This window comes from Mesorhizobium sp. WSM4976 (assembly GCF_029625685.1).
In the GTDB taxonomy this organism is placed as follows: domain Bacteria; phylum Pseudomonadota; class Alphaproteobacteria; order Rhizobiales; family Rhizobiaceae; genus Mesorhizobium.
Genome location: NZ_JARTVT010000003.1, coordinates 176918 through 289120, shown reverse-complemented (window position 1 = coordinate 289120; position 112203 = coordinate 176918). Strand labels below are relative to the sequence as shown.

Below are 112203 nucleotides of genomic sequence, written 5' to 3'. Positions count from 1 at the left end.
CATTGCTGCGCGAAATCTCTATCGGCCAATATGTCGGATATGACGGAGAGGGAGCTTTCCAGAAACTCATACGTGCGCCCGAAGAAGGCATCCGGGACGTGGCGACCGACCCGGCCTCCCGCCTCATCATCCGTCAAGACTATGTGCGAATGCCGCAGCCCTACACGATACTGCGCTACGGCGTCGGCAGGCCGCGAACCGTCGCACTAACTTTCGATGACGGTCCCGATCCCATTTACACCCCCGAGATTCTGGCCTCCCTCAAGGCCCGTCAGGTGCCGGCGGCGTTCTTCGTGATCGGCAAGAATGTGCTTTATAATCCGGATCTGGTCCAACGCGCTGCCGAGGAAGGTCACGAAATCGGTGTGCACACTTTCTTTCACCCGGCGCTCGAGCGCACCAGCGCTTGGCGCGAGAAGCTCGAGCTCAATGCCACCGAGCGGCTGATTGCCAGCCTTACGGGAAAGCAGACCGTGCTCTTCCGTTCGCCGTATGGACGCAGTGAGGGACCCCTGCTTGGCGACGAAGCCGCGCCGATGCACCTTCCGGAGCAGTCCGGCTATATCGTGGTCGGGGCAAACATCGTGGCGCCGGACTGGAAAGGCATTTCGGCAAAAGAAATTGCCGCCATCGTTACCGCCGGTGTCAAATCCGATAGCGGCAACGTCATCGTTCTCCACGACGCTGGCGGCAATCGCAGCGAAACCGCGAAGGCAGTCCCCATCATCATCGACGCACTGCGTCGGGAAGGTTTCAGCTTCGTCTCGCTTGGAGCACTGATCGGCATGCCCCCCGACCAGGTCATGCCGACCGAACGGGGCCTTGGCGTCACCTTCGATGCACTTTCCTTCAAACTGATAAGGCTGGTTTCTGTCCCGCTTCATTGGATCTTTTGGGCGATGGTCGTCGCAGGGGTTGGCAGGTTCTTCCTTGTCGTTGGTCTTGCTCATCTGCGCAGACGCCATGTTCCTTCCGATCCCGCATACGCGCCGGCCGTCACCGTACTCATTCCCGCATATTGCGAGGAAGAGACCATCTTAGGCGCGCTCTCGGCGGTGCTGAAATCCGATTACCCCGATCTCAGAGTCATTGTTGCAGACGATGGTTCTACCGACGGCACATATCCGATGATGCGCCGCGTCCAGGAGTCCGACCCACGGGTCAGGATCATCAGGCAATGCAACCGCGGCAAGTTCGCGGCGCTCAATCACGCCTACACTCTCGCCGACACGGAATTTGTGGTGGCGATCGATGCGGACACCGTGGTCGCGCCGGATGCAATCCGCCTGCTGGTCCGTCACTTCCAGGACCCGCGAATCGGAGCTGTTGCCGGCAACGTCAAGGTCGGCAACAGAGATCGTCTGCTGTCTCGGCTGCAGGCACTCGAATACGTCACCAGCCAGAACATTGATCGTCGAGCAGCCGAAGTCGTGAATGGTATGCTAGTTGTTCCAGGCGCCATCGGCGCATGGCGCCGCAAAGCTGTAGAGGATGCCGGCTTCTATTCGTCCCAGACCCTGGCCGAGGATGCGGACCTCACCGTCTCAGTCATCCGGAAAGGTTACCGGGTGATCTTCGAAGAGGAGGCAATGGCCGAGACTGACGCACCCGCCGGTCTGCGTCCGTTCATGCGCCAGCGCTTGCGGTGGCTGCTAGGCATGATGCAGACCGGTTGGAAACACCGGAGTGCGATCGTCGAGGGACGAGGCGTAGGGCTGATGTCGATTTCTGAGCTGTTCTTGCTCGGTGTGGTCATGACGCTGTTCGCCCCCTTCGTTGATCTGATCTTCGCTGCCACCCTCGCCGACCGCATTCTCACTTTTTTGTCTGACCCCGAAGCCCAATGGACATCATCATCCCTCCACATGGTGGTAGCCTATACCGCGTTTCTGCTGTCGGACCTCGTGATGGCGGCACTTGCGTTCAGGTTCGAGCCGACCGAAGACAAGCGTCTGCTCCTGCTTTTCCCGTTGCAGCGGTTTTTTTATCGGCAGCTACTATGCCTTTCCACCTACCGGGCCTTGGTCGCCGCGGTGTCGGGGAGGCTTATGCGCTGGCGCAAGGCGAGCGAACCGACGGCGGGGAACAAGGAATTGGACCTCAGCCCCTCCGTCGGTTGATTGCTTGCGGCAGCACGAAGGGTCAGAATACCCGGCAGCCGCTTGCGGTAAGCTCGCCTGTCACCGTCGGAAGATCACGTCGCGGGTTGATGATAACCGGTTGCAGGGCTGTAATTCTGCTGGAGCAGGCGTTTGAAGTGCCACGTGTGCTCCGCTGGCCGCCGACATAAAGATCGAACCAAGGATGTCCGCTTCGCCCCGTGTGGCAGGGTCCGTTCTGGGGAGTCGGTCCATCTCCGCAGACATCTTCGACTATTGCATATTTCTTCAAGCGCTTAAGATAGAGGTGCGTGCCGGCGGGCAGGTCCAAGGTATGCCGACCGCCCTGCAGCGAATGGCCAACTGCGAGGGTTATTGGATTCGAGTAGCTGCCATTGCCACCGGCGGTGCTATGAATGACCGGAAACGCTATCGCGGCAGAGCCAGGCGGAGTGTTGTCCCAATAGCTGTAGCCAGTGACATAGGCGGTAAGTTCGGTCCCTTCGCGCGAGGAGGCCGCGGCTTTCAATTTCTGAAGATAGGCCCCGTCCTGTGCCTGCGCGGTACTCACGGAAAATCCCGCCGCTAGAGCTAGCGCTGCAGTTAGGAGGATCGGCGCTGATCTGGTTGAACATGCAGATTTGGCATTTTTCGCCATTTTTATTGCCCTCAAAGGAATTATGAATGGTGCACATCCGAGCCGCCGATTGCGACTTTACTGTGTCGCTGGTGGACATATCCTGGGCTGTTGCGCTTCTGCGCTTCCGACGTCGAGGAAGATCATCAGGCGCGCAATATGATCGCGACGCGTCTCTTCTCGGCGGGCATAGGTCGTAAAGGCACTGGGATCGGCGCCGATCTGGTCGGCGACATATATCGACATCGCACACGGCGGAATTTCGCCCGTCGCCAGCACCGGCTCGAATGTCGCATTATGCAAAGCTGAACCGCGAAGCCGAGCTCATTGTGCTCGCGCCTGCGCAGATCAATCTCGAGGCGATCCTCCGCAGACAATGAATAGAGTCGGATCAGGCTGTCCTCATCAGCCGGAACATCGAAAAGCTCCTGTCGATCCTGAGCTTTGAGAATCTTGCGTCTGCCAATTGTCCAACTCCGCACACAGCACTAACTGCCGCTTAATGTTGCCGAGCCGAGTGGAAGTGGGAACAGCAGCTGTCGTGCTGCCATGGCTATCCACAGGGATCAGGCACCTTGGCATTCTAGGTGGATTACTCCAACGAAGACATCTTACCGGTTCGTGGCGCTGCGATAGATGTCGAGCACGCGTGTCACGCTGCCGATCAGAAGCCCATGCGCCGTCGGTCTGATGCGGCCCGCGCCGACGTCGACATCGAGATGGCCAACAAATTGGCTGATTAGCGGGCGGGGAATCTCCGTGTCGCCAAGCGCGGCCAGCACCGCTGCGGTTGCGCGCTGCGCTTCCGGCGTCAGCCAGTAGTAACGGATGCGGTCACTGTAGGAGAAATGTCGCTGCAGGCGTTGCTCGTCCGATGTACCGGAATAGTAGTTCCGCCAGTTGTCGGGCGAGGCGAGCATCACCCGCTCCATCGCCGCCTGCAGGTTTTCCCGGGACAGGTCGGGAACCATCTGATCGGCGAGCAGACTGAGGCCATAGAGCGCCTCGCGCAGCGCGAAGGTCAGCCATGGGCCGACTTTGAGGATGGCGAAACCGTCACGCACCAGCATGGCCAGCGCTTCTGCAGGCTGGTAGTCGGTCGAGTGCGCTTCGAAAACGAATTGCGGCATGCGTTCCAGCACAGCGGCCAACTCGATCGCCTTCTCCGGCGCATAGGCAATGACGTCGGCATTGCCGAATTCGACCCCGGGCTGGACGACGACGCCGACGACCCGGTCAAAGACCTCATCGAGCCCGAGGCTTGCAAAGGCTCGGCGGTGGAGCTCGATGGAACGGAGCGCATCGGCCGGTTCGGTCACTTGCATGTGCTCGAGCGCCTCCAGGGCACCTCCAGGGACCGGCACTTCGGTACCGATGATGTAGACGGGTTTCTCACCGCCGGTGCGCGCCACTGCCGCCTCGGCGACCTTGGCGAGGTCGGCCGCGCGGGCGGCAATCGTCTCATCAGGGAGCGGCACCGGATCATCGGCGCAGGCCATGCTGGTGTCGAGATGCAGCTTGGTGAACCCGGCGGCTGCGTAGGCGTCGATCATCGCGGCCGCTTTCCGCATCGCCTCGGCAGCGGAGCTGTGCTTCCAGGGGTTGGGTCCAAGATGGTCGCCGCCGAGGATCAGACGATCGAGGGGAAGACCAGCCCTGCCGGCAAGCGTTTCGACGAGGCCGCGAAAGGCGGCCGGCGCCATGCCGGTGTAGCCGCCCTCGTGATTGACCTGGTTGCAGGTCGCCTCGATAAGGACATCCGTGCCGTGCAGCGCGCCATGGCGGATCGCCGCCTCGATCACCAGCGGATGGGCCGAGCAGATCGAGGCGATGCCTCCCTTGCCGCCCGCCGCCCGCCGCGTGCCGATGGCCGCAAGTCTCTTGGTCGCGCAGCTCATGCGGGTCTACCGGCCCGAGCCATGAAAGCTTCGACATCGGCGAGCCGATGAATGCCTTCCATGGGTCCTTTCCGCGTTACGGCCAGCGCCCCGCAGGCGTTGGCGATGCGCAGCGCCTCGGCAGGCGCGGCGCCGCGCAACCAGAAGGATACGAAGGCGGCTCCGAAGCAGTCGCCGGCGCCAGTCGGGTCCACTTCCTCGACGGCGAATCCGGGCATTGCGACCGAGTTCTGGCGATCGTGATAGACGGCGCCGTCAGCGCCTCTCTTCAGCACGATGCAGGCTATGCCCCGACCAAGCAGCTCGGCAATCGCCCCTTGCTCGTCGCCCGCTGAAGAAAACAGAAGCAACTCGTTGCCGCTGGGCAGAAAGACGTCGGTCTGCGCCAACACGCAGTCGAGCGCCTCGCGCATACCGGAGTCCTGCATGATCTCGCGCCGGACGTTGGGGTCGAAGGATACGGTGCCGCCCCTGGCCTTCACGGCCGCGGTCGCGGCAAGCACAACGTCGGTCGTCTTGTCCGAGAACAGCGACGAGCCCATGACATGAAAGTGATCGGCGTCGGCAAGCAAGTGTCTTGCGGCATCATCGATGGCCATCAAGCCCGCCGCGCTATCGCGGATGTTGAAGACGAAATGCCTGGAAGCGTCGGCCAGATAAGTGACGAAGGCGGTGCCGGTGGCATGGCCCTTGAGGGACGTGATCGCCGAAACGTCGGCGCCTAGCGCGCGCAGCCGGTCAATGTTCAGCTGACCAAAATCGTCCTCGCCGACGGCGCCGATCAGGCCTGCGGGCTGACCAAGCGCGGCGGCTTGGCCAATGAAGATCGCGGGCGCGCCGGATGGGAATGGCCCCACCAGCGGCCCGGGTTCGAGAAAGCTCTGGCCGATCCGATCCGCCATGATCTCGACGAGAATCTCGCCGGCGGAAACCAGCTTCTTCATCACGTCCTCCCGGCATATGCCGCGTGTGGCGTAATCTTGAAGCGGAATAAGGTGCGTCCTTCTTCACGTCAACTAATAAATTTACGCACGCAATAATTTTCATGGGCAAATTGAAACTTGAAGCGCTTCCTGTAAATTTTTGAACTTGCAGTCGCGTATCGGCGCACCGTATGGAAGGCGCCGGGCGGCGCGTGGACCAGGCGGGAAATCCGCGGCGCGAGGGTTTGAAATGTCGATAACGCACAAGACGATGGAGGATTTCGCCCGATCCTGCGGCGTCTCCAGACCGACACTGTCGAAATTCTTCGACGATCCGACCAGCGTCAAGCCGGCAACGCGTAAGCGTATCGAGGATGCGTTGCGCTCGTCCGACTACCAGCCAAACCTCTTCGCGCGCAATCTCAACCGCAAGCGCACCCGCAGCATCGGCATTGTCGTGCCGACGGTGACCGACCCGTTCTATTCAGAGATGGTCAGCCGCATCGAGCTCAGGCTGCGCGACGAAGGCTACTGGCCGGTTGTCATTTCCTCGCATGGCTCGACCGAACTCGAGATCGAAGCCACGCGAACCATCTTGTCGCTGAAGGTATCCGGGGCGCTTATCGCGCCGCTGGGCAAACGATCCGATCAGAGAACCCTGGAAAAGCTCACACAGACCATCCCGATTGTGTATTTCGACACTTTCCTGGAAGGTGACACGCCATTTGTGGGCAATAACAACGCAAAGAGCGTCGCGACGATCGTCGATTACCTTTGCCGTTCCGGCGATGCCCCGGTCTATTTCGACATCCCGCACGTCAACCACAATTCGGCAGAACGATTGAGCAGCTATGTCGCATCGATGAAGCGGCTCGGGTTCGAGCCGATCGTCTTCGGCAACACCGACGACTACACTTGGGACTTCGAGCGTATCGGCTACGAGCAGACGGAGAAGCTGCTCGGCAATGGCGGCCTGCCGGGCAAGACCATCCTGTGCGCCAACGACCGCCTGGCCTTCGGCGTTATGGCGGCGGCTTTCTCGCAGGGGCTAAAGGTGGGCCGAAAGGCGGGTTGCGACCTGCGTGTCGCAGCCCATGATGATCATCCACTCAGCCGCTACACCTGCCCGGCGCTCACCACCATGGCCCAGGATTTCGCCGCCATGGCCGGGCGCAGTGTCGAGACGCTGCTTGCAATGCTCGACGAGGATGCGGCGGCCGTGACGCCGAAGGTCAGCCTGGACGCAACGCTGGTAATGCGTCAATCGGCCTAGACCCTGCCAAACGCCGGATCGAAATTGCGCCAGGCCGCAACGGCAGCCTCGACCGCCTGACGCGACGCCTGACCATGGCGCCCCATTGAAACGAACCCATGGATCTGCCCTGGCCAATGTTTGACCACGACCGGGACGCCATCCATCTTGAGCCGCCTTGCATAGGCCTCGCACTCGTCCGCGAGGATATCATGGCCGGCAATGGCGACGAAGGCCGGCGCCGCGCCGGCAAGGCTCTTGGCTTTAAGCGGCGAGACGCGCCAGTCCGACCTGTCGGCGGCGCTGCGGACATAGTGTTCGCGGAACCAGGCCATGGTCCTGGCGGTCAGGCCAAAACCTTCGCCGAAGCGGCGATAGCTGTCCGCCGTTTGGGCGGCGTCGGTGTTGGGGTAGAACAGGAGCTGAGCGGTCGGAGGGCATTTGTCATCGCGGGCAAGCAGCGCCAGGACTGCGCCCAGGTTCCCGCCAGCGCTGTCGCCGGCGACGGCGATGCGGCTGGCATCGATGCCAAGCCCGCCGGCCATATCCTGCATGAAGGAGAGAACGGCACGGCAATCCCCGACCGCAGCCGGAAACTTGTGCTCCGGTGCCAGCCGGTAGTCCGGCGAGACGACAACACAGGCGGCGATATTGGCGTACCAGCGGCAGATCTCGTCATGCGAATCGAGATTGCCGATCACCCAGCCGCCACCGTGCAGATAGAGCAGCGCCGGCGCGTTGGCCGTCGGCGCGCCCTGCCCGCGATAAACACGCAGGCTGAGAGGTCCACCGGGCCCGACGATGGTTTGTTCGCGCTCCGAAGCGACGGGCTCGCGCTCGCCTTGCAGGCCGGGGAAACCGTTCTTGTAGGCGCGTCGCGCCTGCTCGGGAGTGCCGGCCTCGAACGGCGGTTCACTGCCCAGGCGGCCGAGTTCGAGAACCTTCCGCGCCTGCGGATCGAGAGGGGACAACACGGGCACTCAGGCCAGCAGGCTCGCCGCCTCGTCCTCGCCAAGCAGTGGCGGCTGGTCGACAGCGCCTACGACGGCGACCGAGTTGCGGCTCTCGCCCGAGGCGAGGATGGCCTCCATGATCTCAAGCACATGCAGAGCCAGCTCGCCGGACGCGCGCGGCTTTCTCTTCTCAGACAACGAACGCGCCAGATCGGCGACGCCGAGCATGCGGTAATTGGCGCGATCTGGCGCCGCATAAGGCCAGTTGCGCGCGCCGTAGAGCTCGCTTTCGCTGGCGAAATCCGTCCAGTTGGCACCACGCGCTGAAAGCGAGACCGTGCCGCCGAAGGTGTCGGGATCGGGGAGCCTGAGCGACCCTTCGGTACCGTGCAGCTCGATGGGGTGGTTGGAGTGCTTGAAGACATCCCACGAGGCGCCGAAAGTGACAGTGGCCCCGGAGCGGAACTCAAGGAGCGACAGGATGTTGGTCGGCGTGCCGACCTTGAAAGTGGTGTTCTTGTAGGGGCCGTCGGCGGTGATCAGCCGCTCCTCCTGGCCGCGCGTGGCCATCGCCATGACACTGGCGACGGGCCCAAGCAGGTTGACGAGCATCGTCAGATAATACGGCCCCATGTCGAAGACCGGGCCGCCGCCTGGCTGGTAGTAGAATTGCGGGTTCGGGTGCCAGTGCTCCATGCCGCGCCCCATCATGAAGGCGGTGCCGGTCACGGCGCGGCCGATCGCGCCCTCATCCATCAGGCGGCGCGCGCGGCGTCCGGCGGCGCCGAGGAAAGTGTCGGGAGCCGAGCCCAGCAGCAACTCACGCCTCGCCGCTTCCGCCACCAGCTTGCGGCCATCCCTGGCCGAGGTGGCGAGCGGCTTTTCGGTGAAGACATGCTTTCCCGCCGAGAGCGCTGAAAACGAGATGTCGAAATGCGCAGCGGGAATGGTGAGGTTGAGGACGAGATCGACCTCCGGGTCGGCGAGCAACGCGTCGACGCTGAGCGCGCGGATGCCATATTCCTTGCCGCGCAAGACAGCCATCTCGGCGGAAATGTCGGCGCAAGCGCGCAACTCCACACCGGCAAAAAGTGCCGCGTTGCGCAGATAGGTCATCGAGATGTTACCGCATCCGATGACGCCGATACCGAGCTTTGCTACTGAATTTGCTTGCATTTCCCTTTCGACCTCCCATTCGGCGACACCCGGGACAAGCCATCGCGACGGCGACGGACAATTCTCGTGACTCGCTATAGCCCATTTTAAATCTTGACGCGCGTAAAATTTTTATAGAGCATATGAGAACGCTGGCCTAGCGTCACAGGCCGCCGGCCTTGTAAATCAAGAGATTAGGGAATTATGAGCCTAGGGACCAAAGTGCGCCTTGCGCGCCTCTTCTCGCACCCATCCGGGAATCTATTTGGCGGCGCAGTCGACCACTTCGTCGGCTACGGCGACGTGCGCAAAGGCGGCCTCGCCGATCTGCCCGGCGCGCTGGCCCGCGTCATGGCGGGCAAGCCCGACTATGTCAGCATCCAGCCCGGCACCGCCCGCCATCTGTGGCCGCAATATGCAGGCAAGGCTGCCCTGGTGATCCAGGCCGGCTGCTTCACGCCGGACGACCGCATCAGCGAACTGATCGCAACGCCCGAGGACGCGGTGCGCGCTGGCGCCGATGCGTTGGCGGTGGCCATTCCGGTGCGCGGCGCGACCGAGGGCAAGTACATACGCTGGCTGACCGATTCGGTGAATGCGGCGGCCCGCTACGGAATGCCGGTGGTTGCGCATATCTATCCGCGCGACTTCACCGACGGGGCAAAAATCGTCTTCACCCCCGACGAGATCGCCTATGCGGCGCGTATCGGCTACGAGTCCGGCGTCGACGTCATCAAGATCGGCTACACGGGCGATTTCGAGTCCTTCCGGGAGACCGTCCGAACCTGCCCCGTGCCGGTTGTGATCGCGGGTGGCCCGAAGACCGATACGCTCCTCGGCGCGCTTCAGCAGACGGCGGACGCCATTCGTGCCGGCGCGCGCGGCGCCGTGGTGGGCCGCAATCTCTGGGGGCACGGCGATCCTCAGAAGGCAGCGCTTGCCTTTCGGGGCGTCATCCATGACGGGCTTTCGGCGCAAGAAGCGCTTGTGAAGGCGGGCGCCTGAACCATGCCCAGCGTCCCCTCGATCCTCGGCTTTGGCGCCATTGCGATCGACGACATCGTCTATGTCGATCAGCCGTTGTCGGCGGGCAAGGGGAAGGTCCTGCAAAGCACGCGCGCTTTCGGCGGCAATGTCGCGACGGCCCTTGCCGCCGCCGCGCGGCTCGGCGGAAGTGCCGGATTCATCGGGTGGCTGGGCAGCGCCGATGACGATGCGGTGTTGTTCGACCTCGTCGCCAGCGGCGTTGAAACCGCGTTCGCGCCACGCCATCCCGACGCGCGCCCGGTACGCTCCCGCATCACCGTCGGCTCGGACGGGGACCGGTTCATCGCCTATGACGACGACGCGTTGCTGGGCACCGCGCCGGACTTTCCGGAAGATATCCTCAGCCGCGCGACTGTCCTGATCGTCGACAGCTACGCGATCCGCTCGCTGGATGTCGTGGACAGGGCTCGCGATCTCGGGCTCGCAATCCTCGGCGATGTCGAATGGAGGGCCGGCCCAGCCACGGACAGGCTGATGGCGCTCTGCGACCATCTCATTCTTCCGCTCGGCTTTGCGCAGACCGCCACGGGCTACCGAGCGCCGGCCGAGATGCTTGATGCCTTGTGGTCGCCGTCGCGCTCCGCCGTCGTTCTGACCGACGGCGGCCGGGGCATCTATTATCGCGGGCGCGAGGAGACGGCGCTCTGGCACCTGCCTCCGCACCGGGTTGCGGTCGTCGACTCGACCGGTGCCGGCGACTGCTTTCACGGCGCCTATGCCCATGCATTGACGCGCGGAGCCGACACCGCGGGCCGGGTGGCATTCGCTGCCGCGGCGGCGGCGCTTTCGATAACCGGGCGTGGCGGACGCGAGGCGCTTCCGACCGACAGCCAGGTCACGGAATTGCTGGCATCGGCGAGCGCGCCTTCGGCGGTCGAACTGAAATATGCGCGCCTCGGTACCGGAACATAGGATGAAAACTACCCGAGGAAATTCTCACAAGCAAAAGGCAAGGTGAAAAGCAAAAAGATCATCGGCTTTGACTTGTGGAGGGAGGAATATGGCGGAAGTCATTCTTGAGAATATCTGCAAAACCTACGGGAACAATTTCCGCGCGATCGACCGATTGAACCTGTCGGTCGAGGACGGCGAGTTCCTGATCCTGGTTGGGCCATCCGGCTGCGGCAAATCCACCGCCTTGCGAATGATCGCGGGATTGGAGGACGTCACAAGCGGCAGCCTTCGCATCGGTGGCACAGACGTCGTCGACATGCCGCCCAAGGACCGTGATATCGCGATGGTGTTCCAAAGCTATGCGCTATACCCGCATATGACGGTGTTCGAGAACATCGCCTTCTCGATGCGGCTGGCGGGCAAGCCGAAGGCCGAGCGCAAGAAGCGCGTGGACGAAATCGCCAAGACCCTTCAGCTGACGTCGCTGCTGGACAGCAAGCCCGCCAACCTTTCCGGTGGACAGCGCCAACGGGTTGCGATGGGCCGCGCCATGGTGCGCGAGCCGGCTGCCTTTCTCATGGACGAGCCGCTCTCCAATCTGGACGCAAAACTGCGTGTGCAAATGCGCGCCGAGATCACCAGCCTGCAAAAGCAGCTCGGCGTCACCACCATCTACGTTACCCACGATCAGACCGAAGCGATGACGATGGGGGACAGGGTCGCTGTGTTGAAAGGGGGCGTGCTGCAGCAGGTCGACACACCGAAGCGGCTCTATGAATCGCCGGTGAACGCCTTCGTGGCCGGCTTCATCGGCTCGCCTTCGATGAACCTTTTCGAAGGGACACTGACGGGCGACGAACTGAAAGCCGGCACCTTCGCCATCCGGCTCCAGGATGCAGCCTTCGCGCGCAGGCCGGGCTTGAGGTCGTATGCGGGGCGCAAAATCGTGTTCGGGATCCGGCCGGAGCATCTCTATGACAGCAGCCTCGAATCCGGCCGCAGATATCAGACTCTGCCGGCAAAGGTGACCTCGATCGAAGAGCTCGGGTCGGAACACATCGTCCATCTCAACATCGACGCGGTCCGGGTGGACTCAGGTGACCCGGACGCGGTGGAGGATTTCGGCCTGGCGTCGAATGCGGTGGCGAAATTCGAACCGGAAAGCGCAGTCCGCTCCGGCTCGGAAATCCGGTTGGCCCTGGATGATACCAAGCTCCATTTCTTCGATCCCGAGACGCATCTGGCGATCTGAAGATTTGCGGCAAGGCCAGCAGGCGGGAGCGAGGCGCCTGCGAATGAAGACTGATGAATGAACCAGACGATCTTCCGCATTGTGCGGCCGATCTCAAAGAAGGAGGAGAAAATGACGTTTCGGATAAAGCCCGCGATGCTGAAGATAGCGGCGGCCGCATGGCTGCTTGGCGCAACCAGCGCCATGGCGGACACGACCCTGGAATTCACGCAATGGTGGGAGCCCGAGTTGCCCGCAGGCTCGCTGCGGAAGATCATGGATGATTTCGAGGCCGCCAATCCCGGCATCAAGGTGACGCTGGTCAGCGGTCCCTACGCGGCAACGCGGGATCAGATCTCGGTCGGCGCGGCGACCGGAACGCTCAGCGACGTCGTCGGTCTCGACGGCGCGTGGGTGAACAATCTGAACGCGCAGAACGCGCTCGCCGACATGAATCCGATGATGGATGCGAGCAAGTTCGACAAGGCGCAAGTCGCGGACATCATCAAGGTGGACGGCAAGGCCGTGATGTTCCCGGTCGCTTCGTTCGTCTATCCGGTCTTCGTCAATCTGGACCTCGCCGCCCAGGCGGGCGTCACCAAGCTGCCATCGACCCGCGCGGAGTTCCTCGAAGCCGCCAAGAAGATGACTCATGCCGACAAGAACCAGTATGGCTGGGTGCTGCCGCTGTCGCTGCAAACGCCGTCCGGCGTCCAGAACGACATGATGTCGTGGGTCTGGGCATCGGGCCAATCGATGATGGCTGACGGCAAGCCCGCCCTCGAGGGCAAGCCGGTGGTGGACATGCTCACCTTCGTCAAATCGCTCAACGACGCGGGCACCATCTCGCCCGGCATCGCCACCAAGACCGAACAGGAAAAGGTCGAGGAATTCGTCAACGACCGGGTGGGAATGATGATCGACTCGCTCGCGCATGTGAACCTCATCCGCAAGCGCAATCCCAAGCTGAACTTCGACCTCATCCCGGTCCCGGTTGTGGAGAACTACAACGGTAAGCGCGGTCTTCCCTACGCCTCCTGGGGCATCGGCATCTCCGCCGGCTCGAAACACCAGGGAGAGGCCTGGAAACTCGTCCAATATCTGATGAGCGAGAAGGTCAACGCCAAGCTGGTGTCGCTGGCCAACGCCTTCCCGGGCAACGTCAACGCCAAGCCCGATTTCGTGACCTCGGACAAGGCTTTCGGCAAGGCTTTCGAAATCTTCAAGACCGGTTACCTCGCCAACGAATTCACGGGTCTGCCGGTGGCTGAAGACCTGATGACCCAGTTCGACGTGGAAGCCCAGAAGATGCTGGCGGGCGAGCAGTCTCCGGAACAAGCCGCGGCCAATGCTCAAAAAGGATGGACGGCGAAATTCTGATCGGCCTGTTTTACGATCCTCGACCGGGAGGCCTGGCTTCGGACAGGCCTCCCGGCAGCAACGTACCGGCGACGCGAGTGTTCTCGAAGCTCGCCTTCTCTCGAAGGCGTATCCCAAGGTTGGCACATGACCCGGCAGAAGCGCTCCCGTCACGGACTGAAACGAGCGGTCGCACCCTATCTCTATCTGTCGCCATCGCTGCTGATCATCGGCCTGCTGATGCTGCTGCCGATGGTGACCGTGATCTCCTATTCGTTCCAGAACAGCGCGGTGCTGCGTCGCGACTCATCCTTTGCCGGACTGAAACACTACCAGGCGATCTTTGCCGATCCCGTATTCTGGGCCTCGCTGTGGCACACGCTCTACTTCACGTGCATGAGCGTCGTTTTCCACATGACCATCGGCATGATCTTCGCGCTCATGCTGAACAGCGACCGCATCAATCCGACGCTGCGCAACATCCTGCGTGTGCTCTACATTCTGCCCTGGCTTTTCACCGCGGTGATCATCGCGGTGATCTGGCGCCTGCTGCTCGAGCCCAACGGTGTCGTCAACAGCATTCTCATGCAGCTGGGTCTCATCGGTTCCAAGATCGAGTGGTTTTCCTCGCCCGAGACCGCGCTGCACGCCGTCACCTTCGCCAACATCTGGGCGGGCTACCCGCTCTTCATGGTCAGCCTGCTCGCGGGCCTGCAGGGCATTCCCAAGGATTTCTACGAAGCCGCCGATATCGACGGGGCGAAGGCCTACCAGAAGCTGATCTTCATCACCATCCCGCAGCTGATGCCGATCATCATCAGCATCTCGCTGCTCGACTTCATCTGGACCATGCAGGTCTTCCCGTTGATCTGGATCACGACGGGCGGCGGTCCGATCTACTCGACCGAGGTGCTCAGCACCTACACCTACAAGCTGGCGTTCTCGAGCTACAACCTGTCCCAGGCGTCGGCGAGCGCCGTGGTGATCCTGCTGATCTCGCTTGGCCTGACGCTGTTGTACATCCGCTACCAGAAGGCCCGGTAATCACCATGAGGAAAAGGCACACGACGAAGGACAGGCTGATCACCGTCGCGCTGCATGTCGCGCTTGTCGCGGGGCTGCTTTTCGCGGCCTTCCCGATCTACTGGATGCTGAGCAGCTCGTTCAAATCGAACACTGAGATCTTCGCCCTGCCGCCGACCATCCTGCCGAAAGCCTTCACGCTCGAAGCCTATGCAGCGATCCTTGGCGACCCGGTCAAGCTGCGCTTCTTCTTCAACAGCTACTTCGTGGCCTTCACGGTGACCATGCTGACAGTGCTGATCGCCTTGCTGGCGGCCTACGGGTTCAGCCGTTTCAATTTCCGTGGCAAGGGCAGCCTGAACACACTTATCATCAGCACGCAGACCATCCCGCCGATCACGCTTCTGATCCCCTTCTTCGGGCTCGTCGTCTCGTATCGCATCTTCGACACCTATGTCGCGCTGATCGTGACCTATCTGGTCTTCACCCTGCCCTATGCGATCCTTTTGATGACGGGCTATCTAAACACCTTGCCGCGCGATCTCGACGAAGCTGTCGCCGTCGACGGTGGTACGAGTTGGACAGCGCTCTGGCGGGTGATCGTGCCGATCTCGCTGCCCGGTATCGTGGCGACGTCTGTTTATACTTTCCTGTTGTGCTGGAACGAATTCCTCTTTGCGCTGACGCTGACGAAGTCGACGTCGATGCGCACCGTCCCGATCGGCATCCAGCTGTTGATGGGACAGCACGCCTTCGAATGGAACCAGATGATGGCGATGAGCGTGCTCGGCTCGCTGCCGCTCCTGCTCATCTACCTCGTTGCCCAGAGGTTCTTCCTCGCCGGCATGACCGCGGGCTCGGTCAAATAAACACGTCCCGCGGAGAACCAAGGATTGAAAGCATGAACGTGAAAGACCTCAAAGTCGGTTGCCAGACCTTCACCTGGGAAATGCTCGGCGACCGTTTTGCCGGAGGCCCGGACGATCTCTTGAAGGCGATTTCCAATGGCGGCTATGCCGGCATCGAGATCACCGACACCATGATCGGCCACTATGCCGGCAAGCCGGCCGAATTCGCCGCAGCGCTGAAGGCGTCCGGCCTCACGCTCGTCTCCTTCGCCTTCGGTTCGAAGAGCGGCTTTACGCTCAAAGAGAAGATCGGCGAGGACCTCGACACCGCCAAGCGCTGGATCGACTTCGCGGCCGCCTTTCCGGGCGCGCTGGTGTCGATGGGCTCTGCGACAGTCGTCTCCGATGGACTGCGCGACGACAAGTTCGCCATCGCGGCGGAAGTCTACAACAAGGCGGGCGAGCTCGGCCGCAAGGCCGGCGTCCAGGTCGCGGTGCATCCGAGCTCGCACCACAACACGCTGCTGTTCGACCGTGCCGATTACGACCGCATCTTCGCCCTGATCGACGCCTCGCTGGTCGGCTGGGTGCCGGACACGGGGCACATCTTGCGCGGCCACAAGGATATGGCCGACACGCTCACGACCTATCGCGACCGCATACGCTACGTGCATCTGAAGGATGTCGATGCGAACGGCACTTGGGCGATGCTCGGCAAGGGCGTCTGCGACACGGCGAAGGTGATCGAGATCGCCGGCGCCGCCCCCCATTTCAACGGCTGGCTGGTTCTGGAGGAGGAATCGGAGACCGCCGCCGCAGATCCCGCCGGCGCGGTCAAGATCAATCGCCAGACCATGCGCGATTATGGAGCCTGACGATGATCGTCAAGAAAGACCGTCGCCTTCGTGTCGGTGTGCTCGGCTGCGGGCCGATCGCGCAGTTCGCGCATCTGGAATCCTGCGTGAAGGCAAGCAACGCCGATCTCTACGCGATCTGCGATGCGGCGCCCGATCTGCTGGCGCGGATGGGCGCCACCTACGAGCCGCGGAAGATGTATGGCGACTATGACGAAATGCTCGCCGATCCGGAGCTCGAGGCGGTGATCGTCGCCACGTCGGACGCCTATCACGTGCCGATGTCGATCAAGGCACTGGAATCGGGCAAGCATGTGCTTTGCGAGAAGCCGATCGGCGTGTCAGTCGAAGAAGGTGAGAAGCTTGCCGAAGCGGTCAAGCGCTCGGGCAAGGTGCTGCAGGTCGGGCACATGAAACGCTTCGACCCGGCGCTGGAAGCGGCGCGCGATTTCGTGCGGGACGAGATGGGCGAGATCCTGGCGCTCAAGGCCTGGTATTGCGATTCCACCCATCGCTACACCAACACCGACGCAGTGCAGCCGCTGCCCATCACAAGCAAGCTGGCGAAGAAGCCGGGCGGCAATCCAAAGGCGGACCTGCGGCAGTATTTCATGTTGGCGCATGGTTCGCATCTCGTCGACACGGCGCGCTTCCTATGCGGCGAGATCACTGCAGTGCGCGCGCGCCTCAACGAGCGCTTCGGCGCCTATTGCTGGTTCGTCGAGACCGAATTCGCCAATGGCGCGCTCGGCCATCTCGACCTCACCGTCGCCGTGCGGATGGACTGGCACGAGGGCTTCCAGCTCTATGGCGAAAACGGCTCGGTGATCGCGAAGACTTTCAACCCCTGGTATTTCCGCGCCAGCGAGGTCGATATCTTCCACGAGAAGGACGCGACAACACGCAAGCCGCTCGGCGCCGACGGCCATTTCTTCCGTCGCCAGTTGGAAGGCCTCGCCGACACGGTGCTCAACGGCGCGCCGCAACGTGGCGCCACGGTCGAGGACGGCCTCGCTTCCATCCGCGCCATGGTAGCGATCGCCCGTTCGGTCGAGAGCGGCGAGCGCGTCGAGCTCGCCAACGTGACGGGAGCGGTCTGATGCAGGTCGGGGTGTTCGCCAAGACTTTCCCGGGCAGCGAGCCGACCGGCGTGCTTGCCGCTGTCCGTGATGCGGGCTTTGCGGTCACCCAGTTCAACCTAGCCTGCGCCGGCCTGCCGTCGATGCCGGACGCGGTTCCGGACGCGGCGATCGACGCCATCGGTGCCGCTGCCAAGGCGACCGGGATAGGTCTCGTCGCTCTCTCCGGCACCTACAACATGGCGCATCCGGATAGTCGGATGCGCGAGGATGGACTGCGACGGCTGGCGGTTGTCATCGAGACGGCGGCCAGGCTTTCGATCCCGCTTGTCACGCTCTGTACCGGGACGCGCAACGCCGAGGACCAGTGGGCGTGCCACCCCGACAATGCCCATCCCTCAGCCTGGACCGACATGGCTCGCGAAATGGCAAAAGCGCTTCAGCTTGCCGAGCGTCATGGCGTCGATCTCGGCATCGAGCCGGAGCAGGCCAACATCGTCACCTCGGCGGACGACGCCGTCCGGCTGATCGGCGAGATGGGCTCGAAGCGGCTGCGCATCGTGCTTGACCCTGCCAATCTGTTCGAGCAAGCGAATGCCGAACAGGCACGCTTTACCGTTGCCGAAGCAGTCGAGCGCGCGGCTGGCCATGTCTCATTGGCACATGCCAAGGACCGCTTCGCCGACGGCCGCTTTGCCACGGCCGGACAGGGCGTGGTCGACTTCCCCGATTTCATCGCTCGCCTGGAGGCCACGGGCTTCGACGGGCCGCTGGTGACGCACGGGCTCTCGGCCGAGGAAGCCCCTGGCGTAGCGCGTTTCCTGAAGGAGCTGGTGTGATGGCGGGGCAGAAGGCGCTTCTTCGCGACGGCGCGACGCTGCTCATGACCGACACGGGCGAAGGCCCGGCGGTCGTCTTCCAGCACGGGCTAGGCGGCGGCGAGGCGCAGGCCGCGCAGACTTGTCCCCTGGGCCTCCGCCGGATCACGTTGGAATGCCGCGGGCATGGCGGCTCAGTCCTCGGTGAACGGCGGCCATTCTCGTTTGAAATGTTCACTGACGACGTGCTTGCCGCCGCCAACCAGGCCGGTCTCGACCGCTTCGTCGCCGGCGGCGTCTCGATGGGCGCGGGAATCGCGCTTCGCCTCGCCTGCCGTCATCCGGAGCGCGTCACTGGCCTCATCCTGGCGCGGCCGGCATGGAGCTTTTCGCCAGCGCCGCAGAACATGCAGCCGATCGCCGAGGTCGCCCGGCTCATCCTGGTCCACGGCCCGGAGAAAGCGAGGGCGGTCTTCGCGCAATCCGGCACCGCCGCGCGGCTCTACCGTGAGGCGCCCGACAACCTCGCTTCGCTGCTCAGCTATTTCGACCGGCCCGAGGCAAAATCATTCGCTCAGGTGCTCGCCGACATCGCCGCCGACGAACCCGGTGTATCGGAACGCGACGCTGCCGCGCTCGACATTCCGGCGCTGGTCATCGGCAACGAAATCGATGCCGTCCACCCGCTGTCGACCGCCTACGCACTGGCTGCCGCGATACCCAACGCGATCTTCGCGGAAGTAACGCCCAAGGCGCGCGACAGCGCGAAACATTTCGCCGAACTGCACGAGCAGATCAGCTTCTTTCTTCATTCCCACTCGAAAGCCCGGAGCCTTATTCCGTCATGACCGCCAAACCCCTCTCCGGTCGCGCGGCAATAGCCGCCCTGCCCCGCAACCGGCTGATCGGCGAATTCTCGCTGTGGTCGGCGGACCTCGCCAACATGGAGCGCGACCTGAAACGGATCGAAGCCCATGCCGACCTGCACCACATCGATGTGGCGGACGCCCGCTTCACGCCCGGCTTCTTGTTCTTCCCGGATCTGGTGGCGCGCATCGCCAGGCTGACGGCCAAACCGATCCACGTGCATTTGATGGTCGAGGCGGAAATCGTCGAAGCGCAGACGCGCCAGTTCATCGAGGCCGGCGCCGACCTCGTCACCATCCACGCCGAAAATGGCGCGGCCGGCCTCCGCGCGGTGAAGCTGGCGCATGAGCTCGGCGCCGAGGCGGGCGTGGTGCTCAGGCTCGAAACACCCGTCGATGCGATCGAGCCGTTCCTGCCTGACGTCGCCTTTGTGACGCTGCTCGGCACGTCGATCGGCGTCAAGGGACAGAGCCTGTCCGAGCAGGCTTGTCCAAGACTGATCGAGGCGCGCTCCCTGATGCGACGAGCCGGCCGCGAGGCCGACATCGTTCTCGCCGCCGATGGCGGCATACGCCACGAGACGGTGCCGCTGCTGCGAGCAGCAGGCGCCGACACTGTGGTGCTGGGCTCGCTCGCCTTCGGCGATCCCGATCTCGCGCGGCGCATGGCCTGGCTGCACGGGCTGAAGGCCGCCGCCTGATGAGCACACTTGCGCTCGCCTTCGATCTCGGCGGCACAGAGCTGCGCAGCGCGCTGGTCGAGCGCAGCGGCGACGTTGTCGCGCGCGTCTCGGAGCCAACATTGGCCGGCGCGGGTTCGGAAGCGGTAATCAGCCAGATCATCGCGCTGGCGGGCAAATTGCTCAAGGAACATCCGCGGGCCAAGGTGGTCGGCATCGGCATGTGCGCGCCGGGTCCCCTCGATCCCAAAGCGGGCATCGTTATCGGACCGCCGACGCTCGCCGGCTGGCGCAACGTGCCGCTGATCGACATCCTCAGCCGGCAGTTCGGCCTGCCAGTGCGGCTGGAGAACGACGCCAATGCGGCAGCGCTCGGCGAATGGCGCTTCGGCGCCGGACGCGGAACCGGCTCGCTGGTCTTCGTCACCGTTTCGACTGGCATAGGCGGCGGCGTGGTAGCCGATGGCCACATCTATCACGGCCGGCGCGGCCTGGCGGCCGAGATCGGCCACATGACGATCACCGGAGAAGGCGATCGCTGCTTCTGCGGCAATGTCGGCTGTTTCGAGGCTGTCGCTTCGGGCACCGCTCTCGGGCGCCGGGCGACGCGGCTCACCAGCCCAGGCGACGGCTCGGTGCTGAGGCGTCTTTCCAATGACGGCGATGTCTCCGCCCGGCATGTCGTCGAAGCCGCCCGCGCCGGCGATGCCAGCGCCCGGGAATTGGTCGAGGCCGAGGCGCGATGGCTCGGCGTCGGCTTCACAAATCTTCTGCATCTCTATTCGCCGGATCTGATCGTCATGGGCGGCGGCCTCGCCAACGGCTTCGACCTGCTGGCGCCCGGCATCAGGGCGACGGTTAACGAGCGAGCCATGCAAGTCTATCGCGACGTGCCGATCGTGCCGGCCGAGCTAGGCGACCGCGCCGGGCTGGTCGGCGCTGCAAGCCTGATCTTGTGGGCCGGTGAGCCGGGCACGGCCCTGGCCATGGTGCAGAACGACTAAACCGAGAGCGCGGCGGTAGAGCTCGGCGCGCCCGGGGAGCTAAGCCGTGGCCGAAGCTCAAGTTGAGCAGGGTGCGCAAATCCTATGGGTCAGCGGAGATCACCGCAGGAAGCCTTGCCCGCATCTTAGACCATGAAAATGCACTGCACTCTTCCCGCGCCCAGAGGCCTCGGCTATTCGGCCGCTACCCGCTGACCGCCAGCGCGGCGCAACAGGGCATAGCCCGCCTCATCAACCGCCTGCGCCGCTCGTTTGCGGATCGCATCGGACACGAGAACGCCATCGGCGAAATCCTTGTCCGTCGCATAGACCCCCGTCGGCAAGGCAAGAGCCTCGAAGAATCCGAACAGCGGCCGCAGCTGGTGCTCGACGATCAGCGCGTGCCGTTCACCGCCGCCGGTGGCAAGCAGCAGCACCGGCTTGCCCCTGAGCGCGGAGGGGTCGAGCAGGTCGAAGAAGTGCTTGAACAGGCCCGTGTAGCTGCCCTTGTAGGTCGGTGACCCGACCACCAGCACATCGGCGTTGACGACCTTGTCGAGAACATCGCGGCCCTGCTGATCGAGATCGCGCGCCCATTTGGCGCTGCCGAGCGATGCCCCGACGTCCTCGATATCATAGGTGCTTGCCGACAGATTGTTGCGGACGGCGATATCCCTGACCACATGCTCGACGAAGCCGCGCGTCTTCGACGGCCGGGTGAAATTTCCGGAGAAACCGACAACGGTTGGATTGGGCATGCTGTGGCACTTTCTCGGTATGTCGACGACCAGAGTCCAATGTCTATAATTTTTATAGACTAATGACTCACCTTAGAAGGAACCGTCGACCCTTGGAGGGCTCGCTGCCGAATAATTTTTCCATGGCTCGAACAGATTATGGGTACGCACGGCGAGACGCGTATAAGCAACTTGCCGATCAGCAGGGGAAAAGGGCGCGAAGGCATAGGGCGCGCCATCCTGGATTGTCTCTTCAGCCCTGTAGGTGAACCTGCGGCAGGGCGGCAGCGAGCGACCGCGCGAACGCATCCACCAGCGCGTCGACCTGGGCTTCGGTCATGATCAGCGGCGGACAGAAGGCGATGGCATCGCCCATGTTGCGCGAGATCACGCCATTCTGCTGCAGGAAGCCGTTGACCAGCGCGCCAAGCGCCGCCGGCTTGCCCCAGGGCGCCTTGGTTGCCTTATCGGCCACAAGCTCGACAGCGGCGATGAGGCCGACGCCGCGCACCTCGCCCACCAGCGGATGTGAGGCGAGCTTGCGCAGCCTTGCCTGCAGATGCGCGCCAACCTTGCGCGCGTTGCCGACGAGGTCGCGCTCCTCGATCAGCTTGATGTTCTCCATCGCGACGGCCGCGGCGACCGGATGACCCCCGCCGGTGAAGCCGTGGCCAAAGGTGCCGATGCGGTCGCTCTCGTCGGCGATCGGCTCGAACACCTTGTCGTTGATCAGCAGCGCCGAGATCGGCAGGTAGGAGGATGATATCTGCTTCGACAGCACCATGATGTCGGGCTTGATGCCGAAGGTCTGCGAGCCAAACATCTCGCCAGTCCTGCCAAAACCGCAAATCACCTCGTCGGCCACCAGCAGGATGTCGTATTTCGACAGCACTGCCTGGATCTTTTCCCAGTAGCCGGCTGGCGGAACGACGACGCCGCCGGCGCCCATGATCGGCTCGCCGATGAAGGCGGCGATCGTTTCAGGCCCCTCGGCGAGGATGAGCTTTTCCAGCTCGTCTGCGAGCCGGGCGGAGAACCGTTCCTCGCTCTCGCCGGGCTCCGCGTCGCGCCAGTGATGCGGCGTCGACGTGTGCAGGATGTTGGCGATCGGCAGGTCGAAGGAGAGATGGTTGTTGGGCAGTCCGGTCAGGCTCGCCGACGCGATCGTGACGCCATGATAGCCGCGCGTGCGGCTGATGATCTTCTTGCGCGCCGGCTGCCCAAGCGCATTCGAGCGATACCAGATCATCTTGATCGCGGTGTCGTTGGCCTCGGAGCCGGAATTGGTGAAATAAGCCTTGCTCATCGGGATCGGCGCCATCTGCACCAGCTTCTCGGCCAGGTCGATCAGCGGCGAATGCGCCTTGGAGCCGAAGTCGTGATAGAAAGGCAGCTTCGACATCTGCCGGGTCGCCGCTTCGACCAGCCGCTTTTCCGAGAAGCCGACGGCAACGCTCCACAAACCGGCCATCGCCTCGATGTAGCGATTGCCCGCAATGTCCTCGACATAGACGCCGTCGCCCTTTTCGATGACCAGCGGACCAGTTTCCTGGTGCTTGCGGGCGTTCGTGTAGCCATGCATGTGGTAGCGGATATCGCGAGCTTCAGGGGAATTCGGTCGGGCGTCCATCATAGGGGTCCTGTCTGAGGTCCAAAGCGGAAACAGAACGAGCTTCCTCGTTGAGAAATCCGAAAGTTCCGCATTGCATTGTCGCACTGATGCCTCATCGCGAAGGCTGATCGCAAGAGCCGCGAAGCCGGGATCGATAGCGCCAACAAGCCGCGGCCGTCGCGGAACCGATGCCGCAGCAGGGTTGGATCATGGAACAAGTCGATTGCATCATCGCTGGCGCAGGCGTGATCGGCCTGGCGGTTGCGCGCACCATGGCTGCGCAAGGCCTCGACACGATAGTCCTCGAAGCGGCGGATGGCATCGGCACCGAGACGAGCTCGCGCAATTCGGAAGTCATTCATGCCGGGATCTACTACCCGGAGGGCTCGCTGAAGGCCCGGCTCTGCGTCGCTGGCCGCGACATGCTGTACCGATACTGTGCAGAACGCGCGATCCCGCATCGCCGCGCAGGCAAGCTGATCGTGGCGACCGACGAGGCCCAGGACCCCATGCTTGCCACGATCCAGGCTGGCGCCGCTGCCTGCGGCGTCGACGATTTGCGCTTCGTCTCCGCCGCCGAAGCGCATGCCCTGGAGCCGGCGCTTCACTGCACCAAGGCGCTGCTCTCCCCTTCAACCGGCATCATCGACAGCCACGCGCTCATGCTCGGCCTGCTCGGCGACGCCGAGGTCAACGGCGCCACCCTGTCGCTCAACACCCGCATCGTCTCGGGCCGCGTCGAGCCGAGCAGGATCGTGGTGCGGACGATTGACGCGGCGAGCGGCGAGCAGTTCGAGATCGCCGCGCCGCGCCTTATCAACGCGGCCGGCCTTGGCGCCGTCACCTTGGCAGCCTCGCTCGAAGGGTTTGGCCGGCAATTCCTGCCGACGCTTCGCTACGCCAAGGGCAATTATTTCTCGGTTGCCGGGCGCGCGCCCTTTTCCCATCTTGTCTATCCCGTGCCTGAGCCCGGCGGGCTCGGCGTCCATCTTACTCTCGACCTTGCGGGCGCCGCCCGCTTCGGACCGGACGTCGAGTGGACGGACACGATCGACTATCGGGTCGATCCGACGCGCGGCGAGCGCTTTTATGCCGCGATCCGCAAATATTGGCCTGATCTGCCCGATGGCAGCCTGCAGGCGGCCTATAGCGGCATCCGGCCGAAGCTCTCCGGCCCAGGCGAGGCCAACAGCGATTTCGTCATCCAGCATGCCGCAACGCATGGCATCGACGGCCTGATCAATTTGCTCGGCATCGAAAGCCCCGGCCTGACTGCCAGTCTGGCGATTGCCGAACATGTGATGTGCATCCTCGCGCCCAAGACGGGCTGACGACGCCGCGGCGTCAAGACGCGGCGCTCTGGTGCTCAATGCCGGCGTCCACGTCCGGCGAGGCGGTATCTGAAGCGATCGCGCACGAATTCGTTGAAGAATTTGCCTTTTGAGAAAAGTTCCGCAGGCCGGGAGCAGCCTTGCACACGTGCTCCGATCGCCTATCTGAGCCGCATGTCATCAGCCAAACGCCCGACCAGGGAGAGCGCCCGCCAGGGCGATCTCTTTGGTGCGCCCGCACGCGCGCTGGCCGCAAGCCTGCCCGAAGGCTTTTCCTACCAGCCGGAACTGATCACCCGTGACGAAGAGCACGAACTGGTCCGCCATATCCGGGGCCTGCCTTTCAAGCCGTTCGACTTTCACGGCTATCTAGCCAACAGGCAGGTCATCGGCTTTGGCCTGCGCTATGACTATGAGCGCCGCCAGGTGCTCGAAGCGCCGCCCATTCCGGATTTCCTGCTGCCGCTGCGCGCCAAGGTCGCCGAATTCGCGGGCATCGCGGCGAGCGAATTCGCACAGCTGCTGATCAACGAATATCGCCCGGCCGCCGGCATAGGCTGGCACAAGGACAAGCCGCATTTCGAGCTGGTCGCCGGTGTTTCCCTGCTGGCGCCCTGCAGCTTCCGGCTGCGCCGCAAGAGCGGCACGGCGTGGGACCGCGAAACGATCGAGGTCGAGCCCAGGTCCGTTTATCTCATGGCGGGACCGGCGCGAAACGAGTGGGAGCACTCCATCCCGCCTGTCACGCAACACCGCTACTCCGTCACCTTCCGGACAATGCGCGTTTCTTGAGTCGCCGCTGTCACGGCTTTCCGGGAACCATCACCCGGCCCCAGGGTTGTGTGGTCAGATTTCGAGATCGAAAGGAAAGGACGATGCGCACCTTGACGGTGGTCCTGACGCTGTCGGCAATGGCATTGGCGCAGCCAGCTTCTGCTCAACGCGCCGATCCCCAGCCGCCGCAAGCCCCGCCTCCTGCTCAGGAACCCCTCCCGGACGAGCCGCAGCCCGGCCAGCCCCAGCCCGGCCAGAACGACGCCGCCCAGAACGTCACCAACATTGTCGTGGTGGCGATGGAGGACCTGCCTTCGGAAGTGAAGGCGCAGGCGGAGGCCATAGTCACCAGGACGACGGCAAAGGAGCTGGCCAAGCTGCAGAACTCGGTCGACGCTTCGCCCGAGGCAACGTCGGTCCTGCATGCGAACGGGCTGAATTCCTCGCAGGTCGTCGCCGCCAACATCGATGGTGACGGCACGCTGACGCTGATCATCCAGACGACGGCCTGACCTGGGGGCATGCCCCGGCCAGACGGCGGCCCACGGGCCGCGCTTGGCCTTCGATCCTCACTCTTGCGGAGGTCGCCATGACCGAAGCCGCAGTCCGCAACTTCACCCTGAATTTCGGGCCGCAGCACCCGTCCGCGCATGGCGTGCTGCGGCTGGTGCTGGAATTGGACGGCGAGATCGTCGACCGCGCCGACCCGCATATCGGCCTGCTCCATCGCGGCACCGAGAAGCTGATCGAATACAAGAACTACCTGCAGGCGCTACCCTATTTCGACCGGCTCGACTATGTGGCGCCAATGAACCAGGAGCATGCCTTCTGCCTTGCCGCCGAAAAGCTGCTGGAAATATCGGTTCCTCGGCGCGGGCAACTCATCCGAGTGCTGTTCTGCGAGATCGGGCGGCTGCTGTCGCATCTTCTCAATGTCACCACGCAGGCCATGGATATCGGCGCCCTGACCCCGCCCCTCTGGGGTTTCGCCGAACGCGAGAAGCTGATGGTGTTTTATGAACGCGCATCCGGCGCCCGTATGCACGCCAATTATTTTCGGGTCGGCGGTGTGCATCAGGATCTGCCGGAGCAGCTCCTGGACGACATCTGGAATTTCTGCGATCCGTTCCTGAAGGTCTGCGACAATCTCGAGGGCCTGCTTACCGACAACCGCATCTTCAAGCAGCGCAACGTCGATATCGGCGCGATTTCGCTCGATGACGCCTGGGCCTTGGGTTTCTCCGGTCCCATGGTGCGCGGCTCGGGCGCCGCCTGGGACTTGCGCAAGGCACAGCCTTATGAAAGCTATCCCGAGATGGAGTTCGATATCCCGGTCGGCAAGAACGGCGACTGCTACGACCGCTATCTGGTGCGCATGGAAGAGATGCGCCAGTCGGTGCGCATCATGCGGCAGTGCCTGGAGAAGCTGCGCTCAGCCGGTGGCCAGGGTCCGGTCGCGGTGCCCAATCAGAAGATCACGCCGCCGCCGCGCGCCACCATGAAGCGCTCCATGGAAGCGACCATCCATCATTTCAAGCTCTATACCGAAGGTCACCGCGTGCCGCGTGGCGAGGTTTATGCCGCGGTTGAGGCGCCGAAGGGCGAGTTCGGCGTCTATCTGGTCTCCGACGGCAGCAACATTCCCTATCGCTGCAAGATACGCGCGCCATCCTTCGCCCATCTCCAGGCGATGGATTTCCTGTCGCGCGGGCACATGGTGGCGGATGTCGCGGCGATCATCGGCTCGCTAGACATCGTCTTCGGCGAGATCGATCGCTGACAAGGTCGATCGTCCGAGGAGAAGGGGAGCCCGGCGTCTCCCCCCATCTCTTCCATCAACCGTCGGGCCCGGCACGATCGCGCCGACGGAACCGCCTTAATGCATGAACACAGCTCTCAGCCACGCAAAAATGCCTGCACCGGGAGAGACCGCCGCGCGCACGCGCGACGCCGCCCAGCGCGCCGGCATGTTGGCGCCGACATGGCAATGGCAGACAACCTCATGCAGTTGCCAGTCGCTCATCTCGAAGAAGCGCTTGGCTTCGCCGTAAGTGTCATCCTGCAGGCCCTGCGCACGGAAGATCGGATCTTCGAATGCGACGGTGATCGCCGATCCGTCGGTGCGCATTCTTTCACGCACGTCGGGTGGAGCGTATTCGGTGCCCGCCAACGCCGTGAGGCGGCGGCCGGGGCTTTGTTCGAGAAGTTGCGCCCAGCGCTCAAGGCGCTGGCCCCGATTGGCGATGAGAGCCGGTGCTTCCGGATGAACGTCGGCAATCGCATTGATTTGGTCAAGGGTTTGATGCTTCACGGCCGCCTCCTATGTCGGCTGATGGCCACCCGCCCACTACGGGAACTAAGGCGCCGACCGCCGCCGGCAAGAGCCGAAACGGACGCGCGGAATCATTTGATCGTCACCTGTCGCGATCTCGTGGCGCGATCATGTGGGAACCATCCGCTGACGCGGCCGTTCTGCCAGCTTGCGCCGCCGATCGCTCCCGACGAAGTGCCCGAATGCGGCGATCACCCAATCATTTCAAGTCGGGCAGGACATCCAGCCTGTCGGGATCGCGCAGAGCCTGCCAAGGCGCCGAGCGGAAGGAAAAAACGATGGCCATTCTCCCCAATCCGGACCCGTCTCCAACGCCGGTGCCGACGCCTCCGCCCATCCCGGAGCCCAAGCCGATGCGCGAGCCGGATCCGGATAGGCTTCCCGATGAGGAGCCGATCCCCAACCCCGATGAGAATGACGCGCCGCCCAAGCATTCCACGCCGACCTTGAACGGCTCACGGGAGACGCGCCGAACGCACCTCCCGAGCATCGTCATTCTCCACGCATCGTCGCCTGGAAGGTCGGCAGGTGCCTCTTCTGCGCCTCGATCATGCGCTCGCGATAGACGCCGTAGATGACGTCGGTGTCGTGCAGCGTGACGCCCGCAATGGTCGGCGAGGCGAAGACCGGCAGCTCGATGCCGCGCTTCGACAATTGCTCGGCCGTACGCGCCAAGAGCTCATGCGCCATGATCATCGCCAGCACCGTCGAGGAGCCCGCCACCGGCCGGCTCCAGCCTTCGATCGGCACCACCGCATCCTCGATCGGTGAGCAGGTGTCGATGACGAGGTCGGCTGCATCCGCCAGCCTTTTGCCGGAGGAATGCGTGGCCGGCTTGTCGAGATTTTTCTTGCTGGTGACGGCGACCACGAAGATGCCGCGCTTCCTGGCGTAGAGCGCGGTGTCGATGCCCGAGGAATTGCGGCCGCTATGGCCGAAGATGATGATGGAATCGCCCTCGTTCAGCGGCTGATGGTCGAGGAACTTCTCGGCGTATTTCTCGGTCCGCTCCAGCCACAAGAGCTCGCGCACGCCGCCGGCGCCCAGCACATTGTGCCACATCACGCGCGGGTCGGTCAGCGGGTTGAAGCCGACGAAGCTGCCATAGCGCGGGAACATCTCCTGCGCCGGCAGCACCGAATGGCCCGAGCCGTAGAGATGCACCAGTCCGCCATTTTCCAACGTGTCGGCGAAGCGGCTCGCCGCCTGGCCGAAGGCTTCGGCATTCGCCTTTGAAGCCTGTTCGAGAAGAGCGGAGAGGCGTGGGATATAGAGATCGGACACTTTGGTACTCCTGGTTGATCGTGTCAGCTTCTGGTGTTTGGGAGGCGGCCGGCGCGCAGCGTCGAGCGGATCTCGTAGCGGTCGCCGCGCATGACCGAGACGGTGAATTCGAACGGACCGCGTTCGTCGATGGTGATGCGCTCGACGACGAAGGCGGGACTGCCCGCGGGCAGCTCGAGCAGCTCGGCATCGGCCGCGCTGACCGCGCCGACGCGATAATTCTCGCGCGCCTCGACCGGCACGATGCCGTACTGGCGCTCCAGCGCCTCGTAGAGCGAGCCCTTGAGCAGGCCGGCATCGAGGAAGCCCGGCACGCGCGCAGCGGCCAGCTGCGCTGTCTGGATGCCGATCGGCTCATTGTTGCCGAGCCGCAGCCGCCGGATCCGCACGATAGGATCGCCCTCCTCGATCTCGAGCGCGCCGGCCGCCGCCGCATTCGCCGTCGTCAGGCTGCAGTCGAGCAGGCGCGAGCCGGCGACCACGCCGATATTGCCCATTTCCTGGGTGAAGGAGGTGAGCTCGCGAGTGCCGGCAACCAGCGTGGCCGAGCGCACAAAGGTGCCTCTGCCGTGCTCGCGCCTGAGCAGCCCGCTTTCCTCGAGGTTGCGCAGCGCGTGGCGCAGCGTGATGCGGCTGACGCCGAACAGCGCGCAGAGCCGGTCCTCGGCCGGGATCTGGTCGCCGGTCGCCCACTCGCCGCTCTTGACGATGGCGCGGATCGCCTCCTCGACCTGGTACCAGAGCGGCTCCGGCCGCCTGCGGTCCGGCTGCTGAAAGCTCGCTTCGCTCATCGGATCTGCCTCCACCCGCTTCCCGCCTGCCCGGCAAGCGCGGCTCCCACCAGGCCGGCGCGAGAGCCGAATTTTCCAGGCTTGAGTTCGATGCCGCGCAGATGCGGCGGCACTTGACGCCGAAGCGCCGCAAGCAGCGGCGGAGCGATTACATCCAGCGCATCCGCCAGGCCGCCGGAGACCAGAATGACGCCCGGATCGAGCAACCCCACAGCGCCGGCAAGCGCGGCGCCCAGCCGTCGCGCGGTCTCCTCCACGGCGGTAAGCGCGGCGGGTTGTCCGGCGCGGGCGGAGGCGATCAACTCGCCGCCATTTGCGAGCCCGACCTGGCTGGCAAGCGCATCGAGCGCGCGTCCCGAGGCGACGCGCTCCAGCCAGCCGCTGCGTTCATCGCCCTGATCCTCGGCATCGGCACACGCCCAGCCGAAGGAGCAGGCGCCGCCCTGCGCGCCGGCGACGATGCGGCCATTGGCCAGCACCGCCGAACCGATGCCGGTGCCGATCGCAAGCAGGATCGCATCGGAAACGTCCTTGGCCGAGCCCTCGGCCGCCTCCGCCAGAAGCGCGATCTGCGCGTCATTGCCAACCGCGACCCGCAGGTCGGGGAACAATGCCTGGATGTCGACGCCATCGAGCCAGGGCAGGTTCGGGGTCCAACGGCAGACTGACCCTTCGGTCAGGCCGGGCACCGCAAGCCCGAGCGCTTTGGCTTCACCCGCGACGGCAAGCGCGAGAACGCGCGCGGCGAACGCGGCGAGAGTGCCCGGCGCCGGCTCGCGGGCCTGCGGCGCAAGAGCGCCGATATCGCCGGTGTGGAGCGCGGCACGCAGATTGGTGCCGCCGAGATCGATGGCGAGGACCCGTGTCATGTCTCTCGGCTCCGATCGACTGGCGGCGCGAACAATCCGCTGCCGGCGCGGCGCGCCGGTGTATGGAAAGCATGCTCATTACCAGTTCTCATTCTTTGAGGCTCGCTCGGCAAGCTGCACGAAGGCACTCGTCGCCACTCGACTACCTTTCCGAGAGGTCATTATAATGACATGATGCCGTCTGCAAGGGCCGCAAAGAGGTTCACGGCTGCCAGCCGGTCGGAAATCAGCAGAAGTTGATTATCAACTATCTGATTTATATACGTTATTGGGCAAACCAGATATCGTCCAGACTTTTGACCTACAAACCTGATCCAAACGTTCGCACGCAAGGGGCTTGCGCCCTTACTCTAACTTGTCATAACGTCATAGCTCTTGTCGCGGCCTGTGTGGAGGATGCCGATGTCGCTTGCCTGGATCTCGAAGCTGACGCTTGCCGCGGGGCTGGTCGCGCTGCCCGTGACCGGCTGGGCGCAATCGGTGAACATTTCCTACCTGACGCATTGGTCGCCGGAGACGGTGGCGCTGCTCGAGGCGGCGGCCAAGGATTTTTCCAAGCAGAATCCCGATGTCGCCGTCACCGTGCGCGCGGTTCCGTTCGGCGATCTCTTGACCACGCTGCGCTCGCAGGGCGGCTCCTCCGACGGCCCGACGATCGGCGGCATCTACGATCTATGGCTGCCGGAACTGGCCAAGGACAAGCTCGTCGCCCCTGTCCCCGATGCTGTTGCCAGTGAGGTGAAGAGCGCCTGGCCGGCGGGCGTCGTCAGCGCCGCTTCTGTCGGCGGTACGCTCTACGGCATCCCGAACGAGATCGACGTCTACGCGCTGAATTACAACAAGGAGCTGTTCAAGGCGGCAGGCATTGCCGCCCCGCCCAAGACATGGGCCGAATTCAAGGATGCCGCCGCCAAGCTGACCGACAAGGACAAGGGCCAGCAGGGCTTCGGCATGATCAATTCATGGGCGGCGGGGGTGGTCCATCCTTTCGCTTCGCTGCTCGTCTCCAATGGTGGCAACCTGGTCAAGGATGGCAAGCCGGCGCTGGACAGTTCCCAGGCCGGCGAGACCTTCGCGCTCTATGAAGACTTGATAAAGTCCGGCGCGAGCATTCCAGCGATGGCGACGGCAGACGCCAACACAACCGGTCCGTTCCTCGACAATTTCGTCTCCGGCAAGACCGGCATGATCATCATGGCCAATTGGTGGGAAAGCGCGCTGAAGACCGGCATGGGCGACAAATTCGCCAACATCGCCACCGCGCCGATCCCGGTGGGTCCGAGCGGCGACAAGCCGCATTCGATCTCCTACTCCTGGATGACCGTGGTCAACGCAAAGGCCGGCGAGGCCGAGCAGAAGGCGGCCTGGCAGTTCCTCGACTGGCTGAACAGCCCGAAATCGAGCAAGAACGGCGCTTCGGCCATGTCGGACATTTTGATGTCGATGGGCATCCTGCCGTCGCGCACCTCCGACATCGAGGCGCACAAGGACAAGCTCGGCTCGGAATTCCTGTCCGGTTACGTCTCCGTGCTTGCCGATGCGCGGCCCTTCCCCGTCGTGCTCGGCGGCCAGGAGTTCTCCGAATCCCTGCAGCAGACGCTCGAGGCGTTGCAGTATGGCCAGGTCTCGGCCAAGGATGCGCAGGCGAACGCTCAGGCAGATGCCACGTCGATCCTGGAGCGCGCCGCCAAGTAAGTTCGGGTCCCTGACCGGAAGCAGGTGAATGGCCAAAGCTTTTCGTGCCTCGGCGGGCATCATGCTTGCGCCCGCCGTGACATTGATCGGCGTGTTCGTGCTGTTGCCGATGCTGCTTACCATCTGGCTGTCCTTCCAGGACTGGTCGACGCAGACGCCCTTTTCCGAGGCAAGCTTCGTCGGCCTCGGCAATTTCCAGGAGATCTTCGGCCCCACCTCCGTGGGGCGCGATTTCAAGACCGCGCTCCTCAACACGGCGATCTACACCGCGCTGTCCGTCGTCCTCATCCTGCCGCTGTCCGTAGTCTTCGGCCTTATGGTCTATCAGCGCGAGGTCGCCGGCGGCACGGCGCTGCGCACGGTGCTGTTTTCCACCTACATGGTGCCAATGATCGCGGTGGCGCTGGTCTGGTCAAAACTCTATTCGCCGAGCGAGGGGGCCCTCAACCAGATGCTCGGCCTGGTCGGCATCGGCCCGCAGCCCTGGCTCTCCTCGCCGCGCTCGGCGCTGGTTTCGATCGTGCTTCTCAATGTCTGGCAGCAGGTCGGCTATTTCACCGTGCTCGCCATTGCCGGGCTGACGCAGATCCCGGGCAGCCTCTACGAGGCGGCGACGCTGGACGGCGCCAACGGCAGGGAGCAGTTCCGTTTCATCACCTTGCCGCTGCTTCGCCGCACGCTTCTCTTCAGCGCCGTCATAGCCATCATCAACGCCGTGCAGGTGTTCGAGCCGGTGGCGCTGATCACGCAAGGCGGGCCGGTCGGCTCCACCAATGTGCTCACCTACCACATCCGCCGCGTCGGCATCGAACGCGCGCAGGGCGGTCTCGGCTCCGCCATGGCGGTGATGCTGATGCTGTCGCTGATCGTCTGCGTCTCGGCACTGTTCGCCTTCGTCAACCGCAGGGACAGCGAATGAGCGCGGCAACCCGATCGCTCGCCCGCAAGCGCCCTTCGGGCCGCAAGGCGCTGCTTGCGACCGCAATGCTGCTGGTCGCCGTGGCCTCCGCCTTCCCGCTCGCCTGGATGGTGCTGTCCAGCCTGAAGACGCCGGCCGAGACCATGCAGGTGCCGCCGGTTTGGATCCCGCACACGCCGACCCTCGAGGCCTACGAAAAGGTCGCCGGCGTCATCAATGTCGGGCGCTCGATGTGGAATTCGCTTGTCATCGCCTCGGTCACCACGGCGGGCATCCTGGTCACCAGCATGATGGCTGGCTACGCCTTCGCCAAATACTCCTTCCCCGGCCGCTCGCTGCTCTTCTCTGCGCTGATCGCCACCATGTTCCTGCCGCCGATCGTGACGCTGATCCCGCTCTACCGCATGGTCGGCTCGCTGGGCTTGAGCGCCAGCCTCGCCGGCATCATCGTGCCCAACCTCACCAACGCCTTCGGCATCTTCCTGATGCGCCAGTTCATCGCCGGCGTGCCCGACGATCTGATCGACGCGGCGCGCATGGACGGTGCCTCCGAGCTGCTCATCCTCTACAAGATCGTGGCGCCGAGCGTGGCGCCGGCGATCGCGGCGCTTGCGCTCTTCGCCTTCGTCTATCACTGGAACAGCTATCTCTGGCCGCTCACGGTTTTGCAGGGCAATGCCGACGCCTATCCGATCGTCATCAGCCTCAGCCGGCTGCTCAGCTACAACCGCGGCGCCGTCAACACCGGCCTGGTGATGGCCGGCGCCACGCTCGCCGTGCTGCCGCCACTCGTGCTCTTCGTCTTCCTGCAGCGCTTCTTCGTGGATTCGATCGTCGGCTCGGCGATCAAGGGATAAGTCGAGATCACAGCACACACACCATCGGCGTATCTTCAAGATCTTACGCCGCGCAGATAATGCAGGCCGAGCCAGGTGAGCGGGCCGCCTTCGATGCGCTCGAAACCCGCTGCAGCCAGCGGTTCGCGAAGGCGGTGCAGGTCGAACTGGCCGTGCAGACCGTGCTTTGCCGACATGTGTCCGCGCTCGCTGACGGGGCCGGCATAGTCGATCAGCAGCAGCCGTCCGCCCGGCGGAAGAATCCGCGCGGCCTCGTGCAGACAAAGGCTGCGTCGCGCTTCTGGGACCATGTGCAGCACTGTGGTGAAGGTGACCGCATCGAAACTGCCATCCTCGAACGGCAATTGAGCTGCGTCGGCGTGATGAAACGCGATATCGAAGCCCGCCCGGCCGGCCTTGCGGCGAGCGGCGGCAAGCATCTTTTCGGAGACGTCGACGCCAACCACCGATCCGCCTGGCTGCACGCGGCGCCAAGCGACAATGGCCTGGGTGCCGGTACCGCATCCGACGTCCAGTAGTTGGAAACCGGGTGCCAGGCCGGCCAGATCGAGCAAAGCCTCGCGATAAGACCTGTCGCGCCCACGGGTCAATATGAGGACCAGCAGGTCATAGAGGCGCGGAAAGCCGATGCCGCTGTTGGCATCAGGGCCGATTGCGGCCCCGGAACCACGCACTTCGCCTCGCAGATGATGCATGTCCGTCGGGTCCTTTCTTCATGGCGTGAGACGGCCAATGCCGCGCTAGCGCCGTAGTTTCGAAACAGGTTGTATGATAATGGACAACTTGTTCGAGATTTTCGACGAACGAAGCGGATGGAAAGTTCGTTAGCGGATAATCCGAGCCCGCTGTCTCGGAAAAGTCGCCCATCCATATGCAGAGCAAAGGAGGCGAGCCCATGCCCCGGGAAATCGACCGGCGGTCCGCCCGGACCCGCAAAGCCCTTCACCAGGCGTTGCTGGAACTGATGCTGCGCAAGGGCTACGAGGCCCTTTCCGTGCAGGACATTATCGACGAGGCCGATGTAGGCCGGTCGACCTTCTATGCGCACTATACCGGCAAGGAGGACCTGCTGCGCAGCGGCTTCCAGATGCTTCGGGAGGAACTCACGGAGGCGCGGTCGGCATCGCACGCCGGAGCAGAAGCATCGCACGACGATCCGCTACGCTTCAGCGCGGCCATGTTCGAGCATGCGGCCCGGTACGCCGACCACTTCCGGACGATGATCGGCGGGCGAGGCGGTGCAGTGGCGGAGAACGAGATCCGCCTGATCCTGTCGGAAATGGTGCGGCAGGAACTGTCCTCCACCCTCCAGGACGACGCCATCCCGCGCGACTTCGTCGTGCAATTCGTCGTCGGCACCTTTCTCACGGCGCTGAACTGGTGGTTCGAGCGGAAGCCGAAACTGTCGCCGTCACAGGTCGATGCAATGTTCCGCAGCCTGGTGCTCGGCGGGCTGGCACAGATGATGGGCGAAGAGCGCCGGCAGGCCGCTCAGCCGGCCGCAGGTCACGATAACGACTGATTGTCTCAAGGTCGCAGAGACGCAGCGCTTATCCAAAGCGCGCCGGCGTCCAAGCCCCTCCCGCCGCGTTCGACTCCACCGCCGCCGCCACGAACTTCACGCCGCGCGCGCCGTCGATGACATCAGGCACCTGTGCCGCGCGAGCCGCATCGACCGTTCCGCCCGAGCGATGCGCGTGGATGATGTCGGCGGCGTCGCGATAGAAATTGGCGAAGGCCTCGATATAGCCCTCCGGATGCGCGGCCGGCATGCGCGACACGCGCCGGGCTTCCGCCGTCGAGCCGTGACCGCCGCGCACCAGCGTGCGCGTTTCCTCTCCATAGGGCGAGAAGCGCAGTTCCTCCGGCCGCGATCCAGACCATTCGAGCCCGGCCTTCTCGCCATAGATGCGCACCGAGAGGTCGTTGTAGTGGCCGGGCGAGGTCTGGCTGGCGAGGATGGTGCCGCGCGCGCCGCCCGTCCAGCGCATCAGCACATGCGCGTTGTCGTCGAGGCGACGACCGGGCACCGCGGTAAACAGATCGGCGGAAACCGCCTCCGCCTCGAAGCCGGAGACGAAGCTTGCCAGGTTGAAGGCATGCACGCCGATATCGGCGAGCACCGCCGACTGGCCGGCGCGCGCCGGATCGGTGCGCCATTCCGCCTGCTTCTGGCCCTCGGCGTCGATCGGCTTTGTCAGCCAGTCCTGGATATAGGCGCCATGCACCGACACGATGCGGCCAAGCTCGCCTGCCGCCACCATTTCGCGGGCCTGGCGGACCATGGCGTAGCCGGTGTTGTTGAACGTGACGACGAATCGGCGCTGCTTCGCTTTCGTCAGCGCCACCAGGGCTTCGGCCTCGGCAAGCGTCGTCGACAGCGGCTTGTCGCAGATGACGTCGATGCCGGCCTCGAGGAAGGCCGTCGCGATCGGCGCATGCAGGTGGTTGGGCGTGACGATGACCACCGCCTCGATACCATCCGGCCGTACCGCTTCGGCCTTGGCCATGGCGTGGTAATCGGCGTAGCTGCGCTCCGGCGCGATGCCGATCTCGGCGGCGGAGGCCGCGGCATTCTGGGGATCGGAGGACAATGCGCCGGCGACCAGCGCGATCTGGTCGTCGAGCCGCATGGCCAGCCGATGCACGGCGCCGATAAAGGCGTTGCGGCCGCCTCCGACCATCCCGACCCGAAGGCGTTGGCGCGTGGTTCCGTCCGCGGTTGCATAGACCATGATTGCGATTATCCTCCCCAAGGTTCGATATGCCGGTCGGTGCGGATCTTGTGACCGGCGACGGTTGTTTTCGAATGATATTTCTATTTTTTGTTTTGTAAAACGATTGTGCCGCGTTAGCTTTTTACCTTCGGTCCAGGTGGCGGACCGCATCCGGGTGGGCAGGGATCGGACGACGCATCCGATGGTTAGGGTCACGATGAGGCATATTTTATGAGCGGCCGCGGCAAGGCGGTCGACGAGCCGTCTACGCATAGCCTTGAGACGGCAGCGAGGAAGAGGAGCCGATCACTGGCAGCACTTGGCTACACCAAGCCGCAAACCTATGAAGAGCTGCGTGCAGTGCTTTCGTCAGGCACCGTGCATTTCCCGAAACGGCTTCGACAGGTGGCGATCTTCCTCTGGCAGCATCCGAGCGAGGTTGCGTTGGGTACGATCGCGCAGGTGGCGGAGCAGGCCGGCGTGCAGCCCTCGACCCTGGTGCGCTTCGCGCAGATCTTCGGCTATTCCGGTTTTTCCGATTTCCAACTCCTGTTCAAGGATCGCATGAAAGGCTCCTGGCCGGATGCGCAAGGCAGCCAGGACAAGGCCGGGGAGCCGAATGCCGACCTGCATTTCCTCAATGGCATGGTCGGCGCCTGCCAGGCATCGCTCGGCCGCATCGGCAACAATTTCGATATCACCGGTTTCGAGACGATGGTCGATCATTTGGCGGCGGCGGAGCTGATCTATGTCATCGGCAGCAAACGCGCCTTTCCCGTCACCACCTATCTGTCGCTGACCCTGTCACAGCAAGGTGTGCGCAATGTGCTGGTCGACAATGTCGGCTCGACCGCGCTCGACCAGGTCGGTTGCATCACGCCGCGCGACGCGGTGCTTGCCGTCTCCTTCAGCCCCTACAATTCGATCACGCCCGACCTCGTTGCCGTCGCGCATGAGCGCAAGGCACGCATCCTCACCATCACCGACAGCACTTTTTCGCCGCTGGTAAAGCTGTCCGACAACTGGCTGGAAGTGGTCGAGCAGGATTTCGCCGGCTTCCGTTCGCTAGCCGCCTCGCTCGCGGTTGGTATGGCCTTGGTCCACGGCGTCGTCGCGCGCCGGACAGGTTGACAAGAGCAATTCCAGGAAAAGTGTCAGCGGTTTTCCGTCCGGAATTGCGAAAGACAAGGAGATAGCGCGGTTCACCGGTTCCATGGAACGGTGAACCGCTCTAGCACGATTGACTAACGGGAATTATCATTCCATATTTGGAAAAATGGAAACTTTGTTCCGGGAGGAGGAATGGAGGTTCGTCTCGACGGCAAGGTGGTGTTGGTCACCGGCGCGACGCAAGGCATCGGCCGGGCGACCGCCGAGACGCTTGCGCGTTCTGGCGCTGCTGGGCTGGTGATCACCGGCCGGGACCGCAAGCGCGGCGACGCTGTGGCCGCCGAGCTCGCGGCCATGGGCACCCCTGCCGCCTTCGCTGCTGCCGATCTCGCCGATCCCGAAGCTCCGGCGCGACTGGCTGAGGCCTGCATCGATCGCTTCGGCCGCATCGACGGCCTGGTCAACGCCGCCGGCCTCACCGATCGCGCATCCTTCGTCGACGCCAGCCTCGACGATTGGGCATCGCTGTTTGCCGTCAACGCCCGCGCGCCCTTCTTCCTGATGCAGGCGGCGATCGCCGACATGAAGAAGCGCGGACAGGGCGGCGCCATCGTCAACATCCTGTCGATCAACGCGCACTGCGGATCGCCGGAGCTTGCCGTCTACTCCGCCACCAAGGGCGCGCTGGCTACACTGACCAAGAATGCCGCCAACGCGCACCGCTTCGACCGCATCCGGGTCAACGGCATCAATGTCGGCTGGACCGACACGCCGGCCGAACGCGTCATGCAGGCCGAGACGCTCGGCCAGGGTCCGGGCTGGCTCGACGCAGCCAACGCGACGCAGCCCTTCGGCCGGCTTTTTTCCGTCACCGACATCGCCAATCTCGCCGTCTTCCTGCTCTCCGACGCGGCCGGCCCGATGACCGGAGCGCTTATAGACCAAGAGCAATGGGTGATCGGAGCCAACCGGTGAGCGCCGAGAACCTCAGCCCTGCCCTGCTCGGCCGCTTGCCGTCGGAGGTCCGCAAGCCGGCTTACGATCGCGACGCGCTGAAGCCGGGCATCGCCCATATCGGCGTCGGCGCCTTCCATCGCTGCCACCAGGCGGAATACACCGACGACCTTCTGGCGAAGGATTTCGACCGCTGGGGATTGGTCGGCATCAACATCCGCCCTCCCCTGCTGGCCGACACGCTGGGGCAGCAGAACGGCCTCTACACGCGGCTGATCCGTCAGAACGACGAGATCGAGGCGCGCATCATCGGCAGCATCGTCCGCGTCGTCGATAGCCAGGAGAGCGCAGCGCCGGCGCTGGAGGTGCTCGCCTCGCCCGAGATCGAGATGGTCACCATGACGGTGACGGAGAAAGGCTATTGCCACATCCCGTCGAGCGGCGCGCTCGACTTCGCCCACCCCGACATCGTCCACGATCTCGCCAACCCCGAGACGCCGCGTAGCGTTCCCGGCATACTAGCGCGCGCGCTGGAGCTGCGCATGGCTTCGCATGGCCGCCCGGTGACGCTGCTGTCCTGCGACAACATCCCGACCAACGGCATCATCCTCGGCAATGTCGTGCGCGCATTCGCCGAGTGCCGCGGCGGCAAGCTGGCCGGCTGGATCGAAGCCAATGTCGCCTTCCCCTCGGCCATGGTCGACCGCATCGCGCCGGCGACGACCGAAGCCGATATCGACGCGGTCGAACAGCGCTTCGGCTACCGCGACGGCGCCGTGGTCGTCGGCGAGCGCTTCCGCCAATGGGTGATCGAAAATCGCTTCGCCGGACGCGTGCCGCGCTGGGACCTTGTCGGCGCCAGCTTCGTCGATGACGTCACGCCGTTCGAGCATCTCAAGATGCGCGTGCTGAACGGCGCCCAGACGACGCTCAGCTATCTCGGGGTTTTGGGCGGTTTCGAGCACACGTTCGAGACGATAGCCGACCCGCTTCTGGCCGGATTCGTGCGCCGCATGCTGATCGAGGAAACACTGCCGACGCTGATGCCTGTGCCCGGGATATCGCCCATGGCCTATGTCGAGCAGAGCCTGTCGCGGCTCACCAACACTGCGATCCGCCACCGCAACCACCAGATCGCCACCGACGGCTCACAGAAGATCGTGCAGCGCCTGCTCAACCCGATCCGCGACCGCCTGGCGAAGGGCGGGAGCATCGAGCTTCTTTCGGTTCCCGTGGCGGGCTGGATGGCCTATCTGATCAAGGCGTCGGCGCGCTTCGGCCGCGCCTGGCAGGTGTCCGATCCCTTCGCCGACAGGATTGCGACAATCGCCGACCGCATTGGTTCGAACAGCAAACTGCTCGCCGACGCGATCTTGGCAATCGACGCCATCTTCGATCCGTCCTTGGCCGCCGACGCGACGTTCCGCGCGCATGTCGTCGCGGGGCTCAACGGCCTGCTCTCGAACGATCCAATGGGCTTTGTCAAACAAGTCTGTTCTGGGCCAACAGATGCGCCGTTGAAGCAGCCGGCTCGATCTGCATAGTTTGGTATTGGGAGGCATCATGAAACTCGGACTGCTCACGGCACCATTTCCGGATACTGCTCTCGGCGACGTCGCCGACTGGGCGAGTTCGGCCGGTTTCGAGGCGCTGGAGATCGCCTGCTGGCCGAAGACTTCCGGGGCCAGCCGCCGCTATGCCGGCACCAGCCATATCGACGTGGACATCTCGGCCGCTGAAGCCAAGGACATCGCCGCCGGGCTTGCTGGGAAGGGCCTGGCCATCTCGGGCCTCGGCTTCTACCCCAACCCGCTCCATCCCGACCGGGCGCATCGCGAAGCGGTGATCGATCACCTGAAGAAGGTGATCGTGCTGGCAAGCCGCATGGGGGTCTCGCTGGTCAACACCTTCTGCGGCGGCGACGCGTCGAAGCATGTCGACGCCAATTGGGAAGACGCGCAAAAGGTCTGGCCGGCGATCATCGCCCACGCCCGCGAGCACGGTGTGAAACTCGCCTTCGAGAACTGCCCGATGATCTTCAGCTATGACGAATGGCCGGGCGGGCACAACATCGCCTACTCGCCTTACGTCTGGCGCCGCATCCTTGAGGCTTGGGGCGGCGATGTCGGCATGAATTTCGACCCGTCGCATCTCGTCTGGCAGATGATCGACAAGGAGCGCTTCATCCGCGAGTTCGGCAAGAGCATGCTGCATGTGCATGCCAAGGACCTGATGATTGATCATGATGGTTTGTACGAGCGCGGAATCCTTTCGGCCGGCATAGGCTGGCAGGTGCCGCGCATGCCGGGGCTTGGGGACATTGATTGGAGCAGGATTTTTTCGGGCCTCTACCGGGCCGGATATGACGGGCCGGTCATCATCGAGCATGAGGACCGGCGCTTCGAGGGGACGGACGAGAAGGTCAAGCGCGGCTTCCTGCTTGCCCGCGACGTGCTGCGTCCCTTCATCAAATGACGGAAAGCTTGGCGTCGATCACGTCGGCGCCCGAGGAACTAAACTGAAAAACCGAACTGAGCTGAACATATCAATGTGGAGGAGTACTGACATGAAAAGACATCTGACCGTGGCCTCTTTGCTTGCCGGCGCCGCCCTGCTTGCCTCGGTGGGCGCCTCGGCCGCCGCCGGCAAGTACACGATCGGCATTTCCAACACCGTGCAGGGCAATGGCTGGCGCGAGGAAATGATCTGCGCCATGAAGGCGCAGGCGCTCGCTTCCGGCGAGGTGGCAAAGCTCAACATCGCCCACCGCAACACCGACGCCGCCGGCCAGCTCGAGGACATCCGCAACCTGATCAGCGCCAAGGTCGACGCCATCGTCGTCAACCCGGCCGATCCGGCCGGCATCAAGGCCGGCCTCGAAGAAGCCACCAAGGCCGGCATTGTCGTCGTCGCCGTCGACCAGGCGGTGACCGAACCGTCCGCCTACATCATCTCCAACAACCAGGAACAGTATGCCTACTTGGGCGCCAAGTGGCTGTTCCAGCAGATGGGCGGCAAGGGCGAAGTGTTCTACATGCGCGGCGCCGCCGGCGCTTCTGCCGACAGCGATCGCGACAAAGGCTTCAAGAAGGCGCTCGCCGAATTTCCCGACGTGAAGGTCGCGCAGGAAGTGTTCACCGGCTGGCAGCAAGACCAGGCCAAGCAGCAGATCCTGTCCTTCCTCGCCACCGGAACGCCGATCAACGGCATCTGGACCTCCGGCATCGACAACGTCATCGTCGACGCGCTGGTCGAGCAGCAGGCCCCGATGGTACCGGTCGTCGGTGCCGACAACGCCGGCTTCGTCGGCCAGTTAAGCTCGGTCAAGGGCCTGGTGGGCGCAGCCGTCACCAATCCCGGGTCGATCGGCGGCGCCGGCATCACGCTGGCACTGCAGATCCTCGACGGCAAGAAGCCGGCGCAGCAGACCGTCCTCGTCGAGCCACAGCTTTGGGAGAATGCCACCGAGGAAGGCAAGGCCAAGCTGAAGAGCGTCGTCGACCCCTCGCTCAGCCCCGAATGGCCGGTCTCGATCTCGATCCCGGACTGGACGACCTACACCAAGGACCAGATCGTCGCCTGCAAGGGCCCGGGCGAATAAGGGCCTGATCCGAACGCAAGCGCAGGGCGCCGGACCAAGGTCTGGCGTCCTTGCCATTTGATTTGGCACGCATAGTTTGAGCCTTCGAGCAATTCCAGGAAAAGTGTGAGCGGTTTTCCGTCCGGAATTGCGTAAAAACAAAAGGATAGAGCGCTTCGCCGTTTCCGTGAAACGGTGAAACACTCTAGATCGAGAACGCTTTGACCACCAGCCCTCTCCTCGACGCCACCGGCGTGGCTAAGAATTACGGCGCGGTTGCCGCGCTGCGCAACGCTTCGCTGTCCGTGCTGCCGGGTGAAGTTCACGCGTTGATGGGTGCCAACGGCGCCGGCAAGTCGACGCTGGTGAAGATCCTGACCGGGGCGATCAAAGCGGATGCCGGACGCATCCTGATCCGCGGCAAGCAGCTCGACGTCCGCTCCCCCGCCGCCGCCCGCCGCGCCGGCCTGCTGCCGGTCTATCAGGAACCGTCGCTGATCCCCGATCTCGACGTGCTCTCCAATCTCAAGCTCACCAGCACGCCGGTCGAGCCCTTCCGCGCCTGGGTGCGCGAGCTCGGCATTCCCGACCTCGATATCCGCGAGACCGCCCGCCATATCCCCTTGGCCGTCCTGCGCGTGCTCGACCTCGCGCGCGCTCTGGCCGTCGAGCCCGACGTGCTGCTGCTTGACGAGATGACCGCGGCGCTGCCGGCGAACCTCGCCGAGAAAGTGCTGGAAGTCGTGCGCCGTCAGGGCGACGCCGGCCGCTCGGTCATCTTCATCTCGCACCGTTTCGTGGAGATCTCCGCGCTCTGCGACCGCGCCACCGTGCTGCGCGACGGCTCCACCGTCGGAGTCGTCGACATCGAGCCGGGCGTCGAGGAGAGAATAGTCGAGATGATGCTCGGCACCCGCATCGAGAAGGCGCGCGTCGCCGCGCGCGCGGCGAATGAGGTGGCGGTTGCGGCCGGCGGCCGTTCGCGCCTGTCGGTTCGCAACCTGCAGCTCGGCACCAAGCTCAAAGACGTCTCCTTCGATCTCGCCAATGGCGAGGTCGCCGGCGTCTTCGCGCTCGAGGGCCAGGGTCAGGACGAGCTCTTCGCAGCGCTTGCCGGCTCGATCCGCCCGACCGGCGGCACGATCGACGTCGACGGCGCGCCGGTGAAATTCTCGCATCCGAGCGACGCCATCCAGGCCGGCATCGCCTATGTGCCGGGGGACCGAACCGAGGCCTTGGCCATGCAGCGTTCGGTGCGCGAGAACATCGCGCTGCCCTTCAGCGCCGGGCTGCGCAAATGGGGACCGATCCGCATGCGCCGCGAGCAGGTGGTGGTTTCCGGCGCCATCGGCAGGCTTCAGATCGACACCCGCGCCCAGGGCGAGGTGCAGCGCCTCTCCGGCGGCAACCAGCAGAAGGTAACCATCGCCCGCTGGATAGCGGCCAATGCCCGCACCATCCTCTGCTTCGACCCGACGCGCGGCATCGATGTCGGCACAAAGCAGGAAATCTACAAGCTGCTGCGCGAGCTCGCCGGTCAAGGCAAGTCGGTGCTGTTCTACACGTCCGAGATGGAAGAGGTGCAGCGCGTCTGCGACCGCGTCATCGTCATCTTCGGGGGCCGCGTCGTCGACACTTTTCCGGTTGAGGAAGCCGATGAAGCGGCATTGATGCGCGCCGCCTACGGCCTGCCGCGCGGCGTCAAGGCGGATGTCGGCATCCTTGCCGACGTCAAACCCGTTTCCAATGCCGAGGCCGCGTCATGACCCGCTTCCTCCGCAACCAGGGTTGGGTGGCCGGCCTCTTCGCCCTGCTGATCTTCCTCTTCGTCGTCACAAAGCTGATTCAGCCGGGCTATGGCAGCGGCGACTTCGGGTCGCTCGCGCGGGCAGTCTTACCCTATGCTTTCGCGGTTGCAGCCCAGACCGTCGTCGTCATCGCCGGCGGCATCGACCTGTCGGTCGCCGCCATGATGGCGCTGACCAGCGTTACCGCAGCCTCGATGATGAACGGGGCCAGCGAGGAATATGCGCTCTTCGTCGTGCCCTTCGTCCTCGCCATGGGGCTGGTGCTCGGCGCGCTGAACGGTGTCCTCATCGTCGTCACCCGGGTGCCCGACATCGTCGTCACCCTTGCCATGCTGTTCGTGCTGCAGGGCGCGGCACTCCTCGTGCTCGGCGCTCCCGGCGGCGCCGCCGCCGAATGGCTGAAGGCCAGCGTCATCGGCACCGTACCGGTCCCCGGCCTGCCGGACTGGGCCGATGCATGGGTGCCGAAGGCGCTGGTGCTGCTCGTCGTCTGCCTCTGCATCGTGTGGATTCCGCTCAGGCGCTCGCGCCTCGGCCTCTCCATTTACGCCATCGGCAGCAACGAGCTCGCCGCCTTCCGCAGCGGCGTGCCGGTGGCCCGCACCAGGATCATCGCCTATGCGCTCTCCGGCCTGTTCGCGGCGCTTGGTGGCCTGTCGCTCACCATCAGCACCGGCATCGGCGCGCCCATCCCCGGACCTTACCTGCTCGCCAGCGTCGCCGCCGTGGTGCTGGGCGGCGTCGCGCTCGGCGGCGGCAAGGGCGGCCTGCTCGGGCCTATCATCGCCGTCTTCGTGTTGAGGCTGGTGCGCACCGACCTGACGCTTCTGGCCATCGATCCGAATGTCACGGCGATTATCGAAGGCTTGATCATGGTCGCGGTCGTGATGTTCGGCGCCTTCATCACCATGCGGAGCCGCCCGGCAGGAGCAACGCCATGACGGACATCGCGACCATGCCCCGGTCCGTCTCGTTCGGCCGCCGCCTGAAGCGCTTCATGGCGGACCGGCCGCTGATCCCTCTAGTCATCCTTTTGATCATTCTCGTGGTGATCCTGCAGATCCTGCGTCCGGGCATCGTCAACGAGCGCTGGCTCGCCAACACGGCGAAGTTCGCCATTCCGCTGGCGATCCTCGCCGGCTGCCAGACCATGACCATGCTGACCGGCGGCATCGACCTTTCCGTCGGCACGGTGGCGACGATGAGCGCCTTCATCATGGCCACCCAGATCGTCAACCAGGATCCGGCCGTGGCTTTCCTGCTGGCCATGCTGCCCGCCGTGCTGATTGGCCTCGTCAACGGCATCGGCGTCGGCGTGTTTCGCGTGCATCCGCTGATCATGACGCTCGGCACCAGCCTGATCGGCACCGGCTTCCTGCAGGTCTACCAGCGCACCGTGATCGCGTCCGGCGCGAAAATCCCGGATTTTCTCAACTGGCTGGGCACGGGCGTCACCTACGGTTTTCCCAATGCGCTTCTCCTGTTCGTGCCGGTGGCGGTGCTGATCCTCTTCATGCTGAACCGCACCGGCTTCGGCCGCCTGCTCTATGCCGTGGGCGACAATGAACGCGCGGCGCGCCTGTCCGGCGTCCGCTACTGGCAGGTGATCGTTGCGCTGTACGTGCTCTCCAGCCTGCTCGCCGGCATCACCGGCCTGCTCTATATCGGCCTGATCAAGGCGCCCTCGCTGTCGCTAGCCGAACCGCTGGTGCTGCCTTCCGTGGCCGCCGCCGTCATTGGCGGCACGTCGATCTTCGGCGGCCGCGGTGGCTATACCGGCACCATCATCGGCGCGCTGATCCTGACCGTGCTGACGACGCTGCTCACCATCCTGCAGATGCCGGAAGGCGGCCGCCGCATCCTGTTCGGCTTCATCGTGCTGTTCGTGACGGCGGCCTATCTGCGGATCGTCGAGGACCGGTAGCGCCCGCGCCCAACTCACTCCGCCGCCTGCACGTGGCGGGCATCGATGATCGCCCTGATCTCGGAGCGGCATGAGCCGCAATTGGTACCGGCGCGCAGTGTCGCGCCGATCGCCTCAAGGCTGTCACATCCCGAAGCGACCGCCGACGCAAGCTGATTGATGCCGACATGGAAGCACGCGCATACGACGCGGCCGAGAGCCGGCATGGGCACGGGCGAGCGTCCGGATAGAAGCGCATGGCGGTCGGCTGTCGACAGCTTCTGGCGCGCTGCGAGCAACGACACCAGCCAGTCGCGCGCCGGCAACTGCTCCGGAGCGGCGACCAGCAGGGCTTCGGCCATGGCGCCGGCATTGTCGATGGCCGCCGCGCGATAAGCGAGCCCGCGGCGATCGGTGTATTCGAGCAGCTGATCCCGCCGTTCAACGCCGAGCAGCTTGCGAGCCAGCAGAATGCCCTGGTCCGGCGGTTCGGTTCCAGTCAACTCGTAGACCCAGCCGCCCTCTACTGCATGCCGGCTCCAGTGGACGAAACCTGTCGGCCGCAGATCACGGCGGGTGATGAGCACTCCGGCCCAGCCGGTCTCTTCCCGCACGATCCTGACCGGAACATGCTTGAGCTCCGGCTGGCCGGAATGCGGGTCGGTGATGGGTGAGGACAGCAGGCCGGCGGCCGCCCTGGCCGCAAACTGCCCGCTCCAATGCATGGGCATGAAGGCCTGACCGCGCCGCTGTGCTTCCGACACCCGTACCTTCGCCCGCACGAAGCCGAAGCGGGTTGAAAGATGAGCGAGGTCACCATCCTTGAGGTGTCGCGCGGCCGCATCGGCCGGATGGAGATCAACCGCCGGCTCCGGCGCATTGGCCATCAGGCGCGGCACGTTTCCGGTGCGCGTCATGGTGTGCCACTGATCGCGAAGCCGGCCGGTGTTCAGGGCAAGCGGATTGTCGGCATCGACGGTGAAGGCGGTTGCCTCCTGCCGCACGGGCACGAAGCGCGCTCGGCGGTCCGGCGTCGGGAAACGGCCGTCGCCGAACAATCTCGTCTGGCGCTCGCCTCGCTCCGACGCGGGCCAATGGCGCGGCGCGAAGGCGGAATAGGCTTCATCGCTGAGGTTAGCCATGCCGCCGAGATCGAACAGGCGCTCGCCGCTGTTCTCGAAGGCGGAAAGCGCCGCATGCTCGCGGAAAATCTCGGCCGGCGTCTGGTAGGCAAAAGCATCGCCGAAGCCCATGCGGGCCGCGACATCGCAGACGATGCGCCAGTCGGCTCTCGCCTCACCCGGCGCCGGCAGGAACGGCCGCTGGCGCGAGATACGCCGTTCCGAATTGGTGACCGTGCCGTCCTTCTCGCTCCAGGCGGCGGCCGGCAGCAGCACGTCGGCATAGCGCGTGGTGTCGGTGCGGGTCACATCCGAGACGACGACGAAATCGCATTTGGCGAGCGCGGCGCGCACGCGGGAAGCGTCCGGCATCGAGACTGCGGGATTGGTGCCCATGACCCACAGCGCCTTGATGCGGCCGTCGGCAACCGCTTGGAACATGTCCACGGCCTTCAGGCCGCCGCGCCGCGCGATGTCGGCCGCCTTCCAGAAGCGGGAGACTCGATCGATGGTGGCCTCGTCCGCGAAGTCCATATGCGCGGCGAGCTGGTTGGCAAGACCGCCGACCTCGCGGCCGCCCATGGCGTTCGGCTGGCCGGTGACCGAGAACGGCCCCGTGCCGGGTCTGCCGATGCGGCCAGTGGCGAGATGGCAGTTTATGATGGCGTTGACCTTGTCGGTTCCATGCGCCGACTGGTTCACACCCTGGCTGTAGGCCGTGACCGTACGATCGGTCTCGGCGAAGAGATCATAGAAGGCCTGCACGTCGGCGGCCGCCAATCCGCAGCCTTTCGCGACACGCGCGATCGACGGCGCATCAGCGCTGGCCAGCGCGGCCGCGGCATCGAAGCCCGATGTATGCTCACGAATGAAATCGGTATCGATCTTTCCGGTCTGGACGAGATGCGCGAGCAATCCGTTGAACAACAGCACGTCCGTGCCCGGATCGAGCGCCAGATGCAGGTCGCATTCGTCGGCGGTCGCGGTGCGGCGGGGGTCGATGACGACGATTTTCGTCCCACGCTCCCCGCGCGCCGCGAGCATGCGCTGGTAGAGCACGGGGTGGCACCATGCGGTGTTGGAGCCGGTGAGCACGATGAGATCGGCGCACTCGAAGTCCTCATAGACTCCGGGCACGATGTCCTCGCCGAAGGCGCGGCGGTGGCCGGCGACGGACGACGCCATGCAGAGCCGCGAATTGGTGTCGATGTTGGCCGAGCCGATGAAGCCTTTCATCAGCTTGTTGGCGACGTAGTAATCTTCGGTGAGCAATTGGCCGGAGACGTAGAAGGCGACCGAGTCCGGCCCATGCTTGGCGATCGCCCGCGAGAATTTCTCGGCGACGAGGTCGAGCGCTTCGTCCCAACCGGCCTGCCTGCCGCCGATCTCCGGCTCAAGCAGACGGCCTTCGGGGCCGAGTGTCTCGCCCAGCGCCGTCCCTTTCGAGCAGAGCCTGCCGAAATTGGCCGGGTGCTCGGGATCGCCGCGGACGGTCGTCGTGCCGTCCGCGGCGACCTTGGCCAGCACGCCGCAGCCCACCCCGCAATAGGGGCAGGTGGTCCTCACCTCGCGTGCTTCCTCCATGCCTCAGGCCGCTTTCGAGGCCAGCGCTTCGAGCGCGATGAACAGCCGTTGGCCCTCGACCTTGACCGGGATCGTCCTGACCGAGCCCTCGTCCGCGCCAAGCGCCTTGCCCGTCTCCAGCGAGATCACCCAATTGTGCAGGGGGCAGGTCACCGCCGCGCCATGCACGATGCCTTGGCTCAGCGGCCCGCCTTTGTGCGGGCAATGGTCGTCGATGGCAAAGACCTGGTCGTCGGCCGTGCGGAAGACAGCGATCTTGCCCTGCGGGGTTGCAACACAGCGCGCGCCGCGCGGCGGAATGTCGGCGATGGAGCCGATGGCGATCCAGTTCATGCCGTCTCTTTCCTGTCGACTCACTCCGCCGCCTCCGCAAACCCGACCGAAGCCATCGGCCTGAACTCATGCTTGTCCTTGCCGGAGACGCGCTCCGACCACGGGTCGAGCTGCGCGAATTTCTGGCTGAAGACGAAGCGCTCGTAATAGGCTTTGCGCTTTTCGGCGTCTTCGAGGATCTGTTTTTTGATCTCGACAGTGCCGATCCGCTTGGCCCATTTGTAGATGCGCTCCAGATAGCGGGCTTGCTCGCGATACATCTGGACAAGCGCCACGATCACCTCGAGCGCCTCGTCCTCGGTCTTCACGAGCCCCAGCACTTCCGTGCCCTTGATGTCGAGGCCGGCCGCACCCGCGAAATGTATCTCGTAGCCGGAGTCGACACAGACCACGCCGACATCCTTGCAGGTCGCCTCCGCGCAGTTGCGCGGGCAGCCCGACACCGCCATCTTCACCTTGGCCGGCGTCCAGGACCCCCACATGAATTTCTCGATGCGGATGCCGAGGCCGGTCGAATCCTGCGTGCCGAAGCGGCACCAGTCAGTGCCGACGCAGGTCTTTACAGTGCGTAAGCCCTTGGCATAGGCATGGCCGGAAACGAAACCGGCCTTGCCGAGATCGGCCCACACCGCCGGCAGGTCTTCCTTGCGGATGCCCAGCATGTCGATGCGCTGGCCGCCGGTCACCTTGACGGTCGGGATACGGAACTTGTCGACCACGTCGGCGATGGCGCGCAATTCGTTTGCGCTGGTCACCCCGCCCCACATCCGCGGGACCACCGAATAGGTGCCGTCCTTCTGGATGTTGGCATGCACGCGCTCGTTGATGAAACGCGACTGATAGTCGTCGGCATATTGGTCCGGCCAATCGCAGACCAGATAATAGTTCAGCGCCGGCCGGCATTTGGCGCAGCCGCAGGACGTCTTCCATTCGAGCTCCTGCATGACGGCCGGGATCGTTTTCAGCCCCTTCGCCTTGATCAGGCGCCGCACATCGTCGTGGCCGAGGCTCGTGCAGCCGCACATGGGCTGCACCGCCGCCGCGTTGTACGCTTCGCCGAGCGTCAGCTTCAGCAGCTGCTCGACGAGGCCCGTGCACGAGCCGCAGGAGGCCGAAGCCTTGGTGTGGGCCCTTACATCGTCGAGGCCGGTCAGCCCCTTGGCCGTGATCGCGCCGGTGATCTTGCCCTTGCAGACGCCGTTGCAGCCGCAGATTTCCGCATCATCCGCCAGTGCCGCAACGGCCGCCAAAGGGTCCGAGGAAACGCCTCCCTGGAACGCTTGCCCGAAGATCAGCGTGTCGCGCATCTCGGAGATGTCTGTCGCCTTCTTCTTGAGATCGTTGAACCAGGCGCCGTCGGCGGTCTCGCCGAACAGCACCGTGCCGATGATGCGGTTATCCTGCAGCACGACGCGCTTGTAGATGCCGGCCGAAGCGTCGCGCAGGATGATCTCCTCGCGGTCCTCGCCATCGGCGAAGTCGCCCAGCGAATAGAGATCGATGCCGGTGACCTTGAGCTTGGTCGGCGTATCGGAGTGGACGAAGCGCCTGTCCTCGCTGTCCGCCAGCCCGGAGGCCGCGACGCGCGCCATCTCGTAGAGCGGGGCGACCAGCCCGTAGACATGGCCGCCGACCTCCGCGCATTCGCCGAGCGCCATGATCGCGGGATCGGAGGTCCGCATGCGGTCATCGACGACGATGCCGCGATTGACCTCAAGCCCGGCATCCTTGGCCAAAGCGGTACTCGGGCGGATGCCGACCGCCATAACAACCAGAGTTGCCGGGATGATCGTGCCGTCCATCAGCTCGATGCCTTCGACCTTGCCGTTGCCGACAATCGCCTTGGTGTTGGCCTTGGTCATGACCTTGATGCCGCGCGCCTCGACGGCTTTCTGCAGCAGATAGCCGGCGGCCGGATCGAGCTGGCGCTCCATGAGCGTCGGCATGACGTGCAGCACGGTGACGTCCATGCCGCGCTCCTTCAGCCCCGCCGCGGCTTCGAGGCCGAGGAGGCCGCCGCCGATGACGACTGCCTTGGCACGCGACTGCGCCGCAAGCAGCATGGCGTTGACGTCGTCGAGGTCGCGGTAGCTGAGCACGCCGGGCAAGTCCTTGCCCGGAACCGGAATGATGAAGGGGACCGAGCCGGTGGCGATGACCAGCCGGTCGTAGCTTTCGGTCACACCGTGGTCCGAGGTGACGGTCTTCGCCTCGCGGTCGATGGCGACGATGCGGTGGCCCTTGTAGAGGGTGATGCCATGCTTGATGTACCAGCCGTCGCCATGGATGACGATTTCCTCGAACGCCTTCTCGCCCGACAGCACCGGCGACAGCATGATGCGGTCGTAGTTCACGCGCGGCTCGGCGTTGAAGATGGTGACGCTGTAGCGGTCGGGCGCTTCCTCCAGCAGGTGCTCCAGCATCCTGCCGGGCGCCATGCCGTTGCCGATGATGACGAGTTTCTCGGTCATGTCCGTTCTCACCCGATCTATTCCGCGGCGTAGGAAAGGGACGATGTCTTTACGGCCGCCCGGCGCTCCATCCGGCGGATGCTGAAGTGCATCCAGACCAGGCAGGACAAGACGATCACGAAGAGCAGCATGAAGCAGCTCGACCAGACGCCGGTGAGGTCGTTCAGCGCGCCGAAGGCGATCGGCAGGATGAAGCCGCCGAGGCCGCCGATCATGCCCACCACGCCGCCGACCGCGCCGACGCTCTGCGGATAATAGGCAGGGATGTGCTTGTAGACGGCCGCCTTGCCGAGGCTCATGAAGAAACCGAGCACGGAGGCGACGGCGATGAAGGCGAGCGGGCCGATCTCGAAGTGGAACGGGATCGGCCCGCTGATGCCGCGCACCAGGTAATCTGCCGAGGGGAGAGACAGAACGAGGGTCGCGACGGCAGAGACGCTGAAAGTCCAATAGAGCACGGTGCGGGCACCGATGCGGTCGGACAGCACGCCGCCATAGGCGCGGAAGATGCTGGCGGGGATCGAATAGGCGGCGCCGATCATGCCGGCGGTGGCGATGCCGAAGCCGTAGACGCCGATCAGGTAGCGCGGCAGCCACAGCGACAACGCCACGAACGCGCCGAAGGCGAAGAAATAGTAGAAGGCGAAGCGCCAGACCTGCAGGTTCTTCAGCGGCGCGAATTCCTGCCAGAAGCTCCTCGCCGGCGGCGCACTGCCGGCACGGCGCTTGCGGATGACAGGATCGTCGTTGGTGGTGAACCAGAAGACGATCGCCATGACGACCAAAGCCGCGGCCCAGATCAGCGCCACCGACTGCCAGCCCCAGGCAAGCAGCACGAGCGGCGCCAGGAACTTGGTGACCGCGGCGCCGACGTTGCCGACACCGAAAATGCCGAGCGCCGTGCCCTGTCTGCCGGCGGGGAAGAAGCGCGAGACATAGGCGACGCCGACCGCGAAGGAGCCGCCAGCGAGCCCGACGCCGAGCGCGGCAAGCAGCATCTGCTGATAGGTGTGCGCGAAGGCGAGCAGGAAGGTCGCGACCGCGGCTGCAAGCATGGTCAGGGTGTAGACAAGGCGGCCGCCATAGCGGTCGGTCCAGACGCCGAGCACCATGCGCACGAGCGAGCCTGTGAGAATCGGCGTGCCGACGAGCAAGCCGAACTCGGTCTCGTTGAGCCCAAGCTCCTGCTTGATGCGCACGCCGATGATGGAAAAGATCGTCCACACCGCGAAGCACACGGTGAAGGCGATGGTGGACATGACGAGCGCCTGCCGGGGAGCATTGTCCTGGCTGGGCGCGGCTGGAAGGTTTGCGGTCATGGTCGGCTCCGGTTTGCGGCGCGGCAGGCGTCGCGCGTGTTGATCAGGGGCGCGGCATCGGTCAGGGCGACGTGGCTTGCGCGGTCACTTGCGGGCCCTTGCCCTCGGCTTCGTGGCTGGCGGGAAACAAGAGCAGCGCGGCGATGAACAGCACCGCCGTCAGCGCGCTGCTCGCCAGGACATCGCGGCGGGTGAAATCCTTGAGCGAAGGTCCGATCCGTCTCGTCATCGTAGTCTCCGGTCCAAAACGAAAAAAGCTGCCGTCCAGGCCCTTTCGCGTCCGTACATCCGGGATCGCGTGGTGACCTGAGCGGCAGCCTTGCCTGTGGCGCCCGCCATTGGACGCCGGTTCTGTTGCCCACGAGGGGCTCGACTATTTCAAAGCATGAAGCGTGCCAGTTTCGCGATAAATCTGAATTTCATTCAGAATCAAATAGATAGCAGGAAATACCTGCAGCCGACCCGAGCGGCAACGCGGTCAAACATTGATCAATGGCATAGACATGCCGCATAATTTTTGTGCAACGCACAAGATTGGCGCGCAAATGATCAGGCGCGTTTCTGGCCGGCAATGTAGGCGTCGATCCGGTCCGGGTCGAAGATCTGGCCGTCGAAAAATCCGTCGGGGCCGAGCACAAGGCTCGCCCCCGCCGAGCCGACCGGCGTCGCAACCTTCAGCGCGCCCTCGACCTTGGCATTGGCGCCGGGCAGCGCCACGCCGAGGGGCTTCAGCGCCGAGCGGTAGAGGTCGGGTCGGTAGCAGTCGCGGGCGATGGCGAGGTTCTGCGGCGTGTGCGGTAATTGTCCCCAGCGCACCATCTGCGCGTAGAACCACAGCGCATGGCTCTTCCAGGGGAAGTTCGCCGCCTTGTCGAAGGGCAGGAAGAAATCCTCGACGCTCCGCTCCACGCCGCCCCCCAGTTGAAGGCGTCCGGTGAGCGCCGGCATCTGAATTGCCTCCGGCTGACCGAGGAAAGCGGGCTTCGCCATCAGCGCGCCCAGTTCGCCGCGGTTTGCCGGGTCCTGGCACCAGCGTGCGGCGTGATGCAACGCCCTGAGAAGTGCCGCAAGCGCCTCCGTGTTCTCCTCAGCCCAGTTCTTGCGCGCGCCGATCACCTTTTCCGGGCTGTTGCGCCACAAAAGCGCCCTGACGGTAACGATGCGGCCAGTGCCCGCAGCAACCGAGGCGCTGTTCCACGGCTCGCCGACGCAATAGCCGTCGATGCGGCCGGCGGCCAGCGCGTCTGCCATGAAGGGCGGCGGCACGATGACGATCTCAATGTCGCGATCGGGGTCGACGCCACACGCGGCAAGCCAGTAGCGCAGCTCGTAATTGTGCCCGGAATGCGGGTGCACGACAGCGAAACGCAGCGGTTCGCGGTTGGCGGTCGCCCGCTCGCGGACCAGCGCGCCGAGTGCCGTCCCGGCGCGCGCCGGATCGAGGTCGGGCATCGCCCCATGTGCCGCCATGCCTTCCCACACGGCGTTGGAGACGGTGACGCAATTGCCGCCAAGGCCGAGCGAGAACGGCACAATGGTTTCGGAGGCAAGCGGCGTCAGCCCAAGGCTGCAGGCTAGCGGCATCGGCCCCAGCATATGCGCGACATCGAAATGGCCGATGGCTATGCGGTCGCGGATGTTGGCCCAGGATGTCTCGCGCTGCAGCTTGAGCTCGATGCCCTCGCGGGCGGCAAAGCCCATCTCCCCGGCCACGACGAGAACTGCGCTGTCGAAGAGCGGCATGAAGCCGGCGGTGATCTGATGCGCGGCAGTCATGCTCATTTCCCCTCCAGCGGCCCCAGCAAGCCCGCCGCGGTCACCAGGCTCTGGGCGATCTCGGCGATCTTGCGGTTCTGGTTCATGGCGGTCTTGCGCAGAAGCGTGTAGGCAGCCTCCTCGCTCAAGCCCCGCGACTTCATCAATATGCCTTTGGCCCGGTCGATAACCTTGCGGTTCTCCAGTTCGCTGCGCGCGTCCTCCAATTCGCGCGCCATGCGCGAGAAGGCGTTGAAGCGGCTGATCGCCATGTCGAGGATCGGCTTGATGCGTTCCTTCTTCAGCCCGTCGACCACATAGGCTGACACTCCCGCATCGACCGCGGCCTCGATCGAGGCCTGGTCGGAGCGGTCGACGAACATCGCGATCGGCCGCTTCACCGCGCGCGACAGCTGGAACATGTTCTCCAGCATGTCCCGGTTGGGGTTTTCCAGATCGATGACGATCACATCCGGCTCGATCTCGGCGATGCGCCGGGCAATGCCGCCGACGTCATGGATCACCGTGACATGGCGATGGCCTGCGTCCCGCAATCCGGCCTCGATGATCGAGGCCCGGATGCGGTTCTCGTCGATAACAAGGATGGTCAACGAACCGGCGGACATGCGCCTATTGTGCAGGCGGGCCGCAATTGTGCAATGCGGCAGTCGACGGGAACTGTTTCCATCCGACTCTCGAGGCATGCCTGCGACGCTTTCGCGTCCCGGCCTGCGTTGCCGCTGAGGGGCGGGAACACTATAGATGTTCCATCGTGCGCGAAGATATTCACACGGCAGGCGTCCCGGTACTCTGCGTTTCATGCGAGGCGCGGCATCGTGGCATATGCGGCGCGCTCAACGCCGGGCAGCTTCTCGATCTTGCCAAATCGACGAAACGGCACAAGGCCGAGGCCGGCAGGGAACTGGTCGGCGATTCCAGGAGCGTCGAGCGTTTCTCGAACGTGCTTTCAGGCGTCGTGAAGCTGACCAAGACGCTTTCCGACGGCCGCCAGCAGATCGTCGGCCTGCAATTCGCTCCCGATTTCCTCGGCAGGCCGTTCCAGAGCGAGAGCACCCTCAGTGCCGAGGCGGCGACCGACGTCGAACTGTGCTCGTTCCCGCGCCAGGCGCTGGAGCGCATGATAAAGGAGCAGCCCGATCTAGAGCATCGCCTGCTCGAACAGAAGCTGCGCGAGCTCGACCAGGCGCGAGACTGGATGGTGGCGCTGGGCCGCAAGACGGCCTCCGAGAAGATCGCGAGCTTCCTTCTGATGATCGCGCGCAACATCGACCCCGCCGCCGGGCCGGAGCGGCGCGGCGCAGCCTTCGATCTGCCGCTGTCGCGCGCGGAGATCGCGGATTTCCTGGGTCTCACCGTGGAGACGGTGAGCCGGCAGATCACCCGCTTGCGGGGCGAGAGCGTCATCCGCGTCGAAAACAACCGCCACGTCATCGTCGACGACATCGGGCGCCTGGCCGCGCGGGCCGGGGACTGATCCCCGCCGCGTCCCTTTAGAGCAATTTCAGGAGAAGTGCGTAGCGGTTTTCCGTCCGGAATTGCGTAAAAACAATACTTACTGATTGCCGAGAACCCTCGGCAGCACGTGGTCGCGCTCAAAGGCAATGTGGCGGCGCAACGATTCGAAGAAGGCGCGCAGCATGTAGCCGAACGCCTCGGGATTTTCGATCTGCCGCCCGTGGCCATAGGCCAGCAGCGCCTCGCTGAGATCCGCCGCCGCGCTTTCATCCTCCAGGTGCTCGAGCTTCAGTCGCGCGACGGTGTCTTCCTCGCCCGTCTGCCGCACGAAGGCAGGGAAGACGACCTCTTCCTCGAAGCGGTGGCACTCGCGCAGCAACGGCAAGAGGTCGGCCGCCACGGCGAGGCATTGAAGCCGGTCGACGCGCGACGGCAGGTCGTCGGCGATGCCTTCGAGCATGTGGCAGAGCGCGAGCTTCTGCATATGTGCCAGCCTCATATCCGCCGGGCTGTGCAGCGGCTCCGGCTCGGCGCCCGTCATGATAACTCCTCCGTCAGGCCAGGGCTCAAGGAGTGGGCAATGAGACGGTATCCTCTACGGGTTCTTCGCGAACTGTGCGCAGCTCGTACCAGAGCGCGTTGAGGATGCCGACGGAGGCTGCCAGCCCGAGGCCGAGTATCCAGGAAAAATACCACATGGTCAGAATCTCCAGTTGGATCAATAGGCCGACGAACCCGCTTTCTCGATGCTCTTTTCACCGACCTTGCCCCACAGCACCCGGTAGACCCAGGCGGTGTAGGCAAGGACCAGCGGCATGAAGATCACCGTGGCAATCAGCATGTTGCGCAACGTGGCGCGGCTCGATGATGCGTCGAAGACCGCGAGCGAATGGCTGGGGTTGCTGCTCGACGGCAATAGGATCGGGAACATCGCGAGCCCCACCGTGGCGATGATCGTCACGACGCCGAGCTTCGAGGCGATGAAGGTCCACCCTTCGAACCGCGCCTTGAAGCCGACGGCGGCAAGCAGCGGTGAGGCCACACCGAGCGCGGGCACGATCCAGAGCAGCGGGTGGGCATGGAAGTTCGCCAGCCACGCACCCCGATCCGCCACCACTGTCTTGACCAGCGGATTGGACGGCCCGTCCCAGACGATCTGTGACGTGACGCGGTAGCCACCGAGCAGGCCGAGCCAGACCAGCACGCCGCCGCCGGCAAAGAGCACCGCCGTGACGATGGCGGAGCGCGTGCCGATGGCGCTGGCGCGTTTGGCGACCATGCCTTCCGTTTTGAAGGTCAGCCAGGCCGCGCCATGCGTCACTAGCATGGCGAGCGAGACCAGGCCGCAATAGAGCGCCAGCGGATTGAGCAGCCCGAAGAGACTGCCTTCATACACCGGGCGCAGGTCCGGCGTGAAATGGAACGGCACCCCCTGCAGCGTGTTGCCGACGGCGACGCCGAAGATCAACGCCGGCACCGCACCGCCGACGAACAGCGCCCAGTCCCAGCGCGTGCGCCAGGCCGAATCCGGCCTTTTCGAGCGATACTTGAAGCCGACGGGACGCATGATCAGTGCCAGGAGCACCAGGAACATGGCGAGATAGAAGCCGGAGAAGCTCACCGCGTAAAGCGCCGGCCATGCCGCGAAGATGGCGCCGCCGCCGAGGATGAACCACACCTGATTGCCTTCCCAGACGGGCCCGACTGTGTTGATCGCCACGCGACGCTCGGCATCTGTCTTGGCGACGAAGGGCAGAAGCGCGCCGACGCCCATGTCGAACCCGTCGGTCGCGGCGAAGCCGATCAGCAGCACACCGAGCAGTATCCACCAGATCACGCGCAGCGTTTCATACTCAAAGAGAAATTCGATCATCGTCGTGATCCTTTCACTCTGCCGGGTGCAATGCGGGGTCGGCGCCCGGGCGCAGGTCGTCGACGACCTTCGCGACCTCCGGTCCCTTGCGGATGGCGGCGAGCATCAGCCTGACCTCGATGACCGCGAGCAAGCCATAGACGAGCGTGAAACCTGCAATGGTGAGCAGAAGGTCGGTCACTCCGAGTTCCGAGGTCGCGAGGAAAGTCGGCAGCACGCCGTCGATGATCCAGGGCTGGCGGCCGAACTCCGCCACGAACCAACCCACCTCGACGGCGATCCAGGGCAGCGGCATGGCAAGCAGCGCTGCGCGGAACAGCCAGCGCGGCGCTTCGCTCTCCCGGCTCGTGTGCCACAGCGACAGCGCGAACAGCGCGGCGAGAACGAAGCCGCAAGCCACCATCAGCCGGAAACCGAAGAAAAGCAGCGGCACGTAAGGCACCGTCGACCAGGCCGCGTCCTTGATCTGCTGGTCGCTCGCCTGCCTTGGATCGGGCAGGTAGCGCTTGAGCAGCAGCGCATAGCCGAGATCCTTGGAGCTGGCTTCGAAGGCGGACCGAGCGGCGGTGTCGTTGCGGTCAGTCTTGATCTTCTCCAGCGCGTCGTAGGCGACGATGCCGTTTCGGATGCGGGCTTGCGCATGCGCGACGAGCTCGTCGATACCGGCGATCTGCTTGTCGATCGAACGGGTGCCGATGATGCCCATCACCCATGGAATACGGATTGCGAAACGCGTCTCGTGGTCGTTCTGGCTCGGAATGCCGAACGCGGTGAAGGATGCAGGCGCCGGCTCGGTCTCCCACATGGCTTCGATGGCCGCGAGCTTCATCTTCTGGTTGTCGGTAAGCGCATAGCCGCTTTCATCGCCGAGCACGATGACGGACAGCGCCGACGCCAGGCCAAAGGCCGAGGCGATCACGAAGGAGCGCTTGGCGAGCTGCACGTGGCGCCCGCGCAACAGATACCAGGCCGAGACGCCAAGCACGAAAGTGGAGGCGCAGACATAGCCGGACGAGACGGTGTGGACGAACTTTGCCTGCGCCACCGGATTGAAGATCACCGCCATGAAGTCCGTGACTTCCATACGCATCGTGTCCGGGTTGAAAGCCGAACCGACGGGATTCTGCATCCAGCCGTTGGCGATCAGGATCCAGAGCGCGGAGAAATTGGTGCCGAGCGCCATCAGCCAGGTCACGATCATGTGCGCGCGTGGCGAGAGCCGGTCCCAGCCGAAGAAGAACAGGCCGACGAAAGTGGCTTCCAGGAAGAAGGCCATCAACCCCTCGATGGCGAGAGGCGCCCCGAACACGTCGCCGACATAGTGCGAGTAGTAGGCCCAGTTCATGCCGAACTGGAATTCCATGGTGATGCCGGTCGCGACGCCGAGCGCGAAGTTGATACCGAAGAGCACGCCCCAAAACTTCGTCATGTCGCGCCATATGGTGCGGCGGGTCATCACATAGACGGTTTCCATCATGGCGATCAGGATGGAGAGGCCAAGCGTGAGCGGGACGAACAGGAAGTGATAGAGAGCCGTCAGGGCGAACTGCAGCCGGGAAAGGTCTACGAGGAGAACGTCGGCCATGGAAGTATCCTTTCTGGGTACGCCTCATAACGCGTGAACGACGTACTCGGCTTGACATAAATCAATTCGTTTCGCGTGGCATGTGACAAAAGGAGTGCATGACGATAGCCGCCATTCCCGCACCGTCCCCCGATCCCGGCGCCCCGGCGCCAGCCGCGTTCGCGGCGCTCTCCACCGCCGAGCAATTGGCAAGGCCCGGATTGCGAGGTCTTCTCGCCTTGCAGGGGGTCCGCACCGTGCTCAGGCTCGGATTCGCCGCGACGGCGGCAATGGCCGCTGGCCGGCTCGTGATGGGTGAAACGGTCGATCCATGGCTCGTCCCCGGGATGATTGCGCTGCTCGCGGCCGCCTGCTTCGCCGGATTCGCCGCAGAAAGCTTGCAGGCTTACGCGGAAAACGCCGTGTCGACACGACTGCGGGCGCTCGCGGGCGAGCGACTGGGCAAGATGCCGGCGCGGCAGTTGCAGTCGCTCTCGACAGGCGCCTTGATCGTGTCGATGCAGCGCCATCCGGAGTCGATCGCCGCGCTGGTGGTGGGTCATCGTGCCGCCACGACCATGATGGCGGCCGGGCCGTTGCTCGCCGCCATCGCGCTTTGCTTCGTCTCCTGGCAGGCCGCGCTGCTGGTCATCTGCCTGACGCCGGTCATGATCCTGTTCTTCGCGCTGGTGGGCAATGCGATCCGCCGTCGCGCCGACGCCCAGGAGCGTGCCTTCGGCCGGCTGGCTGGGCAGTTCGCCGACCGCCTCCGCACGCTGCCTACAATTCTTGCCAACCACGCGACGGCAAGCGAGGAGGCAAAACTCGGCCAGCGCCTGGAGGGCTACGCCGGCGAGACGATCGGTCTGCTGCGTATAGCCTTTGCCAATGCCGGGATCATCGACTTCTTCGCCTCGCTCTCGATTGCGATCCTCGCCATATTCCTCGGCCTGGGACACCTGAAGCTTGCGACGATCCCGGGCTTCTCCAATCTCGTGCTTTGGCAAAGCCTGTTCATCCTGATGATCGCGCCGGAATATTTTGCACCATTCCGCCGCTTCTCGGAGCAGTACCACGCCAAGGCGGAAGGGCTGGCGGCCGCCGCCGCGATGGACCGGCTGCTCGACGCAGCGCCGGTCACGGCCGGCGCCTTGACGGTGCTCGACCGGTTGCGCATGACATTGCCTGCACACGGTCTTGTCGCCATCGTCGGTCCGAGCGGATCAGGCAAATCGACGCTTCTGCGCCGTCTCGCCGGGCTCGAGCCAGGCGCCATGCCGACGCCGGGAGCCCGTCCGCTGGCCGCTGGAGAGATCGCCTGGGTTTCGACGGACGCCTACGTGCCCGACGGAACGCTGTCGGAGGCTATTTCGTGGAATGGCGGCGCGCTGGACCGGAGCCGGCTGGAAAATGCCGCGCGTGCGATCGGGCTGCTCGACGACGTCCTGCTGCCGGGCGGCCTCGATGCAAGGCTGGACAAGGGCGGCGCCAATCTTTCGGGCGGTCAGCGGCTTCGCATCGCCGTCGTCCGCGCGCAGCTTTCCGGGCGAACCGTGCTGGCCGACGAGCCGACGGCAAAGCTCGACCGCGCGACCGCCGAGTCCGTGCGACGCATGCTGATCGGGATTTCAGGGGCGAGACTGGTCGTCGTAGCGACGCATGACCGGGACCTTGCCGCCGTCGCCGACCTGATTGTGGATCTCACCCGTGACGACACCGTCGAGGTGGCCGCATGAGCACGGCGTTTCAGTCATCGAGCCGGAAGTCGTGGCGGCTGGCGACGGGCTTCGCCTTCACCGCGCTGGCCTGCGCCATATTGCTGGGCGGCGTTTCCGCCTGGCTGCTCGGCTCGGTGGCGATCGCCGGCCTTTCCGCCGCCGCTTTCACTTTCAACTTTCACACTCCCGCGGCTTTCATCAGGCTGTTCGCGGTCGGCCGCACCGCCGCCCGCTATGGCGAGCGGCTGACCGGCCACAAGGCCGCGATCACCGATCAGATATCGCGTCGCGTCGAGCTGTTCGCCGCGATGGCGGCGGCGCCGGCGGTGCGCCGGGCCGGATGGCAGCTCGGCGACGATTCGCGCCTTGCCGACTATCTTGATGATGTCGAGGACCTAGACTTCGCCAGGCTGCGCGCCGGCCTGCCGGCTCTGACGCTTGCCTGCGGCCTCGCAGTCCTGATCGCCGGCTCAGTGGTGCTGGCGCCTTTATCCCTCTTTCCGATCTCATTATTCCTGCTTGCCATCCTGTTCGCGGGGGACAGGGTGGCCAGAGCTGGCGCCATGGCGTGGGGTGAGACCAGGTCGCTGCGTCGCGGGGGCGCGACCCGGCTTGGTGGTGCCATGGCGTCAGCCGTACCCTTGAAAGCGGAGGGCGCCTGGAACCGCGAATGCGCCGAAGCCCTTGCCGCGCTCTCTCGCGCCGACGGCGCGCAGCTTACCCTCCGCCGGCTGCAGGCTGTGCTGGACATGATCGGCGCGGCCTTCGGTCCGGTTGCCGGCGTCAGCGTGATGGCGGCTGCCTGGTATGCCGGCAGGCAGGGCACAGAGCTTCTCGCACCGATGCTGCTCGCCTTCTCCTGGCTGGCGCTGGGCGAAGCCATGAATGGCGGATCGCGTATGCTGGTTGCCGTGCTCCGCCGCAACGCGGCTCGCGCCGAGATCGCCCAATGGACACGCGGCGCCGCGGCCGGCAGGCGCGAATTCACGCTGAACGACATCAAGCCCGGCCTGCTGCTTCATGGCGCCCTGCAACGCCGTGCGCCGGACGGCCGGGCGATCGGGATGCCCATTGCCCTGCTCCTCGCGCGGGATCAGCCGACGATGCTCGTGGGCGCAAGCGGCTCAGGCAAGACGAGCCTGCTCAAGCAGATCGCCGGCTGGATCGGCGACGATGCCTTCGCCACCGACGACCGCATCCTGTCGGCAGGCCAGCGGCGGGCGCTCGTGTCCCTTGTCCTGCACGACGCGGTCGTCCTCGAAGACACCGTCCGCGCCAATCTTTTCGCCGGCGATGCTCCGGATGCCGTGCTCTGGCGGGCGCTGGAAGCCGTCGAGATGGACGGCCGTATCCGCGAGGCGGGCGGGCTGGACAGTTGGGTCAGGCAGGACAAGTTCTCGCTCGGCGAAGCGCAGCGCATCAACCTCGCTCGCGCCTGGCTGTCATCCCGACCCGTTTTGCTGTTCGACGAGCCGACCGAACACCTCGACGAGGCGCAGGGGGAGCGTATCCTCGAGCGGCTGCTCGCCCGCTTCAGCGATAGGATTGTCGTCGTCTCCACCCATCGCGCGCCCCCGCTCCGCGATGTCCGCACGATCGAGTTGCAGCCGTAATCATGCCGCTGAGCTGCTCTGCTCCGAGGCATTCGGGTCGCCAGGCGCCGTCGCCCAGGCGAGCTCGACAAGCGTCACTGTGCGTCGCCCTGTGCCATCGACCTGGCACACGATGAGGCCCTGTTCCTCGATATAGTCGAGCAACCGCCGCGCGCGGCGCAGCGAATGTGAGCCGTAGGCCCTGGCGATCGCCGCGTCGCTCGGGCAGGGCCAGCCCTCCTTCGCCGCGCGGGCGATCATCATGAACACGCCCTGCATGTCCTCAGGCAGCAGCGAGGCGCGCACGGAGACGTCCCGCCACGCATCGTCCTCGGCCATGTCGGAGCCGACGCCGGCCCGCGCCCGCGTCAGCATGCGGCGGAATTCGGAAAGGTCGGGCACAACCGAGGCGAGCCCTTCGATGCGGCAGCGGACCACGAATTCCTGGTAGAGCACGCCGATGACGCGGAAGCCGGCATCGGGCTCGGCCAGGATGGCGCGCAGGACGCGGTCCATGCGCTCGCGCCGCTCGGCAAGATCCTCGGCGCTGGGCTGCGGCTCCGCCGGCTCGGGGCGTATCTCCAGCGGCGCGGCCTTGGCCGCCATCAGCTGGTCGAGTAGATCGGGCGAAGGCCGGCGCTGTGGCCTGACCGTCTCCGGCGGCGGCGCGGCAAGAATGATCGAGCGCGCATCCTCCAGCGCCGCTTCCGGTAGCGGCATTAGCCGCGGCGTGCCGTTGCGCGGACTGGTTTCGGTCTGTCCGATCCGCACGCCGAGCGGACGGCGCGACAGCGCCGGTCCGAGCGCCATGAAATGCCCGCGCTCCAGATCGCGGAAAGCTTCGGCCTGGCGCCGCTCCATGCCGAGCAGATCCGCCGCGCGCGCCATATCGATGTCGAGGAAGGTGCGGCCCATCAGGAAGTTGGACGCTTCCGCCGCGACGTTCTTGGCGAGCTTCGCCAGCCGCTGCGTGGCGATGATGCCGGCAAGCCCGCGCTTGCGGCCGCGGCACATCAGATTGGTCATGGCGCCGAGCGAAAGCTTGCGCGCCTCGTCGGAGACTTCGCCGGCGGCGGCGGGCGCGAAGAGCTGCGCCTCGTCAACGACCACCAGCATGGGATACCAGTAGTCCCGCGCGACCTCGAACAGCCCGCCGAGAAAGGCCGCGGCGCGCCGCATCTGGTTTTCGGCATCGAGCCCTTCGAGGTTGAGCACCGTCGAGACGCGGTGGATGCGCGCGCGCTCGCCCGCCGCCTGCAGGCCGCGCTCGGTATGCTCCTCGGCATCGATCACCAGGTGGCCAAATCGTTCGCCGAGCGACACGAAGTCGCCTTCGGGGTCGATGATGGTCTGCTGCACCCAGGGCGCGCTCTGTTCAAGCAGCCGGCGCAGCAGATGCGACTTGCCGGAGCCCGAATTGCCCTGCACCAGCAGGCGGGTCGCCAGCAGTTCCTCAAGGTCGAGGGCGGCCGGCACGCCTGCGCTCGTCTGCCCCATCTCGATTGCAACCGTCATATTTCGACTCAGAACGCCTCCATGCGCGCAAGCGGGCTTATCAACCGAAGCCGGGCGCGTCGAGCATGGCCGCGCACCCCCAGGCGGTGTTCCACATCTATGGCGAGCGTCAGCTCGTCCCTGTGGGGCGAATGGCGGCAGGCTGTCGCCATTGGCACTGGTCGGACCACCATTTTGCTGGCGCAATCCAGCCATTGGCGTATCATTTTCCCAGGGAGGGTTCATGGCAGGAGGAGGCCAATGAACGTCGCTGCGGAAGTGCCCGTCATGGACCCGACGGTAAAAGACCTTGTTTCGTCTGCCCTTTCGAAGTTTCGCGCCGGCGACACCGTCTCCACACGCGCCATGCTCGATGCCATACGCCATGCCGATCCATCCTGCGAGGACAGCGATGACCATCTGGTCGAGCTGATCGTGATGGCCGCCGTTGGTAAGACCATGGGGGTCGTGTTCGACCACCGCTCGCCTGACGAGCGGTTGCCGCGGCTGTCATAGGCCCCGAAGCGTTATCTGCAGATGCATGAGCACCGGAAGCGCGGGAACCCGCCGTTTGCAGGCCGGCCTCGCCGGAATATCGGCGCGTCTTAGGCCAATGGATGCGGCATGTAGCCGACAAAGCCGGCGATCTTCCAGCGGCCGCCTACCTTGCGGCAGAAGTAGAGCGTCTGCCATTTAAGCCGGTCGACGCCGCCATCGGCCTTGGCGACGGAACCGTCGAATTTCTTGTGCAGCACCGCGCGGTCGCCGTCGACGTCGATGTCACGCATGTTGGTGACGCGGAACAGCGCCTCGCGCAACGGCTCGGCGAATTTCGTCGCCGCGGTTTCCTTGGCCTGGCGCAGCCATTCGTCGCGATAGATCTCCAGCCTCGGGAACTGGAGCCGCCAGGCGTCGGCGTTGCTGAGGAAATGGGCATGCATGCCGAAGAAGCTCTCGGCGATGAAATCGTCCTCGACCATCGACCAATCCTGTCCAAGGAAGGCATCGATATCGCGCCGCACCAGCATTTCCCATAGCGCGTGGCGGTCGGCATCGCCTTCCGGAAACGGATTTTTGTCGAAGGTCATGCTGGATCTCCGCTGATATCGCACGCCGACCAAAGCGGCATCGACCGCAAGATGCTCAGGCTTCTGTAATAAAGCAACATGGATTTCGAAAAAATGTTGCTTTCCGACATTGACTCTATGAGGATCATACCGACAAGCGTAGACGGCTAGTTCGATCGCCAAAAGGAGGCTCGCTTGCCCAAGCAGTGCTTTGGAAAATCGCATGTTCCGCTCTCGCCCGCCGTGCGCGCCGGAGATTTCGTCTATGTCTCCGGCCAGGTGCCGGTGGGCAGCGACGGTCTGGTGGTGAAGGGCGGCATTGCCGAGCAGACCGAGCAGGTGCTGCAGAACGTCAAGGCGGCGCTGGCGCTGGCCGGCTGCAGCATGGACGATGTGGTCAAGACCACGGTCTGGCTGGAGGACGCGCGCGATTTCGGCATGTTCAACACCGTCTATGCAAAGCATTTCCCCAAGGATCCGCCGGCACGCACCACAGTCGAGTCGCGCCTGATGATCGACATCAAGATCGAGGTCGAAGCTGTCGCCTACCGGCCGGTCTGATCGCGATCACGCAGCAGCAGGGAGGGCACCGATGCAGTTCGATCTCCTGATCAAGGGCGGGCGCGTCATCGACCCCGCATCGGGCCTTGACGCGCACCGCGACGTCGCCATTGCCGATGGCCGCGTCGCCGCGATCGAGGCCGCCCTCGATGCCGAACTTGCCGCGCAGGTGGTCGATGCCAGGGACTGCATCGTCACGCCCGGCCTCGTCGACCTGCATAGCCACGTCTATTGGGGCGGCACCTCGCTCGGCGTCGATGCCGACCGGCTGGCCGCCAAGAGCGGCACCACCAGCTTCGTCGACGCGGGCAGCGCCGGCGCCGGCAATATCCTTGGCTTTCGCCGCCATGTCATCGAGCGCTCGACGGTCCGCATCCTCGCCTACGTCAACATTTCCTTTGCCGGGATATTCGGTTTCGCGAAAACCGTATCTGTCGGCGAATGCAGCGATCTCAGGCTTTGCGAGCCGCGCGAGACGGTTGCCGCGGTGCGCGAGCATGCCGACGTCGTCGTCGGCGTGAAAGTCCGCTCCGGCAAGCATGCCGGCGGCTTGAGCGGCATCGCGCCGGTCGATCTCGCGCTCGAAGCCGCCGACAAGGTCGGCCTGCCGCTGATGGCCCATATCGACGAGCCGCCGCCCGGCCGCTCGGAAGTGCTGCCCAGGCTGCGCCGCGGCGATATCCTCACCCACTGCTTCCGCCCGTTCCCCAACGCGCCGGTCTTCGCTTCCGGCGCGGTGCGGCCGGATATGCGGCTGGCGCGCGAGCGCGGCGTCATCTTCGACATCGGCCACGGCATGGGTTCCTTCGACTTCGAGGTGGCTAAGGCGATGCTAGCCGAGGGCCTGGCGCCGGATGTGATCTCCAGCGATGTGCACCTCTACTGCGTCGACGGCCCAGCCTTCGACATCCTGGTCTGCATGTCGAAGCTCATGGCGCTCGGCATGCCGCTGGTCGAGGTGCTGCGCGCGGCGACCGTGAACCCCGCGCAGGCGATCGCCCGGCCCGAGCTCGGCGCGTTGAAGGTCGGCGGCATCGGCGATGTTGCGGTGCTGAGGCAGCAACCTGGCCGCTTCACCTTCGTCGACGTCGTTGGCGCGTCCCTGGTCACGGATCAGCGACTGGTGTCCAACGGCATTGTCATCGGCGGCAAATGGTGGCCGAACGACGCGTCCGGCCACAATGAGACCGAGCGCTTTGAGGCGCATGCGCACCACACGCATGTGGATGTGGCGGCGAAGCATTTTCGCAGGTGATTGCCGAATCTCGCTCCCGTGGGGAGATCGATCGCTAACGTCCAGCGTTGCTCGGCTCGCCGTAAACCGGCGTCGCAATCCCTTCCATCCGCGCTTTGAGCTGCAGCGCCACGAACTTGGAATAGAACCTCGACAGCGCCAGATTGCCGCCGTGGAACCACAGCGCTTCCTGCGCCGTCGGCTTCCACATGTTGCGCAACTCGCCCTGCCACGGGCCGGGGTCGCCCTTCACGCCGGAGCCGAGGCCCCAGCACGGACCGACCTTGTCGGCGACCTCGCGCGAGACAATGCCTGCCACCGTCTCGTTCATCGACTGGTAGCCGGTGCAGCAGACGATCGCATCGACTTCTAATGCGCTGTCGTCCGCGAACAGGATGCCGTTCGGCGTCAGCGACTTGATGCCGACGCCGCTCTTCACCTTGATCTCGCCGTTCAGGATCAGCTCGCAGGCGCCGACATCGATGTAATAGCCGGAGCCGGTGCGGTAGGCCTTCATCAACAGCCCGGTCTCGTCCTCACCGAAGTCGATGGCGAAGCCGCTGTCGCTGAGACGCTTGTAGAAATCCGCGTCGCGCGCCCTGATCACATCATAGAGCGCGCGCTGACCTTTCGGCACCAGCGCGAAGGGCGTCGAAGCCACGATCATGTCGGCCTTGTCGGTGGTGATGCCGCGCGCCAGCGCCTTCTCGGAAAAGATCTCGAAGCCGACATCCATCAGCGTGTCGGATTTCACCACGGTCGCCGGCGAACGCTGGACCATGGTGACCTTGGCGCCGGCTTCCCACAGATCGACGCTGACATCATGGCCGGAGCTTGCAGCACCTATCACCGCGACGCGTTTGCCGCGGAACTTCTCGCCGGTGGAATATTGGCTGGAATGCAGGAGCTCGCCCTTGAAACTGTCGGCGCCCGGCAAGTCGATCTGCCGTGGCGGCCCATAGGCACCGGTGGCGAAGACGATATGCTTCGGCTTCAGCGTGATGTGCTGGCCGACGCGGTCGACCACCACGGTCCAGACCTTTTCGATCTCGTCATAGGCTGCGCTGATGCATTTGGTGGCCGCCCAATAGTTCAGCTCCATGACACGGGTATACATTTCAAGCCAGTCGCCCATCTTGTCCTTGGGCGTGAAGACCGGCCAGTTTTCCGGGAACGGAATATACGGCAGATGGTCGTACCAGACCGGATCGTGCAGCACGAGCGAGCGATAGCGGTTGCGCCAGGAATCGCCGGCGCGCGCATTCTTCTCGATGACCAGCGTGGGGACGCCGAGCTGCCTCAGCCGGGCGCCCAGCATGATGCCGCCCTGCCCCCCGCCGATCACCAGGCAATAGGGCTGCTCATGCACGCCGAGATCGCGCGCCTCGCGCGCTCTCGCTTCCACCCAGGTTTCGCGCTTGGGGTCGGCCTTGTGGCGGATGCCGAGCGGCCGCGCCGGTCCTTTCCGCTCCTCGAAGCCCTTGAGCTCGTTCATCGCCGTGAACAGCGTGCGGCAACGGCCGTCCTTGAGCCGCAGGATGCCCTCGCCCCGCGACACAGCCGTCTCGAAGCTGAACCAGGCTTCGACGATGCCATCGTCGACGGTTGGCTCTCCGGTCAGGCGCCAGCGCGACGGCTGCGCCAGCGACAGCGTTGCCTTCAGCATCTCGCGGATCGCGGCCTGCCCTTCCATGGTCTTGATGTTCCATGTGAAGGTCAAAAGATCGCGCCAGTAGCAATCCTCCGCGAAGAGGTTCGTCGCCGCCTCGATATCGCCGGCCTCCAGCGCCCGGCCGAACGAACCGAGCCAGTTTGTCGCCTGTTGCGATGGTGCGATGTCGAGCATTTTTGTCCTTCCCTCCGATTTAATCGAACGACATGGCCACAATCAGCGGCCTTGCCAAAAACTCGCCTTGAGGCGGTCGAGATTCAGGTCAGGCTGAGTCGAAAATGGTGGGTTCCGAGAACCGGAGCGGAGCGTACTTAAGTACGTGAGCACCGGAAGCGCAGGAATCGCCATTTGCAGGCCGGCCTCACCTGAATATCGGCTGCCTCAATCTCCGAGCGGCTCCATCTCCTTACCTGTCCGATGGATCTGCGCGTTGTATTTGATCCGGCGTACCGTCTCGCGCGCCGGGCCGTCGATCTTGTAGGCGGTCGCCACCGCCAGCAGATCGATGGCCGCCAGAAAGGCGTAGCGCGACGCGGTCGGCTTCAGCGTGTCGGGATATTCGGGAACGGCAACCGTCAGCCGCACGTCGCAGACGCGGGTCAGCTCGGTGTCGGGCGCCGTCACGCAGATCGCGTTGGCGCGGTAATGCTTGGCGAGCTCGACCGCCTCGATCACCTCGCGCGTGCGCCCTGTGGCCGAGATCGCGATGACCAGATCGCCCGGCTTCAGCGTCGAGGCCGTCATGCGCATCAGATAGGGATCGCATTGCGCGCTGATGGTGATGCCGTAGCGGAACAGGCGGTATTGCGTTTCCTGCGCCAGCGCCGACGAGCTGCCGCCGAGGCCGAACACGGTCACCTGCCGCGCCTTGGCGATCAGCTCCGCCGCCTTCTGCAATTGTCCCGGATCGATCTGCCGCTCCGCCTCCTGCAGCGCCCGCCGCGCCTCGCCGAACACGGCGTTCCAGAACGGCATGCCGCTGTCGCTGTTTGCCGGCTGGGGCTTGGTGGCGAGATACAGAGCGCCGACGACGAGACTCTGCGCCAGCTTCAGCTTGAAATCGCGCACGCCCTCGCACCCGATGGCGCGGCAGAACCGGGTCACCGTCGGCTCGCTGACCGCCGCACGCTGAGCCAACGCGGCGTTGGAAGCGTCGACCGCATATTTGACGTCGTCGAGCACGACATCGGCGACGCGGCGCTCGGCAGGCCGCAACTCCGCATAGCTGTCCTTCACCTGCGAGATGATATCGGGAAAGCGCCTGACGTGGTCGTGCCGGTCGCCGTCCTCGTCCCCCGTTCGCAACGCCTGGCTGTCAGCTTCGGTCATTGGCCAGTCCTCCCCGCCCGCTTCTGGACTCATCATCTTCCCGATTATCCGTCTGCTGGCCATAGGCAATCAACCGAGGGGAGTATGTAGGAAAGTAACACACACCGCAACCTGCGATAAAATCGCTCCAAATCAAGAGCTTATGTTCAAGCTGATTGAACCTGATTGGTTCCGCTGTCTGTCGCTTCTTGACAGTAAAGTAGGATAGTTACAGACTGATTTTGCGGACAGATGGGGCCTCCGGCAACTCATCGCGCAGTCTCCGAGGGGAGCATGAGTACGGCAAGCGCAAGAACGCCGAAGCTCGGCGTGCAGGCAGCGACCAAGGTTTATCGAACGGCGTCCGGTGATCTGCTGGCGCTGGATCGCTGCAGCGTGGATATCCAACCCAATGAGATCGTCTCGATCGTCGGCCCGTCCGGCTGCGGCAAGACCACGCTGCTGTGGTCGATGTCGGGACTGCACCGGCTGACCGGCGGCGCCATCCTGCTCGACGGCAAGGAGATCACTGGCCCGCGCCCGGAGATCGGCATCGTCTTCCAGGAGGCAAACCTCTTGCCCTGGCGCAATCTCGACGCCAACATCAACTTCCCCTTCGAGATCAAGGGCGAGAAGCCGGATCGCGCCTGGATAGCCCATCTCTTGCACCGTGTCGGTCTGGACGGCTTCGGCGGCAAGTTCCCGCGCGAGCTGTCCGGCGGCATGCAGCAGCGCGCCGCGATCGTGCGCGCGCTGGCATTGAAACCCTCTGTGCTCCTGATGGACGAGCCTTTCGGCGCGCTCGACAGCTTCACCCGCGAGGAGATGAACCGCCTGGTCGAGGAGATCTGGCTCGACACCAAGACCACCATCGTCTTCATCACCCACAGCATTGAGGAAGCGATCTTCCTCTCCGACCGCGTCGTGGTTCTGACCGCGCGGCCGGGTCGCGTCGCCAAGATCTACGAGGTGCCGTTCCCGCGCCCACGCTCGCTGGAAATCATGGCGACGAAGGAGGTCTTCGACCTCACCAACCGCATCAAGATGGACATCGTCGGCGAGCGTCGGCCGCAGGCCCAGGAACAGCCGGAGCACAAGAGCGCTGAAATCGTGAGGATCAGGCCGTGAGCGGAGATGACGCCATTCCGGAATTCTCGAAGGCAAAGTCGGGAGATGGCCAGGAGGTCAGCCTCACCAACCTGTCCGCCTTCGCCGGCGGACCCGGCATCAAGTCCGGCGCCGAAGTGGCTGCGATCCTCGCCGTGGCGGTGGTCATCATCGGCGGCATCGAGCTGGCGCTGCGCCTCTTCCACGTACCGCAATACATCATGCCGCCGCCGAGCTCGATCGTTTACGCCTTGTTCGACGAGTTCCCGCTGATCGCGCCGCATCTCGGCTACACGCTGGTCGAGCTCGTCTCCGGCTTCGCCATCGGCGCCGTCGTCGGCTTGGTGATGGCAGCGGTGATCACGCAGTTTCCCTTCGCCGAGAAGATCGTCGCGCCCTACATCCTCATCCTCGTCACCACGCCGATGCTGGCGCTGGTGCCGTTGCTCATCCTGCGCTTCGGCTTTGGCTACACGCCGCGCGTCATTGCGGTGGCCCTGGCTGCCGGCCCGATGGTGATGATCAACGCCGCCACCGGCTTCCGCCGCGTCGACAGCGCCAAGATCGCCTTGGCCCGCTCCTATGGCGCAAGCACGCTGCAGATATTCTGGAAGATCCGCGCGCCGATGGCGCTGCCGATGATCCTGGTCGGCCTGATGATCGGGGCGATCTTCGGCCTGCTCACCGCTGTCGGCGCCGAGATGGTCGGCGGCGGTTTCGGACTCGGCAACCGCCTCACCTCCTACTCGTCGATGATCCAGATGCCGCAGTTCTTCGCGGTGGTGCTGATCCTGTCGACGCTCGGCATCCTGATCTATGTGCTGTTCTTCCTGATCGGCAAGAAATGGGCGAGCTGGGAGACCTGACCGACAGACAAATTCACGCCCGGGAGGCGGGCGAAGGCAAGGCAAGCGATTAATAAGGGCGATTAACAAAAGGGGAATGCGATGACCAACGACAATCCGATTCATTCCAGTGTTCCGGCCGGCATCAGCCGCCGCTATTTCCTCCAGGTGACGGCCGCAGGCGTCGTGACCGCCACCGCGCTCGGCGCATCCGGCCTGAAGGCCCGGGCGGCGGCCTATGAGAAATTCACCTGGATCTCGCCGCGCGGCACGCTGGAAGTGCTGGACGACTATCCCTACTGGTCCGCCAAGAAGGCCGGCTATTTCGGCGACCTCAACACCGACATGCAGCCAGGTCCCTCGGATGGCACCGCGACGGTGAAGTTCGTCGATGTCGGTCAGGCCGACATGGGCTTTCCTTCGCCAGGCGTCTTCTCCTTCGCCATCCAGAACGGCATGAAACTGAAGTCCGTCTTCCACATGGGCGCGCGTGACACCTTCAGCATCGCCTTCCGCAAGGGTCAGGGCACCAAGAACCTCAAGGACCTCGAAGGCAAGACCATCCTGCTCGGCTCCGCCGCCTGGCAGGCGATCGTCGATCCGCTGCTGGCGGCGCAGGGCGTCGACATCAAGAAGGTGAAATATGTCGAGGCCGGCTGGCCGACCTGGGGTACGGCACTCGCCGGCGGCCAGGGCGATGCGGCGCTCTCCTGGGAGGGGCTGCGCGCCGAATGGATCGCCAAGGGCCTCGACTTCGAATATTGGCTGGGCGTCAAGAACTCCAAGCTGCCGGCCAACACCTTCGTCGTGCGCGCCGCCGATCTCGAGGACGCCGATAAGAAGGCCTTCCTGGAAAAGTATCTGCGCGGCTGGGCGATGGGCCTCGAATTCGGCTACCAGAATCCGCGCGCCGCGGTCGAAGCCGTGTTCGAGCAGTTCCCGACCTTGGCCAAGAACCTCGGCCCCGAGCTCGGCACCACCTCGATCCTGCAGCAGATCAACGTCTTCCGCGGCGACATGGACAAGCGCGGCGGCTGGGGCTCGCATGACATGGCAAGCTGGCAAGGCTTCTTCGACGAGATCCTGAAGATCGGCCAGATCAGCGCGCCGGTGAAGGCCGAGGACGTCTGCACCAACGATCTGATCCCGGCCGCCAACGACTTCGACAAGGCCAAGGTCAAGGCCGATGCCGACGGCGTGAAACTGTCGGAAGGCTTCGCCGCGCTCGACGTCGAGAAGATCAAGGCGCATCTATTCGACTCCGCCGTCAAGTAACGCGACTGCCAATGACCATCGGGCGGCGCGAGACGCCGCCCGCAATTCCGTTCAAAGAGCATTGGGAGGCTTCGATGGCCGACAAAGTGAAAATTCTGGTGGTTGGTCTGGGCAATATGGGCGCTTCGCATGCCAGCGCCTATCACCGCTCCGAAGGCTTCGAGATCGTGGGCATCATGAGCCGCACCATCAAGAGCAACAAGAAGATCCCGAAGGAACTCGCCGGCTACCCGCTTTATGAGGATTTCGACCTGGCGCTGAAGGAGACCAAACCGGACGCGGTGTCGATCAACAGCTGGCCGAACACGCACGCCGAATACGCGCTGAAGGCGATCGCCGCCAACTGCCATGTCTTCATGGAAAAGCCCCTGGCCACCAACATCGAGGATGCCGAGAAGGTGGTGGCGGCGGCACGCGCCAAGAACCGCAAGCTGGTGCTGGGCTACATCCTGCGGGTGCATCCGTCCTGGATCAAATTCATCGAGGTCGGCAAGACGCTCGGCAAGCCACTGGTGATGCGCCTGAACCTCAACCAGCAGAGCAGCGGCACCGCCTGGCATTGGCACAAGAATCTGATCGACTCGCTGATCCCGATCGTCGACTGCGGCGTGCATTATGTCGACGTCATGTGCCAGCTGACCGGCGCCAAGCCGGTGCGTGTGCACGGCATCGGCGCAAAACTCTGGGCCGAGGCCGACAAGCAGAATTACGGTCACCTGCACGTCACCTTCGATGACGGCTCGGTCGGCTGGTACGAGGCCGGCTGGGGCCCGATGATGAGCGAGACGGCCTATTTCGTTAAGGACGTGGTCGGCCCGAAGGGCGCTGTCTCGATCGTCGCCGGCCAGGGGGCAAGCACAGCCAAGGATGCCGAGGAAGTGTCCGATTCCGCCGACATCGACCGCCATACCAAGACCGACGCGCTGAAGATCCATTATGCGCAAGTCGACGGAGACAAGAATTTTTCCAAGCCCGACGAGATCGTCAGCATGGAGGACGAGCCCGGCCACCAGGAACTGTGTGACCGCGAGCAGGCCTTCTTCCTGCGCGCCATCCGCGAGGACCTCGATTTGACCGAGCAGATGGACGCGGCGGTCAACAGCCTGCGCATCGTGCTGGCGGCCGAGCAGAGCATCGCGGAGAAGCGGACCGTCGAGCTGGCGTGAAGGCTCAGGGCCACGGTCGCGCCACGCTCCTTCATCCGGCCGCTTCGCGGCCACCTCCTCCCCCACGGGAGAAGAGGGAAGCGCCGGCGCTGACAATCTCCCGCCTGGGGTCCGAAGGACGGGCGAGACCGGTGGCTCGCCCCGGAATGGTCAGCCGAGCGGAGCGGAGGCTGGGTGAGGGTGAGTCCGCCAGGCCATTCCAGGCCTTCGACGAGATGATAACGGGAGGAATATACATGGGTGCGGTCTCGGAGAGCCTGCTCGAAACCTACAAAAATTCCGACGCGCTGGCGCTTGCCGGCCTGGTGAAGCGTGGCGAGGTCGCCCCCGCCGAACTGGTCGAAGCGGCGATCACCATGATCGAGCGCCTCAACCCGTCGCTCAATGCGGTCATCCACCGTCTCTACGACATGGCGCGCGCCCAGGCCGCGACGGTGGACAAGAACGCGCCATTCGCCGGCGTGCCCTATCTGCTCAAGGAACTCGCCTCCTCCTGGAAAGGCGCGCCCGTTACCAATTCCTGCTTCTACCTGAAGGACTTCGTGGCCGATTCCGACAGCGAGGTCGTGCGCCGCATCAAGGCCGCCGGGCTCATCCTCGTCGGCAAATCCAACGCGCCGGAAAACGGCTGGTCGATCACAACGGAGCCGAAACTCTACGGCGTCACGAAAAACCCTTGGAAGGAAGGCATCACGCCAGGCGGCTCAAGCGGCGGCGCCGCGGCCGCGATCGCCTCACGGATGGTGCCGATCGCCGAAGCCAGCGACGGCGCCGGCTCGATCCGCGTGCCGGCCTCCTGCTGCGGCATCGTCGGCCTGAAACCGTCGCGCGGCCGCGTCAGCCTCGCGCCATTCGGCGACTACTGGTATGGCGGCGCCTATTTCCTCTGCTGCTCGCGCACGGTGCGCGACACCGCCGCCTATCTCGACGCGGTGGCTGGCGCCCTGCCTGGCGACGCCTACACGCCACCGGTGCCTGAAGGCAGCTGGCTCAGCCTCTCCGCGCAGACACCGAAGAAGCTGCGCATCGGCTTTACCGTCACGCCGCCAAACGGCGCCGCGATAGATCCTGAGGTCAAGCAGACCGTGCTTTCCACGGTCGCCGCGCTAGAGCGTCTGGGACATGCTGTCGAGGAGCACGACATGCCGCTAGACGCCGATGCCGCGTGGAAGACCTACACCGACATGACCAACGTGCAGACAGCCGCCACCTTCGGCTTCCTCGAAACGCTGGTCGGCCGCCCCGTGACGCCGAGCGATGTCGAGCCGGTGACCTGGGCGATCATCCAGCGCGGCCGCGCGACCAGCGGCATCAAGCATGTTTCCGACGTCGAGCAGTTGAGGCTGATCGGCCGCGAGATCGTCGGCGACCTCAATCCTTATGACATCTTCATCACCCCGACACTGACGCAACTGCCGCGCCCGCTGGGCTACTATGACATGTCGGAGACCGATCTCGATCGCTACAACGCCAAATGGGGCGACGCGGTCTTCAACTTCCCCTTCAACATCTCCGGCCTGCCGGCGATCTCGCTGCCGCTCGGGCGGTCGGCCGGCGGCATGCCGATCGGCGTGCAGCTCGTCGGCCGCTATGGTGACGAGGCAACGGTGCTGGCGCTGTCCACGCAGTTGGAAGGCGAGATGCCGTGGAAGGACCGGCGGCCGGCGCTCTGAAGTGCTTGAGGCGTCGGAGCCGCCCCTCATCCGCATATCGGCATCTTCTCCCCGGATAGTGACGGGGAGAAGGAGGTTGTTCGGGCGCCGGTTCTAAAGGCTCGGGCGATTAGCGAATCCATCGATTACGGCGTCTTTCTCCCCGTCACTATACGGAGAGAAATGCCCGACAGGGCAAAGAGGGGCGGCGCCCATGCAAGGGAAGCGCCTTCTCGGCTGCACAGCGCACCGGTTCACCGAAGGCGTCCGCTCAAAACCCCTATAAAATTCCTATATCTTTCCCATCCGCCCCGTCTCGAACCTTTATGGCGATCGGGTCCATATTTCCTCCGAATAGCGCTTTGATCGCCGTCGCCGCCAAGGTGACGTGCGTTCGCGCCCAGTTTTGAGCCCGCCAACGCGGGCCGAAAACACAAAGTGGAAACAAGGAAGACCTGCCATGGATCTTATAGTTCTCGGGATCGGGATTTTGTTCTTCGCCCTGTCCTTAGCCTACGTCAAAGCCTGCGACAGAATCTGAGCGGAAGGGCCGGATCATGCTTCTCGATTACATTCTTGGCGGCGCGGTGACCTTGTTTCTGCTCGCCTATCTCACCTACGCCCTCATCCGCCCCGAGCGTTTTTAGAACGTTCCGGCGCCAGGTCGGAAAGCCATCCCAATGACAATCTACGGCTGGATACAGATCCTTATCTACTGCGCCATTCTCGTCGCGCTCGTTAAGCCGCTCGGCTTCTATATGCACCGCGTCTTCAACGGCGACCGCACCTTGCTTTCGCCCGTTCTCGTCCCGATCGAGCGCGGCCTCTACCGTCTCTCCGGGACAAGCGAGAAGGAAGAACAGCATTGGGCCGTCTATGCGACGGCAATGCTGCTCTTCAACCTTGTGGGCCTTCTCGTTATCTACGCTCTGCAGCGGCTGCAGGGCGTGCTGCCCTACAATCCGGCAGGCATGACCGCGGTCGACCCGCAGCTCGCCTTCAATACCGCAGCGAGCTTCGTCACCAACACCAACTGGCAGAATTACGGCGGCGAAAGCACGATGTCCTACCTCGTGCAGATGGCGGGCCTCACCGTCCAGAATTTCGTCTCGGCCGCCACCGGCATTGCCATCGCGATCGCGCTGATCCGCGGCTTCGCTCGTGCCTCGGGCAAGTCTATCGGCAGTTTCTGGGTCGATCTGACCCGCTGCACGCTCTACGTGCTCCTGCCGATGTGTATCGTGCTGACGCTGGTCTATGTCTGGCTCGGCATTCCGCAGACGCTCGGGGCCTATGTCGACGCCAGCACGCTGGAAGGCGCCAAGCAAACCATCGCGCTCGGACCAGTCGCCTCGCAGGTGGCCATCAAGATGCTCGGCACCAATGGCGGCGGCTTCTTCAATGCCAATGCCGCGCATCCGTTCGAGAATCCGGATGCGATCTCGAACATGATCCAGATGCTGACCATCTTCGCGCTCGGCGCCGGTCTCACCAATGTCTTCGGCCACATGGTCGGCAACCAGCGCCAGGGCTGGGCGATCCTCGCCTCGATGGGTGTGCTGTTCATAATCGGCGTCATCGTCTGCTATTGGGCCGAGGCCGCCGGCAACCCGCTGGTGCATGCGCTCGGCATCGACGGCGGCAACATGGAAGGCAAGGAGACCCGCTTCGGCATTGCCGCCTCGGCGCTGTTCGCGGTCATCACCACGGCTGCCTCCTGCGGCGCCGTCAACGCCATGCACGATAGCTTCACCGCGCTCGGCGGCATGATCCCGCTCATCAACATGCAACTTGGCGAAGTCATCGTCGGCGGCGTCGGCGCGGGTTTCTACGGCATGCTGATGTTCGTAGTCATCGCCGTTTTCGTCGCCGGCCTGATGGTCGGCCGCACGCCCGAATATCTCGGCAAGAAAATCGAGGCCAGGGAGGTCAAGATGGCGATGCTTGCCATTCTCAGCCTGCCGCTGGCGATGCTGATCTTCACGGCCATTGCCGTGGTCCTGCCCAGCGCCGCCGCCTCGATCGCCAATGGCGGCCCGCACGGCTTCTCCGAGGTGCTCTATGCCTATACCTCGGCGGCCGCCAACAACGGCTCCGCCTTCGGCGGCCTCACCGGCAACACGCCTTGGTACAACCTGACCATGGCCATCGGCATGCTGATGGGCCGGTTCCTAGTCATCATCCCGGCTCTGGCCATTGCCGGCTCGCTGGCGGCGAAGAAGACCGTGCCCGCTTCGGCCGGCACCTTCCCGACCGACGGCACGCTGTTCGTCGGCCTGCTGGTCGGCGTCATCATCATCGTCGGCGGCCTCACCTTCTTCCCGTCGATCGCGGTCGGTCCGATCGTCGAGCATCTGGCGATGATCCATGGACAGACCTTTTGAGATGATCATGCCCCGCTTCAACGAGATACGTCGGCACGACGGTCACCATACCGGTGACGGAGAGCCCGACAACGGAAGGGACGAGAAGCCTCGTCCCTTCCCGACGCTTTCAACCTTTCTCGGCATGGCGGCCGTGCTGTTCGTGCTGTGGCTGCTGGCCGTCGGCCTTCCGCACCTCTTCCCGAAGACCGAGCACCCGGCGCCGTCCAACATAACCGATACTGGAGCCCAAAAATGAGCCAGTCCAAATCCGCTGTTATCATGGATGCGCGCATCCTGGTGCCCGCCATCGGCGCCGCCTTCCGCAAGCTCGATCCGCGCACGCTGGTCAAGAACCCGGTGATGTTCGTCGTCGCCGTGGTCTCGGCGCTCACCACCGTTCTGTTCGTCAAGGATCTCATCGCCGACGGCGGCAATCTCGGCTTCACCCTGCAGATCATCATCTGGCTGTGGTTCACCGTGCTGTTCGCCAATTTCGCCGAGGCCGTCGCCGAGGGCCGCGGCAAGGCACAGGCCGATTCGCTGCGCAAGGCGCGCACCGAGACCCAGGCCAAGCTGCTCAGCAATGGCGACCGCGCCAAGTTCAAGCTGGTGCCGGGCACCAGCCTGAAGGTTGGCGATGTCGTGCTGGTCGAGGCCGGCGACATCATCCCGTCCGACGGCGAGGTGATCGAAGGCGTGGCCTCGGTCAACGAGGCGGCGATCACCGGCGAATCCGCGCCCGTCATCCGCGAATCCGGCGGCGACCGCTCTGCCGTCACCGGCGGCACGCAGGTGCTTTCCGACTGGATCCGTGTGCGCATCTCCGCTGCATCCGGCCACACCTTCCTCGATCGCATGATCTCGCTGGTCGAAGGCGCCGAACGCCAGAAGACGCCGAACGAGATCGCGCTGAACATCCTGCTGGTCGGCATGACGCTGATCTTCGTGCTGGCGACCGCGACCATCCCGAGCTTCGCTTCCTACTCGGGCGGCTATATCCCGGTGACGATCCTGGTTGCTCTCTTCGTGACGCTGATCCCGACCACGATCGGCGCGCTGCTGTCGGCCATCGGCATCGCCGGCATGGACCGCCTGGTGCGCTTCAACGTGCTTGCCATGTCCGGCCGCGCCGTCGAGGCCGCCGGCGATGTCGACACGCTGCTGCTCGACAAGACCGGCACCATCACGCTCGGTAACCGCCAGGCGACCGAGTTCCGTCCGGTCAAGGGCGCCACCGAGCAGGAGCTGGCCGACGCCGCCCAGCTCGCATCGCTCGCCGACGAGACGCCGGAAGGCCGCTCGATCGTCGTGCTGGCCAAGGAGAAATACGGCATCCGCGCCCGCGACATGGCGACCCTGCACGCGGCCTTCGTGCCTTTCACCGCGCAGACCCGCATGAGCGGCGTCGACATCGACGGTTCGTCTGTGCGCAAGGGCGCGGTCGATGCGGTGCTTGCCCATGTCAACCAGGCGACGGCCGCTGCCCATGGCGCACGTCCGACCAGCGACACCATCCGCGATCTTCAGGCCGTTGCCGACGAGATCGCCAAGGCCGGCGGCACGCCGCTGGCGGTCGAGCGCGACGGGCGCCTGCTCGGCGTCGTCCACCTCAAGGACATCGTCAAGGGCGGCATAGCGGAGCGTTTCGCCGAGCTGCGCAAGATGGGTATCCGCACGGTGATGATCACCGGCGACAACCCACTTACAGCAGCGGCCATCGCCGCCGAGGCCGGCGTCGACGACTTCCTTGCCCAGGCGACGCCTGAGAACAAGCTGTCGCTGATCCGCGAGGAGCAGGCCAAGGGCAAGCTAGTCGCCATGTGCGGCGACGGCACCAATGACGCGCCGGCGCTCGCCCAGGCCGATGTCGGCGTCGCCATGAACACCGGCACGGTTGCCGCGCGCGAGGCCGGCAACATGGTCGACCTCGACAGCGACCCGACCAAGCTGATCGAGATCGTCGAAATCGGCAAGGCGCTGCTGATGACCCGCGGCTCGCTGACGACCTTCTCGATCGCCAACGACGTGGCCAAGTACTTCGCCATCATCCCAGCAATGTTCGCGGTCTTCTATGTCGCGCCCGGCCAGTCCACCGGACCGCTGCAGGCGCTCAACATCATGCATCTGGCGACGCCGCAGAGCGCCATCCTGTCGGCCATCATCTTCAATGCGCTCATCATCATCGCCCTGATCCCGCTGTCGCTGAAAGGCGTGAAATATCGTGCCATCGGCGCCGGTTCGCTGCTCACCCGCAACCTGCTCGTCTACGGCCTCGGCGGCATCATCGTGCCTTTCGTCGGCATCAAGGCGATCGACCTGATCGTCACGGCCCTCGGCCTCGCATAAGGATCTATCCCGATGTTCAAGCAACTCAGGCCCGCCTTTGTGATGATCGTCTTCTTCACGGTGCTGACAGGCCTCATCTATCCGATCGGCATGACCGGCATCGCCCAGGCGCTGTTCCCGAACCAGGCCAATGGGAGCCTGATCACCAAAGATGGCAAGGTGATCGGCTCCAGCCTGATTGGTCAGGCTTTTGCCAATGACCGCTACTTCCACGGCCGGCCGTCGGCGGCCGGCAATGGCTACGACGCCGCCTCTTCCAGCGGCTCGAATCTCGGACCGACCAGTTGGAAGCTGATCGAGCGCATCAAGGGCGACGCCGAGAAGCTGAAGACCGAGAACCCGAACGCGCCGGTGCCGATGGACCTCGTCACGACCTCCGGCAGCGGCCTCGATCCCGACATCAGCCCCGAGGCCGCCTATTTCCAGGTGCCGCGCGTCGCGAAGGCCCGCGGCATTGACGAGGCCAAGGTCAAGACGCTCGTCAACGGCCATGTCGAAGCTCGCGAGCTTGGCGTCCTGGGCGAGCCGGTGGTCAATGTGCTGGCGCTGAACCTGGCGCTGGACGAGTTGAAGTGATCCACGCGCCCCAGGGATCGACACGGTCCCCGGCGCAATCCATGATTGGACTGATGCCCGACGACAGGACCGACTCCGAGAACCGCCCCTCCCCCGACGCGCTCCTTGAGCATGCAGAGCGCGAGGGCCGTGGCCGCCTGCGCATATTTCTTGGCGCCGCGCCAGGCGTCGGCAAGACCTACGAGATGCTGATGGCGGGCCGCGCCCGCCGCGCCGACGGGATCGATGTCGTCATCGGCATCGTCGAAACGCATGGCCGCAAGGAAACGCAAGCCCTGGTCGACGGCTATGAGGTGATTCCACGCCGCCTGGTCGACTACCGCGGCCAGACCCTGGACGAGATGGACATCGATGCCATCCTGAGGCGGCGCCCCGATTTGGTCCTGGTCGACGAGCTTGCCCACACAAACGCGCCCGGCAGCCGGCATCCCAAGCGCTATCTCGATGTGCAGGAGATCCTGGCGCGGGGCATCGACGTCTACACCACGCTCAACATCCAGCATGTCGAGAGCCTGAATGACGTCGTCGCCCAGATCACCCGCGTCAGGGTGCGCGAGACGGTTCCTGATTCCATCATCGACGAGGCCGACGACATCGAGATTATCGACCTCACCCCAGACGACCTGATCAAGCGGCTGCACGACGGCAAGGTCTATTTCCCCAACACCGCGCAGCGCGCCATCGAGAATTATTTCTCGCCGGGCAATCTGACGGCGCTGCGCGAGCTGGCCCTGCGCCGCACCGCCCAGCGCGTTGACGAACAGCTGCTCAATCACATGCAGTCGCATGCCATTCCGGGTCCGTGGGCGGCCGGCGAGCGGGTTCTCGTCTGCGTCGACTCGCAGCTTGGCGGTGCGGCCCGCATCCGCTATGCGCGCCGGCTTGCCGACCGGCTCCGCGCGCCCTGGACGGCGCTTCACGTCGACACGCCGCGTTTGGCCGGTATGTCCGAGGAAGACAAGTACCGACTGGCCAGGAATCTGCGCCTTGCCGAGCAGCTCGGCGCCGAGATTGCCACCATTCCCGGCCAGAATGTCGCCCAGGACATCGTGCGCCACGCGACGGCCAATAACTTTACCCATATCGTGATCGGCCGGCCGACGCGTTCGCGCTGGCGCGAGCTGATCGAGGGTTCGCTCACCTATGATCTGATCCGCAATGCCGGCGACATCAGCGTCCACGTCATTTCCGGCGCCGAGCGCGATACCGACACGCCCTCGGCGCGGGTCAAGGCCGCGCCCGAGCAGAAGCCTTTCCAGATCTGGCCCTATCTGATCTCGACTGTCTATGTCGCCGGCGCGCTGGCCGTCAGCTCGATCCTCGACCAGTTCCTCGACGTGCGCAATCTCGCCAGCGTGCTGCTGCTGGCGGTGCTGACTGCGGCCGTGACCTTCGGGCTCTGGCCGGCGCTCTATGCGTGTTTCCTGAGCGCCCTTGCCTTCAACTTCTTTTTCCTTGAGCCGCGCTACACGCTGACGATCCGGGACCCGGAGAGCATCGTTGCCTTCGCCGTATTCCTCGTCGTCGCCGTGATCGCCAGCAACCTAACGGCGCGCGTGCAGCGCCAGGCGGTCGCCGCACACTCGCGGGCGCGCGCGACCGAGGACATCTATTCCTTTTCCAAGAAGCTCGCCGGCGCCGGCACGCTCGACGACGTGCTGTGGGCCACTGCCTTCCAGATCGCCTCGATGCTGAAAGTCCGTGTCGTGCTGCTTCTGCCGGAAAACGGCACCATCACCGTCAAGGCTGGCTATCCGCCGGACGATACCCTGGCCGAGGCCGATATCGCGGCCGCGCGCTGGGCCTGGGAGCACAACCGCGCCGCTGGCCGCGGCGCCGACACCTTGCCCGGCGCAAAACGCCTCTATCTGCCCTTGCGGACAGGTCGGACGGCGATCGGCGTGGTCGGCCTCGACAATGACAAGCAAGGGCCCCTGCTGACGCCCGAGCAGCAACGCCTGCTCGACGCCTTGGCCGACCAGGCAGCGGTGGCTATCGAGCGCGTCCAGCTCGTCGCCGATGTCGACCGCGCCCGGCTTGCGGCAGAGGCCGATCGTCTGCGTTCGGCGCTGCTCACCTCGATCTCGCACGACCTGAAGACGCCGCTCGCCGCGATCATGGGCGCGGCTGGCACGCTGAAGGAATTCGCGCCGGCGCTGCCGGAAAAGGATCGCGCGGAGCTTCTGTCGACGGTCGTCAGCGAGTCGGAGCGGCTGAACCGCTTCATCGCCAACCTGCTCGACATGACCAGGATCGAGTCGGGCGCGATGGAGCCGAATTATGCACTCCATTATGTCGGCGATGTCGTCGGCTCGGCGCTGAACCGGGCGCAGAAGATCACCGCCGAGCACACGATAGAGACCGACATTCCGGCCGACCTGCCGATGCTACGGCTCGATCCGGTGCTGTTCGAGCAGGCGCTGTTCAACCTGCTCGACAATGCCGCCAAATATGCGTCGCCCGGCTCGATCATCCGGCTGCAGGCCTGGGTCGACAACGGCGCCATCATCCTGCAGGTGATGGATGAGGGACCGGGCATCCCACCGGGCGACCTGGAGCGGATATTCGACACCTTCTACCGCGTGCGCAAACGCGACCAGGTGCGTGCCGGCACGGGTCTCGGCCTGTCGATCAGCCGCGGCTTCATCGAGGCAATGGGCGGCACGATCGCGGCTGCCAACCGCACCGACCGTCCGGGCGCGATCTTCACCATCCGCATGCCGGTGCCGGCCGACTTGCCTGCGCTGGGCACGCCCCTTACTGACGATGCGGCATGACAAATCAGACCGTGTCCATATTGGTCGTCGACGACGAGCCGCCAATCCGCAAACTGCTGCGCGTCGGCCTTGGCAGCCAAGGCTATACAGTCTCCGAGGCGTCGAACGCCAAGGCCGCGATCGACCTCATGCAGACCGAGCGCCCGGATCTTGTCCTACTCGATCTCGGCCTGCCCGGCATGGCCGGCCTGGAGCTGCTCGGCAAATGGCGCAGCGAGGGTCTCGATATTCCGGTCGTGATCCTGTCCAGCCGCACCGACGAGTCCGGCATCGTCGCAGCGCTCGAGCTCGGCGCCGACGACTATGTGACAAAGCCTTTCGGCATGAACGAGCTGGTCGCGCGCATCCGCGTGGCGCTGCGCCATAAATTCCAGCAGCAGGGCGAGAAGCCGGTGTTCCACACCGGCGACCTCTCGGTCGACCTGGTGAAGCGCATCGTCAAGGTCGAGGGCAAGGAAGTGAAGCTCTCGCCCAAGGAATACGACATCCTGCGCATGCTCGTGCAACATGCAGGCAAGGTGCTCACCCACCAGTTCCTGATGAAGCAGATCTGGGACGACTCGACCGACGTGCAATATCTGAGGGTCTATGTCCGCCAGCTGCGGCAGAAGATCGAGAAAACGCCGGACCAGCCGCGCTATATCATCACCGAGACCGGGGTCGGCTACCGTCTGCGCGAGATCGACACAAACGAACAACGCAACTGCGGGAAAAGTGTGTAGCGGTGAGGCTCTGCCGTAGACTCCCGTCCGGAATTACGTGAGCGAAAAGCCGACCGGCCTTCGTCGACCGCCCAGGGTGGCCCTCCCTCACTCAGTTCGCCGAGAGATCGGCCGTCCGCGCGAGCGCGCTTCCAAAACCGTTGAGCAAGATGGTGAAGGAGATCGGCTGCAGGGTATCCGCCGCCGTGGCGTCGATCTTCAGCGTGGTGCCGTTCTGAAGGCCAGTCGCGTGGGCGGGCGAAGCCGCTGTTACAGCCGCCGGCCGCCGCCGCCGTCAAGTGCAATGCTGGGCACGGGCGGGATTTTCTTTGGAACGACAATCGATCAGCTGACCATGGCGCCGCCGCTCGAACACCCTATATTGGGTAGAGGTTCTGTTTGTCATGCGGACAAGGAAGATGTCGTCCCACCGCCTACCGACGTTTCTGATTTCAGCTGCCCTGGCGGCCACCGTCTTGGTGGGTATTCCTTCCGGCGTATCGGCCCAGGTCGTCATCCCGACGAACCGCAACGCATTGGTGCAGCAGAACCAGCTGCAGCAGTTGCAGAACCAATTGCAGCGGCAGCAATACCAGCAGCAGCAACAGATCTATCGTGAGCTCGACCGGCCGACCCAACGCCAGCCTCAGCCCGACGTGCCGGTATATGACAAGACATGCCGAATGGAAGCGGTCGGCAACACGATTTCGCGGGTTTGCCGCTGACATCTTGTTTTATTCTGTTTATTAGCCGACTTACTTACCGGCAAAATACCGGATTGCATGGGCGGTGGTTTTAGAGCAATTCCAGGAAAAGTGTGCAAGGTTTTCGCTCAGGAATTGCAAAGGTTTGCAGGGGACAGGTTTTTGCACGCGCGGATAGCGTATGGCAGGCATGCTGCTCTCACCGGAATCTCGGATGGCAACAACCAAGAAGAAAGCAGTTCGCAAAGCCAAGAAAGGGCAACGGATCCGCCAGGTAGCGGCCATTCCGTTTCGGTTGCGGGAAGACGGTGGCCTCGAAGTGCTGCTCGTCACCTCACGCACCACGCGGCGCTTCATCGTGCCCAAGGGCTGGCCGATGAAGGGCAAATCCGGGCGCAAGGCGGCTATGATCGAAGCCCAGGAAGAGGCCGGTGTTCTCGGTAAGGCCCTGAAGCAGCCTGCCGGTACCTATTCCTATTGGAAACGCATGACCGATGGCTTCATTCGGGTGGACGTTTCGGTCTATCTCCTCCAAGTCACGGAGGAACTTGCCGATTGGCGGGAAGCCGCGAACCGGCAACGCGCATGGCTGCCGCCGGCAGACGCTGCCCTCCTCATCGACGAACCTGAGCTTTCGACGCTGCTCCGGGATCTGACCGTTCCGGCGGCCGATCCGGCTTAAGCGGATACCAGTTCAGTATCGTTTGGCCCATAGCGGCATGCCGGTGTGAATCCACCGCTGGGATTGTTCCCATTCGCTGCTTGACTCATACATATCCCGACAGTTATACGTCAATCGATAGCCACCGGGTTATTGATCAGAAATGACGACTGCGCACGATATGCTTTTCAGGACGCTTGCCGATCCGACGCGGCGCGCCATCTTCGAGCGCCTGTGCCGCCAGGGCGAGCAGACAGTCGGAGCCCTCACCGCACAGGCAGGTGTGTCGCAGCCGGCGGTGTCCAAGCATCTCGGTGTCCTCAAGGAAGCGGGTCTGGTCCGCGACCGTCATGAAGGGCGTCAGACGCATTACAGCGCACAACTCAAGGCGCTTGCGCCATTGATGGACTGGACGCGCGACATGGCGGGGTTTTGGGGAAGCCGGTTCGACGACCTCGAAGACCTGCTCAAAAGGATGGACCAATGAACGAAGGGCCGACAGCAACGCGCTCCGTCATCGTCGAGCGCGAGATACCCTTTGCGCCGGAAAAAATCTGGCGCGCGCTTACCCAGCCGCATCTCATCGAGGCATGGCTGATGAAGAATGACTTCGAGCCGGTTGTGAATCATCGCTTCAAACTGAGCGCGGACTGGGGAGGCGTCGACTGCCGGGTGAAGACGGTCGAGCCGAATCGGACGCTGTCTTACAGCTGGGACACCAAGGATCTCGAGAGCGTGGTCACCTGGACGCTCACCCCGACGGGCACGGGCACGCATCTCCGCATGGAGCAGGTCGGCTTCCGCACGGATCAGGAGCCATACTACCGAGGGGCCACAGTCGGCTGGAAGAGATACCTGGCGACTTTGGAGGAAGTCCTTTCGCGGCTCGACTGAGGTCGCGGCCAACAGCCGGACTGCTTGGAACCACACACTGTTGGGCGGGGCGGCACACCGCACGCATAAGCCATGGAGATATCGAAATGAAGATCAAGCTGACCAGTATCTATGTCGACGACCAGGAGAAGGCGCTCGGCTTTTATACCGACGTGCTGGGCTTCACAGCCGACTTCACCAACGGACCGTTTCGCTGGCTAACTGTCGTCTCGCCGGACGACCCTGACGGCACCGAGCTGCAGCTGGCGCTGAACGACAATCCAGCCGCAAAAACCTATCAGCAGGCCATCTTCAAGCAGGGTCAGCCGGCGCTGATGCTGTTCACCGACGACATCAACGCCGACCAAGAGCGCCTCAAGGCCAATGGTGGCACCTTCGCCCTGGCGCCGACCGCGGTGACCGGCGCTACCATCGCGCAGCTTAACGACACCTGCGGCAACCTCATTCAGCTTTCGCAGCTGGCGCGCTGGTAGAGAGCTCGATCGTCTCGTCATTCGCAAGGAGGTTAGATTGAACTGGAGCAACGGGATCAGGCAGCTTCACCGCTGGCTGTCGATCATCTTCACCGTCACTGTCATCGCCAATTTCGCCGCGATGAGCATGGGCCCGCCGCCCGCCTGGATCGTCTATTCACCGTTGATCCCGCTTTTCCTGCTTTTGTTCAGCGGGCTCTATATGTTCGTGCTGCCCTATGCCGCCAGATGGCGCGGCGAGCCGGCGGGCGAGCGCACAGGATCGGCCTGATGGCGAAGGCGGAATCGCAAGCCGACGCATCTCCCGACAAGAAGCCGGTCCTGCTTTCGGGCGACAATCCGCAGGTCGCCAAAGGCCATGGCGACGCTCCCGTGCAGGCCTATATCGCGGCGATGCCGGGCTGGAAGAGCGAGGTCGGGCGTCGGCTCGACCAGCTCATCGTGCAAGCCATTCCCAACGTGCAAAAGGCCGTTAAATGGAACTCTCCATTCTACGGCACGGACGGCGAAGGCTGGTTTCTCGGCATCCATTGCTTCGCCAGATACATCAAGGTGGCGTTCTTCCGCGGCCTGTCGCTGAAGCCCGTGCCGCCAGTCGAATCCAAGAGCAGAGACACGCGCTATTTCCACATCCATGAGGGCGATCGGCTCGACGAGGAGCAGATCGTCTCCTGGGTGAAGCAGGCAAGCCGGCTGCCCGGCGAACGGATGTAAGTGCAGGGACGATCAACCGCCGTCCCGCTGGAAAAGACACGGTTGCAATTTCCATTTAGGTCAGGAGAACCGAACATGCAAAAAGGCGGCGCGCAGGGCGAAAAGTCTCCGTCCGAGATGATCGACGGAAGGATCGAGGAACTGGGTGACTGGCGTGGCGAGATGCTTGCCCGGCTCCGCGCCTTGATCCGGCAGGCCGCGCCGGAAGCCGTCGAGACATGGAAATGGCGCGGCGTGCCGGTCTGGGAGGATGCCGGCATCATTTGCACCGGCGAGACCTACAAGACGGTCGTCAAGCTGACCTTCGCCAAGGGCGCGGCACTGCCCGATCCCAGGAAGCTCTTCAACTCCAGCCTCGATGGCAACACCCGGCGCGCCATCGATTTCAGGCAAGGCGACACGATCGACGAAGCTGCGCTGAAGGCGCTCGTTCGAGAAGCCGTGGCTCTCAACAAAGCGAAGGCCAAGCGCTGAGAGATGGCTGCGGCAATAACCCATCGGGTGAAGTTGCCGGCTTTTACTTACGCGCTCCGGGAATGCGGATCGACACTATGCACCCAGTATCACCATCACGCAGCGTAAGCGTCCCTTCTGTTGCTGAGCAAATTCATGAAACTGATACTAGACAAATTTATCGGCCGTTAAGTCGGGCGCTCTATCTGCATCGATGTCGCCAGCAACCGGGCGACATGCGGGGAAGAATATCGTCTCAACCGACGGATGAGCCAGTCGGACAGACACCGAGGGGGCCAGAACGAGCTCCATGGGAATGGGATGAAGCTCTCGTTGACCGATGCCGGTCCGCGTCTGATAGGGCTGGTCTGGCCCTTCGTCGCGGTGGTTCTGATCCAGGCGCTGGTTGCAACCCTGAGCCTCCAGACATTATCGGCGGTCCGCGCCTATGTCGGCGGCGAAAGCCAATGGTCGAAAGGCCAGAAGCACGCCATTTACTTCCTGAACCTCTATGCCGATACCGGCCAGCAAGGGTACTTCAACGAATATCGTCAAGCCATCGCCGTGCCGCTCGCCGATCGCGCCGCGCGGCTGGCGCTCGAACAGGCCGAGCCCGACACGAATGCGGCCCGGCTTGGCTTTCTCGGCGGCAACAACCACCCCGACGATGTTGATGGCATGATCTGGCTGTTCCGGAATTTCCGCAGCGTCAGCTATCTCGAGACCGCGATCCGCCACTGGACGAACGCCGACGAGATGATCCTCGCCATCAAAGGACTTGGCGATGACATGCATCGAAAGCTTGAGCAGGGACCGGCATCGGCCGCTGAGATCGGCCTCTGGAAGGCGAAAATCCACCAGCTCGACCGACAGATCGGACCCCTTGCCGAGGCCTTTTCCGACAGCCTCGGCAAGGGTTCGCGCTTCATCAAGATGGCGCTGACGGTGGCCAATCTCGCCACCGCCGCCCTACTGATCCTGCTCGTTGTCTGGCGAACGCGCAAGTTGATGAAGCAACGCCAGGCGTTTCAGAGTGCCCTCAACGCCGAGCGCGAGCGTGCTCAGATCACGCTGGCCTCGATCGGCCAAGCCGTCATCAGTACCGATGCCAAGGGTCGGCTCGACTATATGAATGTCGGGGCAGAAAGGCTGCTTGCCCGCCCGCTTGCCGCCGCCAAGGGAAGGCCGATGAACACCTTGTTCCGCCTGGTCGATAAGGACAGCGGTGTCGAGGAGACCGATCTGATCCCACGCCTCCTAGCAGGCGAGGCACGCCGCTCCAACGTGCGCCCGCAACTCCTGGAGCGTCCCGACGGGTCGGTCGTGCCGGTGGCGCTGAATGGCGCTCCCTTGATCGTTTCCGGCAAGATACTCGGTTGCGTTCTGGCCCTGCATGACATGACGCGCGAGCAGGATTATATCGAGCGCCTGTCCTGGCAGGCATCGCATGATGCGCTGACTGGTCTTGTCAACCGCCGCGACTTTGAGAACCGGCTGGCGGGCGCGATCTCCGAAGCGCCGGAAAGGTCGCGCAGGCACGCGCTGATGTATCTCGACCTCGACCAGTTCAAGCTGGTCAACGACACATGCGGCCATGCCGCCGGCGACCAGCTGCTGCGCCAGATCTCGGTGCTGCTCGCCAACGAGCTGCCGCCCGGCGATATTCTGGCCAGGCTCGGCGGCGACGAGTTCGGCGTGCTGCTCTTCGATTGTGATGCCGACTGTGCCGCCGCAACGGCCGAACGGCTGCGCGCCACGGTCCAGGACCTGCATTTCTCCTGGGACGAGCGCCCCTTCAACATCAGCGTCAGCATCGGCATGGTCGAAGTCGCCAATGCCGGGATGACGCTGGAGGAGGTGCTGCGCGCCGCCGACGTAGCCTGCTACATGGCGAAGGAAAAGGGCCGCAACCGCGTCCAGTTCCACAGCGAGGGCGACACCGCGCTTCGCGAGCGCTTCGGCGAGATGGCCTGGGTGCAGCGCCTGCATGCCGCGCTGGACGAGAATCGCTTCAGGCTGCACGCGCAGGAGATCGCGCCGGTGCGGGACGACATCCCGGATCATGGCGCGCATATCGAAATCTTGCTGAGGTTGACCGATGAGGACGGCAGCTTAGTCACCCCGCAGAGCTTCATTCCGGCGGCGGAGCGCTACGGATTGATGCCGGCGATCGATCGCTGGGTGGTGCGCAACACCTTCGCCATCCTGGCGGCGAGGCTCGCCGATCCGCATGCGACGCCGATATCCACCTGCGCGATCAATCTGTCCGGCGCCACCTTCGGCGACGAGACGTTCCTCGGATTCATGCGCGAACAATTCGCCGCGCACGCCATTGCGCCCGAGATGATCTGCCTGGAGATCACCGAGACCAGCGCCATCGCCAATCTGACTGAGGCGATGCGCTTCATCGCCGATCTGCGTGGGCTGGGCTGCCGCTTCGCGCTCGACGACTTCGGCTCCGGCATGTCGTCCTTCGCCTATCTGAAGCATCTGCCGGTAGACTACCTCAAGATCGACGGCAGCTTCGTCAAGGACATGCTCGACGACCGCATCGACCGCGCCATGGTCGAGATGATCCATCACATCGGCAAGGTGACGGGAAAACGCACCATTGCGGAATTCGTCGAAAGCGACGGCATCCTCGACGCCTTGCAAGCGATCGGCGTCGACTATGCGCAGGGCTATGCGATCGCGCGGCCCCAGCCATTCGATGCAACCGCGGTGCTGCGCGGCAGTCGCAGCGAGCGCGATGCAACGGTGGATAGCTGGGAGACTTTGGCGCGGACGCTGCGCCGCAAAGCCGGCTGATTATCCCGCTCTAGGCCACAACTCCTCCGGCCCGCCGTTCCAGCAGGATCGTCGGCTTCTCGTGATAGGTGGTCCGCAAAATCTCTCCATAACCGTTCTTTTCGGCTACCTTCAGCGAAGCGCCGTTTTCCGGATCGATGATGCAGACGGTTCTCGCCTGTCCAAACGCCTTGTCGCTCCAGGCGACGATCCGCCCGACAACCTCGCTCGCAAGCCCCCGGCCGTGCGCCTCCGAAGCCAGGGCCCAGCCGGCTTCCGGCACGCCTTCGATCGAAGGTTCGATCTCGCGCTTCAGGTCATGGAAGCCGGCCTCGCCGATGAAGCGCCCCGTCGCCTTGTCCTCGATCGCCCAGAAGCCGTAGCCGATCAGCGACCACAGGCCCGCATGGCGCAGGAAGCGCAACCAGCTCTCCTCGCGCGTGCGCGGCTTGCCGCCGATGAAACGCGTTACCGCAGGTTCCGCCCATATGGCTGCATACGTCTCGAAATCGCCCAGACGATGGGGCCGCAGGATAGTCCGCGCCGTCTCGAGCATCGGCACGCCAGCTTCCGTCTTGATGCTCATGGCACTCCTCTGGTTGAGACGGCAGCACTTATTGTGTTTCACCGTTTCGCGGAAACGGTGAAACACACTAACTCTTTGTTTTCACGCAATTCCGGACGGAAAACCGCTCACACTTTTCCTGGAATTGCTCTAGCAAACCGGCGTCCCCAGGCAAGGGCCAGGAATGGCCGGGGTCATCCTCCAGCGCAACGATTCGCCGTCTGGGAATCTTGACCGATGATGCTACTCTTCGGACACAGGATCCGGCCGCCTCGCGGCTGCCAGGCGCAGGGAAGAACATGGACACCACTGATCTTGTATTGGCCATTCTCCATCACCTGTTGGTGTTCTCGCTGGCCGGCATCATCGGCGCCGAGTTCGTGCTGGTGCGCGGCGATTTGGGTGCGCCGACGCTGAAGCACCTTGCCGGCATCGACCGCCATTACGGCATCATCGCCGCGCTGATCATCATCGTCGGCGTCTGCCGGGTGTTCTTCGGTCTGAAGGGTTGGGAGTTCTACGTCTACAACTGGGTGTTCTGGGCAAAGATGGTGGCCTTCGCCATCGTTGGGCTGCTGTCGATCGTGCCCACCATGCGCTTCATCTCCTGGAACAGGCAGGCCAGCGGCAATCCCTCTTTCGCGGTGCCTGCGTCGGAACTGGACTCGGTGAAGAACTATGTCCGCGCCGAGGGCTTCATCTTCCTGCTCATCCCGGTTTTTGCCGCGGCCATGGCGCGCGGCTACGGCTATTAGAGCCAAATCCGCTCTAGAGCATGAAGCCGAAAAGTGTGAAGCGGTTTTCGGGCGACATCATGCTCTATCCCTTTGATTTTAGAGCCGGATTCAGTCGATTCGACCTGAAATCATCCGGCTCTACGCCTCGGCCGGAAACGTCTCCTCCAGCGGCGCGATCGGCACCAGCGGCGCCGGGATGCCGGTGGTCTTTTCCTTCGACTTACAGATATCGGCGATGACGCAAGCCGGGCAATCGGGCTTGCGCGCCTTGCAGACATAGCGGCCATGCAGGATCAGCCAATGATGCGCGTGGCGCATGAATTCGGCCGGGATGACCTTGAGCAGCCCCTGCTCTACCTGCTCCGGCGTCTTGCCGGGCGCCAGCCCGATCCGGTTGCCGATACGGAAGATATGCGTGTCGACCGCCATCGTGTGCTGGCCGAAAGCGACGTTGAGCACGACATTGGCGGTCTTGCGCCCGACGCCCGGCAGCTTCACCAGCTCATCGCGCTCCTCCGGCACCTGACCTGCGTGATCGTCGATCAGCGCCTTCGACAGCGCGATCACGTTCTTCGCCTTGTTCCGCCACAGCCCTATCGTGCGGATGTAATCGCCGACCTTGGCCTCACCCAGCGCCAGCATCCTGGCTGGCGTGTCGGCAGCCGCGAACAGCGCCTTGGTCGCCTTGTTGACGCCCGCGTCGGTTGCCTGCGCTGACAGCACCACCGCGACCAGCAGCGTGAAGGCGTTGACATAGTCGAGCTCGCCTTTCGGCTCAGGCCGCTGCACGGAAAAGCGCCTGAAGATCTCATGCACCTCGGCGGGGCTGTAAAGCGAGCGCAAGGTGGCTTTACGCGGCCGTCCACCGGGCGCCCGACCGCCATTGGCAGCGGAGGTTTGAAGTTTTTTGACAGCTGCGGATTTTTTCGACTTGGGAGGCGCCATTTCCTTCCTATAATAGTCCCTCATGAGCGACACAAACGCCTCATTCGAAGCCGACAAGCCATTTTTCCAAGCCTTGCTGACGCCGCACCGCTCGCTCGGCCGCACCGGTTTCCTGATCCTGATGGGAGCGCTTCTGTTCGGCTGGGCGGTCACCGGCACCTTCTTCCTGGCGCATGGCGCCTGGCCGGTGTTTGGTTTCTTCGGCCTCGATGTGATCGCCGTCTATATCGCTTTCCGCGCCAACTACCGGGCCGCGCGCGCCCGTGAGGAAATCACCGTATCGCGCACCAGCCTCGACATCCGCAAGACGGCGCCTTCCGGCCGCTCGGAAGCGCATCATTTCAATCCGTTCTGGACCCGGTTCTCGATCGCCCGCCACAGCGAAATCGGCATCACCAAAATGGCCGTCGAAGCGCAGGGCAAGAGCGTGGCGATCGGCGGCTTCCTCAATCCCGACGACCGCGAGAGCTTCGCCACCGCCTTTTCGCGCGCGCTGGCGACCGCCAAGACGCGCTGACGCCCAAGCAACTCAGAACCGGTAGCGCAGCAGCCTGCCGACCTTGCGCATGGCAGGGATAAGCCTCCAGAGGCCAACGAACAAGCGCGCGGACCAGCTAAGCCGCGCCCCTTGCTGCGGCTTGTAGGAAGGGATCTCGCCGACGAAGCGAAGTTTCGGCGCCGCCCGCTCCAGTTCGCGCGGATCCTCGATGGCCCAGTGGACCTCGGAGCCGGTGGCCTTGATGGCCGGATTGAGGCGCATCAGCTTCAGCCCGAAACGGCTGTAGGCATCGAACATCAACTCGCCGCCGGCCAGATGGGAGACAAGACGCGCGAACAGCCGGGGCCCTTCGTCGGCGGGGAGATACGGCGAAAGCCCCTCCGCCAACACCATGGCGGGACGGTTGCGGGGCACCACGGCCAGCCAATCCGGCTCGATCACCGACGAGGCAACAAGGTGATAACAGTCACGGGGCGGATAGAGCCTGCGCCTGAGTTCGATGACCTCCGAATAATCGACGTCGAACCAGTCGACGCCTGGCAGCGGATCTAGGCGAAAGATCCGCGTATCGAGCCCGCATCCCAGATTCAGCACGATCGCATCCGGATATCGCGCAAGGAAATCCGCGACGCACAGGTCCAGTGTCTTCGCCCGGATCGCAAAGCCTAGCCCGAGATTGCCGTCGACCTTGAGCCTCGAGAAATCATAGTCGATCCTTCGCACCGCCTCGTCGGCGAAGCGATCCTGGAGCAGCGAATTGGGCAGCCGGCTCTCCAGCGCCTTGCCGTAGAGCGTCATCAGCAAGGTTTCCCTTGCCCCGGTGAGAGCCACCCTTTCGTCGGCCATGATTGTCCTCTCCGGCCCGAAGCTTACTCTATCTGGGGGCCGGCGGCAGGAAGGCAAGTTTCGGGTGGTTGCAACGCTCTGCAAGACCGATATTCGCCGCCAAGGAGATATTGCCATGAACGCTCAGATGACCATGAATACGCAGATGAAACCGATCGCGATCCTTGAGAACGACATCACGCCGGAAGGCAGCGACTACGACGTCGTGCGCCGTGCCATCGAGAAGATCAGCCTCGACTATCGCGACCAGCCCTCGCTGGAGGTCCTGGCCGAGGAAGTCGGCGAGACGCCGACCGGCCTGCAGAAGCTGTTCACGCGGTGGGCCGGCCTGTCGCCGAAAGCCTTCCTGCAGGCAGTGACACTCGACCACGCGCGCAGGCTGCTCGATTCCGGAATGCCGCTCCTGGAGACCTCGTTCGAGCTCGGCATGTCCGGCCCCGGCCGGCTGCACGACCTCTTCGTCACCCATGAGGCCATGTCGCCCGGCGACTACAAGAGCAGGGGCGCGGGACTCACGATCCGCTACGGCTACCACATCTCGCCTTTCGGCATCGCGCTGATCATGGTCACCGACCGCGGCCTCGCGGGCCTCGCCTTCTGCGATGCCGGCGGCGAACGGGCTGCCTTAGCAGACATGTCCGGCCGCTGGCCGAACGCGACTTATGTCGAGGACATGTCAGCCACCCAGGCTTACGCCGCGCGGGTCTTCGACCCGACCAAGTGGCGCGCAGACCAGCCGCTGCGCGTGGTGATGATCGGCACCGATTTCCAGCTTCGCGTCTGGGAGGCCTTGCTGCGCATCCCGATGGGCAGGGCCTGCACCTATTCCTCGATCGCGGCGAGCATCGGCGCGCCAAGCGCCAGCCGGGCCGTCGGCGCGGCGGTGGGCGCCAACCCGATGTCCTTCGTGGTGCCCTGCCATCGCGCTCTCGGCAAATCCGGCGCGCTCACGGGCTACCACTGGGGTCTGACGCGCAAACGCGCCATCCTCGGTTGGGAAGCGGGACAGGTAGGCTTCTGAAACATCGATTTTTTGGCTGCCATTGCGAAAAGCCGCGTATCAACCAGAACCAGACCGGCTTCACCCTGCCCCGGCGTGACCTTGCCGCAGGGCAAGGGCGAGGTGCATGCGTCGCACGGCACCACCTGCCAGTGACGTTTCGGGCTCCGGCGTCTCGGCGTGATCCATGGCAACAGCCAGTCGAACAACGACCTTGCCACCTATGGGCGCGTGGTCATCCCGATCGGCCGCACGCCCAAGCGCCTGGATTGCAGCTGGCTCTACGAGCTCGAGGTCGAGCGCCTGCAGACTGCGGCTGTTGAAGATGGGGCTTCCCCCCGACGGCCAGACGACGGGAAGCGTGTCGGATGCGGCTCCCGCGTCCGCGTCATCGCCTGCCTGGGCCAATGAAGGCTGGAGCAGCCGCGGCGGAACCGACGATGTCAGGAACAAGAAGATGAAATAGCGGCGCGCTGCTTGCCGTTGGCCTGTTTGCCGGCACTTGCGCGCCGGCACAGGCTGCGATCGTCGGCACCTGCACGATCATGATCGGCAACACCGGCGTGATGAAGGCAAACCCATCGATCAACATCTTCGGCTCCAAGCAGGCGGGCGGGCCTAGCGCCAGCGCCACCATTACGGCAAGCTCGCTGCTGTGCACCCTGCTCAACCTGATCGATTGCTATTCCGTCTCCACGCCGGCGACGGCCGCGTTCACGTCCGCGCCGAGCGGCGGCGACACCAATGTCACCTTTGCCTCCGTCTTCCGCCTCGACGGTTCCGGGCTGGACATACCGGGCAGCTCGCCGCAGCGGGTGACCAACGGCACCCATACCATCCAGGTCGATCTCACCGCCACGAAGTCGCCCGGAATCTTCCCGGCAGGCAACTATCAGGACACGGTCACGGTGCTCTGCGAGTGATGCCTGTGGGCCAAGAGCCCGCGCAACCGGCATGATCTGGCAACCGGCGGTCTTTGCGGCTAGCTTCGCCCCCAGCACGCAATTCCCGGACGAGCGCTTCGCCGCCCATTTCGCCAGGAATTGCGAAAAGCAGAATCTTGGAGCAGGTCCGCCTCAAGCGGGCCGGGCCGCTTCAACGGGAGGCAGTTTTTGATTATCGTTGTCGGTTCGATCAACCTCGACCTCATCGCCAATGTCGACCGCCTGCCGGAACCCGGCGAGACGGTCCGCGGCTCCAGCTTTGCCACTGCGCCCGGCGGCAAGGGTGCCAACCAGGCGCTAGCCGCGGCGCGCGCGGGAGCCCAGGTGCGCATGGTGGGCGCGGTCGGCAAGGATAGCTTTGCCCCCGAAGCGCTCGCCCTTCTCAAGGCTGGCAATGTCGATCTCTCCGGGGTCGGCCAGAGCTTCGCCTCCACCGGCACGGCGCTGATCCTGGTCGGCGCCGACGGGGAGAATGTCATCGCCGTCGTGCCGGGCGCCAATGATTCGGTGGTGCCGGGCGATGTCACCAAGGCCTATCTCAAAAAGGGCGATGTCGTGCTCTTGCAGCACGAGATCCCGCTGCCGACGGTAGAAGCCACGCTTGACGCGGCGCGCGCGACGGGCGCCGTCAGCGTGCTCAACACCGCGCCCTTCCGGGCCGAAGCCGCCGGCTTCCTCGGCAAGGCCGACTACGCCGTCGCCAACGAAACCGAGTTCGATCTCTATGGCGAGGCGCTGGCGCTTTCGGGGCGCGACCGCCCTGCCCGCATGCGCGCCTACGCCCAAAAGACCGGCAGCGCCATCGTCGTCACGCTGGGCGGCGACGGCGTGCTGGCCGCGACGTCGCATGATTTCCTCGCCATCCCGGCGCTGAAGATCACGCCGGTCGACACGGTCGGCGCCGGCGACACTTTCTGCGGCTATTTCGGCGCCGGCCTGTCGTCGGGCCTTTCGCTCGAGCAGGCGCTTACCCGTGCCGCTGCGGCCGGCTCGCTCGCCTGCCTGAAGCCTGGCGCGCAGCCGGCGATCCCGCTGAGCAAGGATGTCGATGCGGCTTTGGCGGGCATGCGTTAAGCCATGCGCCCCGTCACAAAACATGCCGTGCCGCCGGCCGGCGATATCTGTCGCCTCTCCGCCGTGGATCTCGCCGACAGGATCAGACAGCGACAACTGTCGGTGCATGAAGTCGTCAGCGCTTTCCTTGACCGCATCGAGGCCGTGAACCCGCTGGTCAACGCCGTTGTATCGCTGCGTGAGCGCGCCGAGATCCTGGCCGAAGCTGAGAGCGCCGATGCTCATTTGGCCCGGGGCGGCGAGACCGGATCGCTGTTCGGCCTGCCGATCGCCATCAAGGACCTCGCCCTGACCAAGGGGCTCAGAACCACCTTCGGCTCGCCGATCTTTGCCGATTTCATTCCCGACACGGACGACTTCTTCGTCGAGCGCATCCGCAAGGCCGGCGCCATCATCATCGGCAAGACCAATGTTCCGGAATTCGGCCTCGGCTCCAACACCTACAATCCAGTCTTCGGGCCGACGCTCAACGCCTTTGATCCGGCGCTCACCGCCGGCGGCTCAAGCGGCGGCGCGGCGGTGGCGCTGGCGCTCGACATGGTGCCGGTCGCCGACGGCAGCGACTTCGGCGGCTCGCTACGCAATCCGGCGGCCTACAACAATATCTACGGCTTCCGTCCCTCGCAGGGACTCGTGCCGGCCGGCCCTGACATCGACGTCTTCTATTCGCAGATGGGCGTCGAGGGACCGATGGGCCGCAGTGTGCGCGACGTCGCGCTGCTGCTCGACGAACAGGCGGGCTACCACCCGCAAGCGCCGTTGTCGTATGCCAAGGAAGGCTCGTTGCTCGACGGGTTGAGGGCAAAAGCCTCCGGCGGCCGCGTCGCCTGGCTGGGCGACCTCGGCGGCTATCTGCCGACGGAACCGGGCGTCCTCGATCTTTGCGAGGCCGCCCTTGCCCGCTTCGCGGGCGCATCGTTCCACAGCCAAACGCTGGTGCCGGATGTCGATTTCGAGGCGTTGTGGCAGGTTTTTGTCACCTTGCGCCAGGCAAGCAGCGGCTGCGGGCTGAAAGCGCATTATGACGATCCGGCAAAACGGAAGCTTCTGAAGCCAGAGGCTATCTGGGAAGTGGAGCAGGCGATGCGTCTCACCGCACCGCAAATCCACGCTGCCGGCGTCCGGCGCACCGCGTGGCATCGCACGTTGCTGTCGCTGTTCGAGCGCTTCGACCTCATCGCCCTGCCGACCGCGCAGGTCTTCCCATTCAATGTGACCACCCACTGGCCGCGCGAGGTCGCGGGGCGAAGCATGGACAGCTATCATCGCTGGATGCAGGTCTCGGCCTTCGCCACGCTGGGCGGCTGCCCGGCGCTCAACGTGCCGGCCGGCTTCGACGAGAAGGGTCGGCCGATGGGTATGCAGCTGATCGGCCGCCCGCGCGGCGACCTTGCCGTGCTCAAGGCCGGCGCCGCCTATGAAGCGACGCTGCCATGGCCGCCGGGGGCTGACTGACGGGCTTGCCCTGCCCGGCCAGCTTGCGCCAACGCCAATCCCGTGCATTGATCGCGCGCCGCCGCATCGGCGCCTGTCCGAGGGAAATCATGTCGCTGGAACTCTACGCCACCTATGTCGTCGCCTGCATCGTCATCATCCTGGTACCGGGCCCGACCGTCACGCTGATCATCGCCAACAGCATCCGCCACGGCTCGCGCGCGGGCTTGGCCAATGTGGCAGGCACCCAAGCCGGGCTTGCCATCATGATCGCCATCGTCGGCATCGGCCTCAACACGCTGATCGCTGGCATGGGTCACTGGTTCGAATGGGTGCGGCTGCTCGGCGCCGCCTACCTGATCTGGATGGGCGTGCAGATGTTTCGCGCAAAAGGCGCGCTGAACCCGGACGGGTCGGCGAAGAAGCCGCGAGGCGGCTTCTTTCTGCAGGGTTTTCTGGTGGCGATCAGCAATCCGAAGACCTTGGTGTTCTTCGGCGCCTTCTTCCCGCAATTCATCGCCCCGCAAGGCAATTACACGCTGCAGATCGTGGTCATGGGCCTGACCGCGATGATCTTCGCCGCCATGTCGGACTCCACCTACGCCCTTGCCGCCGGCCGCGCTGGCCGGTTGCTGTCGGCCAGCCGCGTCAAGCTGATGTCACGCATCAGCGGCAGTTTTCTTGTCGGCGGCGGGCTGTGGCTGGCGTTCTCCAAGGCGAAGTAAGACAAAACGCGCAGGCCCTCACAACAGCGCTTCTGATCCCCCCATCATGGCTACTGGGGTCAAGCAAAATGCTGAGTAGCTACACTGGGCTGCGTAAGAACGCGCTCGCCGTTCTGCTGGTTGGTGCCATATTTGCATTGGGTGCGTTCGTTTTCCTGCGGCAAGTGACAAATGACGCCAGCCCCGTCCGCTCAGTCGACACTCTTGCTGCCACAATCAAGAGTGTTCATTGGGGTAAAGATGCGCCGACGACGTATGTGCTTTTCCTTGATGGCGGCGGTACGGTTCTCGTCGCTGACGATCGGCCGCACCTTATCGGCGCTCGCGCGAACATAGAGCGCGTAACCCGCGACAACGGCTTCGTTTTCTACCGGTTCCCGGAATAGCTCCAGCTTTTAGCCGGGATTTTGTGCAAGCCGACGAGGTGGGGACACCGCACCTTGTCGGCTCAGTACCTATCGAACGCCAACATCATAAGCACAGCGCCGACACCTATCGATTGCTCAATGGGCGACGGCGCTGTGCTTGGCGAATCCAGACTGTATCGAGCAATCCCAGGAAAAGTGTGAGCGGTTTTCCGTCCGGAATTGCGTCTAAACGCACTAGTTGAGCCGCCCCAACCTCTCCACCAGCAGCGCGAAGAATCCATCATGGTCGATGTCGCGCATCACCGTGGCGTTCTTTTCCCGCTTGGTGACGCCCCACCAGTCGATCACCGTCATGCCCATGGTGAGGTCCGACGCGGTCTCCACGCTGACATTGCAGCGGCGACCCTTGAACAGCTCCGGCTTGATCAGATAGGCGATCACACACGGATCGTGCAGCGGCCCACCATCGGTGCCGTATTTCTCCTCGTCATAGCGCTCGAAGAACTCCAGCATCTCAGCGGTCGCGGTGCCGACCTTGGTGCCGAGCTGGCGGAAAGCCTGGATGCGCTTGGAGGTGGTCAGCGCCTTGTGCGTGACGTCGAGTGGCATCATCACGATCGGGATGCCCGATTTGAACACCAGATCGGCGGCCTGCGGGTCGACATAGATGTTGAACTCGGCGGCCGGCGTGACATTGCCGCCCTCGAAGAAGCCGCCGCCCATCAGGACGATTTCCTTGATGCGGGGCGCGATCCTGGGCTCGCGGATCAGTGCCAGCGCGATGTTGGTGAGCGGTCCGAGCGGGCAGAGCGTGATCGTGCCGCTTTCCTCGCCCATCAGCGTCTCGACGATGAAATCGACGGCGTATTGTTCCTGCAGCTTCATGGTTGGCTCAGGCAGCTGCGGCCCGTTCAGGCCGGTCTTGCCATGCACTTCCTCGGCGGTGACGAGCTCGCGCGCCAGCGGGCGTATGGCGCCGGCATAGACCTTGATGTCGGGCCGGCCGGCCAGCTCGCAGATCTTGCGGGCATTGTTCTGCGTCAGCTTCAGCGGCACGTTGCCTGCAACAGCGGTGATGCCGACGATCTCCAGCTCGGAACTGCCGAGCGCCAGCAATATGGCGACGGCATCGTCCTGGCCGGGATCGGTGTCGATGATGATCTTTCTGGACTGGGGCATTTCATTTCCTTTTGGGGAGTCTTTTTGGGCGGGGTTTCAAGCATGATCCCTAAAAGTGGAACCGGTTTTCGGACAAGATCATGCTCGAACGAAGAGCTGAGCCAGGAGGGCGGTTCGACGAAACGTCATCCTGATTTCAGTGGCTTGAACTTGATCGCGCGGCGGACCATATCAAGACCATCGGGAAAAATGCCATCCGGGTTTTTCCAGTTTGTGTCGCTCTTCAGAGGACAGTGTAACAATGAGTCGAATGACGCCCTTCTCCAGCCCGCTTCTTCTGGGCTTCGATGCCATGGAAAAGACGCTTGAGCGTCTGGCGAAGACCGGCGACAGCTATCCTCCGTACAACATCGAACGTCTCGGCGCCGCTGACGGCAAGGCCGAAAGGCTCCGCATCACATTGGCCGTTGCCGGTTTCGCCGAGAGCGATCTCGATGTCACCACGGAGGAAAACCAGCTGATCGTGCGCGGTCGCCAGAGCGACGACACCGAGCGCGAATTCCTCCACCGCGGCATCGCGGCGCGCCAGTTCCAGCGCTGCTTCGTGCTGGCCGATGGCATGCGGGTGATCGCGGCCGAGCTGAAGAACGGCCTGCTGTCGATCGATCTCGATCGGCCGGAGGCCGAGCGGCTGGTACGGAAAATAAACATATCGGTGAAAGACTGACCTTCGCCGATGGCTCTATGCGAGGCGGCCAATCCTGGCGTCTCGCGCCAAGGAGGCTTGAAATGACCAGAACTGACGAAACCATCACCATGACCAGCGGCGAACTCGCCCATCTCGGCGAAGGCTCTGTCGCCTATCTGAGGAAAGTGTCGAGCGACGACCTGCGCGGCCGCTTCCCCGGCCTCGGCGAAATTGCGCCCGGCCTGGAGCTGTGGGCGCTGTTTGCCGCCAACGGCCAGCCGATCCTGCTTTCCGACGCCCGCGACCGGGCGCTGGCGGGTGCGCTTGAGAACGACCTGACCACTGTCGCAATCCACTAACGCGACTCTGAACGTTCGAAACGGAGAGGGCCGCTTGCGGCGGCCCTTGCAAGGTTTATCCCAAAAATTGGCCTTGGAGCAATTCCAGGAAAAGTGCGAGCGGTTTTCCGTCCGGAATTGCATAAAAACAAAGGGATAGAGCGGTTCGCGGTTCCGTGAAACGGTGAAACGCTCTACGCTGCGTGCGAGGCCTGCGTGTCGGACAGCAGCGCGTGGATCGCCACCGCATCGCGCGTACCCCTGATCTTGGCGACCGTATCGGCATCGCGCAGCACGCGCGCGATGCGCGACAGCGCCTTGAGATGGTCCGCGCCTGCGCCTTCGGGCGCAAGCAGCAGAAACACCAGGTCGACCGGCTGGTCGTCCAATGCCTCGAAATCGACCGGCGTTTCCAGCCGCGCGAAGACTCCGGCGATCCGCTTCACGCCGGCGAGCTTGCCGTGCGGAATGGCGATGCCATTGCCGACGCCAGTCGATCCCAGCCGCTCGCGCTGCAGGATGGTGTCGAACACCTCCCGTTCCGGGATTCCCGAAATCGCCGCCGCCCTCTCCGACAGCAATTGCAGAAGCTGCTTCTTGGAATTCGCCTTCAACGCCGGCATGATCGCCGGGACGCTGATGAGATCGCTGAGATCCATGCTTGAAAAATCCCTTGCTCGCCTGCCGCGCCAGTCGTCGCCCCCTCGCGCGGCCGGCTTTTTATGCCTGTGCGACTTTGGTCGTCGACGGATCTATCCAGCCGATATTGCCATCCGGCCGGCGGTAGACGATGTTGAGATGGTCGGTCCCGGCGTTGCGGAACAGGAATACCGGGCTGTCGCTGTTGTCGAGCTCGATGACCGCAGAAGCGACTGACATGGTCCGCAGCGTCATGCTTGATTCGGCGACGATGACCGGAGCGAAGTCCTCCGGAATGTCTTCCTCGTCATCGGTGAGAGGAGCCATCACCGTGTAGGCAATGTCGGTCGGCTCTTCGCCATTGCCATTGCCGGTGTTGCGTGACTTCAGCCGGCGCTTGTAGCGGCGCAGCCGCGTTTCCAGCCGATCGGCCGCCACCTCGAAGGCGAGCGTCGGGTCCTGGGCGTCGCCGGTTGCCTGCAGCGAGGCGCCGGAATCGAGCCGGATCATGCAGTCGGCGGAGAAACGCGACCCCGATTTGATGACCGTGACATGTCCTGAAAAACCCCGATCGAAATATTTCTCGATCGCCTCGCCGACCCGGTCGTTGATGCGCGTGCGGAACGCATCGCCGATGTCCATGTGTTTTCCCGAAATGCGTAGATTCATCTGAAAACTGACCTTCCTTGCCCAGGCTTCAAACTGGTCCCGAGTTTATACCCGTGGTGCGCGCGCACAAGCTTCGCAGCGGCATGCGCGCCGATTTTAGACCCGAACTTTCCGGTTGATCACAAGTCGCCTTCTTGGCCGTCCATGGCCTTGTCTGACGGACCCATTTGCAAGCTGGCATTACCGCCCTGCTCATGCGGGCGGGCTTCTAGACACTTCATTGCGGCTTGTCAATGAAGCTTGGGAATTGTGGAAAATCAGCCAATCTCGCGCCGGCCAGGGCTTGTCGGGATGTGGGGCGGGCCGGCATCATCCGAATACCCGCAGGCCTAGCGGCCGGCGTTCGCGAGCGCTCGCTTCTCCCGTCGCCGTTGCACCGACGACGGAATGTTCATGCCTTCGCGGTATTTCGCGACGGTGCGGCGCGCGATGTCGACCCCGCTTTCCTTGAGCATGTCGACGATGGCGTCGTCGGAAAGCACGTCGGCGGGCTTTTCCTCGTCGATCATCTGCTTGATGCGGTCGCGCACGGCCTCGGACGAGTGCGCTTCGCCGCCTTCGGCCGAGGCGATCGACGCGGTGAAGAAATAGCGCAGCTCGAAAACCCCGCGCGGCGTCAGCATGTATTTGTTTGCGGTGACACGGCTTACGGTCGATTCATGCATGCCGATGGCGTCGGCCACCGTGCGCAGGTTGAGCGGCTTGAGATGGCGCACGCCATGGACGAGGAATGCGTCTTGCTGCCTAACGATTTCCGAGGCCACCTTGAGAATGGTCTTGGCCCGCTGGTCGAGGCTGCGCGTCAGCCAGTTGGCGTTCTGCAGGCATTCGGCCAGAAAATCCTTTTCCGCCTGGTCCTTGACGTGGCTCGAGACACGGGCGAAGTAGACGTTGTCCACCAGCACACGCGGCAGCGTGTCGGCGTTGAGCTCCACGGCCCAGCTGCCGTCATTGGCGGCGCGCACCTCGACATCGGCGACAATCGCGTCGCTTGCGCCGCCCGAGAACGCCAGGCCTGGCCGCGGATCGAGCGCGCGGATCTCGGCCAGCATGTCGAGGAGGTCCTCCTCATCGACGCCGCAGATGCGTTTCAGCGTCTGGAAATCCCGCCGCGCCAGGAGCTCAAGGTTGGCGACCAGCGCTTTCATCGCCGGATCGAGCCTGTCGCGCGACTGGAGCTGCAGCGACAGGCATTCGGCAAGGTCGCGCGCGAAAAGGCCCACCGGCTCGAACGTCTGGCAGACGCCAAGCACGCGTGCCACCGTGGCGCCATCGGCGCCAAGCCGGGCGGCGATCTCACTGAGGTCGGCGCGCAGATAGCCGGCCTCGTCTAGCCCCTCGGCAAGCTCGCCCGCGATGAGGCGTTCGCCGGGGTTCAGCGAAGCAAGCGCGATCTGCTCGCCGACATGTTCGCGCAATGTGACGGCGGCTGCGGCCATGTCGCCGACGTCGAACCCCTCGGATGAGGCCGTGCCGGCACTGCCCGCGGCCGACTTCCACTGCGCCGTGAGATCCGGCCCCAGCCGCTCGCTGGTGCCGGGATCGTCGGGAAACAGGTTCTCCAGGGAAGAGTCCAGTTTTTGCGAGATCGCTTCCGCGCTCCACTCCGTCTCGCCCTCGAACCAGTCGCCTGCGCTATCCCGCTCCGGCGCTGCCTCGCTTTTCTGAGCTTGGTCGCTGGCGGCGTCGTCCTGTGGTTCGGCCCGCTCCAAGAGAGGGTTGCGCTCGATCTCCTCGTCGATGAAGCGCTCGAGCTCGACATGGGTGAGCTGCAGCAGCCGGATCGACTGCATCAGCTGCGGCGTCATCACCAGCGACTGGGATTGTCTGAGCTGCAGTTTGGCTGCCAGCGCCATGGTGGGATTCAAACGCCTCGTCTACGCGTCGGACTCTTGCTTTCCGGTCGGGCATAGAAACTGGCCCGGCTTTTGCTTGTCAAGGGAAACGCTAGCAGTTGCGGCTTACCGGAGCGTTATCGAGCGCTAAAACAGCCGAAAATCGTGACACGATCATCGAAAACCGCGAAAATCGCGGATCAGAGCGTAAAGCCCTCGCCGAGATAGAGACGCCGCACATCGGCGTTGGCGACGATTTCGTCGGCCCGGCCATGCGTGAGCACCTGGCCGGCATGGATGATATAGGCGCGATCGATCAGGCCGAGCGTCTCGCGCACATTGTGGTCGGTGATCAAGACGCCGATACCGCGCGCCGTGAGGTGACGGACGAGCTGCTGAATGTCGGCAACGGCGATCGGGTCGATGCCGGCGAAGGGCTCGTCGAGCAGCATATAGGCAGGGCGCGTCGCCAGCGCCCGGGCGATTTCCAGGCGACGCCGTTCGCCGCCCGACAGCGACATCGACGGCGCCTTGCGCAGATGGCTGATGTGGAATTCCTCGAGCAGCTCGTCGAGATTGCGCTCGCGCACCTTGCGATCCTTTTCGACCACTTCCAGCACGGCGCGGATATTCTGCTCGACGTTCAGGCCCCGGAAGATCGACGCTTCCTGCGGCAGATAGCCGATACCAAGGCGGGCGCGCCGGTACATCGGCATCGACGTGACATCGAAGCCGTCGATCTCGATCGAGCCTTCATCGACGGGAACGAGGCCCGTGACCATGTAGAAACAGGTGGTCTTCCCAGCGCCGTTGGGGCCAAGCAGGCCGACGGCCTCGCCGGCGCGCACGCCGAGCGTCACCCCGCTCACCACCTTGCGGCCCTTGTAGCTTTTGGTCAGGCCCTTGGCGATCAGGGTACCCTTGAACTTCGCCTTGTCGGCGCCGACCGTCGCCGGAGCAGCCGGCGTTGCGGCCGCCCGTCCCGGAAGACGGGCAAGCAGCGAGGACACGCCGGCCATTACTTGCTCGACGCTCCCTGCTGGGCCGCGCCCTGCTTCTGGGGCGTGATCGACATGATGACGCGGCCGCTGCTGCCACAGCCGTCGACATTGCCGAGGCCGCTCTTCATCTGCACCGTCAGCTTGCAGCCCTTGAGCACGTTGTCGCCCTGCGACAGGACCACTTCCTTACCCTGGAGCGTGAGGACCTGGGTCTTCATGTCGAACGTGCCCGTATCGCCGGTGGCGATCTGGTCATTCGACTTGATGTAGACCTTGTTCTCGACCACCAGGTGGTCGATGTTGGCGGCGCCCGTCATAGCCGACGCTCCGGCCGCGGCGCTTTTGCCTGCATTGGGATCCTTGACATAGTAGACCGTCATCTTGCCGGCCTTGAGCAGCGTCGGCCCCTGGTTGACGGTGACATTACCGCTGAAAACGGCCACGCTGTCGGCCTGCCGGACCTCCAGCTTGTCGCTCTCGATCTGGATCGGCTGGTCGCCGGACAGCTTGAGCCCAGACATCTGGGTGGTCGCGCTCGACTGCGCGAAGGAATGCGCCGTCCCCAGAAATAGCAGTGCGGAGGCAGCGCCCAGAGCCCATGCGGATTTACTGCGACGCATTCTGTTCTCCACTGTTTACCCCTGCCGCCTTCAGCGCAGTCGGATCGATTTTGACACGAACCCGGTTCTCGAAGACCACCAGCCTGCCATTGTCCTCGACCGACATCGAGTCCGCGGTGATGCGCGACCCGCCACGGCTGACGTCGACCGGATTGCTCGTCTTCATAGAGCCTTTGCCCATGTCTAGGAAGATCGATTTGAATTTCGCCGCAAGGCCGTCCGTCGTCGTCACGCTGACGTCGCTGGTGAGGTTCATCGTATTGGCGTCACGATTGTAGATACCGTGCTCGGCATCGACCGATACGATGTTGTCGGTGGCGACGGGCAGTTTGGCGTTGATGCCTTCGAGATCGATCACAGCCTGCTGGCCGACATCCTGCGTCGCTCTGGTCGCCGTCAGCGAGTAGGGCAGCTTCTGCTTGGTGAAGCCGTTCAGCTTCGGATTGGCCATTACCAGCTTGCCGTTCGAAAACGCCGTGCCGTCGGCCTGCACGGAAATGGAAATGGGCGCTTTAAGGTAGGAATAGACGGGAAAGGCGATCGCAATAGCGGCCGCTAGCAGCGGCACCGCGAATTTCAGCACGCGCACGCGGCGCGAGTGCCGTTGCGCGCGGTTGAACGCCTCGCCGCGCGTGCCGTCTTGGATCGCGTGAGCCGGTGCCACAGCGGCATCGCTCGTGTCGTCAGATCGCGCCAACATGACTTTTCTAATGGACCTTTGCCCGCCCAAACATCGCCTATAGGTGGTATGCCGGCACCTACACGCAAGCACAAGGGAGCGAAAACTGCAAAAATGTGACGGCTGCCGCCCACAAAATCGAGAGGAATTCGGGGAGACGGCCCGCACTTCATAGCAGATACAGAACGGGACTGCGTTAATTTTTCGTGAGGTCGGGATCAACGCCGAGGCTCGAAGCCGGCGTTCAGGAAACGGTAGCCGTGTGCCGAGGCTTGCTTTAAAAGGCGTGCTTTCCCACCAATCCATGAGGCTGACGATGGCAATGAGAGCCGACGACCTGATCGACCGCCGCCGCTTGCGCCGCAAGCTGACTTTCTGGCGCGTGGCCGCTTTTGTTGTTCTGGCGGCAGCGGTGATCGCCTTCGCGGCATGGATCTATGACGACAATTTTACCGGCCAGGCGGTCCCCCATATCGCCAAGGTGAAGATCGAAGGCACCATCACCGAGGACGAGGAACTGCTCAAAAGGCTGGAAGCGATCCGCAAGTCGCCTCAGGTGAAGGGCGTCATCCTGTCGATCGATTCGCCCGGAGGCACCACGGTCGGTGGCGAGTCGACATTCGAAGCCGTGCGCAAGCTTTCTGGCGACAAGCCTGTGGTGGCCGAGGTCGGCACGCTGGCGGCATCGGCCGGCTACATGATCGCGAGCGCTGCCGACCATATCGTTGCCCGCAAGACCTCGATCGTCGGCTCGATCGGGGTGCTGATCCAATATCCTGACGTCAGCGGTCTCATGGACAAGCTCGGCATCAAGCTGGAGGAAGTGAAATCCTCGCCGCTCAAGGCTTCGCCCTCGCCCTTCAAGCCGACCAATGACGATGAGCGTGCCATGGTGCGCAAGCTGATCCTCGACAGCTACGACTGGTTCGTCGGCATCGTCGCGGACCGCCGCAAGATGACGCATGAGCAGGCGCTGGCCCTGGCCGACGGTTCGATCTTCACCGGCCGCCAGGCTTTGGCCAACCATCTGGTCGACGCCGTCGGTGGCGAGCAGGAGGCGATCGACTGGCTGGCGACGAAAGGCGTGGACGCCAAGCTCAAAGTCGTCGAGTGGAAGGACAAGGACAGGCGTGGCGGTTTCCTGTTCTCCCAGTCGATGGCAAAAATGGCCGCCAAGGCGCTTGGCCTGCCGGATAGCGGCGGCGATGTCATTCACGAGCTTGGCGCCGACCGCTTGTTTCTTGACGGTCTCGTTTCGGTCTGGCACCCTTGACATGCCGTTGGCACGAGCCAAAAAAGCAATAAAAATCATCCTGATAATCGTCTGCAGTGGTTTTACGGGGAACGTTCCATGATCAAATCCGAGCTTGTGCAGATCATTGCTGCACGCAACCCGCACCTTTTCCTGCGCGACGTCGAGAACATCGTCGGTGCGATCTTCGATGAAATCACCGACGCGCTTGCCGAGGGCAACCGGGTCGAATTGCGCGGTTTCGGCGCCTTTTCGGTGAAGAACCGTCCAGCCCGCACCGGCCGCAACCCGCGCACCGGCGAATCCGTCGAGGTCGAGGAAAAGTGGGTGCCGTTCTTCAAGACCGGCAAGGAGTTGCGCGAAAGACTGAACGGCGGCAAATAGGCGCCGCGCCGGCGGGTTGAGACGGCATCTTGGCGCCTAAAGCATGTCTCCCGAAAGTGGAGGCCGATTTCGGGGCAAAGACATGCGCGCTTAGGAAGCTTCTCTCTATGGAGATCTGATGTTCAATCGCTTCATCCTCGTCGTGGTCTTCGTGCCGCTGGCCATCATCCTGATCGCGCTTGCCGTCGCCAATCGCGGCGCCGTCGCCTTCACGCTCGATCCGTTCCACCCCGGCAATCCCGCGCTGACGCTGAACATGCCGCTTTTCATCTTCCTTTTCCTGGCCTTGGCCATCGGCATGGTCGTCGGAAGCATGGCGACGTGGGTGAGGCAGGGCCGCTACCGCAAGCTCGCGCGCCAGCGCGGCCTGGAGGCTGAAAACCTGCGCCAGGCGGTGAGCCGCGCGCCGGCCGCGCCGAACGGACCGGTGCTGCCCAAGCCGACCAATTAACGCAATCCGGAGCCTTCGATGCTGACCATTTCGGCCGCTGAGGTCGACCGCGCGCTGACCTTTCCCGGTCTGGTCGAGACATTGCGCACCGCCTTTCGCGAGGGCGCCGTGCAGCCGGTTCGTCACCATCACGGCGTCGAGCGGCCGGACGGCGCCGCCTCGACCCTGCTTTTGATGCCGGCCTGGACCGACTTCAACGCCGCTGGTACTTCCGCCGATGGCCATATCGGCGTCAAGATTGTCACCGTGTCGCCGGACAACAACACAAAAGGCAAGCCGGCGGTGATGGGCCTCTATCTCTTGCTCGACGGCATCACCGGCGAGCCACAGGCGATGATCGACGGGCAGCGGCTGACGCAGTGGCGCACGACCTGCGCCTCGGCGCTCGCCGCCTCCTATCTCGCCCGCAAGGACGCCTCTCGGCTTCTGGTGATCGGCGCCGGCGCGCTGTCACCGTTCCTTGCCAAGGCGCATTCGGCGGTCAGGCCGATCACCTCCATCCGCATCTGGAACCGCACGCCGGCCAATGCCGAAAAAGTGGCCGCCGCCTTGCGTGCCGAAGGCCTTCCGGCAAGCGCCGCCAGCGATCTCGACGCGGAGCTTGCCGAGGCCGACATCGTCGCCTCGGCGACGATCTCCAACACGCCGCTGGTCAAGGGCGCGCTGCTGAAAGCGGGCGCCCATGTCGATCTGGTCGGCGGCTTCACGCCCGATATGCGCGAGGCCGACGACGATGCCATTTCGCGGGCGCGCGTCTATGTCGACACCCGTGCCGGCGCCACCAAGGAAGCTGGCGACATCGTCCAGCCTCTGGCCTCGGGCCTGCTGAAACCGGAAGCGATCGTCGCCGATCTACACGAACTCGCGCGCGGCGAGAAACAGGGGCGACAAAACGACAGCGAGATCACGCTGTTCAAGTCGGTTGGCGCGGCGCTTGAAGATCTGGCCGCCGGCATCGCTGTTTACAAGGCGCTGAAGTAGCCGCTAGGCCACCCTGGCTTCCATCGCTTCGCCGATCAGCCGGAAATCACGCTCGCTGATTTCGAACAGGCCGAAGCGCAGCTGATAGCCCCAGTTCGGCTTGCCCGCCGTGAAGTCGAGCCTGTCGAGCAGCGGCTTGATCGGCGCTTCCATGGCCGCGCGCCACTCGACGTCGCGTCGCGCCGGCGTGAAACCGCCGCCCATGAGGCCCTCATAGACTTCCCCTTGCCGCACCGTGCCAATCGCGGTGAAGGATTGCAGGCCGTCCTTCTCGCCGAACGTGGTACTCGGCGAGTAGTAGGCGATGCCGTCGCCCGGCTTGATGCGGCGCAGCGGCGCCGCCTTGCCGTGGTTGACCTGCATGAAGCCGTTCTTGCGGCCGATCCGCACATGCTCGGCCGATGCGACTGCGAGCCAGAAGGCGCTCACCCCTGTGCTCCATCGAACGGCCAGTAGACGCGCAGGCGATGATTGTCGGGATCGAGCGCGACGAAGGTGCGGCCGAAATCGAGATCGGTTGGGGCTTGCAGCATGCTGAGACCCCTGCCAGTCCAATCAGCATGCGTGGCGTCGACCGCTGCCGCGTTCTCGACGGCAAGCACGAGCTCGCCGCCACCGCCTGCTGCGGCCGCGGCCGGTTCCACCGTGTGGCGCGACCAGAGGCCGAGCCTGAAGCCCTTGTCGAGCACGAACATCACGAAGGTTGGCGAAGACTCGACAGGCTCGCGTCCGAGCAGCCTGGTATAGAAAGCGCCGCTGTTTTCGGGGCTGTCGACATAGAGGATGACGAAATTCGGCGTGGTCATATCTGATCTCCAAAGTGTCTGAACCTTGGAAACCATACACACACCTACTGTCAGATTCTGGCAGCAGCAGCGATCAGCCGGAAGTGTCTTTCG

113 protein-coding genes and 1 pseudogene (2 of these 114 only partly in view) are annotated in these 112203 nt (G+C 64.1%); 72 read left to right on the top strand and 42 right to left on the bottom strand.

The annotated features are described in order from the left end of the window. On the top strand, positions 1-2120 hold the 3' portion of the coding sequence (locus P9272_RS05495) for a glycosyltransferase (protein ID WP_278159626.1). The gene continues 1294 nt to the left of window position 1, outside the view; only the last 2120 of its 3414 coding nucleotides appear in the window; the start codon falls outside the window, past its left edge; it ends in the stop codon at positions 2118-2120. 22 nt (positions 2121-2142) lie between these two features. On the opposite strand, the gene P9272_RS05490 is transcribed toward P9272_RS05495, so the two are convergent. From P9272_RS05490 to P9272_RS05475, 4 genes and pseudogenes are all read right to left on the bottom strand, one after another. Beyond that, positions 2143-2757, bottom strand: a complete 615-nt coding sequence (locus P9272_RS05490; protein WP_278159625.1) for a hypothetical protein — start codon at positions 2755-2757, stop codon at positions 2143-2145. Between the two features lie 99 nt (positions 2758-2856). Next, positions 2857-3203: pseudogene (locus P9272_RS05485) on the bottom strand (DUF4158 domain-containing protein); the annotation flags it as partial. A gap of 144 nt (positions 3204-3347) precedes the next feature. Continuing rightward, positions 3348-4634, bottom strand: coding sequence for a D-tagatose-bisphosphate aldolase, class II, non-catalytic subunit (locus P9272_RS05480; protein ID WP_278159624.1), 1287 nt, complete (start codon positions 4632-4634; stop codon positions 3348-3350). Then, positions 4631-5578 (bottom strand): sugar kinase, encoded by a 948-nt coding sequence (locus P9272_RS05475; protein ID WP_278159623.1) that lies wholly within the window; start codon positions 5576-5578, stop codon positions 4631-4633. Before P9272_RS05475 ends, P9272_RS05480 begins: the two co-directional genes overlap by 4 nt. A gap of 229 nt (positions 5579-5807) precedes the next feature. On the opposite strand from P9272_RS05475, the gene P9272_RS05470 reads away from it, so the two are divergent. After that, positions 5808-6830 (top strand): LacI family DNA-binding transcriptional regulator, encoded by a 1023-nt coding sequence (locus tag P9272_RS05470; RefSeq protein WP_128256160.1) that lies wholly within the window; start codon positions 5808-5810, stop codon positions 6828-6830. On the opposite strand, the gene P9272_RS05465 is transcribed toward P9272_RS05470, so the two are convergent. Further along, positions 6827-7783: an alpha/beta hydrolase gene (locus P9272_RS05465; RefSeq protein WP_278159622.1), complete on the bottom strand. Its 957-nt coding sequence runs from the start codon at positions 7781-7783 to the stop codon at positions 6827-6829. The genes P9272_RS05470 and P9272_RS05465 overlap by 4 nt on opposite strands. Positions 7784-7789: 6 nt before the next feature. Beyond that, complete coding sequence (locus P9272_RS05460) at positions 7790-8938, bottom strand: Gfo/Idh/MocA family oxidoreductase (RefSeq protein WP_128256162.1); 1149 nt, start codon at positions 8936-8938, stop codon at positions 7790-7792. A 183-nt stretch (positions 8939-9121) separates the two neighbouring features. Here P9272_RS05460 and P9272_RS05455 point away from each other — a divergent pair, with 183 nt between their 5' ends. The 12 genes from P9272_RS05455 to P9272_RS05400 all read left to right on the top strand — a co-directional run bounded on the left by P9272_RS05455 (position 9122) and on the right by P9272_RS05400 (position 20620). Further along, positions 9122-9922: a class I fructose-bisphosphate aldolase gene (locus P9272_RS05455; protein ID WP_278159621.1), complete on the top strand. Its 801-nt coding sequence runs from the start codon at positions 9122-9124 to the stop codon at positions 9920-9922. A 3-nt stretch (positions 9923-9925) separates the two neighbouring features. Beyond that, positions 9926-10876, top strand: a complete 951-nt coding sequence (locus tag P9272_RS05450) for a PfkB family carbohydrate kinase (RefSeq protein WP_278159620.1) — start codon at positions 9926-9928, stop codon at positions 10874-10876. Between the two features lie 88 nt (positions 10877-10964). Continuing rightward, positions 10965-12110: an ABC transporter ATP-binding protein gene (locus P9272_RS05445; RefSeq protein ID WP_278159619.1), complete on the top strand. Its 1146-nt coding sequence runs from the start codon at positions 10965-10967 to the stop codon at positions 12108-12110. 111 nt (positions 12111-12221) lie between these two features. Beyond that, positions 12222-13469, top strand: a complete 1248-nt coding sequence (locus P9272_RS05440; protein WP_278159618.1) for a sugar ABC transporter substrate-binding protein — start codon at positions 12222-12224, stop codon at positions 13467-13469. 126 nt (positions 13470-13595) lie between these two features. Next, a complete protein-coding gene (locus P9272_RS05435) occupies positions 13596-14492 on the top strand; it encodes a sugar ABC transporter permease (RefSeq protein ID WP_278159617.1) in 897 nt (298 codons plus the stop codon). Positions 14493-14497: 5 nt separating this feature from the next. Then, the gene (locus P9272_RS05430; RefSeq protein WP_278159616.1) at positions 14498-15340 is read left to right on the top strand and encodes a carbohydrate ABC transporter permease; all 843 of its coding nucleotides are present in this window, start codon (positions 14498-14500) and stop codon (positions 15338-15340) included. A 32-nt stretch (positions 15341-15372) separates the two neighbouring features. Beyond that, positions 15373-16194: a sugar phosphate isomerase/epimerase gene (locus P9272_RS05425; protein ID WP_278159615.1), complete on the top strand. Its 822-nt coding sequence runs from the start codon at positions 15373-15375 to the stop codon at positions 16192-16194. A 2-nt stretch (positions 16195-16196) separates the two neighbouring features. Continuing rightward, positions 16197-17273: a Gfo/Idh/MocA family oxidoreductase gene (locus P9272_RS05420; protein WP_278159614.1), complete on the top strand. Its 1077-nt coding sequence runs from the start codon at positions 16197-16199 to the stop codon at positions 17271-17273. Then, positions 17273-18091, top strand: coding sequence for a sugar phosphate isomerase/epimerase (locus P9272_RS05415; protein ID WP_278159613.1), 819 nt, complete (start codon positions 17273-17275; stop codon positions 18089-18091). Before P9272_RS05420 ends, P9272_RS05415 begins: the two co-directional genes overlap by 1 nt. Next, positions 18091-18918, top strand: coding sequence for an alpha/beta hydrolase (locus P9272_RS05410; protein ID WP_278159612.1), 828 nt, complete (start codon positions 18091-18093; stop codon positions 18916-18918). Before P9272_RS05415 ends, P9272_RS05410 begins: the two co-directional genes overlap by 1 nt. Further along, positions 18915-19637 (top strand): ribulose-phosphate 3-epimerase, encoded by a 723-nt coding sequence (locus tag P9272_RS05405; RefSeq protein ID WP_278159611.1) that lies wholly within the window; start codon positions 18915-18917, stop codon positions 19635-19637. The genes P9272_RS05410 and P9272_RS05405 overlap by 4 nt, the downstream gene beginning before the upstream one ends. Then, complete coding sequence (locus P9272_RS05400; protein WP_278159610.1) at positions 19637-20620, top strand: ROK family protein; 984 nt, start codon at positions 19637-19639, stop codon at positions 20618-20620. The genes P9272_RS05405 and P9272_RS05400 overlap by 1 nt, the downstream gene beginning before the upstream one ends. A 173-nt stretch (positions 20621-20793) precedes the next feature. On the opposite strand, the gene msuE is transcribed toward P9272_RS05400, so the two are convergent. Together msuE and P9272_RS05390 are read right to left on the bottom strand one after the other, a co-directional pair. Next, positions 20794-21357, bottom strand: a complete 564-nt coding sequence (gene msuE, locus P9272_RS05395) for an FMN reductase (protein WP_278159609.1) — start codon at positions 21355-21357, stop codon at positions 20794-20796. Positions 21358-21589: 232 nt separating this feature from the next. Beyond that, the gene (locus P9272_RS05390; RefSeq protein ID WP_278159608.1) at positions 21590-22966 is read right to left on the bottom strand and encodes an aspartate aminotransferase family protein; all 1377 of its coding nucleotides are present in this window, start codon (positions 22964-22966) and stop codon (positions 21590-21592) included. Between the two features lie 191 nt (positions 22967-23157). Here P9272_RS05390 and P9272_RS05385 point away from each other — a divergent pair, with 191 nt between their 5' ends. The 4 genes from P9272_RS05385 (at position 23158) to P9272_RS05370 (ending at position 26833) form a co-directional block, all read left to right on the top strand. Next, complete coding sequence (locus tag P9272_RS05385; protein WP_278159607.1) at positions 23158-24279, top strand: NAD(P)/FAD-dependent oxidoreductase; 1122 nt, start codon at positions 23158-23160, stop codon at positions 24277-24279. 174 nt (positions 24280-24453) lie between these two features. Beyond that, positions 24454-25071 (top strand): alpha-ketoglutarate-dependent dioxygenase AlkB, encoded by a 618-nt coding sequence (locus tag P9272_RS05380; RefSeq protein ID WP_278159606.1) that lies wholly within the window; start codon positions 24454-24456, stop codon positions 25069-25071. An 83-nt stretch (positions 25072-25154) separates the two neighbouring features. After that, positions 25155-25565 (top strand): hypothetical protein, encoded by a 411-nt coding sequence (locus P9272_RS05375; protein WP_278159605.1) that lies wholly within the window; start codon positions 25155-25157, stop codon positions 25563-25565. A 77-nt stretch (positions 25566-25642) separates the two neighbouring features. Continuing rightward, on the top strand, positions 25643-26833 hold the full coding sequence (locus P9272_RS05370) for an NADH-quinone oxidoreductase subunit D (protein WP_278159604.1): 1191 nt from the start codon (positions 25643-25645) through the stop codon (positions 26831-26833). Positions 26834-26929: 96 nt separating this feature from the next. On the opposite strand, the gene P9272_RS05365 is transcribed toward P9272_RS05370, so the two are convergent. The 4 genes from P9272_RS05365 to P9272_RS05350 form a co-directional block, all read right to left on the bottom strand. Further along, complete coding sequence (locus tag P9272_RS05365) at positions 26930-27364, bottom strand: hypothetical protein (protein WP_128256180.1); 435 nt, start codon at positions 27362-27364, stop codon at positions 26930-26932. A gap of 513 nt (positions 27365-27877) precedes the next feature. Then, on the bottom strand, positions 27878-28669 hold the full coding sequence (locus P9272_RS05360; protein WP_278159603.1) for an SIS domain-containing protein: 792 nt from the start codon (positions 28667-28669) through the stop codon (positions 27878-27880). 23 nt (positions 28670-28692) lie between these two features. Next, positions 28693-29460 carry a GntR family transcriptional regulator gene (locus P9272_RS05355; RefSeq protein ID WP_112126426.1) on the bottom strand — a complete coding sequence of 256 codons (768 nt, stop codon included), beginning with the start codon at positions 29458-29460 and terminating at the stop codon, positions 28693-28695. Beyond that, a complete protein-coding gene (locus P9272_RS05350) occupies positions 29457-30329 on the bottom strand; it encodes an ROK family protein (RefSeq protein ID WP_278159600.1) in 873 nt (290 codons plus the stop codon). The genes P9272_RS05355 and P9272_RS05350 overlap by 4 nt, the downstream gene beginning before the upstream one ends. A gap of 402 nt (positions 30330-30731) precedes the next feature. On the opposite strand from P9272_RS05350, the gene P9272_RS05345 reads away from it, so the two are divergent. From P9272_RS05345 to P9272_RS05335, 3 genes are read left to right on the top strand one after another with little or no spacing between them, the layout of a single operon-like run. Beyond that, the gene (locus P9272_RS05345) at positions 30732-32024 is read left to right on the top strand and encodes a sugar ABC transporter substrate-binding protein (protein WP_278159598.1); all 1293 of its coding nucleotides are present in this window, start codon (positions 30732-30734) and stop codon (positions 32022-32024) included. Between the two features lie 28 nt (positions 32025-32052). Next, complete coding sequence (locus P9272_RS05340) at positions 32053-32943, top strand: sugar ABC transporter permease (protein WP_278159596.1); 891 nt, start codon at positions 32053-32055, stop codon at positions 32941-32943. Next, positions 32940-33800 carry a carbohydrate ABC transporter permease gene (locus P9272_RS05335; RefSeq protein WP_278159595.1) on the top strand — a complete coding sequence of 287 codons (861 nt, stop codon included), beginning with the start codon at positions 32940-32942 and terminating at the stop codon, positions 33798-33800. Before P9272_RS05340 ends, P9272_RS05335 begins: the two co-directional genes overlap by 4 nt. Positions 33801-33835: 35 nt before the next feature. Here P9272_RS05335 and P9272_RS05330 read toward each other — a convergent pair whose 3' ends face one another. Further along, the gene (locus tag P9272_RS05330; protein WP_278159593.1) at positions 33836-34495 is read right to left on the bottom strand and encodes a methyltransferase domain-containing protein; all 660 of its coding nucleotides are present in this window, start codon (positions 34493-34495) and stop codon (positions 33836-33838) included. A 200-nt stretch (positions 34496-34695) separates the two neighbouring features. Here P9272_RS05330 and P9272_RS05325 point away from each other — a divergent pair, with 200 nt between their 5' ends. After that, the gene (locus P9272_RS05325; RefSeq protein ID WP_278159591.1) at positions 34696-35322 is read left to right on the top strand and encodes a TetR/AcrR family transcriptional regulator; all 627 of its coding nucleotides are present in this window, start codon (positions 34696-34698) and stop codon (positions 35320-35322) included. Between the two features lie 28 nt (positions 35323-35350). Here the strand turns inward: P9272_RS05325 and P9272_RS05320 are convergent, their stop codons facing one another. Then, a complete protein-coding gene (locus P9272_RS05320) occupies positions 35351-36535 on the bottom strand; it encodes a Gfo/Idh/MocA family oxidoreductase (RefSeq protein ID WP_278159589.1) in 1185 nt (394 codons plus the stop codon). 213 nt (positions 36536-36748) lie between these two features. Between P9272_RS05320 and P9272_RS05315 the strand changes: the two genes are divergently transcribed. The 8 genes from P9272_RS05315 (at position 36749) to P9272_RS05280 (ending at position 45893) form a co-directional block, all read left to right on the top strand. Next, a complete protein-coding gene (locus tag P9272_RS05315; RefSeq protein WP_278159587.1) occupies positions 36749-37648 on the top strand; it encodes a MurR/RpiR family transcriptional regulator in 900 nt (299 codons plus the stop codon). A 171-nt stretch (positions 37649-37819) separates the two neighbouring features. Beyond that, positions 37820-38602, top strand: a complete 783-nt coding sequence (locus tag P9272_RS05310) for an SDR family oxidoreductase (RefSeq protein WP_128256194.1) — start codon at positions 37820-37822, stop codon at positions 38600-38602. Further along, on the top strand, positions 38599-40125 hold the full coding sequence (locus tag P9272_RS05305; protein WP_278159583.1) for a mannitol dehydrogenase family protein: 1527 nt from the start codon (positions 38599-38601) through the stop codon (positions 40123-40125). The genes P9272_RS05310 and P9272_RS05305 overlap by 4 nt, the downstream gene beginning before the upstream one ends. A gap of 19 nt (positions 40126-40144) precedes the next feature. After that, entirely contained in the window at positions 40145-41056 is a 912-nt protein-coding gene (locus P9272_RS05300) for a sugar phosphate isomerase/epimerase (protein ID WP_127864060.1), read from the top strand. A gap of 91 nt (positions 41057-41147) precedes the next feature. Then, positions 41148-42182 carry an ABC transporter substrate-binding protein gene (locus tag P9272_RS05295; protein ID WP_278159580.1) on the top strand — a complete coding sequence of 345 codons (1035 nt, stop codon included), beginning with the start codon at positions 41148-41150 and terminating at the stop codon, positions 42180-42182. A 200-nt stretch (positions 42183-42382) separates the two neighbouring features. After that, positions 42383-43927 (top strand): sugar ABC transporter ATP-binding protein, encoded by a 1545-nt coding sequence (locus P9272_RS05290; protein WP_278159578.1) that lies wholly within the window; start codon positions 42383-42385, stop codon positions 43925-43927. After that, the gene (locus tag P9272_RS05285; RefSeq protein WP_278159576.1) at positions 43924-44910 is read left to right on the top strand and encodes an ABC transporter permease; all 987 of its coding nucleotides are present in this window, start codon (positions 43924-43926) and stop codon (positions 44908-44910) included. The genes P9272_RS05290 and P9272_RS05285 overlap by 4 nt, the downstream gene beginning before the upstream one ends. After that, the gene (locus P9272_RS05280; RefSeq protein ID WP_278159574.1) at positions 44907-45893 is read left to right on the top strand and encodes an ABC transporter permease; all 987 of its coding nucleotides are present in this window, start codon (positions 44907-44909) and stop codon (positions 45891-45893) included. Before P9272_RS05285 ends, P9272_RS05280 begins: the two co-directional genes overlap by 4 nt. A gap of 14 nt (positions 45894-45907) precedes the next feature. Here P9272_RS05280 and P9272_RS05275 read toward each other — a convergent pair whose 3' ends face one another. The 7 genes from P9272_RS05275 to P9272_RS05245 form a co-directional block, all read right to left on the bottom strand. After that, positions 45908-48577: a nitrate reductase gene (locus tag P9272_RS05275; protein WP_278159572.1), complete on the bottom strand. Its 2670-nt coding sequence runs from the start codon at positions 48575-48577 to the stop codon at positions 45908-45910. 3 nt (positions 48578-48580) lie between these two features. Beyond that, complete coding sequence (gene nirD, locus P9272_RS05270; protein ID WP_278159570.1) at positions 48581-48910, bottom strand: nitrite reductase small subunit NirD; 330 nt, start codon at positions 48908-48910, stop codon at positions 48581-48583. Positions 48911-48930: 20 nt separating this feature from the next. Then, positions 48931-51381 carry a nitrite reductase large subunit NirB gene (nirB, locus tag P9272_RS05265; protein ID WP_278159568.1) on the bottom strand — a complete coding sequence of 817 codons (2451 nt, stop codon included), beginning with the start codon at positions 51379-51381 and terminating at the stop codon, positions 48931-48933. Between the two features lie 17 nt (positions 51382-51398). Then, the gene (locus P9272_RS05260; RefSeq protein ID WP_278159566.1) at positions 51399-52700 is read right to left on the bottom strand and encodes a nitrate/nitrite transporter; all 1302 of its coding nucleotides are present in this window, start codon (positions 52698-52700) and stop codon (positions 51399-51401) included. A 61-nt stretch (positions 52701-52761) separates the two neighbouring features. Further along, entirely contained in the window at positions 52762-52929 is a 168-nt protein-coding gene (locus tag P9272_RS05255; protein WP_278159564.1) for a hypothetical protein, read from the bottom strand. Between the two features lie 320 nt (positions 52930-53249). After that, positions 53250-54476, bottom strand: coding sequence for a CmpA/NrtA family ABC transporter substrate-binding protein (locus P9272_RS05250; protein WP_278159675.1), 1227 nt, complete (start codon positions 54474-54476; stop codon positions 53250-53252). A gap of 2 nt (positions 54477-54478) precedes the next feature. After that, positions 54479-55081 (bottom strand): ANTAR domain-containing response regulator, encoded by a 603-nt coding sequence (locus tag P9272_RS05245; protein WP_128256205.1) that lies wholly within the window; start codon positions 55079-55081, stop codon positions 54479-54481. Between the two features lie 146 nt (positions 55082-55227). Between P9272_RS05245 and P9272_RS05240 the strand changes: the two genes are divergently transcribed. Further along, a complete protein-coding gene (locus P9272_RS05240; RefSeq protein ID WP_347404032.1) occupies positions 55228-55950 on the top strand; it encodes a Crp/Fnr family transcriptional regulator in 723 nt (240 codons plus the stop codon). Positions 55951-56028: 78 nt separating this feature from the next. On the opposite strand, the gene P9272_RS05235 is transcribed toward P9272_RS05240, so the two are convergent. From P9272_RS05235 to P9272_RS05220, 4 genes are read right to left on the bottom strand one after another with little or no spacing between them, the layout of a single operon-like run. Next, positions 56029-56472 carry a hemerythrin domain-containing protein gene (locus P9272_RS05235; protein ID WP_278159561.1) on the bottom strand — a complete coding sequence of 148 codons (444 nt, stop codon included), beginning with the start codon at positions 56470-56472 and terminating at the stop codon, positions 56029-56031. A gap of 25 nt (positions 56473-56497) precedes the next feature. Continuing rightward, positions 56498-56629 carry a cytochrome bd-I oxidase subunit CydX gene (gene cydX, locus P9272_RS05230; RefSeq protein WP_127864050.1) on the bottom strand — a complete coding sequence of 44 codons (132 nt, stop codon included), beginning with the start codon at positions 56627-56629 and terminating at the stop codon, positions 56498-56500. Positions 56630-56649: 20 nt separating this feature from the next. Continuing rightward, positions 56650-57804 carry a cytochrome d ubiquinol oxidase subunit II gene (gene cydB, locus P9272_RS05225; protein ID WP_278159557.1) on the bottom strand — a complete coding sequence of 385 codons (1155 nt, stop codon included), beginning with the start codon at positions 57802-57804 and terminating at the stop codon, positions 56650-56652. A 13-nt stretch (positions 57805-57817) separates the two neighbouring features. After that, positions 57818-59389 (bottom strand): cytochrome ubiquinol oxidase subunit I, encoded by a 1572-nt coding sequence (locus tag P9272_RS05220; protein WP_278159555.1) that lies wholly within the window; start codon positions 59387-59389, stop codon positions 57818-57820. A gap of 98 nt (positions 59390-59487) precedes the next feature. On the opposite strand from P9272_RS05220, the gene P9272_RS05215 reads away from it, so the two are divergent. Both P9272_RS05215 and P9272_RS05210 read left to right on the top strand, forming a co-directional pair. Further along, a complete protein-coding gene (locus P9272_RS05215; protein ID WP_278159554.1) occupies positions 59488-61104 on the top strand; it encodes an ABC transporter transmembrane domain-containing protein in 1617 nt (538 codons plus the stop codon). Continuing rightward, a complete protein-coding gene (locus P9272_RS05210; RefSeq protein ID WP_128256209.1) occupies positions 61101-62699 on the top strand; it encodes an ATP-binding cassette domain-containing protein in 1599 nt (532 codons plus the stop codon). Before P9272_RS05215 ends, P9272_RS05210 begins: the two co-directional genes overlap by 4 nt. Here the strand turns inward: P9272_RS05210 and P9272_RS05205 are convergent, their stop codons facing one another. Beyond that, positions 62700-64193, bottom strand: a complete 1494-nt coding sequence (locus tag P9272_RS05205) for an ATP-binding protein (protein ID WP_278159551.1) — start codon at positions 64191-64193, stop codon at positions 62700-62702. It abuts the gene before it with no gap. Positions 64194-64433: 240 nt separating this feature from the next. Between P9272_RS05205 and P9272_RS05200 the strand changes: the two genes are divergently transcribed. Next, entirely contained in the window at positions 64434-64688 is a 255-nt protein-coding gene (locus P9272_RS05200) for a hypothetical protein (RefSeq protein WP_278159549.1), read from the top strand. Between the two features lie 89 nt (positions 64689-64777). Here the strand turns inward: P9272_RS05200 and P9272_RS05195 are convergent, their stop codons facing one another. After that, positions 64778-65260, bottom strand: coding sequence for a hypothetical protein (locus tag P9272_RS05195; RefSeq protein ID WP_128256211.1), 483 nt, complete (start codon positions 65258-65260; stop codon positions 64778-64780). A gap of 174 nt (positions 65261-65434) precedes the next feature. Between P9272_RS05195 and P9272_RS05190 the strand changes: the two genes are divergently transcribed. Then, positions 65435-65800 (top strand): RidA family protein, encoded by a 366-nt coding sequence (locus P9272_RS05190; RefSeq protein ID WP_128256212.1) that lies wholly within the window; start codon positions 65435-65437, stop codon positions 65798-65800. 31 nt (positions 65801-65831) lie between these two features. After that, the gene (locus P9272_RS05185; protein WP_278159545.1) at positions 65832-67055 is read left to right on the top strand and encodes an amidohydrolase/deacetylase family metallohydrolase; all 1224 of its coding nucleotides are present in this window, start codon (positions 65832-65834) and stop codon (positions 67053-67055) included. Positions 67056-67089: 34 nt separating this feature from the next. On the opposite strand, the gene P9272_RS05180 is transcribed toward P9272_RS05185, so the two are convergent. Next, positions 67090-68880, bottom strand: a complete 1791-nt coding sequence (locus tag P9272_RS05180) for an NAD(P)/FAD-dependent oxidoreductase (protein WP_278159544.1) — start codon at positions 68878-68880, stop codon at positions 67090-67092. A 207-nt stretch (positions 68881-69087) separates the two neighbouring features. Continuing rightward, positions 69088-70035, bottom strand: coding sequence for a MurR/RpiR family transcriptional regulator (locus P9272_RS05175; protein ID WP_128256215.1), 948 nt, complete (start codon positions 70033-70035; stop codon positions 69088-69090). A 273-nt stretch (positions 70036-70308) separates the two neighbouring features. Between P9272_RS05175 and P9272_RS05170 the strand changes: the two genes are divergently transcribed. The 21 genes from P9272_RS05170 (at position 70309) to P9272_RS05070 (ending at position 91532) form a co-directional block, all read left to right on the top strand. Next, positions 70309-71142 carry an ABC transporter ATP-binding protein gene (locus tag P9272_RS05170; RefSeq protein WP_278159541.1) on the top strand — a complete coding sequence of 278 codons (834 nt, stop codon included), beginning with the start codon at positions 70309-70311 and terminating at the stop codon, positions 71140-71142. Next, a complete protein-coding gene (locus tag P9272_RS05165; RefSeq protein ID WP_278159539.1) occupies positions 71139-71987 on the top strand; it encodes an ABC transporter permease in 849 nt (282 codons plus the stop codon). The genes P9272_RS05170 and P9272_RS05165 overlap by 4 nt, the downstream gene beginning before the upstream one ends. Positions 71988-72068: 81 nt before the next feature. Then, positions 72069-73241: an ABC transporter substrate-binding protein gene (locus P9272_RS05160; protein WP_128256218.1), complete on the top strand. Its 1173-nt coding sequence runs from the start codon at positions 72069-72071 to the stop codon at positions 73239-73241. Positions 73242-73315: 74 nt separating this feature from the next. Further along, the gene (locus P9272_RS05155) at positions 73316-74407 is read left to right on the top strand and encodes a Gfo/Idh/MocA family oxidoreductase (protein ID WP_278159536.1); all 1092 of its coding nucleotides are present in this window, start codon (positions 73316-73318) and stop codon (positions 74405-74407) included. Between the two features lie 236 nt (positions 74408-74643). Then, the gene (locus P9272_RS05150; RefSeq protein ID WP_278159535.1) at positions 74644-76080 is read left to right on the top strand and encodes an amidase; all 1437 of its coding nucleotides are present in this window, start codon (positions 74644-74646) and stop codon (positions 76078-76080) included. A gap of 536 nt (positions 76081-76616) precedes the next feature. Continuing rightward, complete coding sequence (locus P9272_RS05145; protein ID WP_040990279.1) at positions 76617-76706, top strand: K(+)-transporting ATPase subunit F; 90 nt, start codon at positions 76617-76619, stop codon at positions 76704-76706. 33 nt (positions 76707-76739) lie between these two features. Continuing rightward, positions 76740-78443: a potassium-transporting ATPase subunit KdpA gene (kdpA, locus tag P9272_RS05140; protein ID WP_278159533.1), complete on the top strand. Its 1704-nt coding sequence runs from the start codon at positions 76740-76742 to the stop codon at positions 78441-78443. Further along, a complete protein-coding gene (locus tag P9272_RS05135; RefSeq protein ID WP_278159531.1) occupies positions 78427-78681 on the top strand; it encodes a hypothetical protein in 255 nt (84 codons plus the stop codon). Before kdpA ends, P9272_RS05135 begins: the two co-directional genes overlap by 17 nt. Then, on the top strand, positions 78678-80771 hold the full coding sequence (kdpB, locus tag P9272_RS05130; RefSeq protein WP_278159529.1) for a potassium-transporting ATPase subunit KdpB: 2094 nt from the start codon (positions 78678-78680) through the stop codon (positions 80769-80771). Before P9272_RS05135 ends, kdpB begins: the two co-directional genes overlap by 4 nt. Positions 80772-80783: 12 nt before the next feature. Next, positions 80784-81347: a potassium-transporting ATPase subunit KdpC gene (kdpC, locus tag P9272_RS05125; RefSeq protein WP_278159527.1), complete on the top strand. Its 564-nt coding sequence runs from the start codon at positions 80784-80786 to the stop codon at positions 81345-81347. Between the two features lie 53 nt (positions 81348-81400). Beyond that, positions 81401-84124 carry a sensor histidine kinase KdpD gene (locus tag P9272_RS05120; RefSeq protein ID WP_278159525.1) on the top strand — a complete coding sequence of 908 codons (2724 nt, stop codon included), beginning with the start codon at positions 81401-81403 and terminating at the stop codon, positions 84122-84124. After that, positions 84121-84846, top strand: a complete 726-nt coding sequence (locus tag P9272_RS05115) for a response regulator transcription factor (RefSeq protein WP_278159523.1) — start codon at positions 84121-84123, stop codon at positions 84844-84846. Before P9272_RS05120 ends, P9272_RS05115 begins: the two co-directional genes overlap by 4 nt. 398 nt (positions 84847-85244) lie before the next feature. Beyond that, entirely contained in the window at positions 85245-85550 is a 306-nt protein-coding gene (locus tag P9272_RS05110) for a hypothetical protein (protein ID WP_278159522.1), read from the top strand. 193 nt (positions 85551-85743) lie between these two features. Continuing rightward, positions 85744-86211, top strand: coding sequence for an NUDIX hydrolase (locus P9272_RS05105; protein ID WP_128256342.1), 468 nt, complete (start codon positions 85744-85746; stop codon positions 86209-86211). A gap of 142 nt (positions 86212-86353) precedes the next feature. Beyond that, entirely contained in the window at positions 86354-86677 is a 324-nt protein-coding gene (locus tag P9272_RS05100; RefSeq protein ID WP_128256227.1) for a metalloregulator ArsR/SmtB family transcription factor, read from the top strand. Then, a complete protein-coding gene (locus tag P9272_RS05095; protein WP_278159519.1) occupies positions 86674-87084 on the top strand; it encodes an SRPBCC domain-containing protein in 411 nt (136 codons plus the stop codon). Before P9272_RS05100 ends, P9272_RS05095 begins: the two co-directional genes overlap by 4 nt. Positions 87085-87170: 86 nt before the next feature. Beyond that, the gene (locus P9272_RS05090; RefSeq protein WP_278159517.1) at positions 87171-87557 is read left to right on the top strand and encodes a VOC family protein; all 387 of its coding nucleotides are present in this window, start codon (positions 87171-87173) and stop codon (positions 87555-87557) included. 37 nt (positions 87558-87594) lie between these two features. After that, a complete protein-coding gene (locus P9272_RS05085) occupies positions 87595-87828 on the top strand; it encodes a hypothetical protein (protein ID WP_278159515.1) in 234 nt (77 codons plus the stop codon). Continuing rightward, positions 87828-88271, top strand: coding sequence for a DUF1801 domain-containing protein (locus P9272_RS05080; protein ID WP_278159514.1), 444 nt, complete (start codon positions 87828-87830; stop codon positions 88269-88271). Before P9272_RS05085 ends, P9272_RS05080 begins: the two co-directional genes overlap by 1 nt. Before the next feature lie 75 nt (positions 88272-88346). After that, a complete protein-coding gene (locus P9272_RS05075) occupies positions 88347-88745 on the top strand; it encodes a DUF1801 domain-containing protein (protein WP_278159512.1) in 399 nt (132 codons plus the stop codon). A 300-nt stretch (positions 88746-89045) separates the two neighbouring features. Continuing rightward, the gene (locus P9272_RS05070) at positions 89046-91532 is read left to right on the top strand and encodes an EAL domain-containing protein (RefSeq protein WP_278159510.1); all 2487 of its coding nucleotides are present in this window, start codon (positions 89046-89048) and stop codon (positions 91530-91532) included. 10 nt (positions 91533-91542) lie between these two features. Here P9272_RS05070 and P9272_RS05065 read toward each other — a convergent pair whose 3' ends face one another. Beyond that, positions 91543-92097 carry a GNAT family N-acetyltransferase gene (locus P9272_RS05065; protein ID WP_128256234.1) on the bottom strand — a complete coding sequence of 185 codons (555 nt, stop codon included), beginning with the start codon at positions 92095-92097 and terminating at the stop codon, positions 91543-91545. Positions 92098-92375: 278 nt separating this feature from the next. Between P9272_RS05065 and P9272_RS05060 the strand changes: the two genes are divergently transcribed. Further along, the gene (locus P9272_RS05060) at positions 92376-92831 is read left to right on the top strand and encodes a DUF2214 family protein (RefSeq protein WP_128256235.1); all 456 of its coding nucleotides are present in this window, start codon (positions 92376-92378) and stop codon (positions 92829-92831) included. Positions 92832-92951: 120 nt separating this feature from the next. Here P9272_RS05060 and nth read toward each other — a convergent pair whose 3' ends face one another. Beyond that, a complete protein-coding gene (gene nth / locus P9272_RS05055) occupies positions 92952-93758 on the bottom strand; it encodes an endonuclease III (protein ID WP_278159507.1) in 807 nt (268 codons plus the stop codon). A 22-nt stretch (positions 93759-93780) separates the two neighbouring features. Here nth and P9272_RS05050 point away from each other — a divergent pair, with 22 nt between their 5' ends. Then, positions 93781-94275, top strand: coding sequence for a DUF2244 domain-containing protein (locus P9272_RS05050; protein ID WP_128256237.1), 495 nt, complete (start codon positions 93781-93783; stop codon positions 94273-94275). 12 nt (positions 94276-94287) lie between these two features. Here the strand turns inward: P9272_RS05050 and P9272_RS05045 are convergent, their stop codons facing one another. Beyond that, entirely contained in the window at positions 94288-95103 is an 816-nt protein-coding gene (locus P9272_RS05045; RefSeq protein ID WP_278159504.1) for a class I SAM-dependent methyltransferase, read from the bottom strand. Positions 95104-95218: 115 nt separating this feature from the next. Between P9272_RS05045 and P9272_RS05040 the strand changes: the two genes are divergently transcribed. From P9272_RS05040 to P9272_RS05010, 7 genes are all read left to right on the top strand, one after another. After that, positions 95219-96124, top strand: a complete 906-nt coding sequence (locus P9272_RS05040; RefSeq protein ID WP_278159502.1) for a methylated-DNA--[protein]-cysteine S-methyltransferase — start codon at positions 95219-95221, stop codon at positions 96122-96124. A 159-nt stretch (positions 96125-96283) separates the two neighbouring features. After that, positions 96284-96514 carry a hypothetical protein gene (locus P9272_RS05035; RefSeq protein ID WP_278159500.1) on the top strand — a complete coding sequence of 77 codons (231 nt, stop codon included), beginning with the start codon at positions 96284-96286 and terminating at the stop codon, positions 96512-96514. Between the two features lie 134 nt (positions 96515-96648). Continuing rightward, positions 96649-97026: a hypothetical protein gene (locus P9272_RS05030; protein WP_278159498.1), complete on the top strand. Its 378-nt coding sequence runs from the start codon at positions 96649-96651 to the stop codon at positions 97024-97026. Positions 97027-97215: 189 nt separating this feature from the next. Continuing rightward, entirely contained in the window at positions 97216-98121 is a 906-nt protein-coding gene (locus tag P9272_RS05025) for a ribokinase (RefSeq protein WP_278159497.1), read from the top strand. Positions 98122-98124: 3 nt separating this feature from the next. Further along, positions 98125-99576, top strand: coding sequence for an amidase (locus P9272_RS05020; RefSeq protein ID WP_278159495.1), 1452 nt, complete (start codon positions 98125-98127; stop codon positions 99574-99576). Between the two features lie 89 nt (positions 99577-99665). Next, positions 99666-100280: a LysE family translocator gene (locus P9272_RS05015; RefSeq protein WP_278159493.1), complete on the top strand. Its 615-nt coding sequence runs from the start codon at positions 99666-99668 to the stop codon at positions 100278-100280. Positions 100281-100348: 68 nt separating this feature from the next. Further along, positions 100349-100666 carry a hypothetical protein gene (locus P9272_RS05010; RefSeq protein WP_128256244.1) on the top strand — a complete coding sequence of 106 codons (318 nt, stop codon included), beginning with the start codon at positions 100349-100351 and terminating at the stop codon, positions 100664-100666. 216 nt (positions 100667-100882) lie between these two features. Here P9272_RS05010 and P9272_RS05005 read toward each other — a convergent pair whose 3' ends face one another. After that, positions 100883-101827 (bottom strand): nucleoside hydrolase, encoded by a 945-nt coding sequence (locus P9272_RS05005; protein WP_278159491.1) that lies wholly within the window; start codon positions 101825-101827, stop codon positions 100883-100885. A 241-nt stretch (positions 101828-102068) separates the two neighbouring features. Here P9272_RS05005 and P9272_RS05000 point away from each other — a divergent pair, with 241 nt between their 5' ends. Beyond that, the gene (locus P9272_RS05000) at positions 102069-102494 is read left to right on the top strand and encodes an Hsp20 family protein (protein ID WP_128256247.1); all 426 of its coding nucleotides are present in this window, start codon (positions 102069-102071) and stop codon (positions 102492-102494) included. Between the two features lie 62 nt (positions 102495-102556). Beyond that, positions 102557-102814, top strand: coding sequence for a DUF1150 family protein (locus P9272_RS04995; protein WP_036257920.1), 258 nt, complete (start codon positions 102557-102559; stop codon positions 102812-102814). Between the two features lie 173 nt (positions 102815-102987). Here the strand turns inward: P9272_RS04995 and ptsN are convergent, their stop codons facing one another. The 6 genes from ptsN to lptC all read right to left on the bottom strand — a co-directional run bounded on the left by ptsN (position 102988) and on the right by lptC (position 108257). Beyond that, positions 102988-103452 (bottom strand): PTS IIA-like nitrogen regulatory protein PtsN, encoded by a 465-nt coding sequence (gene ptsN / locus P9272_RS04990; RefSeq protein ID WP_042641064.1) that lies wholly within the window; start codon positions 103450-103452, stop codon positions 102988-102990. A gap of 61 nt (positions 103453-103513) precedes the next feature. Next, positions 103514-104101 (bottom strand): ribosome-associated translation inhibitor RaiA, encoded by a 588-nt coding sequence (gene raiA, locus P9272_RS04985; protein ID WP_278159486.1) that lies wholly within the window; start codon positions 104099-104101, stop codon positions 103514-103516. A 329-nt stretch (positions 104102-104430) separates the two neighbouring features. After that, positions 104431-105957, bottom strand: coding sequence for an RNA polymerase factor sigma-54 (gene rpoN / locus P9272_RS04980; protein ID WP_278159484.1), 1527 nt, complete (start codon positions 105955-105957; stop codon positions 104431-104433). A gap of 179 nt (positions 105958-106136) precedes the next feature. Then, entirely contained in the window at positions 106137-106955 is an 819-nt protein-coding gene (gene lptB / locus P9272_RS04975) for an LPS export ABC transporter ATP-binding protein (RefSeq protein ID WP_128256250.1), read from the bottom strand. After that, on the bottom strand, positions 106955-107557 hold the full coding sequence (locus tag P9272_RS04970; RefSeq protein ID WP_278159481.1) for an LptA/OstA family protein: 603 nt from the start codon (positions 107555-107557) through the stop codon (positions 106955-106957). Before P9272_RS04970 ends, lptB begins: the two co-directional genes overlap by 1 nt. Next, positions 107544-108257: an LPS export ABC transporter periplasmic protein LptC gene (gene lptC, locus P9272_RS04965; protein WP_128256252.1), complete on the bottom strand. Its 714-nt coding sequence runs from the start codon at positions 108255-108257 to the stop codon at positions 107544-107546. The genes P9272_RS04970 and lptC overlap by 14 nt, the downstream gene beginning before the upstream one ends. A gap of 295 nt (positions 108258-108552) precedes the next feature. Here lptC and sppA point away from each other — a divergent pair, with 295 nt between their 5' ends. The 4 genes from sppA (at position 108553) to P9272_RS04945 (ending at position 111304) form a co-directional block, all read left to right on the top strand. Beyond that, positions 108553-109509 carry a signal peptide peptidase SppA gene (sppA, locus tag P9272_RS04960; protein ID WP_278159479.1) on the top strand — a complete coding sequence of 319 codons (957 nt, stop codon included), beginning with the start codon at positions 108553-108555 and terminating at the stop codon, positions 109507-109509. Positions 109510-109587: 78 nt separating this feature from the next. Beyond that, positions 109588-109872 (top strand): integration host factor subunit beta, encoded by a 285-nt coding sequence (locus P9272_RS04955; protein ID WP_027165368.1) that lies wholly within the window; start codon positions 109588-109590, stop codon positions 109870-109872. Between the two features lie 118 nt (positions 109873-109990). Next, the gene (locus P9272_RS04950) at positions 109991-110323 is read left to right on the top strand and encodes a DUF1049 domain-containing protein (RefSeq protein ID WP_128256254.1); all 333 of its coding nucleotides are present in this window, start codon (positions 109991-109993) and stop codon (positions 110321-110323) included. An 18-nt stretch (positions 110324-110341) separates the two neighbouring features. Then, positions 110342-111304 (top strand): ornithine cyclodeaminase family protein, encoded by a 963-nt coding sequence (locus tag P9272_RS04945; RefSeq protein ID WP_278159476.1) that lies wholly within the window; start codon positions 110342-110344, stop codon positions 111302-111304. Positions 111305-111307: 3 nt separating this feature from the next. On the opposite strand, the gene P9272_RS04940 is transcribed toward P9272_RS04945, so the two are convergent. From P9272_RS04940 to P9272_RS04930, 3 genes are all read right to left on the bottom strand, one after another. Continuing rightward, entirely contained in the window at positions 111308-111733 is a 426-nt protein-coding gene (locus P9272_RS04940) for an EVE domain-containing protein (protein WP_278159474.1), read from the bottom strand. After that, positions 111730-112110 (bottom strand): VOC family protein, encoded by a 381-nt coding sequence (locus P9272_RS04935; protein ID WP_278159472.1) that lies wholly within the window; start codon positions 112108-112110, stop codon positions 111730-111732. Before P9272_RS04935 ends, P9272_RS04940 begins: the two co-directional genes overlap by 4 nt. Positions 112111-112183: 73 nt before the next feature. Further along, positions 112184-112203, bottom strand: the 3' end of a protein-coding gene (locus P9272_RS04930) for a YafY family protein (RefSeq protein ID WP_278159470.1). Its footprint extends 691 nt past the window's final position; 20 of the gene's 711 nt are visible here — the last part of the coding sequence; its start codon lies beyond the right edge, outside the window — the gene reads right to left on this strand; it ends in the stop codon at positions 112184-112186.

What these genes read in the sequence shown, in the direction of transcription:
- P9272_RS05490 (WP_278159625.1), bottom strand. Translation starts at nt 2,757, where the DNA reads ATGGCGAAAAATGCCAAATCTGCATGTTCAACCAGATCAGCGCCGATC.
- P9272_RS05480 (WP_278159624.1), bottom strand. Translation starts at nt 4,634, where the DNA reads ATGAGCTGCGCGACCAAGAGACTTGCGGCCATCGGCACGCGGCGGGCG.
- P9272_RS05475 (WP_278159623.1), bottom strand. Translation starts at nt 5,578, where the DNA reads ATGAAGAAGCTGGTTTCCGCCGGCGAGATTCTCGTCGAGATCATGGCG.
- P9272_RS05470 (WP_128256160.1), top strand. Translation starts at nt 5,808, where the DNA reads ATGTCGATAACGCACAAGACGATGGAGGATTTCGCCCGATCCTGCGGC.
- P9272_RS05460 (WP_128256162.1), bottom strand. Translation starts at nt 8,938, where the DNA reads ATGCAAGCAAATTCAGTAGCAAAGCTCGGTATCGGCGTCATCGGATGC.
- P9272_RS05455 (WP_278159621.1), top strand. Translation starts at nt 9,122, where the DNA reads ATGAGCCTAGGGACCAAAGTGCGCCTTGCGCGCCTCTTCTCGCACCCA.
- P9272_RS05450 (WP_278159620.1), top strand. Translation starts at nt 9,926, where the DNA reads ATGCCCAGCGTCCCCTCGATCCTCGGCTTTGGCGCCATTGCGATCGAC.
- P9272_RS05445 (WP_278159619.1), top strand. Translation starts at nt 10,965, where the DNA reads ATGGCGGAAGTCATTCTTGAGAATATCTGCAAAACCTACGGGAACAAT.
- P9272_RS05440 (WP_278159618.1), top strand. Translation starts at nt 12,222, where the DNA reads ATGACGTTTCGGATAAAGCCCGCGATGCTGAAGATAGCGGCGGCCGCA.
- P9272_RS05435 (WP_278159617.1), top strand. Translation starts at nt 13,596, where the DNA reads ATGACCCGGCAGAAGCGCTCCCGTCACGGACTGAAACGAGCGGTCGCA.
- P9272_RS05430 (WP_278159616.1), top strand. Translation starts at nt 14,498, where the DNA reads ATGAGGAAAAGGCACACGACGAAGGACAGGCTGATCACCGTCGCGCTG.
- P9272_RS05425 (WP_278159615.1), top strand. Translation starts at nt 15,373, where the DNA reads ATGAACGTGAAAGACCTCAAAGTCGGTTGCCAGACCTTCACCTGGGAA.
- P9272_RS05420 (WP_278159614.1), top strand. Translation starts at nt 16,197, where the DNA reads ATGATCGTCAAGAAAGACCGTCGCCTTCGTGTCGGTGTGCTCGGCTGC.
- P9272_RS05415 (WP_278159613.1), top strand. Translation starts at nt 17,273, where the DNA reads ATGCAGGTCGGGGTGTTCGCCAAGACTTTCCCGGGCAGCGAGCCGACC.
- P9272_RS05410 (WP_278159612.1), top strand. Translation starts at nt 18,091, where the DNA reads ATGGCGGGGCAGAAGGCGCTTCTTCGCGACGGCGCGACGCTGCTCATG.
- P9272_RS05405 (WP_278159611.1), top strand. Translation starts at nt 18,915, where the DNA reads ATGACCGCCAAACCCCTCTCCGGTCGCGCGGCAATAGCCGCCCTGCCC.
- P9272_RS05400 (WP_278159610.1), top strand. Translation starts at nt 19,637, where the DNA reads ATGAGCACACTTGCGCTCGCCTTCGATCTCGGCGGCACAGAGCTGCGC.
- msuE (WP_278159609.1), bottom strand. Translation starts at nt 21,357, where the DNA reads ATGCCCAATCCAACCGTTGTCGGTTTCTCCGGAAATTTCACCCGGCCG.
- P9272_RS05390 (WP_278159608.1), bottom strand. Translation starts at nt 22,966, where the DNA reads ATGGACGCCCGACCGAATTCCCCTGAAGCTCGCGATATCCGCTACCAC.
- P9272_RS05385 (WP_278159607.1), top strand. Translation starts at nt 23,158, where the DNA reads ATGGAACAAGTCGATTGCATCATCGCTGGCGCAGGCGTGATCGGCCTG.
- P9272_RS05380 (WP_278159606.1), top strand. Translation starts at nt 24,454, where the DNA reads ATGTCATCAGCCAAACGCCCGACCAGGGAGAGCGCCCGCCAGGGCGAT.
- P9272_RS05375 (WP_278159605.1), top strand. Translation starts at nt 25,155, where the DNA reads ATGCGCACCTTGACGGTGGTCCTGACGCTGTCGGCAATGGCATTGGCG.
- P9272_RS05370 (WP_278159604.1), top strand. Translation starts at nt 25,643, where the DNA reads ATGACCGAAGCCGCAGTCCGCAACTTCACCCTGAATTTCGGGCCGCAG.
- P9272_RS05355 (WP_112126426.1), bottom strand. Translation starts at nt 29,460, where the DNA reads ATGAGCGAAGCGAGCTTTCAGCAGCCGGACCGCAGGCGGCCGGAGCCG.
- P9272_RS05350 (WP_278159600.1), bottom strand. Translation starts at nt 30,329, where the DNA reads ATGACACGGGTCCTCGCCATCGATCTCGGCGGCACCAATCTGCGTGCC.
- P9272_RS05345 (WP_278159598.1), top strand. Translation starts at nt 30,732, where the DNA reads ATGTCGCTTGCCTGGATCTCGAAGCTGACGCTTGCCGCGGGGCTGGTC.
- P9272_RS05340 (WP_278159596.1), top strand. Translation starts at nt 32,053, where the DNA reads ATGGCCAAAGCTTTTCGTGCCTCGGCGGGCATCATGCTTGCGCCCGCC.
- P9272_RS05335 (WP_278159595.1), top strand. Translation starts at nt 32,940, where the DNA reads ATGAGCGCGGCAACCCGATCGCTCGCCCGCAAGCGCCCTTCGGGCCGC.
- P9272_RS05330 (WP_278159593.1), bottom strand. Translation starts at nt 34,495, where the DNA reads ATGCATCATCTGCGAGGCGAAGTGCGTGGTTCCGGGGCCGCAATCGGC.
- P9272_RS05325 (WP_278159591.1), top strand. Translation starts at nt 34,696, where the DNA reads ATGCCCCGGGAAATCGACCGGCGGTCCGCCCGGACCCGCAAAGCCCTT.
- P9272_RS05320 (WP_278159589.1), bottom strand. Translation starts at nt 36,535, where the DNA reads ATGGTCTATGCAACCGCGGACGGAACCACGCGCCAACGCCTTCGGGTC.
- P9272_RS05315 (WP_278159587.1), top strand. Translation starts at nt 36,749, where the DNA reads ATGAGCGGCCGCGGCAAGGCGGTCGACGAGCCGTCTACGCATAGCCTT.
- P9272_RS05310 (WP_128256194.1), top strand. Translation starts at nt 37,820, where the DNA reads ATGGAGGTTCGTCTCGACGGCAAGGTGGTGTTGGTCACCGGCGCGACG.
- P9272_RS05300 (WP_127864060.1), top strand. Translation starts at nt 40,145, where the DNA reads ATGAAACTCGGACTGCTCACGGCACCATTTCCGGATACTGCTCTCGGC.
- P9272_RS05295 (WP_278159580.1), top strand. Translation starts at nt 41,148, where the DNA reads ATGAAAAGACATCTGACCGTGGCCTCTTTGCTTGCCGGCGCCGCCCTG.
- P9272_RS05285 (WP_278159576.1), top strand. Translation starts at nt 43,924, where the DNA reads ATGACCCGCTTCCTCCGCAACCAGGGTTGGGTGGCCGGCCTCTTCGCC.
- P9272_RS05280 (WP_278159574.1), top strand. Translation starts at nt 44,907, where the DNA reads ATGACGGACATCGCGACCATGCCCCGGTCCGTCTCGTTCGGCCGCCGC.
- P9272_RS05275 (WP_278159572.1), bottom strand. Translation starts at nt 48,577, where the DNA reads ATGGAGGAAGCACGCGAGGTGAGGACCACCTGCCCCTATTGCGGGGTG.
- nirD (WP_278159570.1), bottom strand. Translation starts at nt 48,910, where the DNA reads ATGAACTGGATCGCCATCGGCTCCATCGCCGACATTCCGCCGCGCGGC.
- nirB (WP_278159568.1), bottom strand. Translation starts at nt 51,381, where the DNA reads ATGACCGAGAAACTCGTCATCATCGGCAACGGCATGGCGCCCGGCAGG.
- P9272_RS05260 (WP_278159566.1), bottom strand. Translation starts at nt 52,700, where the DNA reads ATGACCGCAAACCTTCCAGCCGCGCCCAGCCAGGACAATGCTCCCCGG.
- P9272_RS05255 (WP_278159564.1), bottom strand. Translation starts at nt 52,929, where the DNA reads ATGACGAGACGGATCGGACCTTCGCTCAAGGATTTCACCCGCCGCGAT.
- P9272_RS05250 (WP_278159675.1), bottom strand. Translation starts at nt 54,476, where the DNA reads ATGACTGCCGCGCATCAGATCACCGCCGGCTTCATGCCGCTCTTCGAC.
- P9272_RS05245 (WP_128256205.1), bottom strand. Translation starts at nt 55,081, where the DNA reads ATGTCCGCCGGTTCGTTGACCATCCTTGTTATCGACGAGAACCGCATC.
- P9272_RS05235 (WP_278159561.1), bottom strand. Translation starts at nt 56,472, where the DNA reads ATGACGGGCGCCGAGCCGGAGCCGCTGCACAGCCCGGCGGATATGAGG.
- cydX (WP_127864050.1), bottom strand. Translation starts at nt 56,629, where the DNA reads ATGTGGTATTTTTCCTGGATACTCGGCCTCGGGCTGGCAGCCTCCGTC.
- cydB (WP_278159557.1), bottom strand. Translation starts at nt 57,804, where the DNA reads ATGATCGAATTTCTCTTTGAGTATGAAACGCTGCGCGTGATCTGGTGG.
- P9272_RS05220 (WP_278159555.1), bottom strand. Translation starts at nt 59,389, where the DNA reads ATGGCCGACGTTCTCCTCGTAGACCTTTCCCGGCTGCAGTTCGCCCTG.
- P9272_RS05215 (WP_278159554.1), top strand. Translation starts at nt 59,488, where the DNA reads ATGACGATAGCCGCCATTCCCGCACCGTCCCCCGATCCCGGCGCCCCG.
- P9272_RS05210 (WP_128256209.1), top strand. Translation starts at nt 61,101, where the DNA reads ATGAGCACGGCGTTTCAGTCATCGAGCCGGAAGTCGTGGCGGCTGGCG.
- P9272_RS05205 (WP_278159551.1), bottom strand. Translation starts at nt 64,193, where the DNA reads ATGACGGTTGCAATCGAGATGGGGCAGACGAGCGCAGGCGTGCCGGCC.
- P9272_RS05200 (WP_278159549.1), top strand. Translation starts at nt 64,434, where the DNA reads ATGAACGTCGCTGCGGAAGTGCCCGTCATGGACCCGACGGTAAAAGAC.
- P9272_RS05195 (WP_128256211.1), bottom strand. Translation starts at nt 65,260, where the DNA reads ATGACCTTCGACAAAAATCCGTTTCCGGAAGGCGATGCCGACCGCCAC.
- P9272_RS05185 (WP_278159545.1), top strand. Translation starts at nt 65,832, where the DNA reads ATGCAGTTCGATCTCCTGATCAAGGGCGGGCGCGTCATCGACCCCGCA.
- P9272_RS05180 (WP_278159544.1), bottom strand. Translation starts at nt 68,880, where the DNA reads ATGCTCGACATCGCACCATCGCAACAGGCGACAAACTGGCTCGGTTCG.
- P9272_RS05175 (WP_128256215.1), bottom strand. Translation starts at nt 70,035, where the DNA reads ATGACCGAAGCTGACAGCCAGGCGTTGCGAACGGGGGACGAGGACGGC.
- P9272_RS05170 (WP_278159541.1), top strand. Translation starts at nt 70,309, where the DNA reads ATGAGTACGGCAAGCGCAAGAACGCCGAAGCTCGGCGTGCAGGCAGCG.
- P9272_RS05160 (WP_128256218.1), top strand. Translation starts at nt 72,069, where the DNA reads ATGACCAACGACAATCCGATTCATTCCAGTGTTCCGGCCGGCATCAGC.
- P9272_RS05155 (WP_278159536.1), top strand. Translation starts at nt 73,316, where the DNA reads ATGGCCGACAAAGTGAAAATTCTGGTGGTTGGTCTGGGCAATATGGGC.
- P9272_RS05150 (WP_278159535.1), top strand. Translation starts at nt 74,644, where the DNA reads ATGGGTGCGGTCTCGGAGAGCCTGCTCGAAACCTACAAAAATTCCGAC.
- P9272_RS05145 (WP_040990279.1), top strand. Translation starts at nt 76,617, where the DNA reads ATGCTTCTCGATTACATTCTTGGCGGCGCGGTGACCTTGTTTCTGCTC.
- kdpA (WP_278159533.1), top strand. Translation starts at nt 76,740, where the DNA reads ATGACAATCTACGGCTGGATACAGATCCTTATCTACTGCGCCATTCTC.
- P9272_RS05135 (WP_278159531.1), top strand. Translation starts at nt 78,427, where the DNA reads ATGGACAGACCTTTTGAGATGATCATGCCCCGCTTCAACGAGATACGT.
- kdpB (WP_278159529.1), top strand. Translation starts at nt 78,678, where the DNA reads ATGAGCCAGTCCAAATCCGCTGTTATCATGGATGCGCGCATCCTGGTG.
- kdpC (WP_278159527.1), top strand. Translation starts at nt 80,784, where the DNA reads ATGTTCAAGCAACTCAGGCCCGCCTTTGTGATGATCGTCTTCTTCACG.
- P9272_RS05120 (WP_278159525.1), top strand. Translation starts at nt 81,401, where the DNA reads ATGCCCGACGACAGGACCGACTCCGAGAACCGCCCCTCCCCCGACGCG.
- P9272_RS05115 (WP_278159523.1), top strand. Translation starts at nt 84,121, where the DNA reads ATGACAAATCAGACCGTGTCCATATTGGTCGTCGACGACGAGCCGCCA.
- P9272_RS05110 (WP_278159522.1), top strand. Translation starts at nt 85,245, where the DNA reads ATGTCGTCCCACCGCCTACCGACGTTTCTGATTTCAGCTGCCCTGGCG.
- P9272_RS05105 (WP_128256342.1), top strand. Translation starts at nt 85,744, where the DNA reads ATGGCAACAACCAAGAAGAAAGCAGTTCGCAAAGCCAAGAAAGGGCAA.
- P9272_RS05100 (WP_128256227.1), top strand. Translation starts at nt 86,354, where the DNA reads ATGACGACTGCGCACGATATGCTTTTCAGGACGCTTGCCGATCCGACG.
- P9272_RS05095 (WP_278159519.1), top strand. Translation starts at nt 86,674, where the DNA reads ATGAACGAAGGGCCGACAGCAACGCGCTCCGTCATCGTCGAGCGCGAG.
- P9272_RS05090 (WP_278159517.1), top strand. Translation starts at nt 87,171, where the DNA reads ATGAAGATCAAGCTGACCAGTATCTATGTCGACGACCAGGAGAAGGCG.
- P9272_RS05080 (WP_278159514.1), top strand. Translation starts at nt 87,828, where the DNA reads ATGGCGAAGGCGGAATCGCAAGCCGACGCATCTCCCGACAAGAAGCCG.
- P9272_RS05075 (WP_278159512.1), top strand. Translation starts at nt 88,347, where the DNA reads ATGCAAAAAGGCGGCGCGCAGGGCGAAAAGTCTCCGTCCGAGATGATC.
- P9272_RS05070 (WP_278159510.1), top strand. Translation starts at nt 89,046, where the DNA reads ATGAAGCTCTCGTTGACCGATGCCGGTCCGCGTCTGATAGGGCTGGTC.
- P9272_RS05065 (WP_128256234.1), bottom strand. Translation starts at nt 92,097, where the DNA reads ATGAGCATCAAGACGGAAGCTGGCGTGCCGATGCTCGAGACGGCGCGG.
- P9272_RS05060 (WP_128256235.1), top strand. Translation starts at nt 92,376, where the DNA reads ATGGACACCACTGATCTTGTATTGGCCATTCTCCATCACCTGTTGGTG.
- nth (WP_278159507.1), bottom strand. Translation starts at nt 93,758, where the DNA reads ATGGCGCCTCCCAAGTCGAAAAAATCCGCAGCTGTCAAAAAACTTCAA.
- P9272_RS05050 (WP_128256237.1), top strand. Translation starts at nt 93,781, where the DNA reads ATGAGCGACACAAACGCCTCATTCGAAGCCGACAAGCCATTTTTCCAA.
- P9272_RS05045 (WP_278159504.1), bottom strand. Translation starts at nt 95,103, where the DNA reads ATGGCCGACGAAAGGGTGGCTCTCACCGGGGCAAGGGAAACCTTGCTG.
- P9272_RS05040 (WP_278159502.1), top strand. Translation starts at nt 95,219, where the DNA reads ATGAACGCTCAGATGACCATGAATACGCAGATGAAACCGATCGCGATC.
- P9272_RS05030 (WP_278159498.1), top strand. Translation starts at nt 96,649, where the DNA reads ATGATCGGCAACACCGGCGTGATGAAGGCAAACCCATCGATCAACATC.
- P9272_RS05020 (WP_278159495.1), top strand. Translation starts at nt 98,125, where the DNA reads ATGCGCCCCGTCACAAAACATGCCGTGCCGCCGGCCGGCGATATCTGT.
- P9272_RS05015 (WP_278159493.1), top strand. Translation starts at nt 99,666, where the DNA reads ATGTCGCTGGAACTCTACGCCACCTATGTCGTCGCCTGCATCGTCATC.
- P9272_RS05010 (WP_128256244.1), top strand. Translation starts at nt 100,349, where the DNA reads ATGCTGAGTAGCTACACTGGGCTGCGTAAGAACGCGCTCGCCGTTCTG.
- P9272_RS05005 (WP_278159491.1), bottom strand. Translation starts at nt 101,827, where the DNA reads ATGCCCCAGTCCAGAAAGATCATCATCGACACCGATCCCGGCCAGGAC.
- P9272_RS05000 (WP_128256247.1), top strand. Translation starts at nt 102,069, where the DNA reads ATGAGTCGAATGACGCCCTTCTCCAGCCCGCTTCTTCTGGGCTTCGAT.
- P9272_RS04995 (WP_036257920.1), top strand. Translation starts at nt 102,557, where the DNA reads ATGACCAGAACTGACGAAACCATCACCATGACCAGCGGCGAACTCGCC.
- ptsN (WP_042641064.1), bottom strand. Translation starts at nt 103,452, where the DNA reads ATGGATCTCAGCGATCTCATCAGCGTCCCGGCGATCATGCCGGCGTTG.
- raiA (WP_278159486.1), bottom strand. Translation starts at nt 104,101, where the DNA reads ATGAATCTACGCATTTCGGGAAAACACATGGACATCGGCGATGCGTTC.
- rpoN (WP_278159484.1), bottom strand. Translation starts at nt 105,957, where the DNA reads ATGGCGCTGGCAGCCAAACTGCAGCTCAGACAATCCCAGTCGCTGGTG.
- lptB (WP_128256250.1), bottom strand. Translation starts at nt 106,955, where the DNA reads ATGGCCGGCGTGTCCTCGCTGCTTGCCCGTCTTCCGGGACGGGCGGCC.
- P9272_RS04970 (WP_278159481.1), bottom strand. Translation starts at nt 107,557, where the DNA reads ATGCGTCGCAGTAAATCCGCATGGGCTCTGGGCGCTGCCTCCGCACTG.
- lptC (WP_128256252.1), bottom strand. Translation starts at nt 108,257, where the DNA reads ATGTTGGCGCGATCTGACGACACGAGCGATGCCGCTGTGGCACCGGCT.
- sppA (WP_278159479.1), top strand. Translation starts at nt 108,553, where the DNA reads ATGGCAATGAGAGCCGACGACCTGATCGACCGCCGCCGCTTGCGCCGC.
- P9272_RS04955 (WP_027165368.1), top strand. Translation starts at nt 109,588, where the DNA reads ATGATCAAATCCGAGCTTGTGCAGATCATTGCTGCACGCAACCCGCAC.
- P9272_RS04950 (WP_128256254.1), top strand. Translation starts at nt 109,991, where the DNA reads ATGTTCAATCGCTTCATCCTCGTCGTGGTCTTCGTGCCGCTGGCCATC.
- P9272_RS04945 (WP_278159476.1), top strand. Translation starts at nt 110,342, where the DNA reads ATGCTGACCATTTCGGCCGCTGAGGTCGACCGCGCGCTGACCTTTCCC.
- P9272_RS04935 (WP_278159472.1), bottom strand. Translation starts at nt 112,110, where the DNA reads ATGACCACGCCGAATTTCGTCATCCTCTATGTCGACAGCCCCGAAAAC.